This window comes from Bradyrhizobium nanningense, assembly GCF_004114535.1.
In the GTDB taxonomy this organism is placed as follows: Bacteria; Pseudomonadota; Alphaproteobacteria; order Rhizobiales; family Xanthobacteraceae; genus Bradyrhizobium; species Bradyrhizobium nanningense.
The window spans coordinates 57,672-146,748 of record NZ_LBJC01000029.1 but is presented as its reverse complement, the minus strand read 5'-3'; the positions used below and the strand labels follow the sequence as shown (position 1 = coordinate 146,748).

The 89,077-nt window shown below is 64.9% G+C and carries 87 protein-coding genes and 1 tRNA gene (1 of these 88 running past the window's edge); 44 read left to right on the top strand and 44 right to left on the bottom strand.

The features are described from left to right. Together XH84_RS24975 and XH84_RS24970 are read left to right on the top strand one after the other, a co-directional pair. Window positions 1–705, top strand: a 705-nt coding sequence (locus tag XH84_RS24975) for a chemotaxis protein CheB (RefSeq protein ID WP_283811969.1), incomplete at its 5' end; no start/stop codon positions are given. Continuing rightward, the gene (locus XH84_RS24970) at window positions 702–1,574 is read left to right on the top strand and encodes a CheR family methyltransferase (protein ID WP_128918706.1); all 873 of its coding nucleotides are present in this window, start codon (window positions 702–704) and stop codon (window positions 1,572–1,574) included. The genes XH84_RS24975 and XH84_RS24970, both read left to right, overlap by 4 nt. Before the next feature lie 161 nt (window positions 1,575–1,735). Here XH84_RS24970 and XH84_RS24965 read toward each other — a convergent pair whose 3' ends face one another. From XH84_RS24965 to ctrA, 4 genes are all read right to left on the bottom strand, one after another. Beyond that, the gene (locus XH84_RS24965) at window positions 1,736–2,896 is read right to left on the bottom strand and encodes a glutathionylspermidine synthase family protein (protein ID WP_128918705.1); all 1,161 of its coding nucleotides are present in this window, start codon (window positions 2,894–2,896) and stop codon (window positions 1,736–1,738) included. A 3-nt stretch (window positions 2,897–2,899) separates the two neighbouring features. After that, window positions 2,900–3,289 carry a hypothetical protein gene (locus tag XH84_RS40970; RefSeq protein WP_128918704.1) on the bottom strand — a complete coding sequence of 130 codons (390 nt, stop codon included), beginning with the start codon at window positions 3,287–3,289 and terminating at the stop codon, window positions 2,900–2,902. A 1-nt stretch (window position 3,290) separates the two neighbouring features. Continuing rightward, window positions 3,291–3,695 (bottom strand): DUF350 domain-containing protein, encoded by a 405-nt coding sequence (locus XH84_RS24955; protein ID WP_128918709.1) that lies wholly within the window; start codon window positions 3,693–3,695, stop codon window positions 3,291–3,293. A 162-nt stretch (window positions 3,696–3,857) separates the two neighbouring features. After that, complete coding sequence (gene ctrA, locus XH84_RS24950) at window positions 3,858–4,559, bottom strand: response regulator transcription factor CtrA (RefSeq protein WP_008138878.1); 702 nt, start codon at window positions 4,557–4,559, stop codon at window positions 3,858–3,860. A gap of 452 nt (window positions 4,560–5,011) precedes the next feature. Between ctrA and fliI the strand changes: the two genes are divergently transcribed. From fliI to XH84_RS24925, 5 genes are all read left to right on the top strand, one after another. Then, entirely contained in the window at window positions 5,012–6,337 is a 1,326-nt protein-coding gene (gene fliI, locus XH84_RS24945; protein ID WP_128918703.1) for a flagellar protein export ATPase FliI, read from the top strand. A gap of 121 nt (window positions 6,338–6,458) precedes the next feature. Further along, window positions 6,459–6,878: a flagellar export protein FliJ gene (fliJ, locus tag XH84_RS24940; protein ID WP_011084990.1), complete on the top strand. Its 420-nt coding sequence runs from the start codon at window positions 6,459–6,461 to the stop codon at window positions 6,876–6,878. Window positions 6,879–7,057: 179 nt separating this feature from the next. Next, window positions 7,058–7,603: a sigma-70 family RNA polymerase sigma factor gene (locus XH84_RS24935; protein ID WP_128918702.1), complete on the top strand. Its 546-nt coding sequence runs from the start codon at window positions 7,058–7,060 to the stop codon at window positions 7,601–7,603. 37 nt (window positions 7,604–7,640) lie between these two features. After that, on the top strand, window positions 7,641–8,702 hold the full coding sequence (locus XH84_RS24930) for an anti-sigma factor (RefSeq protein WP_128918701.1): 1,062 nt from the start codon (window positions 7,641–7,643) through the stop codon (window positions 8,700–8,702). Between the two features lie 233 nt (window positions 8,703–8,935). Continuing rightward, window positions 8,936–9,895, top strand: a complete 960-nt coding sequence (locus XH84_RS24925; protein WP_128918700.1) for a helix-turn-helix transcriptional regulator — start codon at window positions 8,936–8,938, stop codon at window positions 9,893–9,895. 771 nt (window positions 9,896–10,666) lie between these two features. On the opposite strand, the gene XH84_RS40010 is transcribed toward XH84_RS24925, so the two are convergent. After that, on the bottom strand, window positions 10,667–10,822 hold the full coding sequence (locus tag XH84_RS40010) for a hypothetical protein (protein ID WP_164936158.1): 156 nt from the start codon (window positions 10,820–10,822) through the stop codon (window positions 10,667–10,669). 209 nt (window positions 10,823–11,031) lie between these two features. Here XH84_RS40010 and XH84_RS24920 point away from each other — a divergent pair, with 209 nt between their 5' ends. Both XH84_RS24920 and XH84_RS24905 read left to right on the top strand, forming a co-directional pair. Beyond that, on the top strand, window positions 11,032–11,358 hold the full coding sequence (locus tag XH84_RS24920) for a helix-turn-helix transcriptional regulator (protein WP_245471844.1): 327 nt from the start codon (window positions 11,032–11,034) through the stop codon (window positions 11,356–11,358). Window positions 11,359–12,301: 943 nt separating this feature from the next. Further along, complete coding sequence (locus XH84_RS24905) at window positions 12,302–13,120, top strand: hypothetical protein (protein ID WP_128918698.1); 819 nt, start codon at window positions 12,302–12,304, stop codon at window positions 13,118–13,120. A gap of 387 nt (window positions 13,121–13,507) precedes the next feature. On the opposite strand, the gene XH84_RS24900 is transcribed toward XH84_RS24905, so the two are convergent. The 8 genes from XH84_RS24900 to XH84_RS24865 all read right to left on the bottom strand — a co-directional run bounded on the left by XH84_RS24900 (window position 13,508) and on the right by XH84_RS24865 (window position 20,877). Next, window positions 13,508–13,708 (bottom strand): hypothetical protein, encoded by a 201-nt coding sequence (locus XH84_RS24900; protein WP_128918697.1) that lies wholly within the window; start codon window positions 13,706–13,708, stop codon window positions 13,508–13,510. A gap of 295 nt (window positions 13,709–14,003) precedes the next feature. Continuing rightward, window positions 14,004–16,145, bottom strand: a complete 2,142-nt coding sequence (gene flhA, locus XH84_RS24895; protein ID WP_164936157.1) for a flagellar biosynthesis protein FlhA — start codon at window positions 16,143–16,145, stop codon at window positions 14,004–14,006. Between the two features lie 347 nt (window positions 16,146–16,492). Continuing rightward, entirely contained in the window at window positions 16,493–16,810 is a 318-nt protein-coding gene (locus XH84_RS24890; protein WP_128918695.1) for a copper-binding protein, read from the bottom strand. Between the two features lie 17 nt (window positions 16,811–16,827). Next, window positions 16,828–17,280, bottom strand: coding sequence for a cupredoxin domain-containing protein (locus XH84_RS24885; protein ID WP_164936156.1), 453 nt, complete (start codon window positions 17,278–17,280; stop codon window positions 16,828–16,830). Window positions 17,281–17,312: 32 nt separating this feature from the next. After that, the gene (locus tag XH84_RS24880; protein WP_128918693.1) at window positions 17,313–18,647 is read right to left on the bottom strand and encodes a copper oxidase; all 1,335 of its coding nucleotides are present in this window, start codon (window positions 18,645–18,647) and stop codon (window positions 17,313–17,315) included. Window positions 18,648–18,660: 13 nt separating this feature from the next. Then, on the bottom strand, window positions 18,661–20,088 hold the full coding sequence (locus XH84_RS24875; RefSeq protein WP_128918692.1) for a TolC family protein: 1,428 nt from the start codon (window positions 20,086–20,088) through the stop codon (window positions 18,661–18,663). Between the two features lie 9 nt (window positions 20,089–20,097). Further along, window positions 20,098–20,382 carry a hypothetical protein gene (locus tag XH84_RS24870; RefSeq protein WP_128918691.1) on the bottom strand — a complete coding sequence of 95 codons (285 nt, stop codon included), beginning with the start codon at window positions 20,380–20,382 and terminating at the stop codon, window positions 20,098–20,100. A 75-nt stretch (window positions 20,383–20,457) separates the two neighbouring features. Further along, the gene (locus tag XH84_RS24865; protein ID WP_245471843.1) at window positions 20,458–20,877 is read right to left on the bottom strand and encodes a hypothetical protein; all 420 of its coding nucleotides are present in this window, start codon (window positions 20,875–20,877) and stop codon (window positions 20,458–20,460) included. Window positions 20,878–21,052: 175 nt separating this feature from the next. Between XH84_RS24865 and XH84_RS24860 the strand changes: the two genes are divergently transcribed. After that, window positions 21,053–22,318 carry an MFS transporter gene (locus XH84_RS24860; RefSeq protein WP_128918689.1) on the top strand — a complete coding sequence of 422 codons (1,266 nt, stop codon included), beginning with the start codon at window positions 21,053–21,055 and terminating at the stop codon, window positions 22,316–22,318. On the opposite strand, the gene XH84_RS24855 is transcribed toward XH84_RS24860, so the two are convergent. Continuing rightward, window positions 22,315–22,722 (bottom strand): DUF4864 domain-containing protein, encoded by a 408-nt coding sequence (locus XH84_RS24855; RefSeq protein ID WP_128918688.1) that lies wholly within the window; start codon window positions 22,720–22,722, stop codon window positions 22,315–22,317. The two genes, XH84_RS24860 and XH84_RS24855, sit on opposite strands and share 4 nt — an antisense overlap. Window positions 22,723–22,788: 66 nt before the next feature. Further along, the gene (locus XH84_RS24850; RefSeq protein WP_128918687.1) at window positions 22,789–23,442 is read right to left on the bottom strand and encodes a TetR/AcrR family transcriptional regulator; all 654 of its coding nucleotides are present in this window, start codon (window positions 23,440–23,442) and stop codon (window positions 22,789–22,791) included. Window positions 23,443–23,694: 252 nt separating this feature from the next. On the opposite strand from XH84_RS24850, the gene XH84_RS24845 reads away from it, so the two are divergent. The 3 genes from XH84_RS24845 to XH84_RS24835 are packed head-to-tail and all read left to right on the top strand — an operon-like array spanning window position 23,695 to window position 27,498. Continuing rightward, window positions 23,695–24,192: a (2Fe-2S)-binding protein gene (locus tag XH84_RS24845; protein WP_128918686.1), complete on the top strand. Its 498-nt coding sequence runs from the start codon at window positions 23,695–23,697 to the stop codon at window positions 24,190–24,192. Further along, window positions 24,189–25,244, top strand: a complete 1,056-nt coding sequence (locus XH84_RS24840) for an FAD binding domain-containing protein (protein ID WP_128918685.1) — start codon at window positions 24,189–24,191, stop codon at window positions 25,242–25,244. The genes XH84_RS24845 and XH84_RS24840 overlap by 4 nt, the downstream gene beginning before the upstream one ends. Then, a complete protein-coding gene (locus tag XH84_RS24835; protein WP_128918684.1) occupies window positions 25,237–27,498 on the top strand; it encodes a xanthine dehydrogenase family protein molybdopterin-binding subunit in 2,262 nt (753 codons plus the stop codon). The genes XH84_RS24840 and XH84_RS24835 overlap by 8 nt, the downstream gene beginning before the upstream one ends. Before the next feature lie 38 nt (window positions 27,499–27,536). On the opposite strand, the gene XH84_RS24830 is transcribed toward XH84_RS24835, so the two are convergent. From XH84_RS24830 to XH84_RS24825, 3 genes are all read right to left on the bottom strand, one after another. After that, window positions 27,537–29,060, bottom strand: coding sequence for a lysozyme inhibitor LprI family protein (locus tag XH84_RS24830; protein ID WP_128918683.1), 1,524 nt, complete (start codon window positions 29,058–29,060; stop codon window positions 27,537–27,539). Window positions 29,061–29,153: 93 nt separating this feature from the next. Beyond that, window positions 29,154–29,312 carry a hypothetical protein gene (locus XH84_RS40005; RefSeq protein WP_164936155.1) on the bottom strand — a complete coding sequence of 53 codons (159 nt, stop codon included), beginning with the start codon at window positions 29,310–29,312 and terminating at the stop codon, window positions 29,154–29,156. Window positions 29,313–29,516: 204 nt separating this feature from the next. Beyond that, the gene (locus XH84_RS24825) at window positions 29,517–30,065 is read right to left on the bottom strand and encodes a cupin domain-containing protein (RefSeq protein WP_018646206.1); all 549 of its coding nucleotides are present in this window, start codon (window positions 30,063–30,065) and stop codon (window positions 29,517–29,519) included. Window positions 30,066–30,214: 149 nt separating this feature from the next. Here XH84_RS24825 and aptA point away from each other — a divergent pair, with 149 nt between their 5' ends. Together aptA and XH84_RS24815 are read left to right on the top strand one after the other, a co-directional pair. After that, window positions 30,215–31,543, top strand: coding sequence for an omega-aminotransferase AptA (aptA, locus tag XH84_RS24820; RefSeq protein WP_164936154.1), 1,329 nt, complete (start codon window positions 30,215–30,217; stop codon window positions 31,541–31,543). 70 nt (window positions 31,544–31,613) lie between these two features. Beyond that, a complete protein-coding gene (locus tag XH84_RS24815; protein ID WP_128918681.1) occupies window positions 31,614–32,879 on the top strand; it encodes a D-amino acid dehydrogenase in 1,266 nt (421 codons plus the stop codon). 319 nt (window positions 32,880–33,198) lie between these two features. Here the strand turns inward: XH84_RS24815 and XH84_RS24810 are convergent, their stop codons facing one another. Then, window positions 33,199–33,840, bottom strand: a complete 642-nt coding sequence (locus tag XH84_RS24810) for a helix-turn-helix domain-containing protein (protein ID WP_164936153.1) — start codon at window positions 33,838–33,840, stop codon at window positions 33,199–33,201. Between the two features lie 180 nt (window positions 33,841–34,020). On the opposite strand from XH84_RS24810, the gene XH84_RS24805 reads away from it, so the two are divergent. Genes XH84_RS24805 through XH84_RS24790 form a run of 4 tightly spaced genes read left to right on the top strand, consistent with a single transcriptional unit; the run spans window position 34,021 to window position 37,488 of the window. Continuing rightward, window positions 34,021–34,779: an ABC transporter substrate-binding protein gene (locus XH84_RS24805; RefSeq protein WP_128918679.1), complete on the top strand. Its 759-nt coding sequence runs from the start codon at window positions 34,021–34,023 to the stop codon at window positions 34,777–34,779. Between the two features lie 31 nt (window positions 34,780–34,810). After that, a complete protein-coding gene (locus XH84_RS24800) occupies window positions 34,811–35,464 on the top strand; it encodes an amino acid ABC transporter permease (protein WP_128918678.1) in 654 nt (217 codons plus the stop codon). Continuing rightward, on the top strand, window positions 35,461–36,192 hold the full coding sequence (locus XH84_RS24795; protein ID WP_128918677.1) for an amino acid ABC transporter ATP-binding protein: 732 nt from the start codon (window positions 35,461–35,463) through the stop codon (window positions 36,190–36,192). Before XH84_RS24800 ends, XH84_RS24795 begins: the two co-directional genes overlap by 4 nt. Window positions 36,193–36,204: 12 nt before the next feature. Further along, entirely contained in the window at window positions 36,205–37,488 is a 1,284-nt protein-coding gene (locus tag XH84_RS24790; RefSeq protein ID WP_128918676.1) for an NAD(P)/FAD-dependent oxidoreductase, read from the top strand. 56 nt (window positions 37,489–37,544) lie between these two features. Here the strand turns inward: XH84_RS24790 and XH84_RS40000 are convergent, their stop codons facing one another. Together XH84_RS40000 and XH84_RS24780 are read right to left on the bottom strand one after the other, a co-directional pair. Beyond that, window positions 37,545–37,769, bottom strand: coding sequence for a hypothetical protein (locus XH84_RS40000; protein ID WP_164936152.1), 225 nt, complete (start codon window positions 37,767–37,769; stop codon window positions 37,545–37,547). Between the two features lie 159 nt (window positions 37,770–37,928). Continuing rightward, entirely contained in the window at window positions 37,929–39,518 is a 1,590-nt protein-coding gene (locus XH84_RS24780) for a gamma-glutamyltransferase family protein (RefSeq protein WP_128918674.1), read from the bottom strand. 115 nt (window positions 39,519–39,633) lie between these two features. On the opposite strand from XH84_RS24780, the gene XH84_RS24775 reads away from it, so the two are divergent. Beyond that, entirely contained in the window at window positions 39,634–40,407 is a 774-nt protein-coding gene (locus XH84_RS24775) for an enoyl-CoA hydratase-related protein (protein ID WP_128918673.1), read from the top strand. Window positions 40,408–40,546: 139 nt separating this feature from the next. Here XH84_RS24775 and XH84_RS39995 read toward each other — a convergent pair whose 3' ends face one another. Together XH84_RS39995 and XH84_RS24770 are read right to left on the bottom strand one after the other, a co-directional pair. After that, window positions 40,547–40,723 carry a hypothetical protein gene (locus XH84_RS39995; RefSeq protein WP_164936151.1) on the bottom strand — a complete coding sequence of 59 codons (177 nt, stop codon included), beginning with the start codon at window positions 40,721–40,723 and terminating at the stop codon, window positions 40,547–40,549. Window positions 40,724–40,732: 9 nt separating this feature from the next. Then, window positions 40,733–40,966, bottom strand: a complete 234-nt coding sequence (locus XH84_RS24770) for a DUF6894 family protein (RefSeq protein ID WP_094973683.1) — start codon at window positions 40,964–40,966, stop codon at window positions 40,733–40,735. 207 nt (window positions 40,967–41,173) lie between these two features. Here XH84_RS24770 and XH84_RS24765 point away from each other — a divergent pair, with 207 nt between their 5' ends. From XH84_RS24765 to XH84_RS24755, 3 genes are all read left to right on the top strand, one after another. Beyond that, complete coding sequence (locus XH84_RS24765) at window positions 41,174–43,246, top strand: PQQ-dependent sugar dehydrogenase (RefSeq protein WP_128918672.1); 2,073 nt, start codon at window positions 41,174–41,176, stop codon at window positions 43,244–43,246. Next, window positions 43,203–44,144, top strand: a complete 942-nt coding sequence (locus XH84_RS24760) for an SMP-30/gluconolactonase/LRE family protein (RefSeq protein ID WP_164936150.1) — start codon at window positions 43,203–43,205, stop codon at window positions 44,142–44,144. Before XH84_RS24765 ends, XH84_RS24760 begins: the two co-directional genes overlap by 44 nt. A 126-nt stretch (window positions 44,145–44,270) precedes the next feature. Continuing rightward, complete coding sequence (locus XH84_RS24755) at window positions 44,271–45,296, top strand: histone deacetylase family protein (RefSeq protein ID WP_128918670.1); 1,026 nt, start codon at window positions 44,271–44,273, stop codon at window positions 45,294–45,296. Between the two features lie 27 nt (window positions 45,297–45,323). Here the strand turns inward: XH84_RS24755 and XH84_RS24750 are convergent, their stop codons facing one another. After that, entirely contained in the window at window positions 45,324–46,055 is a 732-nt protein-coding gene (locus XH84_RS24750; protein WP_128918669.1) for a 4'-phosphopantetheinyl transferase family protein, read from the bottom strand. A gap of 663 nt (window positions 46,056–46,718) precedes the next feature. On the opposite strand from XH84_RS24750, the gene XH84_RS24740 reads away from it, so the two are divergent. After that, the gene (locus XH84_RS24740) at window positions 46,719–47,669 is read left to right on the top strand and encodes a DUF6492 family protein (protein WP_128918667.1); all 951 of its coding nucleotides are present in this window, start codon (window positions 46,719–46,721) and stop codon (window positions 47,667–47,669) included. A 12-nt stretch (window positions 47,670–47,681) separates the two neighbouring features. On the opposite strand, the gene XH84_RS24735 is transcribed toward XH84_RS24740, so the two are convergent. Next, window positions 47,682–48,749 carry an endo-1,4-beta-xylanase gene (locus tag XH84_RS24735; RefSeq protein WP_128918666.1) on the bottom strand — a complete coding sequence of 356 codons (1,068 nt, stop codon included), beginning with the start codon at window positions 48,747–48,749 and terminating at the stop codon, window positions 47,682–47,684. A gap of 309 nt (window positions 48,750–49,058) precedes the next feature. Here XH84_RS24735 and XH84_RS24730 point away from each other — a divergent pair, with 309 nt between their 5' ends. Both XH84_RS24730 and XH84_RS24725 read left to right on the top strand, forming a co-directional pair. Then, complete coding sequence (locus XH84_RS24730) at window positions 49,059–50,495, top strand: lipopolysaccharide biosynthesis protein (protein WP_128918665.1); 1,437 nt, start codon at window positions 49,059–49,061, stop codon at window positions 50,493–50,495. 238 nt (window positions 50,496–50,733) lie between these two features. Then, a complete protein-coding gene (locus XH84_RS24725) occupies window positions 50,734–52,293 on the top strand; it encodes a L,D-transpeptidase (RefSeq protein WP_128918664.1) in 1,560 nt (519 codons plus the stop codon). A 244-nt stretch (window positions 52,294–52,537) separates the two neighbouring features. Here the strand turns inward: XH84_RS24725 and XH84_RS24720 are convergent, their stop codons facing one another. The 3 genes from XH84_RS24720 to XH84_RS24710 form a co-directional block, all read right to left on the bottom strand. Next, window positions 52,538–53,350: a class I SAM-dependent methyltransferase gene (locus XH84_RS24720; RefSeq protein WP_128918663.1), complete on the bottom strand. Its 813-nt coding sequence runs from the start codon at window positions 53,348–53,350 to the stop codon at window positions 52,538–52,540. A gap of 92 nt (window positions 53,351–53,442) precedes the next feature. Continuing rightward, window positions 53,443–53,982 (bottom strand): VOC family protein, encoded by a 540-nt coding sequence (locus XH84_RS24715; RefSeq protein WP_128918662.1) that lies wholly within the window; start codon window positions 53,980–53,982, stop codon window positions 53,443–53,445. Between the two features lie 227 nt (window positions 53,983–54,209). Then, window positions 54,210–55,175 carry a Bug family tripartite tricarboxylate transporter substrate binding protein gene (locus XH84_RS24710; protein ID WP_164936161.1) on the bottom strand — a complete coding sequence of 322 codons (966 nt, stop codon included), beginning with the start codon at window positions 55,173–55,175 and terminating at the stop codon, window positions 54,210–54,212. 207 nt (window positions 55,176–55,382) lie between these two features. On the opposite strand from XH84_RS24710, the gene XH84_RS24705 reads away from it, so the two are divergent. The 3 genes from XH84_RS24705 to XH84_RS24695 are packed head-to-tail and all read left to right on the top strand — an operon-like array spanning window position 55,383 to window position 57,463. Then, on the top strand, window positions 55,383–56,078 hold the full coding sequence (locus XH84_RS24705; protein WP_128918660.1) for a TetR/AcrR family transcriptional regulator: 696 nt from the start codon (window positions 55,383–55,385) through the stop codon (window positions 56,076–56,078). Beyond that, window positions 56,056–56,616, top strand: a complete 561-nt coding sequence (locus tag XH84_RS24700) for a carboxymuconolactone decarboxylase family protein (protein WP_128918659.1) — start codon at window positions 56,056–56,058, stop codon at window positions 56,614–56,616. The genes XH84_RS24705 and XH84_RS24700 overlap by 23 nt, the downstream gene beginning before the upstream one ends. Window position 56,617: 1 nt before the next feature. After that, a complete protein-coding gene (locus tag XH84_RS24695; RefSeq protein ID WP_164936149.1) occupies window positions 56,618–57,463 on the top strand; it encodes an SDR family NAD(P)-dependent oxidoreductase in 846 nt (281 codons plus the stop codon). A gap of 153 nt (window positions 57,464–57,616) precedes the next feature. Here the strand turns inward: XH84_RS24695 and XH84_RS24690 are convergent, their stop codons facing one another. From XH84_RS24690 to XH84_RS24675, 4 genes are read right to left on the bottom strand one after another with little or no spacing between them, the layout of a single operon-like run. After that, on the bottom strand, window positions 57,617–58,126 hold the full coding sequence (locus tag XH84_RS24690) for a DoxX family protein (RefSeq protein ID WP_128918657.1): 510 nt from the start codon (window positions 58,124–58,126) through the stop codon (window positions 57,617–57,619). After that, the gene (locus XH84_RS24685; protein WP_128918656.1) at window positions 58,123–58,905 is read right to left on the bottom strand and encodes an HvfC/BufC N-terminal domain-containing protein; all 783 of its coding nucleotides are present in this window, start codon (window positions 58,903–58,905) and stop codon (window positions 58,123–58,125) included. The genes XH84_RS24690 and XH84_RS24685 overlap by 4 nt, the downstream gene beginning before the upstream one ends. Continuing rightward, a complete protein-coding gene (gene bufB, locus XH84_RS24680; RefSeq protein WP_128918655.1) occupies window positions 58,895–59,812 on the bottom strand; it encodes an MNIO family bufferin maturase in 918 nt (305 codons plus the stop codon). The genes XH84_RS24685 and bufB overlap by 11 nt, the downstream gene beginning before the upstream one ends. Window positions 59,813–59,855: 43 nt before the next feature. Next, window positions 59,856–60,161 (bottom strand): BufA1 family periplasmic bufferin-type metallophore, encoded by a 306-nt coding sequence (locus XH84_RS24675; RefSeq protein WP_128918654.1) that lies wholly within the window; start codon window positions 60,159–60,161, stop codon window positions 59,856–59,858. A gap of 314 nt (window positions 60,162–60,475) precedes the next feature. On the opposite strand from XH84_RS24675, the gene XH84_RS24670 reads away from it, so the two are divergent. The 5 genes from XH84_RS24670 (at window position 60,476) to XH84_RS24650 (ending at window position 66,193) form a co-directional block, all read left to right on the top strand. Then, window positions 60,476–62,572 carry an adenylate/guanylate cyclase domain-containing protein gene (locus tag XH84_RS24670; RefSeq protein ID WP_128918653.1) on the top strand — a complete coding sequence of 699 codons (2,097 nt, stop codon included), beginning with the start codon at window positions 60,476–60,478 and terminating at the stop codon, window positions 62,570–62,572. A 244-nt stretch (window positions 62,573–62,816) separates the two neighbouring features. Further along, window positions 62,817–63,386 (top strand): DUF2087 domain-containing protein, encoded by a 570-nt coding sequence (locus XH84_RS24665; protein ID WP_128918708.1) that lies wholly within the window; start codon window positions 62,817–62,819, stop codon window positions 63,384–63,386. Beyond that, on the top strand, window positions 63,383–64,333 hold the full coding sequence (locus tag XH84_RS24660) for an alpha/beta fold hydrolase (protein WP_128918652.1): 951 nt from the start codon (window positions 63,383–63,385) through the stop codon (window positions 64,331–64,333). Before XH84_RS24665 ends, XH84_RS24660 begins: the two co-directional genes overlap by 4 nt. After that, window positions 64,314–64,898 (top strand): HutD/Ves family protein, encoded by a 585-nt coding sequence (locus XH84_RS24655; protein ID WP_164936148.1) that lies wholly within the window; start codon window positions 64,314–64,316, stop codon window positions 64,896–64,898. The genes XH84_RS24660 and XH84_RS24655 overlap by 20 nt, the downstream gene beginning before the upstream one ends. Window positions 64,899–65,002: 104 nt before the next feature. After that, entirely contained in the window at window positions 65,003–66,193 is a 1,191-nt protein-coding gene (locus tag XH84_RS24650; protein WP_128918650.1) for an adenylate/guanylate cyclase domain-containing protein, read from the top strand. A 14-nt stretch (window positions 66,194–66,207) separates the two neighbouring features. Here XH84_RS24650 and XH84_RS24645 read toward each other — a convergent pair whose 3' ends face one another. After that, window positions 66,208–66,825, bottom strand: a complete 618-nt coding sequence (locus XH84_RS24645) for a TetR/AcrR family transcriptional regulator (RefSeq protein WP_128918649.1) — start codon at window positions 66,823–66,825, stop codon at window positions 66,208–66,210. 76 nt (window positions 66,826–66,901) lie between these two features. On the opposite strand from XH84_RS24645, the gene XH84_RS24640 reads away from it, so the two are divergent. From XH84_RS24640 to XH84_RS24620, 5 genes are all read left to right on the top strand, one after another. Continuing rightward, window positions 66,902–67,378, top strand: a complete 477-nt coding sequence (locus tag XH84_RS24640; protein WP_128918648.1) for a redoxin domain-containing protein — start codon at window positions 66,902–66,904, stop codon at window positions 67,376–67,378. Window positions 67,379–67,405: 27 nt separating this feature from the next. After that, window positions 67,406–68,080 (top strand): SDR family NAD(P)-dependent oxidoreductase, encoded by a 675-nt coding sequence (locus XH84_RS24635; protein WP_128918647.1) that lies wholly within the window; start codon window positions 67,406–67,408, stop codon window positions 68,078–68,080. Further along, a complete protein-coding gene (locus XH84_RS24630) occupies window positions 68,043–68,984 on the top strand; it encodes a DMT family transporter (protein ID WP_128918646.1) in 942 nt (313 codons plus the stop codon). The genes XH84_RS24635 and XH84_RS24630 overlap by 38 nt, the downstream gene beginning before the upstream one ends. A 132-nt stretch (window positions 68,985–69,116) precedes the next feature. Beyond that, window positions 69,117–69,911, top strand: a complete 795-nt coding sequence (locus XH84_RS24625; protein ID WP_128918645.1) for an adenylate/guanylate cyclase domain-containing protein — start codon at window positions 69,117–69,119, stop codon at window positions 69,909–69,911. A 209-nt stretch (window positions 69,912–70,120) separates the two neighbouring features. Continuing rightward, entirely contained in the window at window positions 70,121–72,763 is a 2,643-nt protein-coding gene (locus XH84_RS24620; RefSeq protein WP_245471842.1) for an EAL domain-containing protein, read from the top strand. Window positions 72,764–72,986: 223 nt separating this feature from the next. On the opposite strand, the gene XH84_RS24615 is transcribed toward XH84_RS24620, so the two are convergent. Then, window positions 72,987–73,262 (bottom strand): hypothetical protein, encoded by a 276-nt coding sequence (locus tag XH84_RS24615; protein WP_128918643.1) that lies wholly within the window; start codon window positions 73,260–73,262, stop codon window positions 72,987–72,989. A gap of 445 nt (window positions 73,263–73,707) precedes the next feature. Between XH84_RS24615 and XH84_RS24610 the strand changes: the two genes are divergently transcribed. Beyond that, the gene (locus tag XH84_RS24610) at window positions 73,708–73,920 is read left to right on the top strand and encodes a hypothetical protein (protein WP_128918642.1); all 213 of its coding nucleotides are present in this window, start codon (window positions 73,708–73,710) and stop codon (window positions 73,918–73,920) included. A gap of 44 nt (window positions 73,921–73,964) precedes the next feature. Here the strand turns inward: XH84_RS24610 and XH84_RS24605 are convergent, their stop codons facing one another. The 5 genes from XH84_RS24605 to XH84_RS24585 all read right to left on the bottom strand — a co-directional run bounded on the left by XH84_RS24605 (window position 73,965) and on the right by XH84_RS24585 (window position 80,785). After that, window positions 73,965–75,461, bottom strand: a complete 1,497-nt coding sequence (locus XH84_RS24605) for a sugar ABC transporter ATP-binding protein (protein ID WP_128918641.1) — start codon at window positions 75,459–75,461, stop codon at window positions 73,965–73,967. Next, window positions 75,458–76,552, bottom strand: a complete 1,095-nt coding sequence (locus XH84_RS24600) for an SMP-30/gluconolactonase/LRE family protein (RefSeq protein WP_128918640.1) — start codon at window positions 76,550–76,552, stop codon at window positions 75,458–75,460. The genes XH84_RS24605 and XH84_RS24600 overlap by 4 nt, the downstream gene beginning before the upstream one ends. Further along, complete coding sequence (locus tag XH84_RS24595) at window positions 76,549–78,666, bottom strand: ABC transporter permease (RefSeq protein WP_128918639.1); 2,118 nt, start codon at window positions 78,664–78,666, stop codon at window positions 76,549–76,551. The genes XH84_RS24600 and XH84_RS24595 overlap by 4 nt, the downstream gene beginning before the upstream one ends. Before the next feature lie 76 nt (window positions 78,667–78,742). Continuing rightward, complete coding sequence (locus tag XH84_RS24590; RefSeq protein ID WP_128918638.1) at window positions 78,743–79,759, bottom strand: sugar ABC transporter substrate-binding protein; 1,017 nt, start codon at window positions 79,757–79,759, stop codon at window positions 78,743–78,745. A gap of 54 nt (window positions 79,760–79,813) precedes the next feature. Continuing rightward, window positions 79,814–80,785 (bottom strand): ABC transporter permease, encoded by a 972-nt coding sequence (locus XH84_RS24585; RefSeq protein ID WP_128918637.1) that lies wholly within the window; start codon window positions 80,783–80,785, stop codon window positions 79,814–79,816. 236 nt (window positions 80,786–81,021) lie between these two features. Here XH84_RS24585 and XH84_RS24580 point away from each other — a divergent pair, with 236 nt between their 5' ends. Then, a complete protein-coding gene (locus tag XH84_RS24580) occupies window positions 81,022–81,984 on the top strand; it encodes a helix-turn-helix domain-containing protein (protein WP_128918636.1) in 963 nt (320 codons plus the stop codon). Between the two features lie 87 nt (window positions 81,985–82,071). On the opposite strand, the gene XH84_RS24575 is transcribed toward XH84_RS24580, so the two are convergent. Next, the gene (locus XH84_RS24575) at window positions 82,072–82,440 is read right to left on the bottom strand and encodes a rhodanese-like domain-containing protein (RefSeq protein ID WP_128918635.1); all 369 of its coding nucleotides are present in this window, start codon (window positions 82,438–82,440) and stop codon (window positions 82,072–82,074) included. A gap of 80 nt (window positions 82,441–82,520) precedes the next feature. Between XH84_RS24575 and XH84_RS41445 the strand changes: the two genes are divergently transcribed. Next, window positions 82,521–82,646 carry a hypothetical protein gene (locus XH84_RS41445; RefSeq protein ID WP_283811967.1) on the top strand — a complete coding sequence of 42 codons (126 nt, stop codon included), beginning with the start codon at window positions 82,521–82,523 and terminating at the stop codon, window positions 82,644–82,646. A gap of 635 nt (window positions 82,647–83,281) precedes the next feature. Here XH84_RS41445 and XH84_RS24570 read toward each other — a convergent pair. Then, a complete protein-coding gene (locus XH84_RS24570) occupies window positions 83,282–85,078 on the bottom strand; it encodes a caspase family protein (protein WP_128948508.1) in 1,797 nt (598 codons plus the stop codon). 190 nt (window positions 85,079–85,268) lie between these two features. Between XH84_RS24570 and XH84_RS24565 the strand changes: the two genes are divergently transcribed. Further along, window positions 85,269–86,030, top strand: coding sequence for a methyltransferase family protein (locus tag XH84_RS24565; RefSeq protein WP_245471841.1), 762 nt, complete (start codon window positions 85,269–85,271; stop codon window positions 86,028–86,030). A gap of 110 nt (window positions 86,031–86,140) precedes the next feature. Here the strand turns inward: XH84_RS24565 and XH84_RS24560 are convergent, their stop codons facing one another. From XH84_RS24560 to XH84_RS24550, 3 genes are all read right to left on the bottom strand, one after another. Continuing rightward, window positions 86,141–86,965, bottom strand: a complete 825-nt coding sequence (locus tag XH84_RS24560; RefSeq protein ID WP_128918633.1) for a papain-like cysteine protease family protein — start codon at window positions 86,963–86,965, stop codon at window positions 86,141–86,143. Window positions 86,966–87,378: 413 nt separating this feature from the next. Continuing rightward, window positions 87,379–87,454, bottom strand: a tRNA-Ile gene (locus XH84_RS24555). A 348-nt stretch (window positions 87,455–87,802) separates the two neighbouring features. After that, window positions 87,803–88,777 carry a Bug family tripartite tricarboxylate transporter substrate binding protein gene (locus XH84_RS24550; RefSeq protein ID WP_128916025.1) on the bottom strand — a complete coding sequence of 325 codons (975 nt, stop codon included), beginning with the start codon at window positions 88,775–88,777 and terminating at the stop codon, window positions 87,803–87,805. A 106-nt stretch (window positions 88,778–88,883) separates the two neighbouring features. On the opposite strand from XH84_RS24550, the gene XH84_RS24545 reads away from it, so the two are divergent. Next, window positions 88,884–89,077, top strand: partial view of a TAXI family TRAP transporter solute-binding subunit gene (locus XH84_RS24545; protein ID WP_128916026.1) — the 5' end (the start) only. The gene runs 781 nt beyond the window's last position; only the first 194 of its 975 coding nucleotides appear in the window; the start codon lies at window positions 88,884–88,886; the stop codon falls past the right edge of the window.

Here is an 89,077-nt window from a genome sequence, read left to right as displayed (position 1 = left end):
CTGGCGCCCGCGAGCCCGGCGCCGGCCCCGCGCGGTCCCGTGGCGCGGCCGGTCACGCCCGCACCGGCTTCCGCCGCGCCGGCTGCGTCGTCGCTCGCCCTGCGCCCGTTCTCCAATCAGGCACCCAAGGTGCTGCTGATCGGCTCCTCGACCGGCGGTCCGCAGGCGCTGATGGCGCTCGTTACCGAGCTCGGCCCGGTGATCGACCGCTTCCCGGTGCTGGTCACCCAGCACATGCCGCCGACCTTCACGACCATCCTGGCCGAGCATCTGGCGCGTTCGAGCCGCCGGCCGGCAGCCGAGGCGGTCGACGGCGAGCCGGTGAAGCCGGGGCGGATCTATCTCGCGCCCGGTGGCAAGCACATGCGCGTGGCACGCAGCGGCGCGGACACCGTGATCGCGCTCGACGACGGGCCCGCCGTCAATTTCTGCAAGCCCGCGGTCGACCCGCTCTTCACCTCTGCCATCGACATCTGGCACGGCAACATCCTCTCCGTGATCCTGACCGGCATGGGCTCGGACGGCATGCGCGGCGGCAAGGACATCGTTGCCGCCGGCGGCAGCGTGATCGCACAGGACGAAGCCTCCAGCGTGGTCTGGGGCATGCCGGGCGCAGCGGCCAATGCCGGCATCTGCGCCGCGATCCTGCCGCTCAACCAGATCGGCGCCAAGGTCAACCGCCTGTTCGCGGGAGATCGCTCGTGACGCCTGTCGATTACGACTATCTACGCAAGTTCCTGAAAGAGCGCTCCGGCCTCGATCTGTCGCCCGACAAGCAATATCTGGTCGAGAGCCGGCTCTTGCCGCTCGCCCGCAAGGCCAACCTTCCCGGCATTCCCGATCTCGTGCTGAAGATCAGGACCGGCGACGGCCGGCTTGCGACCGACGTGGTCGAAGCCATGACCACCAACGAGACTTTCTTCTACCGCGACAAGATCCCGTTCGATCACTTGCGCGACACCATCCTGCCGGGACTGATCCAGGCGCGCGCGGCGCGCAAGAGCCTGCGCATCTGGTCGGCGGCGTCCTCGACCGGGCAGGAGCCCTATTCGATCGCGATGTGCGTGAAGGAGATGGGGGCCGCCCTCGCCGGCTGGCGCATCGAGATCGTCGCCACCGATCTGTCGCAGGAGGTGCTGGAGAAGTCGAAGGCCGGCGTCTACAGCCAGTTCGAGGTGCAGCGCGGCCTGCCGATCCAGCACCTGATGAAGTATTTCACGCAAACCGGCGAGCTCTGGCAGCTCAATGCCGACATTCGCGCGATGGTCCAGTTCCGCCAGCTCAATCTGCTGCAGGACTTCTCCCATCTCGGCACGTTCGACGTGATCTTCTGCCGCAACGTGCTGATCTATTTCGACCAGGACACCAAGGCGGTGATCTTCGAGCGGATGGCGAAGGCGATGGAAGCCGACGGCACGCTGCTGCTCGGGGCCGCTGAATCCGTCGTCGGTATCACCGACGCGTTCCGTCCCATCACCGAGCGCCGCGGTCTCTACCAGCTCAATCCCGCGCGCTCCGGCCGTCCCATGGGTGGATTGATGCCGCAGCCGCTGAAGCTCGCTGCGGCGAAGTGAGCCGCTTCTCGTCATTCCGGGGCCGCGCGTAAGCGCGGAGCCCGGAATCCATAACCACAGGCCGATGAAGTAGGCACATGGTTCGACGTGGGGCCGTTCGATCTGCTTGTGGTTATGGATTCCGGGCTCGCGACGATGTCGCGCCCCGGAATGACGTGTCCTCACAAAATCGCATGCGGCAGGAAGCGCGAACGGTTGCCCGTGATCGGGCTCTCGTCCTCGCGGATCGAGAGGCCGCACGGTTCCTGGCTCACCAGCCAGCTTCCAATCACCGGATAGAAGCCCGAAAAATTCGGTAGCGGCGCCAGCGCCTGCCGCACGAAGCCTTCGGCACCGTAGGGGCCCGTCTGCTCGTCGAGCGGCATGCCGCCGGACACGATCGTGACATTGGCGCCTTCGCGCGACAGCAGCGGCTTGCGCACATAGGACGTGCCGAGCTCGGCAGCGCGCGGATCATCCTCGAAGAAGGCCGGCAGCAGATTGGGATGGTTCGGAAACATCTCCCAGAGCAGCGGCAAGATGCCCTTGTTGGAGAGCACCGCCTTCCATGGCGGCTCGATCCAGCGCGTGGCTGCGTCCTTCAGCTTGGCGCCGAAGGCGTCGTGGAACATCCACTCCCAGGGATAGAGCTTGAAGGCGAGCGCGATGTCGTTCTCGTCGAGGTCGACGAAGCCGCCGGGTTCATCGCGCCAGCCCACTTCTTCGATGTCGAGCAGCGTGGTCGAGAGCCCGGCCTGGCGCGCGGTGTCTTCGAGATAGGCGAGCGTGCCGGCATCCTCGGCATCGTCGGTGCTGCCGGTGAGGTGGACATGTTGGCCCGCGGCAATCTCCTTCCACACCGCGATCAGCCGCTCATGGATGGAATTGAACTGATCGGCACGCGAGGGGATGACGCGGCGTTCGATCGCCTGTTCGAGCCAGCTCCATTGAAATACCGCGGCCTCGAAGATCGAGGTCGGCGTGTCCGCGTTGTATTCGAGCAGCTTGGCCGGCGACTTGCCGTCGTACTTCAGATCGAGCCGGCCGTAGAGGCTGCGGTCGTCGCGCTGCCAGCTTTCGGCGATCAGGCTCCAGAACGCTTCCGGAATTTTCAGGCGCCGCAAGGCGCGTTCGTCGCCGATGACGCGGCCGACAAGCTCCAGGCACATCGCGTCGATCTCGCCGGTCGGCGCCTCGATGCCGCGCTCGATCTCGTCGAGCGTGAAGCCGTAATAGGCGCGCTCGTCCCAATAGCGTTCGCCGTCGACGGTGTGGAAGACGAAGCCGCATTGCACTGCGGTCTCTCGCCAATCATCGCGCTCGAGGCATGTGATGCGCTGCATGGGTCAGCCGCCGCCCGAGAAGCCATGGCCGAACGAGCCAAAGCCGCCGCGGCTCACGCTGCTGTGGCCGGAATCGGACGACGTCCCCGACGAGGAATGGCTCGAGGAATCGCTGCTGAAGAAGCTCGACCGCGACGACCAGCCCGAGCTGCCACCGCCTGACGAACTGCGGCCGCTGCTGGTGCAGGTCGTGCTCGTCTGCCCCGGCACGGCGCCAGGCGTGGGCTCGCAGGTCTGCCGCGGCATCATCGTGTAGGCAGTGGTGCCGACCGCGAGCGTGCCCATCACCAGCAGCGCGACATGGCCGGAGCGCTTCACCGGTGGCCGTGGAGGCGGTGGCTCGGCGACCGGCCGGCGCTTGCCGAATTCCTTTTTGGACGATTTGTCGGCCATCTCAATAGATCATGCTGGCGGCGTTGAGCAGGCCCGCCGCGAGCGAGGACAGCCCGAGCCAGATTGCGGGCGCAAGCTCGCCGGCGGCGATCCGCGCCGACAGGTTCGGCACCGGCACGCGCACGAGAAAAAACACGATGACCTGCACGATCAGCGCGATCATGGCCCAGATCAGGCAGTCCAGCACATTGGCCGAATGCGCAATGGCGCTGACCAGCGGCGCCACGAAGCCGAGCAGGCTGAGGCCGAGCGCGATCGCCGCGGCCGGGTCGTTGTCGCTGATCAGCTGGAACTCGTTATGCGCGGTGATGCGGGTGTAGACGAACAAATACGCCACGATCGCGATCAGCCCGGTGCAGAAATAGACCAGGAAGGCGGGCAGGCCGGCCAGTGATTGCAGGATCATCATTCCCCCATCGTGCAGCGACCATTCGTCGGCGGGGGAAGGATAGCGGTTCAAACGTTAAGCGAGGGATGAAGCGATCCCCAAAAACAAAACCCCGCCATTTGCGGCGGGGTCCAGGCTGGGAGGAGCGAGCCTGAGGGGCTCGCGACGTAACCCAAGAGATCAGGCGGGAATGCGCTCTTCGTGCTCGTGCGGTTCGCGCAGCACGTAACCGCGGCCCCACACGGTCTCGATGAAGTTGCGGCCCTCGGAAGCGTTGGCCAGCTTCTTGCGGAGCTTGCAGATGAAGACGTCGATGATCTTCAGCTCGGGCTCGTCCATGCCGCCGTAGAGGTGGTTGAGGAACATTTCCTTGGTGAGGGTCGTGCCCTTGCGGAGCGAAAGCAGCTCCAGCATCTGATATTCCTTGCCGGTCAGATGCACGCGCTGGCCGCCGACTTCCACCGTCTTGGTGTCGAGGTTGACGACGAGGTCGCCGGTCTGGATGACCGATTGGGCATGGCCCTTGGAGCGGCGCACGATCGCGTGGATGCGGGCCACCAGCTCGTCCTTGTGGAAGGGCTTGGTCATGTAGTCGTCGGCGCCGACGCCGAGACCCTTGACCTTGTCCTCGATGCCGGCGAGGCCGGAGAGGATCAGAATCGGTGTCTTGATCTTGGAAACCCGGAGCTGCTTGAGCACGTCGTAGCCGGACATGTCGGGCAGGTTGAGGTCGAGGAGAATAATGTCGTAATCGTATAATTTACCGAGATCGACGCCTTCTTCCCCCAAATCGGTCGTGTAAACGTTGAAGCTCTCAGACTTCAACATCAGCTCGATCGACTGCGCGACGGCGCTGTCATCTTCAATCAGCAAAACGCGCATGCCAGTTCCCCATAGTCGCCGCTCCTGGGCGTCAGGTCGGCCGCATTCGCGGCACTCAACAAAACGCCTTTGAACAACTGATTCGGATCCTGACAACAGATGGTTAACAAACTCTGATTCTGGAACGCAAGTCCTTCGGGTGCAATTTTTCTCGAATCGCCCTAAGGTCTTGCGTGGGAAGCAGCTTTCGTCACCCAGCTCCGTTCAAGTTCCACTTTAAGAGACGGGCCTAACCGACTCCCGCGACTCAGCCTTCTTCTGAAGGGGAGTCACGCTCAGTCACAAAGACAGTGACGCAATGATTAATGATGCGGGTAAACACGAAGTTAAGCTCCGTTCAGAAATATGGCGAAACTTAAGGTTTTCACCGTGAAGTCCCGGGGATCGATCGCTAGGGCGACCACTATATGAAGGCCCTCATATGAAGGCGCGCTCCTGATGAAGGCTCCCTTATGAAGGCGCTTGCCGAACAGATCGGCGATATCGACGGCGTCAATATTTATGGCCGTGTGGTCGGCGTACGCGGCCTGATGGTCGAAGTGGCCGGACCTATTCACGCCATGTCGGTCGGCGCGCGGCTCGTGATCGAGACCGGGGCCAACCGTTCGATTCCCTGCGAGGTGATCGGCTTCTCCGGCAACAATGCCGTCGTGATGCCGTTCGCCGGCCTCGACGGCGTGCGCCGCGGCTGCAAGGCCGTCATCGCCAATGCCGCCAATCTGGTGCGACCCTCGTCGGCCTGGCTCGGCCGCGTCGTCAACGCGCTGGGCGAGCCGATCGACGGCAAGGGACCGCTGCCGCAAGGCGCCTCGCCGATGCCGTTCCGCAACACGCCGCCGCCAGCGCATTCGCGCAAGCGTGTCGGCGCGCCGCTCGATCTCGGCGTGCGCGCGATGAACACGTTCCTCACCTGCTGCCGCGGCCAGCGCATGGGCATCTTCGCAGGCTCCGGCGTCGGCAAGTCGGTGCTGCTGTCGATGCTCGCGCGCAACGTCGACGCCGATGTCAGCGTCATCGGGCTGATCGGCGAACGCGGCCGCGAGGTGCAGGAATTCTTGCAGGACGACCTCGGCGAGGAGGGCCTGGCGCGCTCGGTCGTGGTGGTCGCCACCTCCGACGAGCCGGCCCTGATGCGCCGCCAGGCGGCGTATCTGACGCTCGCGGTCGCCGAATATTTTCGCGACGAGGACCAGGACGTGCTCTGCCTGATGGACTCGGTGACGCGCTTTGCCATGGCCCAGCGCGAGATCGGCCTGTCCGCCGGCGAGCCGCCGACGGCCAAGGGCTACACGCCGACCGTCTTCACCGAGTTGCCGAAGCTGCTCGAACGCGCCGGCCCGGGCCTCGGGGAGGGCGCCATCACCGCCATCTTCACGGTGCTGGTCGACGGCGACGATCATAACGAGCCGATTGCCGACGCCGTGCGCGGTATCCTGGACGGCCACATCGTGATGCAGCGCTCGATCGCCGAGCGCGGCCGCTATCCCGCGATCAACATCCTCAAATCCGTCTCCCGGACCATGCCGAAATCGGCCGATCCGGAATTCTGGCCCGTCATCCAGCGGGCGCGCCAGGTGATGGCGACCTATGCCGACATGGAGGAATTGATCCGCCTCGGCGCCTACCGGGCCGGCTCCAGCCCCGAGGTCGACGAGGCGATCCGCCTGCACGAGCCGCTGGAGGCCTTCCTGCGCCAGGGTAAGGACGAAAATGCATCGCTGGCGGACGGCTACCGCCAGTTGGCGCAAATCCTCGGCAATTTGGAAACGGAACGCTAACTTTGTCCGGTCATCATCCGATCCCACAGAGTAGCAGAGCCGGTCTGGGCCCCCATCGGGCCCGTGGGGTGACCGGTATCGTCCCACGTGCAGCGGGGGGACTTCTGGGGAGTATGAGTCGATGAAGTCACGAGATACCCTCATTCGCCTGAAGAAATTTCAGGTTGACGAGAAGCGCCGCCGGGTCACCCAGATCGAGACCATGATCGCCGATTTCCAGCGGATGTCGGTCGATCTCGAACGCGAGATCCAGACCGAGCAGGAGCGTGCCGGGATCAACGATCCCTCACACTTCGCCTACCCGACCTACGCCAAGGCCGCGATCCAGCGCCGCGAGAACCTGACCCGCTCGGCCGACGAGCTCAAGGGCCAGCTCGACGAAGCCAAGGCCGCGCTGGCCGAGGCCTTCGAGGAACTGAAGAAGGTCGAGCTCCTCGACGAGCGCGACCAGGCCCGCGAACGCGCCGAAGAGAACGCCCGCGAGCAGGCCGACCTCGACAGCATCGGCCTGATGCGCGCCCGCATCGGCGCCGTCGCCTGACGGCCCACAAGCAAGACCACCGAAAAATCCGCAAAACCCGGACCCGCAAGGTCCGGGTTTTCGTATCTGCTGTCCACAGTGTGGCGCTGCGCCCCTTGGTGGTCGGCTTTGCCGCGCGCTATGGTGGTGTGGTGCCAGGGCTTTCGCGGAACGCGACGGGCCGCGTGTCGGGGGGCTGAATGCTGACGCCAGCAGAGCTGGTCGGGTTGATCGAGGCGGTGGCGAAGGGCGATCAGGCCGCGTTCGAGCGCCTCTACGCCGCCACGCGCGCGAAACTCTATGGCGTCGTGCTCCGTATCTTGCGCCGACAGGATCTCGCAGAGGAGGTCATTCAGGAGACCTACGTCAAGATCTGGAACGGCGCCGGCCGGTTCAATCCGGCCCTGTCGTCGCCGATCACGTGGATGGCCTCGATTGCGCGCAACCGTGCGATCGACATCGTGCGCAAGAAGTCGGAGGTCTCCATCGAGGAAGAGCCTCAGGCGATGGAGGTTGCGGCCGACAGCCCCGACCCGCTGGCACGCCGGGAGATGACCGAAGAGCTGAAGCGGCTCCTGGAATGCATCGGCCGGCTCGAGCCGGACCGTCAGCGGCTCGTGCTTCTCGCCTATTACAACGGCTGGAGCCGCGAGCAATTGGCGGAGAAATTCTCAGCGCCCGTCAACACGGTGAAGACGTGGCTGCGGCGCAGCATGTTGGATATTCGCGAATGCCTCGGACTTTGAGGGCGTCTATTGTGATGGTGGTTCTGGACTGCAATTGATGGCCTATTCGGAGGACCATATCGCGCTCGCCGCGGAATATGCGCTCGGCACGCTCGATGCCGACGAGCGCGCGCAGGTCGAGACCATGATGGCGGTGGACGAGGCGTTCGCCGAAATCGTGCGGGCCTGGTCCTTCCGGCTCGGCGCGCTCAACCAGATGGTCGGCTCGCTCGAGCCCCGTCCGATCGTGTGGGAGAACATCGGGTCCGAGATCGCGCGCACGGCGCAGGCGCAGCAGCCGCCCGCGCTTGACGAGGCTTCGCCGCCGCCACCTCCGCCTGCATCGGAGCTGCCCGCTTCGGAGAGAGCGGAGCCGGCGACGGAGGTTGCGCAGACCCCGGCTGTGCCGCATGCCGAAGCCGGGCCACCGGAGATGCCGCGTCCCGAGCCCGACGCGCTTGCCGACGTCGCACCGCAGTTCGTCCCGCAAGTCCATGCGCCGGATCTCGCATCGGTTCGCGCGCCGCCGGCAGCGGTCGCCGACGACGGCAATGTGATCCGTCTCGAGGGCCGGGTGAAGCGCTGGCGCTCCATCGCATCCGTCGCCGGCGCGCTTGCGGCCGCGCTGTTCGTCACGCTGTCGCTCCAGATCTTCCTGCCCGATGCGCTGCCGAACGGCTTGCGTCCAGCGCCGCGCATTCAGACCGTGGAAGTGAAGACGCCGGCCGCGCCGCTCGCGGCATCCGCGCAATATGTCGCGCTGCTGCAGGACCAGGCCGGCGGCCCCGCCTTCATCCTCACCATCGACGGCGCGACGCGGAATTTCACGGTGCGCAAGGTCGGCGCAACGCCGGAGCCCGGCAAGAGTTTCGAGCTCTGGCTGATCTCCGACAAGCTGCCGCGCCCGCGCTCGCTCGGCGTGATCGGCGCCGGGGATTTTACCGCGCGTCCGCTGCTCGCCTCCTATGATGCCGAGGTCGTCAACGGCGCGACTTACGCCGTCACCGTCGAGCAGGCCGGCGGCTCGCCCAATGGCCAGCCGACCTCGTCCCCGGTGTTTTCCGGCAAGCTGATCGAGACCGTGCCGCCGTCCCAGCCGCAGGCGCCGGCCAAGAAGTAATTCGTCGCCCGGATGAGCGAAGCGATATCCGGGGCCGCCGGTCCCCGCATGTCGCTTCGCTCATGCGGGCTACAGGATCCCAAGTGTCGCCAGCGTCCATCCCGCCGTCGTATCCGGACAAGTCTCCCTGAATCCGGTCCCGATTTGAACCTCGCCGCAATTCGTGACGTCAAATTTCCGGAGATTGCAGTCGGCGCCGCCGATCGCGGAGCCGGAGAGGGGCTAGAAATCAGATGGATGCAGCGAAAACGCCGGGCATCTTCGTTCATCAATACACGGGACTGCCGCAGGGTGCGGCGTTCGAGCATTGGCGCGAGCGGGCCGTCGGTCCCTGCGGCCTCGATATCGGACCGAGCCACGGCGACAGCATCGATTGCCGGCTCCAGGTCAGCGTGGTCGACAACATCACGCTCGCCATTCCGGAAGGCGCCTCCGCGCAATATTCCCGCACCCAGAGCCACCTCGCCGACGGCAGCGACGACCTCGTCCTGATCGCCGCACATGCGGGCCGCGTCCGCGTCAGGCAGAACGGCCACACCGTCGAGCTTGCGCCGGCCGAAATGCTGCTCGCCGACATGAGTATCACGGGCGCCGTCGGCCACACTGACGAAGACCGCTTCACCACCATCCGCATGCCGCGCCGCACGCTGCTCGAGATCAATCCGCGCGCCGAGGACAAGCTGTCGCAAGTGCTCTCCGACGGCGCGGTCGCCGAAACGGTCTTCCGCTACCACGCGCTCGCCGCCAATCACGCGCCGCATCTCGACGCGGTGGGCCAGCGCCTCACCGCGCAGCACATGGTGGACCTCGTCGGCCTGCTGCTCGGCACCGATGCCGAGCATGCAAGTCTCGCGCGCGGCCGTGGACATGCGTCGGCGCGTCTCGAGCTCATGCGCGCTGACGTGATGGCCGCGCTCAGCCGCAACGATCTCTGCCTGTCCGAGGTCGCGACGCGCTCGGGCTTGAGCCCGCGCCAGGCACAACGCCTGTTCGAGCAGGCCGGCACGACCTTCACCGAGTTCGTGCTGGAGCAGCGCCTGCTCCAGGCGCGCAAGCTGCTCGGCGATCCCCGCGCCAGGGCGCGCAAGATCAGCGACATCGCGCATTCCTCGGGCTTTGCCGATCTGTCCTATTTCAACCGCGCCTTCCGCAAGCGCTTCGGCGCGACGCCGTCGGAATTGCGCGAGGCGTGAGCGGGGAATCGTAGCCCCGTAGCCCGGGTGGAAGAGGGGCGTATCGCGATCGTCACGAACGGGAGAGTTCCTCGAGCCCATCTTTGCGCTAGCGCAAGAAGTCAGCTGCTAGGATCAGGCAGCATCGAAGATCCTTCTGTGGATCGGCATCGATGCCAGGCTACCGGCTTTATATTCTCGATGAGAGCGGACACATCATTGACCGTCACGATCTGAGCTGTCCAAACGACCGAGCAGCCATGCTTCGGGCCCGGCAGTTGGTGACCACTCACAGCGCCGAGCTTTGGCTGCTGGATAAGCGGGTGGCGAGCTTTAAGGTTCGCTCCCAACCTTACCGTGGCGACGGCTTAGGGCCGTAACGAAGCGGCATGTCCGCGGGGACACCGTAGTTCTCCTAGGTAAGAACGATCCTCGAACAAAACGAGTATCTCACCCTTCGGACAACCCGCCCTCGCGCAGCAATCTATCCACCACCATAGGGCGACCAATGAAGGAGATGCGGGCCCACGCGGAGAAGTTGCGCACTGGCGCGCCCGAATGAGCTCTGATCCGCGATCTCGCGACAGACCCAAAAAGCGCGAATTGTTCTCGCGGTTGGCCGACCATCTTAACGCGTTGGCAAATGAAGTTGAGACGGCAATAGAAACGTCGGAAGGCAAAGACCCTGCTAGCAAAGCTCCTTAAGAGGCTCCCTGCTGGGCAGCGCAATATGGTTGAGGTGATGGTCACGCGACACGCGCACGATCCTAGTCGTGATCGTCCTTGTGCAGGCTATTCATCGCTTCGCGAATGCGCGGCGAGTACCTTCTGTGCCTCTTGCTCGATAATTCTCACCGCAGCGTCGAGGATCCGCTCATGGTCAGCGTCGAGAGATTTGTCCCTCATCCAAGCATACAGGTAGACCGCCAAGGCATCCTGAAGTGTCATGGCAGGCTCCTCCTCCAACAGCGTCGTGTACCCCCGTTTGGAATGATCCTGCTTTACCGACACCGACGCAATCAGATGGACTCTTTAAGTCGAGATTAAGCTTGATAGCAGCAATGCAACTCAAATCTGCGCGTCAGGCGCGGCGCGGAGGTGCGGCCGAAGTTTCCGGACGGGTCAAGGTCGGACCGAGCTGAGCGAGGTCGGCGGAGATGCGCGCGGCGCGCCTCGAGCTCATGCGCGCTGACGTGATGGCCGCGCTCGGCCGCAACGATCTCTGCCTGTCCGAGGTCGCGACGCGCTCGCGCTTAAGCCCGCGCCAGGCGCAACGCCTGTTCGAGCAGGCCGGTACGACCTTCACCGAGTTCGTGCTGGAGCAGCGCCTGCTCCAGGCACGCAAGCTGCTCGGCGATCCCGGCGCCAGGGCGCGCAAGATCAGCGACATCGCGCATTCCTCGGGCTTTGCCGATCTGTCCTATTTCAACCGCGCCTTCCGCAAGCGCTTCGGCGCGACGCCGTCGGAATTGCACGAGGCGTGAGCGGGGAATCGTAGGCTCGTAGCCCGGGGGAGCGGAGCGACACCCCGGGGCCGCTCTCGATGAGAATCCCGAATGTCGCTTCGCTCATCCGGGCTACAAGACCTTGCGTTGCCCGACGGGCAAAATACCCAATCCATTGGTCAATCCGCGCTATCGAAAATATTCCGATTTACAGAAATTCGGAAATATCATATTTGTCGCGGTAACCCGGCCCAAGGAAGAGGGGCGTATCGCGATCGTCACGAACGCGGGCCGGGCGGCGGTGGACGCTGATTGCATCGGCGCGAAGAGGTTTTGCAGGGCGGAGAGCCGTGAGCAAAACCGTCGCGCACACGACCGGTGTGATCAGCGTACGGCGAAATCGTGTGGTCCTGATGCCCGGGGTCTGTGCGTCAAGGCTTGCGGTGATGTGTGCGGCCCGACCGGGCGCACGCATCAGTCATCCGCAAGGCGACGGGGGCAATAGTGCATCGCTCCCCGGGGAGAGCGCGACATAAGCCGTAAAACCACTGCGCAGGGAAGGCCGGATGTTTTGGCTCCACCTGTATGCCGCTGTGCAAATTCTTGTTGCCATCTCTCGCACAGTGGACCGTGGGTGCCCGGCTGGCACCCGGTCTTCCCTGCGCCCTCTCCATTCATTCATGAGGGTGAAGAGATCGTGCAAAGCTCGGGCGAGATGAGTCGCGAGGAAGCGAAGGTGTGTCTGCAATGAAATTGCGAATTGAGAACGCGATGGCATCGCCCCGCACTCCTTCATTGCGAGGAGCCCTTGCGCCGAAGCAATCCAGGTTGCCTCCGCCGAGGGAGTCTGGATTGCTTCGTTCCGCTCGCAATGATGAATTTGGGGGACGTCTAAGTGAACGTTATACGTATCCAATGCCCCGGTGCTACCATGAGTAGTGCCGGGGGATTCGCGCCCGGACGTTCGTGGGGCTGCCGCCAAATGATCCGAATGTCTTTGCCGTGGTTTCTTGATGTCGTGTCAGCGATTGATGCGATACCCAACACTTTCTTTCAGGGGGATCCACCGCGTCCGTCAGCTTACGTGCTGCATAACGCAAAAGGTCAGCTTGAAGCGCTGTTTAATCAGAGCATTTACGCGGCATACTTACGCGCATCTCGCGAACAGGCCGGTAAATTATACGCCGCGATCGATGTCATGCTGAAATTGGTCGATGATCCGAATTCAACCATTGGTGATTACGATGTATGGTCGATGAGCCACGAGCGAGATCAGTTCAAGACTATATTTTTGGCAGACTTGAGTCTCCTCCCGTCGTTCCTCGTTGCCGGAAAAGAGAGCTACGAAGTCAATACGCTGATCGATGAGGGCACGAAGCTTTTCCCAGTCTCCCTTTCGGCCAAAGTGCCAGAGGCAATTCCCGATGCCAAAGAAGTTGGGAAAGCTTTGGCCTTTGAACTCGCAACCGCGTGTGGTTTCCATATCTTTCGTGTCACCGAGGCGGTCGTGAAGCGCTATTGGGACCACGTTTCCAAGGGGGCGATCCGGCCTTCTCTTGAGACATTGGGCACCTTCGCCGCAGAAATGGAAAAACAGAAGTTTGGCGACATCAAAGTAATTGAGTCGATCAAACAAATGACGAGGCTGCATAGGAATCCCCTGATACACCCCGAAGTAATTCTTTCGGTGGAAGAGGCTATCGAGGCTGTGGGAATTGCGCGCAGTGTAGTCGGGGCAATGCTGCGTACATTACCTGATGTGCCGCTAACTACCTCTTCGGCCGCGCTGTCTTTGAGTTGAAATCAATCGCGACCTTGCACGGCAATTGACGATGTCTACGCTTGCCAAGCGAGATAATCACGTACAGAAACCATGGCAATCGCCCCCATACTCCATCGTTGCGAGCAGCGCTTGCGACGAAAGCAATTCAAAATCACTCCACGACGGCAATCTGGTTTGCTTCCGCCTTCGCCAAAGGCTTCGGCGGCCAAGTCGCGTCGCTCGCAAACCCGAACTTTGGGTGGCGTCTGCAGGCCTCCGCGACATCACCCCAGACATGAGAAAGCGCCCGTGGGGGGCGGGCGCTTTCTGTAGTCGACTTGGGGTTGGGGTCGTCTACATATCCACGTGGCGACTTTGGGGGGCTGGTAAAGAGCCGCGTGAATTCGAAAAACTCGTCAGATCTCCTTAGCGAACGAGGGACGCGTTCGCGCTTGTGACAACGACCGGCTTGCCGGCCTTGATGACGCGGGCGGTCTGGGTCAGGCCTTCATCCGAACCCGTGCGTGCCGTGATACCGAGGCCTGCCACCGCGATCCCTGCGACGAGGGCGACGACCACGACTTTCAAATGGGTCGCGCGATCTGCGCTGTAGATCGAGTGGTTCATGGAAGCCTCCTGCCGCCATCTACCCGAAGTAGTCGCCCGCCGTTCAGGCAGGTTCATGCTTCCGGTGCCCATCAACCTAGTATTGGGGGGATTCGTTCCCAAGAGGCCATCACAAGAGCGTGAAAGGACGTGAAAGATCGCGATCAGGCGGAGGTCCTTGATCGTGCATTTTCGCAATTATTTCAAAGATGTAAGGTGCTTGTCCGGCGCCTTTTTCGCCAGTTGGTCCACAAGGCGCCAGGAACTCAAAAACCATTTGCCTGTGGCCGAAAAACACACGGCTTCTTAAGGCAAATCAGACGCTTCCGACCGTTTTCAACCTCGCCCTGGGGTGGATTTCAGCCTGCGACAGCACGGTGGTCTGGGCCCGAAACCGCTCCACCAGGGACCGCACGAAGGGGCGAATGGCCGCAGAGGTGACCAGCACCGGAGCCTCGCCCTCGCGCGCGGCGCGCTCGAAGGCCTCGCGCACGGCGGTCATGAATTCCGACAGCTTCGAGGGCTGCATCGCAAGGCTGCGTTCCTCGCCCTGGCCAATGATGGATTCGGCAAAGGCCTGCTCCCATTTCGCCGACAGCGCGATCAGCGGCAGATAGCCGGCGTAGGAGGTGTTCTGCGCGCAGATCTGCCGCGCCAGGCGGGCGCGGACGTGCTCGACCATGGTCGCGGGATTGCGCGAGAAGGCCAGCGAGTCGGCGATGCCTTCGAGGATGGTCGAGAGGTCGCGGATCGAGATCCGCTCGGCGAGCAGCAATTGCAACACGCGCTGGATGCCGGAGACCGTGACCTGTGCCGGCACGATGTCCTTGACCAGCTCGCTCTGCTCCTTCGGCAGCTCCTTGAGCAGCTTCTGCACCTCGCCGTAGGAGAGCAGGTCCGACATGTTGGCCTTGAGCAGCTCGGTGAGGTGGGTCGAGAGCACGGTCGCGGCGTCGACGACGGTGTAGCCCTTGAGCGAGGCCTCCTCCTTGAGGCTGGCATCGACCCAGGTCGCGGGCAGGCCGAAGGTCGGCTCGGTGGTGTGGATGCCGGGCACCTGCACCTGGCTGCCGCCGGGGTCCATGACCATGAACTGGTTCGGCCAGATCTTGCCGGTGCCGGCATCGACCTCCTTGATCTTGATGATGTAGGTGTTGGCCTCGAGCTGGACGTTGTCGAGGATGCGCACCGCCGGCATCACGAAACCCATCTCGATCGCGAGCGAGCGGCGCAGCGCCTTGATCTGCTCGGTGAGACGGTCGGTGCCGTCGGGGCCGTTGACCAGCGGCAGCAGGGCATAGCCGAGCTCGATCTTGAGGTCGTCGATCTTGAGCGCGGCGGAGATCGGCTCTTCCGCGGCGGCCGCCCCGGGCGCACCCGGGCTACCTGCAGCCGGTGCGGCCTTGGCCGCTTCCTCGGCCTTGGCGGTGACCCGGTTGTGGTTGCGGGCGTTCCAGGCCAGCGCGCCGGCGCCGGCGCCGAGCGCCAGGAACGGAATGGTCGGAATCCCCGGCAGCGCCGCCAGCACCAGCATGACCGCCGAGGACATCGCGAGCGCCTGCGGATAGCCGGAGAACTGCTTCATCAGCGCCTTGTCGGCGGCGCCCGACACGCCGGCCTTGGAGACGAGCAGGCCGGCCGCGGTCGAGACGATCAGCGCGGGCACTTGGGTGACGAGGCCGTCGCCGACGGTCAGCAGCGTGTAGCTGCGCCCCGCATCGGCAAAGGACAAGCCCTGCTGCGCCACGCCGATGATCATGCCGCCGACGACGTTGATGAAGACGATCAGAAGGCCCGCGATGGCATCGCCGCGGACGAATTTGGAGGCACCGTCCATGGCGCCGAAGAAGCCGCTCTCGTCCTCCAGCTCCTTGCGGCGCTCCTTGGCGACCTTCTCGTCGATCAGGCCGGCGGAGAGGTCGGCGTCGATCGCCATCTGCTTGCCGGGCATGGCGTCGAGGTGGAAGCGGGCGGCGACTTCGGCGATACGGCCCGAACCCTTGGTGATGACGACGAAGTTGACGATGATCAGGATGGCGAAGACGATGATGCCGATGACGAAATTGCCGCCCATCACGAAGCTGCCGAAGGCTTCGATGACGTGACCGGCGGCAGCCGTGCCCTCGTGCCCGTGCGACAGGATCAGGCGGGTCGAAGCCATGTTGAGCGACAGGCGCAGCATGGTCGAGATCAAGAGGACGGTCGGGAAGGCCGAGAATTCCAGTGGCGTCTGGATGAACAGCGAGGTCATCAGGATCAGGATCGAGAGCGTGATCGAGATCGCCAGGAACAGGTCCAGCACGATCGCGGGCAGCGGCAGGATCAGCACCACCAGGATGGTGAGGATGCCGAGCGCCAGCGCGATGTCGCCGCGCTTGAGGATGGTGACGATCTCGTTGACGGAGGGGATGCCGGTTCTTGCGGCGCCTACGCCCTGTCCCGCGGTGACGTCGACCATGGTAGCTGCCTCCCCGCGCGACTGCCGTCCGCGCGCCCCAAACGTCTGCGCGGCGGCCGAGGGGCCGCCGTTTCGAAAGTGAGGCACCGCACTGGCGTCCACGGGGGTCCTCCCGTTTTACGCGGCCGACGACACTCGACTTCACCCGGCAATTCTTGCCGGGTGTATGGTTAGCAAAGGGTTAACGGAGGGGGTGGGAAGGGGGCGGACCGGGGTGTTTCGGGGCGGCAGTCGTCATTCCGGGGCGGCTCGCAGAGCCGAACCCGGAATCCATCGGGCGGCAGGTATTGTGGGGATATGGATTCCGGGCGCGCGCCAAGCGGCGCGCCCCGGAATGACCGGAGAGGCTATTTCGCCTTGTCCATCTTCGTCACCGTGTACCCCGACGCCGCCTCCTCGGCCTCGAAGGTCACCTTGTCGCCGACCTTCACCTGCTTGAGCATGGCGGGGTCCTTGACGCGGTAGACCATGGTCATGGGCTCTTCCATGCCGAGGCTCTTCGCCGGCCCGTGCTTGAGCGTGATCTTGCCGGCGCCCTCGTCGATTTTTTTCACCTCACCGCTGATCGAGGCGGCCTCGACCGCCAGGGCTCGGTTGGCAACGGCTCCGATGGCGACGCTCAACGTCAGCGCCAGCGCAGCAATGATATTGATGATGCGGTTCATGCGAGACTCCCTTCGCGTTACTTGACGGTGACGTGACCGACCATGCCGTTGTCGCGGTGGTCGGGAATGAGGCACGAATATTCGAACGTGCCGGGCTTGCTGAACTTCCAGAGGATCTCGGCCGTCTTTTGCGTCGCGAGCCTGACCCCGTTGGGATCGTCGTGCTCCATATGCGGATGCTTCTTCATCTCCACCGCATGCGCGAGATTCTCTTTGGTGGTGGCGAGCAGGAATTCGTGGTCCTCCTTGCCGACATTGCGCAGCACGAAGCGGATCTGCTCGCCGCGCTTGACCTCGATCCTGGCAGGTGTGTAGTCCATCTCGTTGAGCAGGATCTCGATGGTGCGCGCGGGCTTGTTGGGATCGCCGGGCTCGCCGGCCGAAAAGCTCGCGTGCCCGTGCTTGTCGTGCGCGAAAGCCGGCGCAGTCGACAGCGCAACCAGCGCGAGGCCAAGTTTGATCATCTTCATCGTCATCTCCAGTTGATGGTTCATCGAAACGCTCACATCTTGTGTTTCATCGGTGGGCTGCCCGGCTGCTGCCGCGCCGGCTCCGCGGCCGGCGCCGCGACCTCGTAGGCGACGGTGCCTTGCGGGAATTTGTACGGCCCGGGATCGCGGTAATCGTCGCGCGCGAGGTCCTCGCGGATCTTCATCACCGTGAACATGCCGCCCATCTCGATCGGGCCGAATTGTCCTGTGCCCGTCATCATCGGCAGCGTGTTGTCGGGCGCGGGCATCTCCATGTTGCCCATCGCCATGCCGGTCGAGCCCATCGCCATGCCGTCAGGCGCGAGCTTGCCGACAGCCTTGGCGAGATCCTTGCGCGACACCCCGATCAGGTTGCGCACGTCGTGCCCCATCGCGTTCATGGTGTGATGCGACTTGTGGCAATGGAACGCCCAGTCGCCTGGATTGTCGGCGAGCACGTCGAACACCCTGACGGCACCGACCGGCACGTCGGTCGTCGTCTCCGGATATTGCGCGCTCTCCGGAATCCAGCCGCCGTCGGTGCAGGTCACCGCAAAGCTGTGGCCGTGCAGATGGATCGGATGGTTGGTCATGCTGAGATTGCCGATGCGCACGCGCACCTTGTCACCGAGCCGCACGGCTAAGGGATCGATGCCGGGAAACACCCGCGCATTCCAGGTCCACATGTTGAAGTCGGTCATCTCGTTGACGTGCGGCAGATAGGTGCCGGGGTCGACGCGATAGGTGCTCATCACGAAGACGAAGTCGCGGTCGACGGGCCGGAAGCTCGGGTCGCGCGGATGCACGACGACCATGCCCATCATGCCCATCGCCATCTGCACCATCTCGTCGGAATGCGGGTGGTACATGAAGGTCCCGCTTTTCTTCATCTCGAACTCGTAGACGAAGGTTTTTCCCGGCTGGATGTGCGGCTGGTTCAATCCGCCGACGCCGTCCATGCCGCTCGGAATGATCATGCCGTGCCAGTGCACGGTGGTATATTCGGGCAAGCGGTTGGTGAGGAAGATGCGGACCTTGTCGCCCTCGACCGCCTCGATGGTCGGTCCGGGCGACTGGCCGTTATAGCCCCACAAATTCACCTTCATGCCCTCGGCGAATTCGCGCACCACGGGCTCGGCGACCAGATGGAATTCCTTCCAGTCGCCGTTCATGCGGAACGGCAGCGACCAGCCGTTCAGCGTCACCACGGGACGATAGTCGGGTCCGCTGATCGGATGCAGCGGCGGCTGCATCACCACCTTGTCCATGTGCGGGGCTTCCGGAATCGACGCTGCCTGCACGCGGCCTTGAACCGCAGATGCGCCGACGAGCGCGGCAGTCCCTAAGAATCCTCGGCGGGAAAACATCTTGGCCTCCATCTCAGTGGCCGCCGCCATCGGCAGGTGCTGCCGCGGCGACGGTGGTTGGATTGTCGCTGCCGGCGGTCGACGCGCCACCGCCGTTGACGGCGGTCTGCAAGTCGGCCTGGGCGAGAAAGAATCTCTGCCTGGCGTCGATCGCGCCGCGCAGCGAGGCCAGGCGCTGCCGCGCTTCGGTCAGCAGTGCGAAGATGTCGACTTGCATGCTGGAGAAGCGCAGCTGCATCTCCTCGGTGATGATCTTGCGCAAGGGGATGATCTCGCGCTGGTAATGGCTGGCGATATCGTAGGTCGAGCGATAGACGCGATAAGCATCGCGCGCCTCGGAGCGCACGTTGACGGCGCGCTCGGTGAGGCGGTTGAAGGCGAGATTGTAGGTCTCCGCGGCCTGCCGCACCCGCACCTCGCCGCCGTCGAAGATCGGGATCTGGAACTGTACGTCAAAGCCTCGCTCGCGGAACGGTGCGCTTTCCGGATCCTGAGTGCGGCGGGAGATGCCGGCGAGATCGAGCAGCGTGACGAAGCGCGTCGCCTCGGTGAGGTTCAAGGCCTTGGCCAGCGCCGCCAGCTCCAGCCGAGCGATCTGAAGGTCGATGCGATGGGCGACCGCGTCGGCCTCGATCGAAGGCAAGGTCTGCGGCCGGCGCGGTAGTGGTGGCAGCGCGTTCGGCAGGCGGAAGTCGAGGCCGCCGTCCCACAATCCCATCAGGCGTGCAAGCCTTTCGCGTTCGCTCGCTGCGGTCTGTCGCGCGGTGGCGAGGTCGGCGGTGGTCTCGGCGTAAAACACCTGCTCGCGGGCCTGGTCGAGCTTGTTGAGCGAGCCGGTCTCGCCGAGCTTGGCCGCGAGCTGCGCGGTCGATTCCGCCGTGGCCTTCGCGTCGGTCAGCAGCACCACCATTTCGTTGCCGGCAACCGCACGCCAATAAGCGCGGCGGACGTCGGCGGCGAGCCGCAGCGTTGCCAGCGCGGCGCGCAATTGGGCCTGGCGAAAACGCTCGCGGGCAATGTCGGAGCGGAACGGCAGGGTGGCGAGTGCAAGGATATCACCGACCACCTGGCGCTCGATCTCGCTGGCGCCATTGCCTGTGATGCGCGAGATCGAGAAGATCGGGTTGGGTGGCAGGCTCTGCTCGACCAGATCAGCCTCGGCCAATGCAAGCTCGTTATAGGCGGCTTGCAGTCCCTTGTTGTTGAGCAGTGCGATCTGCACGGCGCTGTCGACGCTCAGCGTGCGCGCCAGTAATTGGTGAACGCGCGCGTCGACCGCGCCGGCGCCCTCCCCCGTTCGCACGAAGGCGACGTCCTTGTTGATGGTCTGGCTCGTCAGCTCGGAGACCGCGCTCATGCCGCTGTCGGGCGAGAACGCGGCGCAACCGGAGACGCTGAACGCGGTGAGGACGAGCAGGCCTCGCGCAAAATGGCACGTCATGGCGCGCTCCTACCGGTCTTGCTTGGGTTGCGGCGTGACGGCGCCGTTGCGCTCGCGCCATGGCGCCGGCGTCGCTGGCCGCAGGCTGCTGTAAGGCGCGACAGTCGATCGATAGCCGACAGGCGCGATTTTTGCCGATGGATCGGCAGGATCGGCACCCGCGACGTGCGTGGTTGCCGGCACGCAGCCGGACAGCGCCAGCGCAAGTGCGGCCAGCAGCGGCCAATGGAATCGAAAGTGTCGCGCATCGACCGCGAATATTGCGGCGGACTCCGCCCCGGAAAGCGTCAGCATGATTCATCCCTGATCTGAAAGACCACAGGTCCGCGCGCGCAAAAGCGCGCAACAGCCCGAAATCGTCGGGTCAGATCAGGCGATGGGAGGGCGGTAGTGCAGGGGGGCCGCCGCGCTGCCCAGGCTGGCCACGATCTCGGGCGCGCAGGCGGAGACGGGCAGAAGCGGCTTGGCGACGCTGGGAAGATCGGCCGGCAACGCGCTCACGCACATCATCGCGCAGCAGGGGCCGACTGTTCCCTTGCCGCCGTGATGATGCGACGCCGGTGCATCCTGCGCGGCGGTGTGGTGATGGGCGTGGGTTCCCGCATGGTCATGTGATGCGCCGTCATGCACGTGGCCGGCCGGCATCCGGTGATGTAGCGGCATGGCATCCGCCAGCACGGCCTCGTCAAGACACGGCGCTGGGCCGCTGCCCCATGCGAGGCTTGCGGCTGGCGCGAGCACGCAGAACAGATAGGCGAGGGCAACGAGGCGCCCCACCCTGATCCGCATCGATCGTGTCAATCGCAGCAACATTCCGCCGACATGCTCTTCGCGCGGCGATGGTGCACACGCTGATTGCAAATTAGTGGCAAATCACGCATTCGCCAAGCACCTTCTTACCGCAGTGCACCGCGCATGCCCAATATCGCGCCACAATGCTTGACCATGCGACGATCCGCGGGTCATGGTCCGCGCCGTGCACGCACCAAATCATCCAGGACAAACACCGGCCTCCTTCACGCCTGATTCGCGTCAGGCCTGGGTGCGCCTCGTTCTTGCGCTTGTGATCGGCTCGATCGGTGCCGTCGGCATGTGGGCGGTCGTGGTCGTGATTCCCGTGGTGCAGGCCGAATTCGGTGCGACGCGCGGCGCCGTGTCGCTGGCCTTCACGCTGATGATGTTCGGTTTCGGGCTCGGCGGCGTGATCGCCGGCAAGATCACCGACCGGTTCGGCATCGTGCTCGCGATGGCGATCAGCATTGCCTTTCTCGGCATCGCCAATGTGCTGGCGGGGCTGTCTAGTCAGCTCTGGCAGTTCGTCGCCGCCTACTTCCTGATCGGCCTCGGCACCTCCGCGACCTTCGCTCCGCTGATGGCGGAAGCCTCGCATTGGTTCGAGCGCTATCGCGGCCTTGCCGTGACCATCGTCGCCAGCGGCAATTACGTCGCCGGAACGATGTGGCCGCCGATCGTGAGCTGGGGCACGCAGACGATCGGCTGGCGCTACACCCATATTGGCATCGGCATGGTCTGCGCGAGCACGATGGCGCTTCTGGTCCTCGTCCTGCGCGCGCAGATGGGCGACGACCATATCCGCGATCATGCCAACGCGCCGCCGCCCCGCGTCGATCTCAAGCTGTCGACCAACACGCTGACCGTGCTGCTCTCGATCGCCAGCATCTCCTGCTGCGTCGCCATGGCGATGCCGCAGGTGCATATCGTCGCCTATTGCGGCGATCTCGGCTACGGCGTGGCGCGCGGCGCCGAGATGTTGTCCTTGATGATGGGCTGCGGCATCATCAGCCGGATCGGCTCCGGCTATCTCGCCGACAAGATCGGCGGCATCCGCACGTTGCTGGTCGGGTCGCTGGCGCAGGGATTTGCGCTGGTGTTCTATCTATTCTTCGACAGCCTCGCCTCGCTCTATCTCATCTCCGCGATGTTCGGCCTGTTCCAGGGCGGCATCGTGCCGAGCTACGCCATCATCGTCCGCGAGGCGATGCCGGCGAGCGAGGCGGCGACCCGCGTCGGCATCGTGATCTTCGCCTCCGTGGTCGGCATGTCCTTTGGAGGCTGGGTGTCGGGCGTGATCTTCGATGCCACCGGCTCCTACGGCGCGGCGTTCGCGAACGGCGTGGCCTGGAACGCGCTCAACATCAGCATCGTCGTGCTGCTGCTGATCCGCTCGCGGATGAGCGCGGCCAAGGCGGGACCGGGTTTCGCGATCTAGACCGCCTGTCCCGCCTTCAGCAGCGAGCAGCCGGTGATCTTGTAGCTTCCGTCCGCCTGCTGCTCGAGCGTGTAGAGCGCTTCCCACGCTTCGCCATTGGCATCGACGATGTGGACGCGCTGGGCAATCCAGCCGCCCTCGATCTTGCTCTCGCCAAACTCGAAACTGTTGTGGCGGTACACCGGCGCGTAGCCGTTCCGCACCATCGCCATGAAGATGTCGGGCGCGGGGAAGATCTCCTTGATCGCCGGTGCGGCATGGGAATAGGCCGCGGCCGCATCGTCACGCGCAAACGCCTGCTCCTGGGCGCGGATGACGCCCTGCGCCGCGGCAACATCGTCGGCGAGGGCTGCGGCGGAGCTGAAGACAATGCTGATAGCAACGAGCAAGGCGGCAATGCGCATGGCAGGCTCCGCGTTGAAATCCCGGCGATGCTTATTCTAGCATGACCTCAGGGAAATACGGGCGCGCTATCGCTTGCGTTTCATCGCGGGTTTCGCGCCCCTTGCGGCGCGCGCCTTGCTGGTCCCTGTCTCGGCCTTGCCCGCCGGCTGCACGCGCAGGCCATCGACGAACACGTCGAGGAGCCGCAGCGCGGTTGACTGCCAGCGAGGCTGGTCGTGGATGTAGCACATGCCGAAGAACGCGCGCAGCAAGTCCTCGGGACTGATATCGGGGCGCAACTCGCCGGCCGAGACTGCGCGGTCGAGCAGCGAGCCGATCGCCTTGGTCAGGCGATCGAACGAGAAGACGTGCAGCTCGGACCCGCTCTGCACCGCAAGCGCCAGGGCTGCCATCATCCCCTTCTTGGTGGCGACGAATTCGACACCTGAGCGCAGCCAGCGGCGGAGCGCATCGACCGGATCCTTGGAATTCTTCAACTGCTCGGCCAGCTCGCTGAGCTGCTCGACCTCGCGGCGGTACACCGCCTCGAATAGATCCTCGCGCGTCGGAAAATGCCGATACAGCGTGCCGATGCCGACGCCGGCCCGTTTGGCGACGGCCTCCAGGCTCGCTTCGGGGCCGCCGGCGCTGAACACGGCTTTCGCCGCCTCGAGCACGCGCTCGCGATTGCGCACGGCATCGGCACGGGGCTTTCTGGTCTGGTCGCTGTGGTCGTCCATATCAGGCAATCTAGATCACGAACTGGTTAGATTGAACCCTCGTCGGACCCTTGGCTAGCTGCATCGCGTTGGTGGCGCAGGGGCTTTTGACGAATTCCAATATTTTTCCACCGGCCCTTGTTAAACGGAGGGTGCCTCCGTATCTTCGCTTGGCTATTGGCCCGGCGTCTGCCTGGCCGGCGCATGTCGACAGCGGCCACGGCGGTGGCGCGCTGCGCGATGACTCATGTCCAAATCTGATCGGAGCCTTGTATGAACCACTCCATCAGCCTCACCGTGAACGGTGCGCGGCGCGACTTCGTCCTCGACGATCCGCGCGTCACGCTGCTCGATCTCCTGCGTGAGCGCCTCCATCTCACCGGCACCAAGAAGGGATGCGATCGCGGCCAGTGCGGCGCCTGCACCATTCTGGTCGACGGCAAGCGCATCAATTCCTGTCTCGCGCTCGCCATCAGCCATGACGGGGCCGACATCCTCACCATCGAGGGTGTCGCGCGCGGCGACCAGCTTCACCCGGTGCAGGCCGCCTTCATCGCCCATGACGGATTCCAGTGCGGCTTCTGCACGCCAGGCCAGATCATGAGCGCGATCGGCATGATGCAGGAAGCGCAGGCCGGTAACGACCCCGAGCGCATCCGCGAATGCATGAGCGGCAATCTGTGCCGCTGCGGCGCCTACGCCGGCATCGTCGATGCCGTGCTCGATGCGCAAGGACAGATGGACGAATCCAACCAGAGGCGCTCGGCATGAAATCGTTCGATTATGTCAGGCCGGCCACGGTCGCAGAGGCCGTCGCCGCCGCGGCCCAGCCCGGCGCCGCCTATCTCGCCGCCGGCACCAATCTGCTCGATCTGATGAAGGGCGGCGTCAGCCGTCCGGACCGTCTCGTCGACGTCACCCATCTCGACGGGCTCGACGCAATCGAGACTCTCGCCGACGGTTCGTTGCGCATCGGAGCGCTGGTGAGCAATGCCGATCTCGCGCATGACCCGGCCTTTGCAAAGTCCTATCCGGCCGTCGCCGAGGCGCTCCTCTCCGGGGCTTCCGCGCAGTTGCGCAATGCCGCGACCGTCGGCGGCAATCTGCTGCAACGAACGCGCTGTGCGTATTTCTACGACACCGCCAGCCGCTGCAACAAGCGCGAGGCCGGCAGCGGCTGCGATGCCCGCGACGGCGAGAACCGCACCCACGCGGTGCTCGGCTGGAGCGAGAATTGCATCGCCACGCATCCGTCCGACTTCTGCGTGCCGCTGGTCGCGCTCGATGCCATGGTCGAGATCGAGGGCAAGGGCGGCCGTCGCGAGATCGCGCTCGACGAGCTGCATCGTCTGCCCGGCAACACGCCCGCGCGCGAGTCCGTGCTCGAGCCCGGCGACCTCATCGTTGCGGTGCGCCTGCCGCCGGCGGCGCGCGCGTTCGCGGCGCATGCGCGCTACCTCAAGGTCCGTGAGCGCACCTCCTACGCCTTCGCCGTGGTGTCCGCCGCAGCTGCATTGCGGATCGAGGGCGGCAAGATCACGGAAGCCCGGCTCGCGCTCGGCGGCGTTGCCGCAAAGCCCTGGCGGGCCCGTGCCGCGGAAGACGTGCTCAGGGGCGTCGCGCCCACGGCGGACGTCTTCCAGGAGGCCGCCTGGCGTGCGCTGACCGACGCAAAGCCCTCCGGCGACAATGCCTTCAAGATCGAGCTCGCGCGCCGCATCGTCGTGCGCGCGCTGACCCTCGCCGCCGCCGGTACGCCCGCGCGCCTGCCGGCGCTGCCGGCGTCTCCCTTTGCCTCGACGTCCGGAGCCATTCATGCCTGAGCTCAACCTCACCAGCGCACCCGCCCATCTGCGGCATGGCTCGAATATCGGCCAGCCGCTGACCCGCCGCGACGGCGTCCTTAAGGTCACGGGGCAGGCGACCTATGCCGCCGACAATCATCCGCCCGGCATGCTGTTCGCGGTGATCGCCGCTTCCAGCATCGCGCGCGGCCGCGTGACCTTCCTCGATGTCGCCGCCGCCAAGCGTCATCCTGGCGTCGTCGACGTCATGACGCCGGAGCACAAGCCCCCGCTCGCGATCGATCCGGAGATCAAGACCAATCCGTTCGTGTTCCGGATGGAAGCGTTGCAGAGCAACGAAGTCCGCTACGCCAACCAGCCCATCGCGGTCGTGATCGCGGAAACGGTGGAGGCGGCGACGGAAGGCGCGGTGCTGCTGGCGCCGCGCTACGAGACGCTGCCTCCGCTGGTCGGGCTCGACGCCGGCGAGAGTTTCGTGCCGCCCGTTGTCGGCGTCGGCAATCCCAGCGAAAATCACCGCGGTGACGTTGAAGCGGGCCTTGCCTCGGCCGAGAAGCGGATCGAGGCGACTTACGAGACGCCGCCGCAATATCACAACGCGATGGAGCCGCACGGGGTCGTCGCAAGCTGGGACGGCGACAGGCTGTCGGTGGACATGCCGACCCAAGGTCTGAAGCTGTCGCTCGCGCGCATCGCTGAGCTGTTCGGCATCGCGCACGACAAGATCCACATCCGCAGTCCCTTCCTCGGCGGCGGCTTCGGCTCGAAGGGGCTGATGGGCGGCCCGCCGGTCCTCGGCATCATGGCGGCCAAGCTGGTGGGCAGGCCGGTCAAGCTGGTGCTGGGTCGTGAGCAGATGTATGGCCCGGTCGGCCATCGCGCCCCCACGCGCCAGCGCCTGCGCCTCGGCGCCGACGGCGAGGGACGTCTGACCGCGCTCGATCACCATGCGCGGACGGTGTCGAGCACGTTCGACGATTTTTACGAGCCCGCGGCCGATGCCTCGCATACGCTCTATACGGCACCCGCCATCCGCACCTCGCATGACGCCGTGCGCGTCAACACCGGGACGCCGCTGTTCATGCGCGCGCCCGGCGAGGCGACCGGCTCGATTGCGCTGGAGAGCGCGATCGACGAAATGGCCTGGGCTTGCGGAATGGATCCGCTGGCTTTCCGTCTGAAGAACTATGCCGAGCGCGAGCCGATCAGCGGCAAGCCGTTCTCTTCGAAAGCGCTGCGTGCCTGTTACGAGCAGGGCGCCGCGCGCTTCGGCTGGGCGAAACGTTCGCTGCAGCCGCGGCAGATGCGCGACGATGCCGGCCTCCTGGTCGGCTGGGGCATGGGCACGGCGACCTTCCCGGCGCTGATGTTCCAGGCGGAAGCGCGCGCGGCGATCCGGCGCGACGGCTCAGGCGTGATGGAGACCGGTGCGCACGACATGGGGCAGGGCGCCTGGACGGCGCTGGCCCAGATCGCGGCCGATGCCGTCAGCCTCGATATCGCGCGCGTCGAATTCAAGGCGGGGACGTCCGATCTGCCCGATGCCGGCATCGCCGGCGGCTCCGCGCATACGGCCACGGCCGGTGCTGCGATCCACAGCGCCGGCGCGGCCGTGATCGCAAAGCTGGCCGATCTCGCCACCGGAGACGAGCGCTCGCCGCTGTTCGGCGCCGGCAATGCCGGCGTGATCGCGCGCGAGGGAAGGCTGGTCAGACGCGACGATGAAAGCCGCAGTGAGAGCTACGCCGAGATCCTCGCGCGCGCCGGCGTCGCGGAGGTCGAGGCCCGCGGGACCGGCGCGCCAAATCCTGCCGCGATGGAGGAATATGCCATGCATGCCCATGGCGCGGTGTTCGCGGAGGTGAAGGTCGATCCCGAGCTCGGTCAGGTGCGTGTCAGCCGCATGGTCGGGGCCTTTGCTGCCGGACGTATCGTCAATCCGCGGATGGTGCAGAGCCAGCTGTTCGGCGGCATGATCTGGGGCCTGTCCTTTGCGCTGCACGAGGAGGCGATTACCGATCGCCGTACCGGGCGGATCATGAACGCCAATCTCGGCGAGTACCACGTCCCCGTGAATGCCGACGTGCCGCCGCTCGACGTGATCACGGTCGAGGAGCACGACCCGCACGTCAACGCGCTCGGTATCAAGGGCGTCGGCGAAATCGGCATCACCGGCAGCGCCGGCGCTGTCGCCAACGCGGTCTGGCATGCGACCGGCGTGCGGGTCCGCAGATTCCCGATCCGGATCGAGGAGTTGCTGACGCAGCTTTGAGGAACCGCGCGGCACCGGGCGCGCCGTGCCCGGTGCCGTCAGCGGATCGAGCCGGAGAAATTGTCGATGTCGGGCGAGGGACGCGCCGGAAACAGCCGTGCGGTCGAGGAATTGTCGAGCCTTCGCTTGCACTTCGCCTCGTCGTCGTCGTCCTTGCCGCTGCGCTTCTTCGCGAATGAATCGTCGAGACGGTTGACGACCAGCATGGCGTGGTCGCGCTCCAGCGTGTCCGGGTTCTTGCGCTGTCCGTCGGCGCGGAACGTGCCGCCGACCATCTTGCCGGTCATGTCGTAGTCGCAGCCGGCCTTCCAGTCGCCCTGCTCCCATTTCCAGCCGTGCGCGATCAGCCGGCCATCCTTGTCGACGGTGACCTTCAGAATCGCGTTGTAGGCGAGCCAGATGCCGGCGAGGCCTGCGCGCTTGTCGTCGAAGCCTTCCAGCAGCGCGATCCGCTCGCGCTGCAGGGCATCGACGTGATCCCGTGCGTCGGCCGTGAAGTGCATCTCCGCGGTCCGCTTGTTCCAGGCTGGATGGAGAAATTCCGGGAATTCCTCGGTCTGTGTGCGCACCCAGTTGCGCTGGTCCTCCGTCAGTGCGCGCCGCGTCGGATCGTCGAGCCGCGGCAGCAGCGCCTTCCAGGCGCGGTTCAATCGCTGATCGTTCTCGGCGAGATCCGGGTCGGCGCAGATTTCCTCGTCCGTCGCCGTCTCCGGACGCGTACAGTCGAAGGTCGGCGCGGCGAACGAGGTCTCGGTCTTGTCGGCCACATCGGAGCTGCCGCTCGCGAAATAAGTGCCGGTGATCTGCGAGGGATCATCGCACTCGTCGCGATCCCCGATCGTATCGTCGCCATCGATCATGACGACGCGAAGCGTCTCGCCTTGGCGACGGAGCTTGATCGTCGCGGGTTTCGCTGGCCTGGCACGCTCCTGGCTTGCCGATGCGCTGTTCGAGGGCCCGGCATCCGGCGGCTGGATCGACCCGCTGAGCCAGCTGCCGCCCTTTGTCACCGTCGTGCTGAGCCTGCATTGCCGATGCTTGTCACTGCCGTAATAGGCATTCATATCGACCGTGATGCGCCGCGCGCCGTTTGCATCCGGTGAGATGGTGAGCTTTCCGAATGCGTTGGTCCACTTGCCGGAGAGCCCGCCACGGCCGAAGCCGCCGGCAATCTCGTCGAGCGCGTCCTTGCGCTGGCGCAGCGTCGCGACGAAATTGTCGCTGAGCTCGGCCTCATTGACCTCCTGCACGGTGTCGGCGGCTTGCGAGATCATCTCGTTGAACCAGGCCTCGTCGCGCTTGAGGAGTGGCCGGATATTTGCGGGCGTCCTGGCGAGCGCCGCGTCGAACGATCTGTCGATCGCGGCGACGAGCTTGTCGTAGCCCTTTTCCTTGCAGGCGGCTGGCTTGATCCCGCTACCGTTGCCGTCGGCCTCGCCGCATAGCGTGATCTTCACCGGCGCAGCGCTGGCGGCGCGGAGGTAATCGTCCATGGCATGGCAGGTGACGGGAGCGAGCAGGACCGTCGCGGTGATGAGCGCGAGGCGGTAGGGGGCGAACATTGGCGGCCCTTGGCTGGATCAAGATCGTGGCTGCCGGTTGGTCGTCCGCCGCGACTCCAAGGTTCAGGAGCGCTCGGGCGAGGCCTGGTCCCATTAATTCAGCTTCCTGCGGCGGTCCTTCACCGCCTCTCTTTGCAGCTCGATGTATTTGGCGATCGCCTTGCGCAGCTCGCGCGAAAGAAGCTTGTCGGCATCGCGCAATGCCAGTTCGGGTACGGCTTCGGCTTCCGCATTGGCGGGGGTAGTCTTCATGCGTGGGCTCCGTCTACGAAGCGGCCCCGGCGAGCCTAGGAGCCCGGGGCCATAACCTCAGCACCTTTGCGCCAGGCTGCTCGGCTACGTTTGGCAATATCTCGGCTACGTTTGGCAATATAGAGCGGTGGGGTCCGGCGAAAATTGAGATGGCTCAAGCCTGGCAGGATAAAAGCCGGTTCCTTCCGATGCGGCGGACCGTAGTCAGAACGTCGGCGGTGTGCAGGCCGAGATCACTTCGCACGGCTTGCCGCCGACGCAGCGGAAGCGGTGCGGGCGGCGGCTCTCGAAATAATAGGCATCGCCCGGATTGAGGATGCGGCGTTCGTCCTCGACGGTGACTTCGAGCTTGCCCGAGATCACGATGCCGCCTTCCTCGCCGTCGTGGACGAGGTGGACGCGGCCGGTGTCGCTGCCGGGCTCGTAACGCTCTTTGAGGATCTGCAGGCTGCGGCCGAACAGATTGTCGCCGACCTGCCGATAGGAGATCGGCTTCTTGCCGACCTCGGTCAGCTCCTCGGCGCGGTAGAAGATCTTGCGCCGGCTTTCCGGCTCCAGCGCGAAGAACTCGGCGAGCCCCATCGGGATGCCGTCGAGGATGCGCTTGAGCGCGCCGACCGACGGGTTCATCTGGTTGGATTCGATCAGCGAGATCGTCGAATTGGTGACCCCCGCGCGCTTGGCCAGTTCGCGCTGCGACAGCTTGTGGCGCGCCCGGATGAATCGCAGCCGTCCGCCGATGTCGACGCTCATAGCCCAGGTCCCCTGTTGCAGGTGTTGCGGATCGCGCAAATATGGACCGACAGCCCCAGTCAAATCAATGGGTTGCGGCCGAGCAGAAAAGGACTTGTTGCGCATTCCAAGCCGTGCCTCTGCTATGGGGTCAGCAAAGGAGCGCGGCCGTGACCCTTCATCAGATTCCGAACACTATCAAGACCGACTCGTTCTGGATGCCGTTCACGGCCAACCGGCAGTTCAAGAAGGCGCCGCGCCTGTTCTCCTCGGCCGAGGGCATGCACTACACCACCGTCGACGGCCGCAAGGTGATCGACGGCTCCGCCGGCCTCTGGTGCGTCAATGCCGGTCACGGCCGCAAGCAGATTGCGGCTGCGGTCGAGCGCCAGCTGATGACGCTGGACTTCGCGCCGTCGTTCCAGATGGGTCATCCGCTGGCGTTCGACTTCGCCGAGCGGCTCGCCGAGATCGCGCCGAAGGGTCTCGACCGCGTCTTCTTCACCAATTCCGGCTCCGAGTCGGTCGACACCGCGCTGAAGATCGCGCTCGCCTATCACCGCGCCACCGGACAGGCGAGCCGCACCCGGCTGATCGGCCGCGAGCGCGGCTATCACGGCGTCGGCTTCGGCGGCACCTCGGTCGGCGGCATGGTCGCCAACCGGCGCGCCTTCACGACGCTGCTGCCCGGCGTCGACCACATCCGCCACACCCACGATCTCACCCGCAACGCCTTCGCCAAGGATCAGCCGGAGCATGGCGCCGAGCTCGCCGACGATCTCGAGCGTCTGGTTGGCTTGCATGGCGCCGAGACCATCGCCGCCGTCATCGTCGAGCCTGTGCCGGGCTCGACCGCGGTGCTGCCGCCGCCGAAGGACTATCTGCAGCGCCTGCGCGAGATCTGCGACAAGCACGGCATCCTGCTGATCTTCGACGAGGTCATCACCGGCTTCGGCCGCCTGGGCACGCCGTTCGCCGCCAATTTCTTCGGCGTCACGCCGGACCTGATGACGACGGCCAAGGGCATCACCAACGGCACGATTCCCTGCGGCGCGGTGTTCGCGAGCCGCAAGGTGCACGACGGGCTGATGGTCGGTCCCGAGAACCAGATGGAGCTGTTCCACGGCTACACCTATTCGGCGCATCCGACCGCCTGCGCCGCCGGCATCGCGACGCTCGACATCTACAAGGACGAGGGGCTGCTGACGCGCGGCGCGTCGATCGCCGAATATTGGCGCGATGCGCTGCATTCGCTCAAAGGTCTGCCCAACGTCGTCGACATCCGCAATTGCGGCCTGATGGGCGCGGTCGAGCTGGCACCGCGTGGCGGCGCCGTCGGCGCGCGCGGCTATGACGTCATGGTCGACTGCTTCAACACCGGCCTTTACCTGCGCATGAGCGGCGACTCTTTCGCGATGTCGCCTCCGCTCATCGTCGAGAAGAGCCATATCGACCAGATGGTCTCGATCCTCGGTGACGCCATCAAGAAGGTGGCCTGATAATTGCTCTCGCCGTTGCGAGTAGTGTCCTTGCAGCGGCGAGCGTGATGCCGCGGGAGTTTGACCAAGCGTGAAAGTTCTGATCCTCGGCAGCGGTGTCATCGGCGTCACCTCTGCCTACTACCTCGCCCGTGCCGGCCACGAGGTGACGGTCGTCGACCGTCAGCCCGAACCGGCGCTGGAGACCTCTTTCGCCAATGCCGGCGAAGTCTCGCCCGGCTATTCCTCGCCCTGGGCCGGCCCCGGCGTGCCGGTGAAGGCGGTCAAGTGGCTGTTGATGAAGCACGGCCCATTGGTGGTCCGGCCGAAGCTCGATCCTGTCATGTGGGTCTGGCTGCTCAAGATGCTGCGTAACTGCACCAGCGCGCGCTACGGGGTCAACAAGAGCCGGATGATTCCGATCGCGGAGTATAGCCGCGATTCCTTGCGCGATCTGCGCCGCGACATCGGCATCCAGTATGACGAACGCTCGCAAGGCACACTGCAGCTGTTCCGCTACCAGGCGCAGCTCGACGGCACGGGCGAAGACATCGCCGTGCTCAAGCAGTATGGCGTGCCCTTCGAGGTGCTGAGCCGCGAGGGCTGCATCGCGGTCGAGCCGGCGCTATCAGGTGTGAAGGAGAAGTTCGTCGGCGGGCTTCGCCTGCCGCAGGACGAGACCGGCGACTGCCACATGTTCACGCAGGCGCTGGCCAAGCACGCGCAAGCGCTCGGCGTGCGCTTCATGTTCAACACCTCGATCGACCGCATCGTCACCGACGGCGCGCGTGTCAGCGGCGTTGCGACCGGCGCCGGCCTGTTGCAGGCCGACGCCTACGTGCTCGCGCTCGGCAGTTGGTCGTCGCGCCTCATGGCTCCGCTCGGGATCTCGCTGCCGGTCTATCCGGTGAAGGGCTATTCGATCACGGTGCCGATCAAGGACACGTCCGGCGCGCCGGAATCGACCGTGATGGACGAGACCTACAAGGTCGCGATCACGCGATTGGGCAACCGCATCCGCGTCGGCGGCACCGCGGAAATCTCCGGCTATTCGGACAAGCTCTACGATGCGCGCCGCGCAACGCTGGATCACTCGCTCACCGATCTGTTCCCGCGCGGCGGCGATCTCACTAAAGCGACATTCTGGAGCGGCCTGCGTCCGATGACGCCGGACGGCCCGCCGGTGATCGGCCCGACGCACTACGCCAATCTGCATCTCAACACCGGCCACGGTACGCTCGGCTGGACCATGTCCTGCGGCTCGGGCCGCGTGCTCGCCGACATGCTGTCGGGCAAGAAGCCGGACATCGATGTGAGTGCGTTGACGGTGGAGCGGTACAAGCACCGGTTCGGGTAAGACTCTCTCAGCTCGTCATTGCGAGCGTAGCGACGCAATCCAGCCTCCTTCCGCGGAGACCAGTCTGGATTGCTTCGTCGCAAGGGCTCCTCGCAATGACGATGTGGACGTGATGTGCGTCCAAATCTATCACCGTCACCCTGAGGTGGCCGCTTCTTCAGCGGCCCTCGAAGGGCGACGGCCCGGCCGCATCGGGGCCGTGCATCCTTCGAGGCTCCCGGCGCGATGCTATTGCATCGCGCTACTCGCGCCTCCAGCGACAATGGCTTCGCCATTGCGCGGGGATGACGGGTTGAGAGGGAGTCCGCGGAGCGGAAGCTTACGCCCCCGTCACGCAATTCACCCACAGCACCACGGCCTTCGCATCCTGCGCCGGATTGGAAAACCGGTGCGGCCTTCGGCTCGCGAAACGAAAACTGTCACCCGTCTTCAGCGACCAGGTCTCGCTGTCCACCGTCAGCATCATCTCGCCGTCGAGCACGAGGCCGGCCTCTTCGCCGTCATGGGTGTAGAGCTCGTCGCCGGTGGAGCCGCCGGGCTCCAGATGCACGAGGAAGAGGTTGAGCTTGTTGTCGGCGCTCGCCGGGCTCAGCAGCTGCTTGGACACGCCGGTGCGCCACAGCTTCAGTTCGGGGCGTTGCAGCCCGCGCGTCACCACCTGGTCGGAGGTGCCGTCGGCACTCGGACTTGCGCCGAACAGTGCGGCGATGCCGACGCCGAGCACGTCGGCGAGCGTGGCCAGCACGCGCAGCGAGGGCGAGGACAGGCCGCGCTCGATCTGGCTGAGGAAGCCGATCGATAGATCGGTGCGCGCCGCGACCGTTTCCAGCGAGAATTGCCTGATACGCCGGAGATCCCGGATGCGGCGGCCGACCGCGACGTCCATCGCAGGTTCCGCCGGTTTGGTGACGGCTTTGGGCTTCACCCGCTTCGCCGGCTTTGCAACGGCCGGTTTGCGCATTCTTTTGCCACCGCTCACGTCAAACCGCTTCCTTCATGTGCATGAAAACCGCTTGCATCGTCCGCGAAAGTGTGACCAAATTTTCATATTGGTGAAAATAGGCCGAAACGGCGTGGCCCGCAACGTCTGATCACGACATGCGCGAGCGCCGCCATCGGCCAGACCCAAAAGGGGGATGCGATGAAGCGTATTGTTCAGGCCGCGATGGCGGCACTCGCGATTGCAGTACTCATGCCGGCCTCGGCGCAACAGGTGCTCAAGGTCGGCTCGACCCCGACGGGCATTCCCTTCACCTTCCTCGACACCAAGACCAACAGCATCCAGGGCATCATGGTCGACCTCATCACCGAGGTCGGCAAGGATGCCGGCTTCAACGTGCAGATCGAGCCGATGCAGTTCTCGGCCCTGATCCCGTCGCTGACCTCGAGCAAGATCGACATCATAGCCGCCGCGATGTTCATCACGCCGCCGCGCAAGGAGGTCGTCGACTTCTCCGATCCGATCTACAGCTATGGCGAAGGCCTCGTCGTGCCGAAGAGTGATACCAAGGCCTATGCCACCCAGGAGGATCTGAAGGGCGAGACGGTCGGCGCGCAAGTCGGCACCGCCTTCGTCGACGCACTGAAGAAGACCGGCCTGTTTGCCGACGTGAAAGCCTACGACACTATTCCGGACATCCTGCGCGACGTGAACACCGGTCGCCTCAAGGCCGGCTACGCCGATTATCCGATCCTCGCCTACAATCTGAAGCAGGGCGGCTTCCCGGAGGTGCGCCTCGTCGAGGGCTACAAGCCCGTCACCATCGGCTCGGTCGGCATCGGCGTACGCAAGGGCGAGACCGCGCTGCTCGGCAAGATCAACGCCTCGCTGGCGAAGCTGAAGTCCAACGGCACCATCGACAAAATTCTGAATAAGTGGGGCCTGAAGGCCCAGGGCTGATCGACAACGACGGATCGATGAAGGCTGGCCGATGAAAGGCTTCTGGCACGACGCCGCCGAGTTTTTCCCGATCCTGATGAACGGCGTCGCGCTGACGATCGTCGTCACCATCGGCTCGCTGCTGCTCTCGACGGTGCTCGGCCTCGTCTGGGCGATGATGCGGGTCTCCGGCATCAAGGCGCTGTCGATGCTCAGCGCCAGCCTGATCAACGTGATCCGCGGCATCCCGATTATCGTGCTGTTGTTTTATCTCTACTTCGTGATGCCCGATCTCGGTGTTACGCTCAGCGCGCTGCAGGCCGCCATCCTCGGGCTCGGCATCGCCTATTCAGCCTACCAGGCGGAAAACTTCCGCGCCGGCATCGAGGCGATCGACAAGGGTCAAGTCGAGGCGGCGCAGTCGATCGGCATGGGCTGGTGGCTCACCATGCGCCGCGTGGTGCTGCCCCAGGCGGTGCGCATCGTGCTGCCGCCCTACGGCAACGTCATGATCATGATGCTGAAGGACTCTTCGCAGGCCTCGACCATCACGGTGGCCGAACTTGCGCTGCAGGGCAAGCTGATTGCGTCCTCGACCTTCAAGAACAGCAGCGTGTTCACGCTGGTGGCGCTGATGTATCTCACCATGAGCATTCCGCTGATCCTGCTGGTCCGTCACTTCGAGAAGCGGGCCGGGAAGCGATGATCGAGCTGAACGACGTCCACAAGAGCTTTGGCAAGGTCGAGGTGCTCAAGGGCATCTCGGCGACCGTCGAGAAGGGCGAGGTGGTCTGCATCGTCGGTCCCTCCGGCTCCGGCAAGTCCACCATCCTGCGCTGCATCAACGGGCTGGAAAGCTACGATCGCGGCGAGATCAGCGTCGAGGGCCTCAAGGTCGACCGCGACGCGCCGTCGATCGTGAACATCCGCACCCAGGTCTCGATGGTGTTCCAGCGCTTCAACCTGTTCCCGCATCGCACGGCGCTGGAGAACGTGATCGAAGGACCGCTCTACGTGAAGACGGAGCCGCGTGCCCAGGCGTTCGAGCGTGGCCGCGCGCTACTCGCCCAGGTCGGCCTCGCCGAGAAGGCCGATGCGCACCCGCCGCAGCTCTCCGGCGGCCAGCAGCAGCGCGTCGCGATCGCGCGGGCGCTGGCGATGCAGCCCAAGGCGATCCTGTTCGACGAGCCGACCTCGGCGCTCGACCCCGAGCTCGTCGGTGACGTGCTCGGCGTGATGCGCAAGCTCGCCGACGACGGCATGACCATGGTCGTCGTCACCCACGAGATGGGCTTTGCCCGCGACGTCGCCGACCGCGTGCTGTTCATCGACGGCGGCGTCATTGTCGAGCAGGGGCCCGCCAAGGCGCTGCTCAACCAACCGCAGCACCCGCGCACGCAGGACTTTTTGCGGCGCGTATTGCATCCGCTCTGACCGGTCTTCGCCATGACGCGCCTGCCTCTGCCGCCCTCGCTCTACGCCGACACCGCCGTCGCGCCGGTCGCCACGCCGCCGCTCGACGTCGACAAGAATGTCTCCGTCGCCATCGTCGGCGGAGGCTACACCGGCCTCTCCACCGCGCTGCATCTGGCGGAGCAGGGCGTCGAGGCTCTGGTTTTGGAGGCGCAGGAGCCGGGTTGGGGCGCGTCCGGCAACAATGGCGGCCACACCAATCCGGGCCTGAAGCACGATCCTGATCAGATCGAGGCCGATTTCGGCGCCGAGCTCGGCCGCCGCATGATCGAGTTCGCCTACGGCACGACCAACTTCACCCATGATCTGATCCGCCGCTACCAGATCCCGTGCGAGGCACGGCAGAACGGCACGCTGCGCGCGGCCTATCATGAGGCCAGCGCCGCCGCGATCGAGGCGACCGCGCGGCAATGCATCCGCCGCGGCATGCCGGTGACCTATCTCAACCGCGAGCAGCTTCGCGAGATGACCGGCACCGACCGCTACGTCGGCGCCATGCTTGATGCGCGCGGCGGCGATCTGCATCCGCTCAGCTACGCCCGCGGCCTCGCGCGGGCCGCGATCTCGGCGGGCGCGAAGGTGCATGGCGAGACGCCGGCGCTGTCGCTCCGTCGCGACGGCAACCGCTGGCGCATCGAGACGCCGCGGGCGGTGGTGCATGCCGACAAGGTCCTGCTCGCCACCAACGGTTTCTCCGACGATCTCTGGCCGGCGCTCCGCCGCACCATCGTGCCGGTGTTCTCCTCGATCGCCGCGACCGCGCCGCTCTCCGACGCGGTTGCCGGCTCGATCATGCCGACGCGTCCGGTGCTCTACGAGAGCGGTCACATCACCGTCTATTATCGTATCGACCAGCACAATTGTCTCCTGATGGGCGGCCGCGGGCCGATGCGCTGGATCAAGTCGCCGTACGACGTCGCTTATCTCATTCGCTATGCCGAGCGGCTATGGCCGCAGCTGAAAGGCGTTTCCTGGACTCACGGCTGGAACAGCCGGCTCGCCATCACCGCGGATCACTACCCGCATGTGCATGAGCCTGCCGAGGGCGTGCTGATCTCGCTTGGCTGCAATGGCCGCGGCGTTGCGCTCGCGACCGCGATGGGCGCTCAACTCGCGCGACGGCTGATCGGCGGCGCCAGGGCGGAGATCGACATGCCCATCACCGGCATCAAGCCGATCCCGATGCACGCGTTCTGGCCGGTGGGTGTGACGAGCGCCGTCATCGCGGGCCGGGTGCGGGACCGGCTCGGCATTTGAAGAAGGCGCCGCCCCGGTGATGAGCAGCGCCTTGCATCATTGGCGGATATAGGATGTCAGCAGCGGCCCTGCTTCCACAGGCCGGGCGGGCAGCCGTGACCGCGCCAGCCGACCTTGCGTCCGCGCGACCATCCCGGCGGCGTGCCAAGGTGATGATAACCCATCGAATGACCATAACCAAAACCATGGCCGCCGCCATGGCCGCCCTTGGCCAGAGCTGGGCCTGTCAACGTAAAGCCGGCCGCGATGATCAGCGACGCGGCGAGCGCAAGTTTCTTCATCAATTCCTCCACTGGGGTGAGCGCATTTGTCCGTTTAACGAACGAACTGTGCGCAGCTAAGTTCCCTGCGAATGTGGAGGAGTCGTGATGCTCGCCTGGATGCGTAATCGCGCGAGCGCTCAACGAACGCGGGCAGAATCGCGCAGCGATCCCTAGCCCTCAGGCTTCCGCCACCGCGTCGGCCCAGGGCTGAAAGATCTCGACCGCGCCAAAATTCGTGTCGCCCGCGCGCATCACCACGCTCGGGCAGGCGAACTTTTGCGGCAAGGCCTGCACGCGGGTCTCTTCATAGTCGAAGCGCGAGCCCAGCGTCTTGCGCACATCCTCCGGCAAACGAGCATCGCCGATCACCACCGCGCCTTCGCTGGCGTCGATGCGCGGCTGATGGATGGCGGCATCGAGATCCATGCCGAAATCCATCGCGAAGGACACGAGCTGCATCACCGACGGCAGAATGCGGCGGCCGCCGGAGGCGCCAACGGCGAGGCGCTTGCCGTCCTTGGTCTCGGCGATGACCGGCGTGTAGTTGCAAAGGCAGCGCTTGCCGGGAGCCAGCGAGTTGGTCGTGCCGGGCGTCGGGTCGAACCACATGATGCCGTTGTTCATGGCGATGCCGCTGTGCGGCGTCACATATCTCGAGCCAAAGGACGAGAGCAGCGTCTGCGTCACCGCGGCGATGTTGCCGTGCCGGTCGACCACGGAGAAATGCGTCGTGCAGGCCGGCGCCAGATATTCGGCACCGAGCGAGCGTTTGCCGTCGGCATCGCCCATGTCCTTGAGCCGCTCGCGGAAGGCCGCCTGCAGAGCGAGTGCGTATTCGACATAGGCGGTCGCGTCCGGCGCGCGTCCCGGCTTCAGGCTCTGCTGCAACAGGCGCAGCGCGTGCGCCATGGTCGGCCCGGCCGTGAGCTCGGGCGTCGCATAGACCTTGCCGTCGCGATACGGGATCGCCAGCGGCTCGCGCAAATGCGCGCGGAATGCGGCGAGGTCCTCGACCGACAGCGAACCGCCATCGGCCTTGATGTCGGAGGCGATGCTCCTGGCGAGGTCACCCTGGTAGAAATCGCGCGGCCCAGCGTCGGCAAGATGCGACAGCGTCGCCTTCAGCGTGTCCTGCGGCAGCCGGGTCTCGGCCTTGATGCCCCATGGCGCGCTCGGTGGCAGCCCGTCCTTCAGGAACGCCGCCGCGCTGGCGGGATAGCGCCTGAGATCGGCGGCCGAGCCGGAGATCGTCACCGTGGTCCACCAATCGACCAGCAGGCCTTCGCCGGCGAGCTTGGCTGCCGGCGCGACCAGATCCTTCCACGGCATTTTAGCGTAGCGGCGATGCGCCTCTTCCATCCCCGCGACGACCCCGGGCACGGCGATCGAACCGGGGCCGTGGACGTTGCGATCGTCCTTCACCCGCGGCCACGGAAAGAGATCGGAAGCGGCGCCCTCGCCGCTGAGCGGATAGTCGGCGACGCGCAGGCTCTGCGGCGCGCGCATGCCGTAATCGATCACCTCGTAGCGATTTTCCTTGGCACGGTAGAGCACCATCGCACCGCCGCCACCGATGCCGCTGTTCCAGGGCTCCAGCACGTTCAGCGCCATGGTCGTCGCCACGATCGCATCCACGCAGTCGCCGCCCGCCGCCAGCACCTGTGCCCCGACTTCGGCCGCCCGCCGCGATTGCGAGGCGACGATGCCACCCTTGGACGTGACGGCGGGTTTGCGGACGGTTTGGTTGAGGCTGAACTGATGGGGCATGATGTCGTCTTGATGTTCTGGGCTGTCTTCGTTGCGCTGACTTGCTCCGCGATTGGCGAAGCGCGCGGACAATGGCACATTGCGGCCAACGAGAACATCCAAAGGGAGGCGCAACATGGCTGGTGTGAAACAGGCGCGGGATGGTGCGGTCGGAATCCTGACGCTCGACGAACCCGCAAGCCTGAATGCGATGACGCCGGACCTGCTCGGCGCGCTCGCCGCCGCCATCGGCGAGATGTCGCAGGACGAGAGTATTCGAGCCCTGATCCTGACCGGTGCGGGACGCGGCTTCTGCTCGGGACAAAATCTGAAGGCGTCGGAGGCGCTCGGCGAAGACATCGCGGCCGGCGTGATGCGCTTCTACTGGCCGGCCTTCAAGGCATTGCGCGAATGCCGCGTGCCCGTCGTCGTCGCCGTGAACGGGGTGGCGGCCGGCGGCGGCTTCAGCCTCGCCATGGCCGGCGACATCATCGTCGCGGCGCGGTCGGCGAGCTTCATCCAGGTGTTCAGCCGCATCGCGTTGGTGCCGGATCTCGGCTCGACCTGGCTGCTGCCGCGGCTGGTCGGCCGGCAGCGCGCGCTCGAGCTGATGCTGCTCAACGAGCCGCTGACCGCAGAGCAAGCCCGGCAGATCGGCCTGGTGCGGCAGGTCGTCGACGACGCGAAGCTGATGGACGAGGCGCTGACGCTGGCGCACCGGCTGGCCGAGGGCCCGACGCGCGCTTTGGTGGCAACCCGCCTCCTCGTCGAGGAGAGCGAGCACGCGACCTACGAGGCGCAATTCCGCCGCGAGATCGAGCTCCAGGCGGTGATCCGCAAGAGTGCCGACGCCGTCGAAGGCCGCAAGGCCTTCGTCGAGAAGCGCAGGGCGAGGTTTACCGGGAAGTGAGGGTTACGGCTGCCCTAGCTCCGTCATGGCCGGGCTTGTCCCGGCCATCCACGTTCTCGTGGGGATGCAAGGACGTGGATGCCCGGGACGAGCCCGGGCATGACGAGTGGAGAGACTGTTGGTCGAAAAGCAGGGCCGCTCAGAGCGAGCGGTTCAGCCGGCTGGCCTGATACTTGGCGCGCCATTTCGGGCCGGGCCCGCGCATATAGTGAAGCTCGGGGCGGTAGGGGTCACCGGCGACCCGGATCAGCGTCTGCCATTTGGCAGCGACGAAGCTCAGGGGCTGGCGGAGGAGGCTCAGTGAGGCGATCGACATGGCATCACCTCAATGCGGCTTGCCGAGCATGGCGGTGAAGGGAAGGTCGAAAATCTCCTCGCCGTCGTCGTCGCTGACATGGATCACCCAGTCGCGCCAGTCTTCGTTACTCGGCGTCAGGATCATCGATCGCATGATCTGAGAGGCACGGTCGCGCGCCTCGGTGAGATTGGACACGGCGGCGCCGTAGCGGTCGATCAGCGTGCCCTCGGTGTTCGAGCAGTGAAAATAGACCTGGACCATATGCGCCTCCTGGCGGAGCAACTGGGATGGCAAAGCGATACCACCCGTAGCCTTTGCGAAACATTCGGGTCGAACCCGGTAAGGGAATTTACGGATATTGGTCGGCCTCAAGGTCGTTACAGGTTTAATCACAGGCGAGTGATGTTGAACTGGACGGCATTTCCACGGCATGGAACACCTTTTCGCGGGGAAGTTTGGGAGGCCGCCGTGAGCCATTTCACATCTAAGCGCGAACGCCGAAGGCTGCGCGCATGTGCGGGAGTCTTAACGGCTCTGCTTGGGCTCGGCTCAGTGGCATCATCAGAGCCGCTCCGCCGGAGCGGCTATGCGATCGGCGCGGACACCTGCGGCAACGGCGATCTCGCTTTTGCCAGAATCCAGATCGACATGAAGGCCGGCTTTTGCGCCGGGCTCGTCGCCAGCGAAGAGGATGGCCTCAAGTTTCCGCGGTCGATCGTCCAGGTGCCGGGCCGCGACCTGTTCGTGGTGGCCGACATGGGCGGTTGGGGCCATACCGACGGACGGCTGCTGCTGCTCGATCCGCGCGCGCCGCAGGCCGGGCGGCTCAAGGAGCTTCTGGCGGGAATCGAATATCCATTCGGCCTCGCGATCGGTCCGGACAAGAAGCTTTACGCCTCGACCGCCGAGACGATCTTCCGGTTCGATCCGCTCGCCGACAATCCGCGCGGCACGGTCGAAACCATCATCCGTCACATGCCCGGGCGCCGGATCACGTTGCCCGACGGCACCAGGCTCGAGGAGAGCGCGCATCCGCTCAAGCAGTTCGTCTTCGACAGGAACGGGCGGCTGTTCGTCAACGTCGGCTCGCACAGCGACGACTGCATCACGCCGGCGCCGATCACGAAGCCTTGCGCGGCGGCCGAGGGCGCTTCCGCCATGGCGTCGATCTGGCTGTTCGTGCCGCCTGCGAGCGGCGTCTTCCCGGCGCTGAATCCTGGCGATCCCGATCCGCCGCACACCGTTTATGCGCGCGGCTTGCGCAACTCGATGGCCCTAGTGCTGCATCCGAATTTCCCTGATGCCGGCTACGCCTTCCTGCAGGGCGAGAACGGGCGTGATCTGCCCGATATTTTCAAGCCGAACGAGGAGATCAACGCGATTCTGCAGGGCAGGCATTATGGCTGGCCCTATTGCTACGATCTGTCGACGCCGAGTCCCGAATTCAGGAACGTGCTGCAGGGTGGCGTCTACAAGTCGCTGTGCACGGCAGGCGCGCTCTACAAGCCGCCGCTCACACTGATGCCGCCGCACGGTGCGCCGCTCGCGATGCTCTATTATCACGGCGCCAAGTTTCCAGAGCTCGAGGGCAAGCTGCTGGTCGGCCTGCACGGCTATCGCCCGACCGGCAGCCGCGTCCTCGTCTACGACGTCGATGATCACGGTTTCCCCAAGCCAAGCCCGGCACCGGTGCACTATCACGTCAGCTGCGCGGCCGAGCCGACGCGCAGTTTTCAGACCGACGCCGGCGAGGTGGGGGCCGCGCCGTTCGAGGAGCTGATCGCGGGTTGGCACCGCGTCAACGGCGCGCGGCCGCAAGGCGCGCCGGTCGGCATGACGGTCGCGGAGGATGGCGCGATCTGGCTGATCGAGGACAAGAACCAGAGCGTGATCCGCATCGATCGTGCCGCAGGCGACCCACCGCCACCGCTGCCGTGCGACACGCGCAGCGAGGCGATGATCGACCAGCTTGCGGCCTTTGTCGCCCGGGACGCGCAGAACACCGCCCGGCTCACCACGCTGCGCAGAGGCCTCGTCGAGCGGCACTGCGTCGGCTGTCATTCGGATTTCGGTTTGAAGCCGGCTCGATCGGAGGCCGAGAAGGACAGGGCGGCGCTCCGCTTCATGCTCGCGCAGGACGGCTGGATTTATCCGGGCGACCCCTCGTCCGGCAAGCTGCGCACGCGCCTGCGCGGCATCGGCGCGGAGAAGCTGATGCCGCCGGGCGGCGAGAGCCTGCCGAAGACCGAGCCCGGCTATGCCCGCCTGCTCGACACGATGGATCTGCTTGTTGCGAAGATGATCCCGGGCACGCGGATGCGGATCAAGCCCGGCCCGCCGCAGCGCAAGTTCTTTGGAAAGACGAACAAGGAATGCGGCGAAATACCGGCTGCGAAGGTCGTTGTCGTGACACAAAGGAGCGCTGTAGACAAACCCGGCTTCAGCCAATTCTTCCGGCCGGCCGATCCCTACCTGAATGGCGAGTGCACCGACGGCGATGGCTATTTCATCCGGCAGGAATTTCTGGTGCCTGTGCAGTAGCGTCCTCCTCGTCGTTGCGACGGCGCCCGCGCAAGCTCAAACGAAGCTGTTCGAAAGCGCGCAGGTGACGCCCGCCGGCGAATACACCTTCGGCATCGAAGGCCCGGCAGCCGACCTCGACGGCAATTTGTTCGTGGTCAATCTCGGCAAGCCCGGCACCATCGGCAGGCTGCCTGCGGGCGGTGCGGCGTCGGAGCCATTCACGGCTCTGCCGGAGGGCAGTGTCGGCAACGCCATCCGCTTCGATCGCAGCGGCACGATGTTCATCGCCGACTACAAGAAGCACAACATCTTTGCGATTCCAAAGGGCGCGACCGAGCCTATCGTCTGGTTTCACTCCGATGAGATGAACCAGCCAAACGACATCACCATCGCCCACGACGGCACGGTCTATGCGAGCGATCCGAACTGGAAGGGCAGGGAAGGTCACATCTGGCGGATTGCGAAAGCCGCCGATGGCACGGTGCAGGGACAAGTGATGACGTCACCGCGCACGATGGGCACCACCAACGGCATCGATCTCAGCCCTGACGGCAAGACGCTTTATGTCGGGGAATCCAGTAATGGTCAGATCTGGTCCTATGCCATCAATGGCAACGAGCTGACGGGCGCAAAGCTGGTCAAGGCATTCCAGCCCGACACTGTCGACGGGCTGCGCACCGACGTTACCGGCCGTCTCTATGTCGCGCGCATTCTCAAGGGCACGGTCGCGCTGATGAAGCCCAACGGCGCGGTCGAGCGCGAGATCGCACTCAAGGCCAAGGAGCCGACCAACCTCGCCTTCGGCGGCAGCGATGGCAAGACCGTCTTCGTCACCCAGCGTCAGGGCGGCTTCATCGAGTCCTTCCGGACCGACCGGCAGGGCCGCGAGCACTGCCTCCAGCGCGGGCGCTGCTAGAGCGTGATCTGCTTCCGGCGGAGAGCCGCGCGATAGGTGCGGCATTCTTCTTGCTTGCATCTCGCCGCCGCGGGGACCAAGACTTTCGTGGCACCTCAAAAGAACCTGCGAGCACGGAGTGTTTGAGTGAAAGCCGTCCATACCGAACTGCACCGCAGCCATGATCCGCAATTCTTCCTGGTCCGCGGCGTCGTCAAGCGCACCACCGAGCAGCCGGAGCGCGCCGACCGCCTGCTCAAGGGGTTGAAGGACGGCAAGCACCAGCTCGTCGAGCCGACCAAGTTCGGGCAGGGGCCTCGCGCGCGCATTCACAGCCCGGAATATCTGTCGTTCCTGAGCGAAGCCTGGGACGCCTGGACCGCGCTCGGCGATTCCGGCCCAGAAATGATCGGCAACATCCACCCGGTGCGGCATGCCGCGACCTATCCGACCCATATCGTCGGCAAGCTCGGCTGGCACACCGCCGACACCGCGGCGCCGATCGGTCCGGGTACCTGGGCCGCGGCCTGTGCCGCGACCGACGTTGCGGTCACCGCCGCGCAGATGGTGATGGACGGCGAGGATGCGGTCTACGCGCTCTGCCGTCCGCCCGGCCACCACGCCTATCGTGACATGGCTGGCGGCTTCTGCTTCCTCAACAACAGCGCGATTGCCGCAGGCCAGCTGCGGCAGAAGCACGAGCGCGTCGTCATCCTCGATGTCGACGTCCATCACGGCAACGGCACGCAAGGCATCTTCTACGCCCGGCCCGACGTCTACACGATCTCGATCCATGCCGATCCGGTTGCATACTATCCTTATGTGTGGGGCTATGCCCATGAGCGCGGCGAAGGCCCGGGCCTCGGCGCCAATCTCAACATTCCCCTCGCGATCGGTACCGGCGATGACGGCTACATGCAGTCGCTGGACGTCGCGCGCAAGGCCATCGAGTCCTTTGCGCCCGGCGCGCTCGTGATCGCGCTCGGCCTCGATGCCTCCGAACACGATCCGCTCAAGGGATTGGCCGTCACCACGCCGGGCTTCCGCCGGATCGGCCAGGCCATCGCCAGGATGGGCCTGCCCACCGTGTTCGTGCAGGAAGGCGGCTATCTTTCGGATATTCTGGGTGCGAACCTGACCTCGGTGCTGGCGGGATTCGAAGAAGCGAGGTGAGGCTTGAAGCGCGCTGCCGCGGGGGCGCTATTCAGCCGCTTGCTGCAGCGGCCAGGCATTACGGCTGATGGGAAGGCCTCCGTTCGCGCGGGAGCCATCGGCGATCGCGAGGCGATGCGAGGGCGACGGCGAGCACAGCGAGAAGCGCCAGCCGTCGGGATCGTCGGCGATATCGGGCTTGAAGCTGATTTCGATGGCCTCGCGTGACACCTGCATCGCGAAGGCGTCGAGCGGCAGATTGAGGCCAAAGCCCCTGGCCTTCAGATAGGCCTCCTTGAGCGTCCAGTAGTCGAAGAAGCGCTCAATCGCGGCGGGCTCCGGCAGTCCCCGCAAGGTCTCGACCTCCTCCGGCGCAAAGAAGCGAAGCGCGGTGGACAGCGGCGCCGCCCGCCGCGACACGACTTCGACGTCGACGCCGACGGTCTCATGCCGCGAGACGACGCAGGCGGCGCAGCCGTCGGCATGAGACAGGCTGAAATGCAGCGCGGTCGAGGTTGCGGGCGCTGCGACAAATGGCCGCCCGTAGCGGCCGGCCCCGAAGGACCAGTCGGAGGGCGCGACGTTGGGAGCGACCTGCGACAGCGCCAGGCGCAGCATGGCGTGCGCGAAGATATACTGCCGTCGATGCCGCTCGAACATGAAGCGATCGGCCCGGGTCCGTTCGTCGACCGAGAGCAGCCGTCGGCACGTCTCGACCGCGCCCGGCGCGTCGATGGACTCGATCAGTCCGACAAAGAGTTCAATTCTGTCGTTCGGCATCAATTGGGCCTTTTGCGTCAGGCGGAGGGCAAATCCCTCGTCCTGACGGAAGAAACAACTGAGCAAGAATCAGCCATGCAGACCGCTTCTAGCGGTCCACCCGGGCGAATTCTTGTCGATTTGCAGGCCGGTTTACAGCTGCAAGCTTGTGCGAGACCCCAGCTCGACACGCGAGCGGCCCATCTTCGAAAAAAGTAAAGCCTGAGATTGGTACGGCGTCCCCGGCCGACGAAATCCTACTTCTTCTTTGCACCCAGGAGCTTCTGGAGAGCTCTGCGGTCCTTGTCGCCCAACGAGGTGCCCCTGGCAAATTTGCTGAACCCCATAACACTCCCCCCTTGAAAATAATCGTCCAAATCAAAACGTGCGAATATCTTGCGCGGTGACGTCGAATAATCAAGACGCAACTTGATCATTCACAGCTTTGGCGCGTGAACCCGTAGTCATCCGGGATGTCAGTCGCTCTGGCCGTCCTCGACAGCCGCGCCGCCGATGGGTGGCAGCGCGCCGCGGGCCCCGGCCGCTACGCTTTTGCGGCATCGAGTACCGCTGCTGTCAGATGGCTAACACTTCGTTTCGTTTTACCTTGATTCGAATCGTTGGTTTCCCCCATCTCGCGGCGCGGCTATGAGTGCGGCCTGATGGCCATTTGAGCGCGCGCCCATGCATTCCGTTGCACTGCTGACTGCCAGCTATGCCAAGGATATCGAACGTTTTTCGCTGCTCAGCGAGAGCATCGACACCTGGCTGACGGGATACACGCGGCATTATGTTCTCGTTAATGACGAGGATGTGCCGCTGTTCGAGCGCTTCGCCTCCGACAAGCGGATCATCGTTCCGGCCTCGCGCTATTTGCCGAAATGGCTGTTCGCCCTGCCGCCGGCGCTTCAGTTCATCAGCAAGCGGCGCGTCTGGCTGTCGCTGCTGTCGTCGCCGGTGCACGGCTGGCACATCCAGCAGATCCTGAAGATCGCCGGCGTCCTCAACGCGCCCGAGCAGCGCGTTTGCATCCTGGATTCGGACAATCTGTTCTTTCGCGAATTCGACGTTGGCCAATATGCCGGCGCCGAGAAGACGCCCCTGTTCGTCACTCCGAAGGACATCGGCGCCGATCACCCGCTGCATGGCCTGTGGCTGCGCACCGTCGATCAGCTGCTCGGCATCAAGAACCGCTCCTTCCCCGCCGACGATTATGTCGGCAACGCGCTGGTCTGGGACAAGGACGCCGCGCGCGCCATGACCGCCGCGATCAAATCGGCGACGGGGCTGAATTGGGTCCTGGCGCTGTGCCGCAAGAAGAAGTTCTCGGAATATCTGATGTACGGCCATTTCGTCGCGAACTCGCCCGCGCATCTGGCCGCCCACCGGGTCACCGAAGACAGCATCGCGGTCTCGCATTGGGACGACACGCCGCTCGACCGTCCCGCCATCGAGGCGATGATGTGCGCCGCCTCCCCCGAGCAGGTCGCGCTCTGCATCCAGTCCTATTCCTCGACCTCCGTCGACGATATCCGCGACGTGTTCCGCCTCTCTTCGCGCGATCGCCGGGCTCCGAGCCTTGCACCGGACCACGTCGACGAGGCGGCCGCTTTCGTCGTGCCGAAAGCGCGCTGAGATCCACCGCCCTCAGGCGTCTTTCGTAAACTTGCTGATCACGTCCAGGAATGGCTTCGGCTTGAACTCGCCGTCGAGCGGCAGCGGGCGGTTCGGCTGCTTGTCGGCGCGGGCGAAGGTGCCGTTGATCCAGCTGTAGCGATCCGAAAGGCCCCAGGTCAGGATCGAGCGCACCGGGCCGCTGGTCGAGATCGCCGTCAGCAGATCATCGACGCGCTTGGCGACGATGGCGTCGCGCTCCGCGGGACTTCCCGCCAGCTTCTGATCGTCGACGTCGAGCTCGGTGACGAGTACATCCAACCCCCACGAGCGCAGCTCGGTGACGAATTCAGCGAGGCCGTGCGTGTCGATCTCGAGCTCGGCATGTAGATGCGATTGCAAGCCCACGGCGTGGAGCGGAACACCCTGGTCGAGGAGCTCCATGATGAGGTTGCGATAAGCCGCGCGCTTGGCAATGAACGAGTCCTTCGCGGATTCGATGTCGTATTCGTTGATCGCGAGCTTGACGAAGGGATCCGCCGCGGCGGCCGTGCGGAAGGCGAGCGGAATCCAGCTCTGACCCAGATGCTGCGTCCAGAACGTGTCGCGCCGGTCCTTTGGGCCGCGGGGGTTGTCGGGAATCGGCTCGTTGACGACGTCCCACGACGTCAGCTTGTCCTTGTAATAGGAGGCGACGGTGCCGATGTGGTCGACATAGGCGCGCTCGACGCCGCGGGTCATCTTGATCTGCTTGGTCCAGTCTGGAATGTCGTGATACCAGGCGAGCGCGTGGCCGCGCATCGTCAGGTCGTTGTCCCGCGCGAAATCCAGGATCGCGTCGGCGCGCTCGAAATTGAACGTGTGGGCGTTTGGCCGCAGCATCGGCCATTTCAGCTCGAGCACCGGCACCACCTGCGTGCAATAGGTGCTGATGGCTTCGCCGAGCCTGGGATCGGCCTGCAGATCCCACAGCGTCGCCGCTGCGCCAAAGCCGGGGCGGCGCTGCGTAAGCTTCGACGCCGGCGCCGCGGATGCCGTTGCTCCCGCCGCGAGTGCTGCGGCGCTACCGAGGAGAAATTCGCGTCTATCGAGCCTGATCACGGCAGTCCTTTTCGAACCAACGCCCCCATTGTACCAAGCGGTGCCTGGCAACGCCCGGGTTTCACCCTGTTGGGTTAACCTCTGCCGCCTGCAAGTCACGGTTTCCACCCACCATCGCGCCTTGCCGTTCGCGGAAGGGCAAATTTAACGCTAACGCGCGAAAGCGGCTGCAAGGCTTCCTTTGCCGGCCGATCTGCAGACTTATGTGACAGTCTTGAGCGATGCTGCGGCGCAGTTCGTTCGCCTCGCCAAGGTCCCATTGATTAACGGCCGTCACACTCGCAAGACCGCTACCGGTCCCGTGCTCGCATGCTGAACCGCCATTTCTCGATTTATCTGGTCGCCTACATCCTGCCTGCTGCGGTGGGCTTCTTCGCTGTCACGGCCTATACGCGGCTGCTGACGCCTGCGGAGTATGGCGTCTACGTCGTCGGCATTAGCCTCGCCGGCATTTTGGGCGCGATCTTCTTCGCCTGGATCAAGCTGTCGGTGTCGCGCTATCAGGCGATGTCGGCGGAGGTGGATTTTCGCGGCACGGCGATGGTCGCCTTCGCCCTTACCGTAGCGGTGCTTTGCGCCACGACCCCGCTGGTTGTCCTGTTCCGCAGCGATGTCAGTGTCGAACTGCTGCTTGCCAGCATGTTCGTCGCGATCATGGCCAATGCCGTCGATGTCGGTCAGGAGTTCGAGCGCGCCAAACTGCGTCCCTACCGGTTTGCCGCGATCTCGATCGTGCGCAGCGTGTCGAGCGTCGGATTCGGCCTCGTCGGCATCTGGCTTGGCTGGGGTGGATTGGGGCTGCTTGCTGCGTTCGGCCTGGGGTCGCTCACCGGAACCATCCTGAACCTGGTCGGCGACCGCACCAAGATCGCGCGCTTCCAGCGCAGCCAGTTCATGCAGCTAGCCCGCTACGGTTTGCCGCTGACGCTGGCCGGACTCTCCGTTGCGGTCTATTCGGCCTGCGACCGGCTCATCGTCGCCTATCTGCTCGGCAAGGATGCCGCCGGCATCTTCGGCGTCGCCGCCGATCTGCCGCGCCAGTTCATGGTTATGATCGCATCCAGCGTCGCCGCCGCCACTGTGCCCTTGGTGTTCAGATCCTTGTCAGAGCATAACAAGGAGACGACGCGGGAGCGCTTGACCGAGAGCCTCGAGCTCCTGCTCGTCGTCGTCACGCCCGTCGCGATCTGGCTCGCGCTTGCGGCGGATCAGGTCGCCGGCACGCTCGTCGGCATCGACTTCCGCGCCGGCGTGTCGGCGCTGCTGCCGATCCTGGTGCTCGCCCGCTTCTTCGGGATCGCCAATCAGTTCTACGTGCAGATCAGCTTTCAGCTCGCCGAGCGCCCCTTCATGCTGGCGGCGCAATCCTTTCTCACGCTGGTGGTCAGCGTCGTGCTGATGGTCGCGCTGGTCGCCGGCTACGGCATCTACGGCGCGGCGCTGGCAACGCTCGCGACCGAGGCGATCGGTTTCCTCGTTGCCGTCGTCCTGATGCATCGCGCCCACCCGGTGCCATTCGACTTCAACCGGCTCGCCGGGGTTGTGGTTTCGGCCGCGGCGATGGCGGCCACCATCCTGGTTGCGCGTTCACAGGTCAGCGGCATCGGCCTCGTCGCACTCATCATCATCAGTTTCGCCGGCGGCCTCGCTTATGCTGCTGCAGCCTGGCTCCTCAACGTCGCCAATGTCCGGACACTGTCATTGCGGTTCCTGCGGAGCTTCAACGCCAAGGCTCTGCGCGTCTGACGGGTGTCCTGGCCGGCGGAAGCGGACATCCTGCCGCAGTGACTGCCGCCAGCTTCGGACCAGCCCCAGCTGCAACCGACCTTCCGCCGGCTCGGGCCATCGTATATGAGGGATTTGTTGCCGGGCCGTGCCGAATGTCGCCACAGACGGAACGTAAGGCGGCTGCGAATTCTTAATTGAATGACCGCAATCTGATACATGATCGGCAAGAGCGGGCCGGCATTCGACCGAGGATGGCATGAAAAACCGACTGACAACGGCGCAATCCACCTCGGCAATGCGGCGTTGGGGCCCTCCCGGAATTGTGACGCTGGCGGCGATGGTCGCGTTTGCCGTCTTGACCCCGGCCGGGGCGGCCAAGCAGGCCCGCCAGCCGGTCGAGGCGGTGGCGCCGCGGCAGGCCGGCGAGCCGATCATGGCGATCGTGTCGATCAAGAGCCAGCAGGTTACCTTCTACGACGCGGACGGCTGGATCCTGCGCGCGCCGGTCTCGACCGGGACCACGGGACGCGAGACGCCGGCCGGCGTCTTCGCTGTCATCGAGAAGGACAAGGACCACCACTCGACGATGTATGATGATGCCTGGATGCCGAACATGCAGCGCATCACCTGGAACGGCATCGCGCTGCATGGGGGACCGTTGCCTGGCTATGCCGCCTCGCACGGCTGCGTGCGCATGCCCTTCGGCTTTGCCGAGAATCTGTTCGACAAGACGAACATCGGGATGCGGGTGATCATCTCGCCGTATGACTCGGTCCCGACCGAGTTCTCGCACCCTTCGCTGTTCGTGCCGAAGCCGGAGGCCATCGCCGCCGTGCCGAGCCGTGCCGACAAGCTCTCTGCCGAGGCCGACGAGGCCATTCGGGTCGCCGACGAGGCCAAGAAGGCTGCTTCCGCGGCCGCGAAGGAGGCTGCCTCGCTCCCTGCCGCGCTGCGCAAGCTCGAACAGCAGAAGGCCCGTGCAGACGCCGAACTCGCCTTCGCCGACAAGACGCTCGCGAACGCCAAGACCGATCAGGCCCGCGCCAAGGCCGAGGAGCTGAAGCAGAAGGCGGCAGCCAAGGCTGCCGACGTAGCGACCCAGCTCGACGCCGCCAAAACCGCCGCGCAGCCGAAGCGCGATGCCGTCGCCGCTACCAAGGAGGCCGCGAAGGCCGCCGCGGCCAGGAAGGCCGACGCCGTCAAGGCCGCGACCGACGCGAAGCTCGCGGGCGAACCGGTCTCGGTCTACATCAGCCGTGCGACGCAGAAGCTCTACGTGCGGCGAAACACCCACAAGCCGGCGCCCGACGGCGGCGGCGAGGTGTTCGATACCAGCATCGAGGTCCCCGTCACGATCCGCAATCCCGAGCAGCCGCTCGGCACGCACGTCTTCACGGCGATGGCGAAGTCCGGCACGGGTCTGCGCTGGAGCGTGGTCACGATCGAAAACGGTGACGAGGCCCGCAATGCCCTCGACCGCATCACCATCCCGCAGGACGTGTGGGACCGCATCGGGCCGACCGCATTGCCGCGCTCCTCGATCATCATCTCGGACGAGCCGCTGAGCAGCGAGACCAACTATCGCACCGAATTCGTCGCGGTGTTGAGCGACCAGCCGCAGGGCGGCTTCATCACCCGCAAGCCGACCGCGCCTGCCATGATCGCCAGCGATGACGGCTGGGACAATGGCGGCAACGGTTTCGGCTTCTTCTTCCAGCAGCGCGATCCGTACGTACAGCCGGCCAATCCGCGCCGGCAGCGCGGCCAATATCAATATTATCAGTCGACGCAGCCGATGCAGCGAAGCTGGTGGTAGCACGCGGGGCGCGGCCTAAAGCGGACTGGCTTTAGGTCGAATCGATTGGCGCAGGCTCGTTCATCTCTCCCGCTTGCGGGAGGGGTCGGCGCGTCCCGTGTGATGCGAAGCATCGTCCCGCGTGCCGGGAGAGGGCTTTCTCCTCTTGGGGATTGTCCCATTGAGGATACACCCTCTCCCCAGCCCTCTCCCCCAAGCGGAAGAGGGAGTGTACCTCCGTCCCTCGTCCCATCATGCTTGGCAACTAGGGCCGCGCTTCGATCACCACAGCCTGAATCTTGCCTTCCACCGGTCCGGAGCCGTGGCGCGTGCGGATCGTCTTAGCGACGATGTCAGTCGCGGCCTGAAGCTTGCTGGCATCCCTTGCCTCGATCTCGCTACGCAGCGGCGTGCCCTGGCAGAGCGCGAGTGCGACGTATTCGGGCGACGGCGCGCGGCTGATTTCAGATCGCGTCTCGATCGAGATGTCGCGGAAGCCGGCACGTTCGAGGTCGGTTCTGATGAGGGCCTTGTCGTAATAGCCGTGCGGCGTGCGGGCCATGAAGCGCGGCGGGTCGTCGGGAAACAGTTTGCCGAGCGCGTCGGTCGCCTCGTGCGTGAGCACATTGTCGTCGATGCGGTCCCAGACGTTGAACACGAACGTGCCGTCCGGTTTCAAGACGCGCTTGACCTCTCCGTACGCCTTGATGCGGTCCGGAAAGAACATCGCGCCGAACTGGCAGCAGACCGCGTCGAACTCGGCGTCGCCGAAGGGCAGGGCCATTCCGTCCGCCTGGCGCCAGGTGATGCGATCGTCATCCGCCTGACGCTGTGCGGCGACCGCAAGCATGGGTTCGTTGAGGTCGGTCGCAACGTAACGGATGCCGGGTGGCAGCACTGCTGCCACGGCGCGCGTCACTGCGCCGGTACCCGCGGCGATCTCGAGCAGCACGGAAGGCGAGCGGGCGGCGACGCGTCTTGCGATGTCCTCCGCATAGACGGAGAAAATCAGAGGGACGAGATACTCGTCATAGATTTTCGGAATCGAGCCGGCGAAAACCTTGTCAGTGTCGGACATGCTTGCCTCGCTGAGGGTTCGAATGCGAAGTGCATGTTAGCATGGCTCCCCGCGCGAGCCAGCAACGCCGCGAAATCCACCGGCGATCGATCCTACGACCTCCCGCCGCCGACCTCGCGGATCGGCCGCGTGCCGTCCCAGCTCAAGGCCGCCTGCCGGACACGCTCGAAGAACGGCCCCTTGGTGCCGCTGATGTCCGAAATCTCGATCACCGTGCCCGGATGGGCCTGGGTGTCGAAATAGGCAAAGCGCCCGCGGTCGCCGCCGATCTGGCCCTCATGGCCGATCCTGTAGCCGAGCCCGATCGCCTTGTCGTAGAGCGCCTGGTAGTCGTGGCTCCAGTAGGACATGTGCTGCAGGCCTTCGTGTCCGGCGTCGAGAAATTCCTTGTACAGCGAAGGCGCGTCGTTGCGCTGCTGGATCAACTCGATCTGGAGATCGCCGGAATTGGCCAGCGCAATACTCATCTCGACCGCAGAGTCCTGGCCGCGGTGGCGAAACCAGTCGGTCTTGACGCGGTCCATGTAGTACCAGGGGCCGACGCCCATCACCTCGATCCAGTGCTTCATCGCAGCGTGGATGTCCCGCACCACATACCCGTTCTGGCGCACCGCGCCGAAGATGCGGCTCATGCCCGCGCTCCTTGTTTCAACTCAAACTACCGCATCACTATCACGCAGGACAGCGCGAGGCCGTGGGACGAGCATAGCCTGCATGGTTCGAGACGCCCGCTTTGGCGGGCTCCTCACCATGAGGGTCTGATATCTCGCCACATGATGGGACCTCATCCTGAGGGCCCGCCGCAGGCGGGCGTCTCGAAGGATCGCCACACGCAAGCGGCCCGCCACGTTACTCCTGCTCACTTGATCTCGATGCCGGCGTCCTTTGCAACCTGCTGCCAGGCCGCAATGTCGCGGGCGTTGATGTCGCGCTGCTCCTCGCCGGGCACGAATTGCGGCGTGATGCCGAGCGCCAGCAGCTTCTGCTTCACCTGATCATCGCCAAGCGCCTCCTTCAGCGCCGCCGACAGTCTCTTCGCGATCGGCTCGGCAAGGCCTGCCGGCGCATACATCGCCCAGGACAGGTTGCGGTCGAACGGCACGCCCTGCTCCTTGTAGCTGGCGACGTCAGGCAGGCTCGGCGAGCGCTCGCCGCAGGCGGCCAGCGCCTTGATCGAGCCGTCCTTCACCAGCGGCGTCGCGGTCGCGACGTCGAGCGTCGCCAGCGAGATGTGGCCGCCGAGCAGGTCGCCGGCTAATTTTGCGATGCCGTTGAACGGCACGTGATCCATCTTGATGCCGGTCTGCTGCATCAGGATTTCGGCACAGAACTGCCCGGTCGAGCCGACGCCCCAGCTGCCGTACTGGACCGGCTCACCCTTCTTGGCGAGCGCGACCAGGCCGTTGATGTCATTGGCGGCGAAATTCCTGGTCGCGACCAGCATGATCGAGGAGGTGCCGACGCGGCCGATCGTCGTGAAATCCTTGATCGGATCGTAGGGCAGCTTTGGATAGATGGCGGGGGCCAGCACATGCGTGGTCATTCCGCCGACGGTGATGGTGTAGCCGTCGTTTGGCGACGTCGCGACCATCTGCGTGCCGAGCGTGCCGGCCGCACCCGTGTGGTTCTCGATATAGATGCTCTGTCCGAGCGTCTTGCCCATCCTGTCCGCAAGCAGCCGGCCGACCACGTCACCGCCGCCGCCGGCCGCATAGGGCAGCAGCATCCGGATCTTGTGGGCGGGGTAGGCGGCGGGATCCTCGGCCTGTGCGGGCACGGCCGCAGACAGGATCAGCAGCGACGATGTGACGAGGCGAAGCGTTATAATGGTTTGCCGCGCGGGCAAAAAGCGGGCGAGGCGTGCCATGGCGTTGTCTCCCAATTGCTTCTCCGCTTATCGAACGGAGTTGAAATGCCCCGCGCATGCAGAGCTGTTGCCGCGTCGCGGTCGCGGATCGTCGCATATGATATGAAAAACGAACGATCGTTCGTACGCTTGACTAGCGAACGGTCGTTCGTTAGTCAAGCCATCATGGCTGTCCATACCCCCACCGCTGCGGAAGCAGCCGCGCCCACGACGCGCGAGCGCATCCTCATCGAAGCGCTCGACCTGTTCGCGCAGAGCGGCTATGGCGGCGCCTCGATGCGCGAGCTGGCGCGCCGCGTCGGCATTCGCGAGAGCAGCCTCTACAACCACTTCAGCGGCAAGGCCGCGATCCTGGAGGCGATCGTGGCCGAGCACGGTCCCGCGAGTTCGGCGAGCCGGCTGGAGGAGCCGCGCTACAAGCAGCTCGCGCGCCAGCCCGCCGCGTTCTGCCGGCAGTTTGCCTTGGACCTCGTCGAGCAATGGTCCGACCCGCGCGAACACCAGTTTCAGAAAGTCATCACCGCCGAGCGCAACCGCGTCCCGGGCATCCGCGCCAAATTCGCCGACCATTTTTACGCGCGCGAGCAGAGCCTGATGACGGATTATTTCCGCGGCTTCGCGCTCGCCGGCCTGATCTCGACGCCGGATTCGCGCGAGACCGCGCGGCTGTTCGCCGCTGGCCTGATCTACATCCGCCTCGAGCATTACGTGATGGGCGCGGTGCCGTCTCCCCGAGCCAAGGTGCTCGAGGCGATCGACCGCTATCTCCCCTTCTTCCTGTCGCTGATTGCGGCAGGGGGCGCCGACACCAAGAAACGAAAGCCAAAGGGAGAGAACCGTGGCAAGGCTGCCTCTGATTGATCCGGAGACGACGAGCGGCGACATCCGCGCCTCGTTCGACCGCATGCCAGTCAAGCTCAACATCTTCCGCATGATGGCCCATGCCGAGGCCAACATGATTCCGGCGATGCGGCTCGGCAATTCGATCCTGCACAAGCAGAAGCTCTCCGCCGTCAACCGCGAGCTGCTGATCCTCCAGGCGGCCCAACTCGAGGGCGGCGCCTATGAGTGGCGCCAGCACGTGCCGATCGCGCTCGGCGTCGGCTGCACGCAGGCCCAGGTCGATGCGGTCGAGCGCGGTGACTACGATGCTGCCGCGCTGAATGAGTCGGAGCGCGCCTTGCTGAGGTTCGGGCGTGAAGTCGTCGAGAACGTCCGTGTGCCCGAGGCCATCTTTGCTGCCGCGCGAAAATACTTCAGCGACCAGGAGATCGTGGAGTCTATCGTCGCGCTCGGTTTCTACATGATGATGGCGCGCGTGACCGAGGCGACCGAGACCGATCTCGATCCCGCCGCCGGCATGACGGTCTATGAGGGCGGCAAGAAGTCGAGCGGCTGAGATGACGGAAACCGAGCGCAAACCGGAGCGCTATATCCGTCCGCCGAGCGCGGAATCTCTGGGTGAGGCGCCGGGCAGGGAGCGGCTGAAAGGTCGTCGCATCCTGATTGTCGGCGGCGGCCAGCGCGTGTTTGACGCCGCCACCGATCCGATCGGCAATGGCCGCGCCATGACCGTTCTGTGCGCACGCGAGGGCGCGAAGGTCGCGGTCGCCGATCTCAACTTCGCTTCTGCTCAGCAGACCGTCAAGCGCATCACCGACGAGGGCGGCGAGGCCTTCGCCATTGCCGCCGACGTCACCAGCGAAGCCGATGTTATCCGCATGATCGAGGATGCGCATCGCACCATGGGCGGCCTCGACGGCATGGTGCTGAACATCGGCACCTTCGGCAAGACCGGGCTCGATGCCGTCAGCCCGGAAGAGTGGAACAGGATCTACGACGTCAACGTCCGCGGCCCCATGCTGTGCTGCCGCGCCGCGCTGCCGAAATTCGACGATGGCGGCGCCATCGTCTTCATCTCGTCGATCGCCGCGCTGAAGGCCGGCTCGCAAATGGCGGTGTACGATTCGTCGAAAGCCGCGCTCGGCGGCCTGATGCGCAACATCGCCCATCTCGGGTCGCGCCGCGGCATTCGCGCCAATCTCGTCTATCCCGGCCTCGTCGACACCCCGAACGGCCGCGAAGCCGGCGCCGGCCGCCCCAATCGCGGCAAGGGCCACATTCCGTTCGGCCGCCAGGCCACGGCATGGGAGATCGCCTACGCGGTGCTGTTCTTCCTGTCGGACGAAAGCGTCTACGTCACGGCGCAAACGCTCGCGGTGGATAGCGGGTTGAGCGGGATGTAAAGCGCTCCATCCGCGCGTGCTCACCTGCGATGCACTCGCATCGCAAGTGAGCCTCGAAGGATGGGCTACAGGCGCCCGCGGCCCATCCTTCGAGGCGCGCAAGGGCGCGCACCTCAGGATGACGGAGTGCTCGTGGAGATACAAATCGGGTAACTACCGCGCGTGCGATCGGGCGCGACAGAGCAGGTGGTCGAGCGAGATGTTTCCCGGCCCGTAAGCCATGATGCCGAGCGCCATCGCCGCCCAGGTGAGGTGGATCGGCCAGCCGTCGGGCACCGTGAGCTCGACGATGACGGTCATGAACAAGAGTCCAAGCCCTGCGAATCGTGTACCGAGCCCGAGCACGAGCAGGATCGGAAACATGATCTCGCCGGAGCCCGACAGGAATGCCATCAATGTCGGGGCTGGAAAGTGATAGGGCCCGCCCGGCAGATGCAGCATGAACTCGTCGCTGAACAGCGTCACGGCGGTGTCGTTGAGCCTGAGGAAGCCGCCCCATTTGAGCATGCCCGAGCGCCAGAACGGCACCGCCAGCGCGAGGCGCACCACGAGTTGGACCAGCGAGGGGGTGGCGATCGTCTGCACAAGTTGATTGACCTTGACGACGAGCAGCCAGAGCGACGGCAGTCCGCCGCCCGACGCCATGCGTTGGTCCGTGATCATGATGCGTCTCCGCAAGCAAGCGAGGTGAAGGCGCCGGCTTCGATCAGGCCGGCGATGTTCGCGGCGATGTCGAATTCGGGCGATGCATCCAGTGCCGTAGCGGCAGCTTCGCCGAGCGGCTGACCGGATGCGAGGCAGGCGGCAAAGACGGCGCCGCCGGCCGGAAGGTGCCGCACCGCGACGTCGAATTCGGGCCGTGTGATCAGCGCGTCCTCCGGCCTGGACGCATCGATGCGGTCGACCGGGGCGTCGTCGCGGTTGGCGGCGAAGATCGTGACGGCGGCAAACGGCGAGCGGACGATCCGCATCGCCGGATGCGGGATGAAGACGGCGTCCGCGAGCCGTCCCGGCGCGATCGCCGACAGCCGAGTCGGGAGCAGCGGCGCGGCGTCGCCCGCGTGATAGGCGTCGAGCCAGGCTCGCTCGATGCGCGCGACGTCGGCGAGCCAGGGCATATCTTGCGCATGCTCGTAAGCTTCGATGAACGCGGGAAACTCGCGGCCATACTGGAACAGCAGCGGCGAGGTCGGTGGATTGCTGCGAACATGGAAGCGCGCCATGGCGCGAAAGAACTCGGCGCCGGTGATGCGCTGCACCGCCGGGTAGACCGCGGCCAGCGCGTCGATCAGGCTGACCGTGACGTTGTTGCGGTAGACGTCGTAGCGCCGGCCGGCGGCCTTGCCGTTCGGGCCGGTCACGACCTCAGGCGTGCTGCGTGCCGGATCCAGCAGCGCCGGCGCGAACGAATCGGCGAAGGACAAACTGGCTTCAGGCCGCATGACGTTCTCCTCCAGTCGCCGCGGACTGATGACGGTCGAGGATGGCCTGTGCGGCAGCGGCTTCCGCCTGCAGCACCGGCCAATCCGGAATCTTGCTGTCCCATTCGATCAGCGTCGGCACGGCGCCGCGGCGCCGGATCACGATCTCGTAAAGCTTCCAGACGGCGTCCGCGACCGGGCCGTCGTGGCTGTCGATCAACAGCAGATCGCCTTCGTCGTCGGTCTGCTCGGCATGGCCCGCAAGATGAATTTCCCGGACGTGCGACAGCGGGAAATCCGCGAGATAATCGAGTGCCGAAAAGCCGTGATTGGTGGCCGAGACGAATACGTTGTTGATATCAAGCAGCAGCCCGCAGCCGGTGCGCTGGGCGATGGCCCGGATGAACTCGGTCTCGCGCATCGAGGATTCGCGGAAGGCGACATAGGTCGACGGGTTTTCCAGGAGCAGCGGACGGCGGATCGCCTCCTGCACCTGGTCGATGTGGTCGCAGACGCAAGCCAGCGTCGTTTCGGTATAGGGCAGCGGCAGCAGATCGTTGAAGAAGCTGGTCTCATGGGTCGACCAGGCCAGATGCTCGGACACCAGCGCCGGCTGATAGCGCGCGACCAGGCCGCGGAAGCGCGCCAGATGCGCCTTGTCGAGCGGCCGCGGTCCGCCGATCGACATGCAGACGCCATGCAGGGACAGCGGATGGTCGCGGCGGATCGCCTCCAGCGCGCGATGCGGCGGGCCGCCGTCGCCCATGTAGTTCTCGGCATGGACCTCGAAGAAGCCACGCCGAGGTCCGGCCTCGCGGATATCAGGCAGATGCTCGGGCTTGAAGCTCGTCCCGGCAACGCCGCCGATCGGGGTCGCGAAGCGGAGCGGCGTGGCTGCCGGTCGGGTCGGCTGGATCACCGTGCTCATCGTGCTGCTCCGTTCGTGCTCGCTGGCGACGTCGCGCCGTCCGTTAGACCGGCTTGAGCGAACCCTTCTTGCCGCCCGGCAGCTCGATGCTGGTGCAGGTGCCGCCTTGCACGAATTTCCAGGCGTTGCCCTGGAAGTCGACGGTCGAGGTGCCCTGGCAGGTCGTGCCCGGTCCGGCCGCGCAATCGTTCTGGCCCTTCAGCGCGACGCCGAAGCACTTCTCCTTCTTGGCGGCGACCGCAGCCTCCGCCTCGGCCTTGGTCAGCGGGCCGGCGGCGGCGAGGGTCGCGAGCGCGGTCGATACGGCGCCGGCGAGGACCAGCGAGGTGACGGCATGTTTGGCAGACATCGAGATTCTCCTGTTCGAGATGGGCGCCGCCTGGCAGGCGATGCGCGCATGGTCTCCTTCGCCGCGCGCGCAGCTTGCGTTACCTGCAGGCTGCTCACGAAGCCGTGAGACCGATTGGATCGGGCGCACCGCCGGTGCGCTTGGGCCGGTATTAGCGGGCAGGCGTCGGCTCAAAGCCAATGCCTAGGCTCTATCGAGACGGTAGCCACCGGGCATTGGCGGCGCGGGTCGGTTTCCTGCCAGACGTAACGGACGAGCGCCGGCGGCGTAGAGCAATGTCAGTGGCGCGCGTGAACCGGCAGGCGAAGACAGCGATGAACGTTGATCCCGAACGACGGCTTCGTGCGATCGCAAGGCTGACGGTCAGCATCCGCCTCGCGGTGTCCGCGCTGGTCCTGGCTGCGATCCTGCTGACGGCCGCCCTCTCCAGCCTGCTCTGGTGGCGTACGGCGGAGGCGACCAGCCGGCAGCTCGCCTCGACCATCAACGAGCAGATCGTGGCGGCGGTGCGCAAGGAGGTCTCGGCCATCGTCGACGAGGCGCGCGCCGCGCACACCGCGATCCGCACGCTGTTCCTGCAGAACGTGCTCGACACCCGCGAGGCCGACAAGCGGGAGTTCGTGTTTCTCTCGCAATTGCAGTCGCAGGCGACGATCTCCTGGGTCGCTTTCGGCTGGCCCGACGGCTCCTTCTTCGCCGCGCACAAGCTCGGCGATCGTCGTCTGGAGATGATGGAGATCTCGCTGACCGATCATCCGGGCCAGCGCCGCGTCGATGAATATGACGTGGTGCCCGGCGACATCGAATTCGCCAATCGCCGCTTCGAGCCGACCGGCTTCCACGTCGCCGATCAAGCCTGGTTCAAGGCCGGGCTCAACGCGGACGATCCGCAATGGTTCAGGGTGATGGACCACGCGACCGGCGAGCGGCCGTCGATCGCCTTTGCCGGCCCGATCGACGTCTATCAGGAGCGGCAAGGCGTTCTGGCCGTCATCATCGAATACACAAGGCTCGCGCGCTTCCTGTCGCAGCTCGAGGTCGGGCGCACCGGGACTGCCTTCATCGTTGATAGCAGCGGCGAGCTCGTCGCGGCGCCGGACAAGGACGCAGACGAGCTCCATCCGGCGCGCGGCGATACCACGCTGCTGCCGCTCGCGCGGCTGGCGCTCGACAAGGCGGGGGAGGCCGGCCGCAAGGAGGCGTGGCGAAGCCGGCTCACGACGGCCGGCGCGGCCTACGAGGTTGCGCTGACGCCGCTGCCGTTTCCCGGCTGGTCGCTCGCCACCGTGATTCCGGAGGCCGAATTTCTCGGGCCGGTCGAGACGACGTTGCACCGCCTGATCCTGGGCCTTGCCATCGGCGCCGTGCTCGCGGCGCTGGCCTCGGCGATGCTGGCGCGCTCGGTCATTGCTGCGCCGCTGTCGCGCGTCGTCGGTGAGCTTCGCCATGTCGAAGCCTTCGCGCTGGAGCAGGTCCGCCGCCATCCCTCACGGCTCAAGGAGATCGCGAGCCTGTCCGGTGCGATCGCCGAGATGGCGTCCGGCCTGTCCGCCTTCCGCAAGTTCATCCCGGCCGATCTCGTCCGCGACCTGCTGCGCCAGGGTGTCGAGGCGAGGCCCGGCGGCGGCGTCCAGGAGCTCAGCGTGATGTTCATCGACATTGCCGGCTTCACCGGCCTGTCCGAGCGGCTCGGCGATCGCGTGGTGCCGCTGCTGTCGCGCTATCTCGACGTCACCTCGGAGATCATCGTCGCCAATGGCGGCACCATCGACAAGTTCATCGGCGATGCCGTGATGGCGTTCTGGGGCGCGCCGCAGCCGCAGGACGATCATGCCGCGCGATGCTGCCGCGCGGCGCTCGCCTGTCGCAAGGCGGTGGAAGAGTCGGGCCTCGTCGACGATCTCGGCCAGCCGCTCCAGATCCGGATCGGCATCAATTCGGGCCGCATGCTGGTCGGCAATATCGGCTCGGAGCTGCGGCTGAACTACACCGTGATCGGCGATGCCGTGAACGTCGCCAGCCGGCTCGAAGGCGCCAACAAATCCTATGGTACGCAGATCCTGATCGGCGAGACCACCGAGCGTCTGGCGCGCGGCGCCGTCATCACGCGCGAGGTCGACAGCATCGCGGTCTACGGACGGGAGGAGGGACTTTCCGTCCACGAACTGATCGGGATGGTGAACGAGGGCGCCATCGGCGGCGAGGCGATCGGCTGGATCGCGGATTACGAGCGCGGCCTCGCCTGCTATCGCGCGCGGCACTTTGCCGACGCGCTCGCCGATTTCGAGACGGTGTTGAAGCGGCGCGGCCACGATCGTCCCGCCGAACTGATGCGCGACCGCTGCCGGCAGCTCGCATCGGCCGCGCCCGGCGCCGCCTGGCGGGCGGTGGCGGCCCTGACGTCGAAATAGCGGCGTCAGAATCCGCGACAGGCGGCGCTCCGATCGCGCCGTCCGCGCATCTCACATCAGGCTCTTGAGCCCGCCGGGCGTCTATAGTAAGGATTGGGTGGGTCTGCAGTTCACCCAGGCGTCACCGTCCCGCGAGGGAAGCTAAACCTGCAAGGCTCATTCGTACCGACACCAAACCTCGTGCCGCGTCGTAAGCCGGTGACCTCCGACAATCCTATCCGGATCGGCACATCGAGGATTGGTCATGGCCAGAACTCCCATTGCTTTTGTTGCGAGCGACATCTCCGCGCTCGCGAAATCCGTGCGCGCCCAGCTTCTGCAGCGGACGTCGCCACCCGGGCACGTCGAGCTGCTCAACATTCTTGCGCGCGCGACTGGACACAAGAACTACCAGCACTTCCGGGCAGGTGCGGTCGGCAAGCCCGCGGATGACCGCAGCAGTCCCGCGGCCCAAGACGATGCGGTCGATTTGAAACGCGTGCAACGCGCGGCGCGCCATTTCGACGACCACGGCAGGCTGCTGCGTTGGCCGGCCCGCCACAATTTGCAGCAGCTGAGCCTCTGGGTGTTGTGGTCCGGCTTCCCGCCGCGGTGCAGTCTGGCCGAGGCGGAAGTCAAGAGGCTGTTGAACAGTCGACACGCTTTCGCCGACGATGCCTTGCTTCGCCGCGCACTATGCGATCACGGCCTCGTCTCACGCACGGCCGATGGGCGAGCCTATCGCAGGATCGAGCGTCGGCCGCCGATGGAGGCGGCCGCGCTTCTGCGCCAGCTCAAGACCAGCGCAGCCGGACGACCGGAAGCTGCGGCATGATCGCAAATCCGGACGACCTGCCGCTCGCCGGGCCTGCCCCGGTTTCGGTGCAGACCTCTCGCGGGACAGCCCAATGCGCGATCGCAGGTGAGGGGCCCGCCATCCTGGCCATCCATGGCGGCATGGGCGGCCACGACCAGTCGTGGCTGCTGGCGCGCGCCCTCGCCAGGACGCTCAGAGACAAGCAGGTGGTGGCCGTGTCCCGCCCGGGCTATCTCGGCTCGCGCCTCGCGCTTGGCACGTCACCCGACGAACAGGCCGATGTCTATGGAGCGCTGCTCGACGCGCTCGGGATTGCGAGTGCGGCGGTCGTTGCGGTCTCCGCCGGCGGTCCCTCGGCACTGCAATTCGCCGCACGGCACCCTTCGCGCTGCCACTCGCTCGTGCTGGTCTCGGCCTGCACGGGACAATTGCAAACGCCGCCGGAGATCAAAGCGCGCCTGCGCCTGATGCGCCACCTAGCACGTCTTCCCGGATTGCCTCGCATCCTGAAGTGGCAGGCTGAACGGAATCCGCAAGCCGGTGCCCGCCGCGCGATTCCCGATGTCGCCATGCGCGAACGGACCTTGCGCCATCCGAAGGCCGGTCCGCTGTTGCGCACCTTGCAAGCGAGTGTGTTCGCACATCTGTCCGCCCGGCTTCCGGGAACTATCAACGACATCGCGCAGTTTGCCGCGCTGGAACAGCTGCCCGCGGGATCGATCTCGGCGCCTGTTCTTGTCGTGCACGGATGCGCCGACAATGTCGTGCCGTTCTCGCATGCCGAGAATGTCTGCCGGGCAGTCCCGCAGGCGAAGCTGCTGGCGATCCCCGACGGCCGCCACGTCTCGCTATTCACGCATCTGGACTTGGTGCGCAAGGAGGCCGAGCCGCTCTTGGATGCGCGCGAACGCACTCCCCTGCACCCTCAACGCATCGAGGATCTCCATGAAGGCAACACTGCTTAGATCCGAAGACTACACGCGCGCGCCCTGGAAGAACGGCGGCGGCATCTTCACCGACATTGCGGATGCCTATCGCAAAGACGCTCCGCAGAAGAATTGGGACAGCCTGCTCTGGCGCTTTGCGTCCACGCCGATCGTGGCACCCGGCCCGTTCTCTCACATGCCGGGCATCGATCGCTTGCAGATGGTCGTCGGCGGTCGCGGGCTGGTGCTGAAGTCGCCCACGCAGGAGTTCGACGAGCGTGAACCTTTTACGACGGTGCGCTTCACCGGCGAGATGGAGATCGTGACCGCGCTCGAAGAAGGTCCGGTCGAGGTTGTGAACCTGATGGCCCGGCGCGGTGCGGCGGAGATCGATCTTGTTGCGCTTCGCGAGCCCGGCACGCGGCTGCTTGCCGCCGGCACACATCTGGTTTACGCCGCGCGCGGCGATTGCCGCATCCGCCTCGACGGCGAAGAATTTTTGCTTTCGCACGCGGACACGCTGAAGGTGGAACTCGCCGCGGCCTCGCAGCTCGCGCTGATGTCGGGGCTGGCGGTGCTGGGCTCGATCCGGCCGGTCGGCTAGCGCGATCGCTCCCTGCGCACAATCCGGGCAATTGGCCAGGTTGACGGCGCGCAACTGGAGCGCGATATGTGCTGCGATGCAGGCCACAGCTTAAGGGGCACGATATGAACGCGCCGACCAACAATGCTCCCACGCTGTCCGACGGCGTCGTCGACTGGCTGACCAACGGCACGCGCGACGAGCGCTTCATCGACAACATCTTCGCGCAAATGTGCATTCGGCTCCAGCAGGTGGGCATTCCGCTGAAGCGGTCGACGCTTCATGTCCTGATCCACCATCCGCAATGGCTTGGCGCCCGCTTCATGTGGTCCGACGGCATGCGCGAGGCGGAGATCGCGCGGGTCGACTATGACGTGCGCGAGCGGTCCGAATACATCGGCAGCCCCGCCAACGAAATGCAGGACGGCGCGACCGAGGTGCGGGAGAATCTCGAACGTGACCCCGCGCTCGGCCGCAAGCATGCGCTTTACGACGAGATGCGCGAAAGGGGCCTGACCGACTATGTGGCATGGCCGCTCTACCATACGCTCGGCAAGCGGCATCTCATCACTTTCGCGACCGACCGGCCCGGCGGCTTCGATCACGCGCATATCGCCGCCCTCAAGAAGCTCTTGCCGGTGCTTTCGCTGGTCAGCGAAATCCGCATCAAGAACCGTCTGGCGCGTACCCTGCTGGAGACCTATGTCGGCTCCCATGCCGGCGAGCTCATCCTGGCCGGCGCCACCCGGCGCGGCACCGGCACGACGGTGCGCGCAGCGATCATGATCTGCGACCTCAGAGATTTCACCAAGATTTCAGACAACTGGCCGCGCGACGATGTCATCGATCTGCTCAACGATTATTTCGACGCGATGTCGGAGCCGATCGCGCGGCACGGCGGCGAGATCCTGAAATTCATCGGCGACGGACTGCTCGCCATCTTCCCGCTTCAAGAGCCCAACGCCTGCACAAACCTGCTCCATGCCGTCACCGAGGCCCGTCAGGCCATGGTGGCCCTGAACGAGCGAAACAACGCGACGAGCCGCGCGCCGCTGAACTACGGCATCGGCGTCCATGTCGGCGACGTCATGTACGGCAATATCGGATCGACCAGCCGGCTCGACTTCACCGTGATCGGCCCCGCCGTCAACATGGCCTCTCGGCTCGAAGCCCTCACCAAGCAGCTGGGACGAACGGTGCTGCTGTCGCGCGACTTTGCGGAGCTGGTGCAGCCGAAGTTCGAGCTGGAGCACGTCGGCAAGCACGAGGTGCGCGGCTTCAGCGATCCGATCGAGCTGTTTGCGTATCACGGCTGAGGCGGGCAGCCCGGCTAAAGCTCGAGCCGCGCGGCGACATGCTCGATCGCCATATCCAGCGCCAACTCCAGAGGCCTTGTCGAGCGCAAGGTTTGTGCGAGCAGCAGTCCTCCTTGCAGGCTGGCGAGCATAGCCTCTGAAAGCGCCTTCAGATCGTTGGTGGGCTTCTTCCCGGCCCGCGTCTGCATTCTCGCGAATGCCGCTTCGAAATAGCCAGCCCAGCGCGCAAAGCTCTCCGCCAGCGCTGCGCGCGTGCGCGGCGTCTCCGAGAGTTCTGCCGCCAACGAGCCGAGCGGGCAGCCGCCTGCGCAATTGGTCTGATCCGTCAGCTCGACCACCGCGTCGCGCCAGCGGCGAAGCCCGGTGAGGGAATTGAGCTTTCGCAACAGGCCCTCGTGAGTTCCCAGCACGCACTCAGCCTGCCGCTGGATCACCGCCAGCACGAGCTCATCCTTGTCGGCGAAGTAGTGATAGACCTGCGATTTGCTGGCCTTGCTGGCTTCGATCACTGCATCGATCGTCGTGTTTGCGGCGCCTCGGGCGCGCACGAGCGCCGTTGCCGCATCGACGATGCGCGCGCGTGTTGCCGCGCCCCGTGCCGTCTTGGGCATTGTAGTCACGTTTTCGTTCATGGCTTTCACCGTACTTGACAGCAAATGCGCTGGCAAGTATTTGGACTAAATAGTCCACTTTTTCGAGAAGACAAGAATGTCCCGTCTCAACAATGGCGATGCCTTTCCGGCTCTGACGTTCGATACGGTCGCCGACGGCACCGTTTCGGTCGCGCCCCACTTGGCAGGCCACCACGGCGTGGTCCTGATATATCGCGGGTCGTGGTGCCCGTATTGCAATGCGCAGCTTTCGGCCTTTGCGCGCGCGAAGGAGAAGCTCGATGAGCTCGCAATCAAGGTCGTTGCCATGTCCGTCGACGACAAGATCGACGCAGCGACGCTAGTGGAGAAGCATCGGCTGAACTTTGCGGTCGGCTATCGCGTCGATGCCGATAGGATCGCTGCGGTGACCGGCGCCTATGTCAACGAAAGCCCGCGCTATCTGCAATCCACCGGCTTTGTTCTCGACCCAAACGGGAGGGTGATCACCGCCGTCTATTCCAGCGGCGCGATCGGACGGCTCGTCGCCGAGGACGTCATCGGCTTCGTCCGTTACGTGAAATCCAAGGCGTGACGTCAACTGAAACCAGGAGACCCGGACATGAGCTCGAATGAGATCGCCATTGTTGTTGGCGCGGGTGCCGGATTGGGCAACGCGCTCGTTGCGCGCTTTGCGGATGAGGGCATGCGCGTGGCTGCGGTCTCGCGCAGTGGCGGTGCGGGCGAGCCCCAACGCGATCTGGTTCGCCGTTACTCTTGCGATGCCACGGACGCTAAGCAGGTCAAAGAGGTGTTCGAACGCGTGCGGGGCGAACTTGGACCGCCATCCCTGGTCGTGTTCAACGTCGGCATATGGGATCGGGGAGGAATCCTCGACATTTCCGCGGATTTGTTCGAGCAGGCGTGGCGCACGGGTTGCTTTGCCGGGTTCTTGGTCGGGCGCGCCGCGGCGACGTCCATGTTGGAGAGCGGAGGCGGAACGATCATTTTCTCCGGTGCAACCGGATCGGTCCGCGGCGGCGCCGGATTTGCGGCGTTTGCCTCTCCGAAATTCGCCCTGCGCGGGCTGGCACAAGCGATGGCTCGCGAGCTGGGCTCAGAGAGCATTCATGTGGCGCACGTCGTCCTCGACGGCATGATCGCGCGGGAGGACGATTCCTCGGAGACCCTGCTTCAGCCTGCGGCGATCGCACAGAGCTATTATCAGTTGCACCGGCAGGCCCGCAGCGCGTGGACCCATGAGCTCGATCTGCGGCCGTTCAGTGAAAGATTCTAGATCGTCGACCGCTGCAGCAATCCGAGCCGTCGCCCCGAAGCCGCGCGACTGGCTGCTGCTGCTGTCCCTGGTGTTGATTTGGGCCGTCAGTTGGCCGGTCATCAAGATTGGTGTCGGACAGATTCCGCCGATCTGGTATGGCTTTCTGCGTTATGCGGTCGCGGCGCTCATCCTGTTCGCAGTGCTGGTTGCGCGGGGTGAGCTTGCGTTGCCGCCGCCCGCTGATTTCCCCTTCGTCGTCATTTCGGGCGCGCTTCAAATGGCGGCGTATTCGGCGCTCACCGGTCTCGCCCTGACGATCTTGCCGCCGGGGCGCGCGTCCGTGCTGGCCTTTGCCACACCTATCGTGGTCGCGCCGCTTGCGGCCTGGCGGCTGGGTGAAGATCTGGGGCCGAAGGCGGTGGCGGGCGTGTTGGTCGGATGTGCAGGAACTGCCGTTATCGCCTCGCCATCCTTTGCCGTCGTCGGCAGGCAAACCCTGGCCTACGCGATGCTGATGGGCGCCGCAACGGCTTGGGCCATCACCATCGTGACAGTACGGGGGCATCGCTTCACCTCTTCGGCGTTGAGCCTCGCCCCTTGGCAAATGCTCATCGCGGCAATCCTGCTCCTTCCCATCGCGATCTCTGTCGAGGGAGCCCCGCCAACAATATCGCCGCTTGGCGCGGCCACGCTCCTCTATGTAGCACCGATCGCGACCGCGTTCGCCTATTGGGCCGTGGTCGAGGCCGGCCGTCGCTTTGCCGCAAGCACCATGTCGATGGCGCTGTTGGCGACACCCAGCGTGGGCCTGCTGATTTCCGCGTGGGTGCTGAAGGAGCCGATCAATGCTTCTCTCGTCGCGGGGGTGGCACTGACCGCGATCGGAATCCGTCTGACGATTGCGCCGACGCGGAGGGGATGATCGACGAGATCCAAGTCGACTGCGAGCCATTGCTCGGTGAGCGCGCACGGCAGTTCGCCTGTTGCCAACGCGGGAATGTGCAACTACGCTTCACCTCGACCAGCCCACGGTCCTACGATCAGCTGCACGTACATGCCCAAATTTCTTCGCATCGGAGTCCATCAGTCGAACGTATCGGGGTACACGTCGAAGGCGTGGTGCGTCCGGCGGGTTGGTTCGGCGGTTTTCCTGAAGTGGGGCGCCGTGGAGGTCCAGGGCGCTGGCGATGGGCGAACGGTCTACTGGACGCGTCTGCCGCAGGAGAAGACGGTTCGCTGCGGCACGGTGCAGCGCGCCCAGGACTACACGAAGGCCGCGATCGCGCGGCGCCGCAGCCACCGCTATGAGCCGTTGATCGGACCGATCGAGCTGCGGCGTCGATCCGGCGAGCGCAGTGCCGAGCTCAAGCAGGCACTCGCCACCATCCTGATCGTCGATATCGTCGGCTCCACCGCAAAGGCCGCGAAGCTCGGCGATGCGCGCTGGACCAAGGTCATGGGCCACTATTACGCCGCCGTGCGCAAGGAGCTGAAAAGCACGCGCGGCAGGGAAGTGGTGACCACCGGCGACGGCGTACTGGCGACCTTCAAGGCGCCGGCTTCCGGCATCCGCTGCGCGACCGCGATTCAAAAGGCCGTGCGCACGCTGGGGCTCGACATCAGGGTCGGGCTGCATGCGGGCGAATATAGTGTGAGCGGGGGCGAGATGGTCGGTCTCGCCTTTCACATCGGCACGCGCGTCGCCGCCAAGGCGCGTGCCGGCGAAGTTCTCGTCTCGAGCGCGGTCAGGGACCTGGTGGCGCAGTCCGAGATCCGCTTCAGGGATCACGGCATGCACCAGCTCAAGGGCGTGCCGGAGCGGTGGCGGCTGTACCGGGTTGAAGATTGAGCGCGGCTGGAACCGCCTCAACCTCCGCGATGGCGGGTTGCGGAGCGCGGAACTCGTTGACGGGATTGGCTTCTTCCTATTCGCGCTAGCCGCGTTAAGGTCGGAGACACCACACGCCTTTACGGGTCCTTCGCCTCTCTGCCCTAGCCTTCGGAGTGGTTGGGACGGCATTGATGGGCTTCTTCGCGCGGCTTCGTGATTCTTTCTCCGTGGGCGACACGACCGATCCGCTCGGCCGCGCGCTGCTCGTCGAGCAGTTCCGGGTGCTTCGCGAGCAGGTGCCGGTGCTCTACGCCGTGCTCCTCGTCGACAGCATCAGCGTAGGCTTGGTCCTCCCGGACACGGTCTCGGCATGGCTGAGATTTGCCTTGCCGGCCGCTCTCCTTGCCATTTGTTTGTTCCGGCTGGCCCAATGGCTCCGGTTGAAGAAGGCCGATTTCACCGCCGAGGAAGCCTATCGCGAGCTTGCAAGGGCTCGTCTCGCCACCGTGGTGATCTGCTCCAGCTTCGTGATCTGGATTCTCGCGCTGTTCATGGCCGTGGATCCCGGCCTGCGCGCTCCGGTTGCCCTTCTCATCTTCATGGGATGCGTCGGAACGGCCTATTGCCTCGGCAGCTTCCCGCCGGCGTCCCTGCTGACGATGCTGATTGCCGGTGCACCGATCGCCACGCTCCTACTGCTCTCCGGTGACGGCATGATGATCTCGGTCGGGATCAATCTGCTGGCGTTGCTTGCCCTGCTCGCCCGGATGATCAACACCAATTTTCGTTCTTTCGTGAAGCTGGTCGAGACCCACGGACGGCTGTCCGAGGAAGGTGATCGCGCGCGGACCGCAGAGCAGACCGCGACCGCATTCGCGGAGCGCTTCGACAGGGCGCTCAATAACATGTCCCACGGTCTCTGCTTCTTCGACACCGATCAGCGCCTGATCGTCTGCAACCGGCAGTACCTCGAGGTCTACGATCTCGACCCGAAACTGGTCCGGCCGGGCATGAAGCTGAACGAGATCGTCGATCTCCGCTATTCGGTCGGCAGCGCCCCGAAGATGTCCAAGCAGGATTATCTGGACTGGCGCAATAGCGCTTCGGTGACCGCCGAGAACTCGGATACGACCGTGGAATTGACCAACGGGCGGATCGTGCGGATCCGGCATCGCCCGATGGAGGGGAACGGCTGGGTCGCGACCCACGAGGACATCACGGAGCGCCATCGAACCGAAATGGCGCTTGCGGAAGCGGAGGCCTCTTTCCGCCTGCTCTTCGAAGAGAACCCGCTTCCGATGTGGGTTGTCGATGCGAAGACGCGTCAGCTCATCGCCGTGAATGGCGCGATGTGCCGGCATTACGGCTATGTCCGCCAGGATCTCCTCGCCATGTCCGAGCATCAGCTCGCGCATGGTGAGCAGCAGGCAGGAGCCGAACGCGACTGCGAATTGCACAGGACCGCGGACGGCGAGGCGATCGAGGTCGTGATCGAATCCCGGCCGCTGGTCTATGACGGGCAGTCCGCCCATGTCTGCGTCGCCTTCGATGTGACGGAGCGCAATCGGGCGCAGCAGAGGGTGAGCTATCTCGCCTGTCACGATGCGCTGACGGAACTGCCGAACAGGGCCGCCCTGGACGAGTATCTCGGCGCCGCGATCGAAAGAGCGGAGATTACCGACAGCGCCTTTGCCGTGCTCTGCATCGATCTCGATCACTTCAAGGAGATCAACGACCGTTTCGGCCATGCCGTCGGCGACGCCGTGCTGTGCGAGGCCTCGCGGCGCCTGCAGGAAGCCGCGCAGGGATGCTATGTGGCGCGCGTCGGCGGCGACGAATTCATCGGCATCACCGATCAGTCGCCGCTGCCAGCAACCGCAGAGCTGCTCGCCACCAGGATGCGGGCCCAATTCGAGCAACCGATCGAGGTTGACGGCCATGCGCTGAAGATCGATCTCTGCGTCGGCGCCGCGCTGTATCCGAGAGACGCCGATAATTCCGTTTCACTGCTGGCGAATGCGGATGCTGCGCTCTATCGCGCCAAGCACGAGGGCAGGGGAGCCATCCGCCTGTTCACCAGCGCGATGGATCAGCAGCTGCGGGACCGCCGCGCGCTGGAGCACGATTTGCGCAACGCCGTCGAACGAGGCGAGCTCTATCTGGAGTATCAGCCGCAGCAGCATCGCGACGGCACGCTCATGGCCTATGAGGCGCTCGTGCGCTGGCGGCATCCGGTGCGCGGTATCATCCCTCCGGGAGAATTCATCCCGATCGCGGAGCAAAGCGGTTCCATCGCAGAGATCGACGACTGGGTCCTGATGGAGGCGTGCAGGGAAGCGGCGTCATGGGATCAGCCGCTGCGGGTGGCCGTCAACGTCTCGGCGGCGCAGTTTCGCCGGGAAAATCTCGACGGGCAGGTCCGTCGGGCGCTCCGGGACAGCGGGCTTGCGGCCGCGCGTCTCGAGCTCGAAATCACCGAAGGCGTCCTGATCGAGGATATGTCGCGCGCCAAGCGGACGATGCAGTCGCTCAAGGCGCTCGGCATCCTGATCGCGCTCGACGATTTCGGAACCGGATATTCATCGCTGTCATACCTCGAAGCGTTTCCTCTGGACCGCATCAAGATCGATCGATCCTTTGTCGCCTCGCTCGGCCAGAGCGAGCGGTCGCTGGCCATCGTACGGGCCGTGATCGGCCTCGCCCACGGGCTCGGGGTGCCGGTGCTTGCGGAAGGCATCGAAACCGAAACACAGATGTCGGTCCTGGTACAGGAAGGCTGCGACGAGATGCAGGGATATTTGATCGGGCGGCCTGGGAGCCTTGCGCGCTCCAGACAAAGCAAGAATGCTTCCAGGCGAGCTGCATCCTGACCGCAGCTGCATGCGCCTTTAGGCAATGATTGAGTTGGGCCGAGGCCCAGCGTGTGATGAGATCACGTTTGCACCCCCTCTCCCGCTTGCGGGAGAGGGTCGGGGAGAGGGCTTCTTCCGCAACGGGATAATCCCCAAGAGGAGAAAACCCTCTCCCGGTGCTTCGCGCCGACCTCTCCCGCAAGCAAGCGGTAGAGGTGAACGCCCCCGCACTCTGCAGCCATTAGCCGGCCGGACGGGTGCAGTCGCATTTCGGGCAGCGGCCGTCCGCGGCGCTGGCGAGCTGGTGGCCGATCTCTTCCCTGAGGGCGTTTGCCTCGAAGGGCGTCCCATCGCTCCTGAGGATGCGCTTGGCGCGTTCGTACGCATGGCTCTCGGCGGCGTCGTCGCCCACGCGGATGATCACCTCATCGTGGAACGGGCAGACCGTGGTCGCGCGCGTCGTCTCGAGCGCGTAACGCACAGCCGCAGAGAGATCGTCGAGGTTGGCGGACATCATGGCTGCTCTCCTGGTCGAGGCGGTCCCGATGGTGGCCTGTCGCCGGCGGCGGGCATTCGTGTCGGCCGGCCGGGCGAAATCAATCAGCCTCGGTTTCCGAGGAGGTTTTCCAAGGGGGCACCGAGGCCGATTGCATGGTCTGTCCAGGGCTGGGCCATCCAACCCGCGGTACCGGCCTTCGTTCCATCGAACCCGCCGGCGAAGCCGCTCTCCAAAGCCGGCTCCCTGATCGCGGTCGCTTGCACCCTGTCTTCCGAAGCGGTGCCCGGAGTGCCTAGGAGTCCGGGCTCCGCTTCGTTCGGCACCGGATCGACAGCGCGCCCGATGCTGGACAGAGGATAGGGCGCGGCAGGCCATTTGCATTGACCCATCGCAAACCATAGGGAAGGCCCGTAAGGGATCGTCCGCAATTTCGCCGGCTCAGATTAGGGCGCATGAAAGCAGCATGCAGCGCCAGATCCTCTTCAGGTGCCCGCGCACCGGCATGAACGTCCAGCATCGGACCGATGACGAGCGGCCCGAGCGTTCCGAGCCGGCGGACAGTTATGTGCCCGTGAGGTGCCCGGCCTGCATGTCGCTGCACTTCGTCAACAGCACCACGGGCAAGCTGCTGAATGAGCCGAGCGGGCAGCCCGGCTCCAGGCCGCGTTCCGCCTGATCCGTCCGCGCCGATTGCGCTGCGACGCCCTGATCGCAGAGCGGTCAGTGGATCGCCGCGTACATGATGGCTTCCTCCGTCGCCTCCAGCGCGGAAAACTCCTCGACGACCTTGCCTTGCCGGCACACCAGGATGCGGTCCGACAGCGCCATGATCTCGGGCAGGTAGGAGGAGATCACGACCACCGCCTTGCCCTTGTCGGCCAGCGAATTGATCAGCTCGTGGATCTCGACGATGGCGCCGACATCGACGCCCCGCGTCGGCTCGTCGAATATGATGAGCTCCGGATCCTGGATCAGCGATTTCGCGATCACGACCTTCTGCTGGTTGCCGCCGGACAATTCGACGACCTTGGCCTCGTCGCCGATGGCGCGCACCTTGAGGCGCTCGATCCAGGACTTTCCGGCCGCCGTGCTTTCGCGCCGCGACAGCCAGGCGCGTCCCCTGGGAAACTTGGCGAGCAAGCCGAGATAGATGTTCCGCGCGATGGATGCTGTCTCGAAGAACCCCTCGACCTTGCGATCCTCGGTCACGTAGGCAATGCCTGCCTGCACCGCCGGCGCGGGGACGCGGTAGCGGACGGGCTTGTCCTCGAGAATCACCTCACCGCCATGGAAGAAGTCGCGCTTCATGACGCCCGCGACGATCTTGAACGTCTCGGTGCGCCCGGCGCCGACGAGGCCGAAGACGCCGGTGATTTGGCCCGCGAACACCGACAGCGAGTTGTTCTTCACCATCGGCGCCATCTTGAGGTTCTGCACCGTCAGCACCCGCTTGCCCGAGGGGCGGACCTGCGTCTTGCGCGCGCCGTAGAGCGTGTTGGAGAGATCCCGCCCCACCATCGCCTGGACGATGCGCGCCCGGTCGAAGCGGGAGGCGTCGTCGGTCACGACATGCCTGCCGTCGCGCAGCACCGTGATGCGGTCGGCAAGCAACAGCGCCTCTTCGAGCGCATGCGAGATGAAGATGATGGAGACCCCGCGCCGCTTCAGGTCCTTGACCAGATCGAAGAAGTATTTCTTCTCCTCCGGCGTCAGCGTCGCCGTCGGCTCGTCGAAGATGATCACCTTCGCCTTGTGCAGGACGGCGCGAGCGATCTCGACCATCTGCTTCTTGGCCGCCCCTAACCCGCCGACCGTCGCGGTCGGCGTCACGTCGAAGTTGAGCGATTGCAGGAATTGCTGGGCCGCGATGTAGATGCCGCGCAGGCGATTGTAGAACTTCTCCTGGCCGAGGAACAGGTTCTGCGCCACCGTCATCGTCGGCACCAGGCTGTTCTCCTGGAACACCATGGCGATGCCGAGGTTGCGCGCCTCCAGCGGAGTCTTCGGAGTGACTTCGACGCCGTCGACCGTCATGCCGCCGGAGGTCAGGGTCACGACGCCGGCCATGACTTTCGTCAGCGTCGATTTTCCCGCGCCGTTTTCTCCGACCAGGGCGTGGATCTCGCCGCGCCGCAGCTCGAAGTCGACACCGTCGATGGCGGGCACGCCGGCGTAAAGCTTGGTCGCCTTCGATAGCGACAGGACCAGGTCGTTCATGCGCGGGCCTCCTCGCCGAGGGAGGCCAGCGGCAGCTTGATGATGCGTCCGGGCCCCTTGGCGATCATCACGAGGTCGCCTCCGAATTCGACCGCGGCCGCGATCCCGTGGTTGACGCCATCGGCCCGGCTATGGAGCGAGGTGCGCGGCAGGCCGTCCGCCCCGAGGCGGATGACGAGACCGTAGGACCGCGGCGGCGCCCAGGGCTTCATCACCCCCATGGTCTTGATGTGCGCGCCCTGCAGCGGCTCCTTGAAGGAATCGCCGGACCGCAGCCGCGGCGCGACCCAGAATTCCGGGGCGATCTCCGCGATCATGCGGCGGCGATAGGCCGGCTCGCGCAGCACGAACTCGACGAGCTGGGTGCGCGCGGCGAATGCGGTGAGCCAGAAGCCGCCGCCGCGCGCCGGCGAAAGCCGGGACGGATAGACGGGCAGGTGGCGCAGCAGGTCCTTGCGGCTTCCGTCCGGCGCGATCGAGATCACGCGATGCCGCCAGCTTTCGCTGACGAGCAGATCGCCGTCGCTCGCCACAGTGCCGAAAGCGTAGCCCAATCCGCCGGCGAGCTGCGTGACCGCGCCGGTCTTCGGATCCAGCCGCAGCACCCGGCCGTTCCTGCCGAGCTCCATCAGATCGCGTGCCCAATCGTCGACACCGCGCAACGACGATCCGTCGGTTGCGATCAACGTGCCGTCGGCGGCGGGCGCCAGCGCATTGACAGCGTGCAGCCCTTGCGAAAATGCGGTCGCGGGCGTCTCGGCCGCGGTGTTGTCGTAGAGCCGGACCTCCGTGCCGCCCAGCGCGACAGCCAAGCCTCCATGAGGCAAGCACGCCAGCGCGGAGATCGGTCGCTCGAAGGTACGAACCGTCGTTGCCGAGTTTCCGGAAAGGCGTATCAGCCGCACGCCGTCGGCAATGAGCAGCGACGTGCCGTCCGTGGCAACGTCTTCCGGCGCTTCGCATTCGAAGAGAATATCCGCCTGTTCGAGCGCCTGGTTGGGCTTCAACGCCCCGTCGAACGACGGAACGGTGATGGCCGCCTCGCCGCGGCCGAGAAGGCGGTTGGCGAATTCGCTGATAGCGGCGATCACGACGACTTCCCCCAGCGCTTGTCGTACTGCACGAAGTTCGGATCGGCATTGTCGAGCTTGAAGCGGCCGATCCGGTTGTTGGCGATGCCGCCGAGATAGAGATAGCCGCGATGCTCGCGCATCGACGTGATCATGGGATGATTGAGGCCCTTGAGGTCCCAGAACGATTCCAGGATCTTGCCCTGCTCGTTGAACTTGACGACACAGCCGGTGTTGATGTTCGGGAACAGCCACTCGTCGACCGGCACCCGCTTGGCCATGCGCCGGCGGAAGCCCGGCATCTTCCAGGCGAGATCGAGCGACGGGCTGCGCATGCCGACCAGGGCCAGCCAGTAATTGCCGTCCGAGGCAAGGTTGATGTTGTCGGGGTAGCCGGGCAGATTGTCCATGACGATCTCGACGGCGCCCTTCTTGGGACCTGCGAACCAGTAGCGCTTGATCGAGCAGCCGAACGTCTCGGCGAACAGGATAGATTGCCCGTCGCTCGCGACCGCGACGCCGTTCGGGAATTTGAGGCCGCGCAGCGCGGTATGGGTCGTGCCGGTCTTGGTGTCGTAGCAGATGATGCGGCCGTTGCCGCGCGCCTCCAGCCCGTCGACCGGCCACTCGTCCATCTCGTAGCGAACGGTCGCCTCGGAGAAGAAGATCAGCCCGTCGTCGGTGATGTCGAGATCGTCGGCAAGCCGCAGGCGGCTGTCGTCGTTCACGGAATAGATGCTGCGGTTGGTCTCGTCCGTGGCCTTCTCCACGGTGCCGTCGGGCTTGATGCGATAGAGCCCCATGCCGCCGATGCAGACATAGAGATTGTCCTCTTTGTCAAACGCCATGCCGAGCGGCTGGCCGCCGATATGCGCGAACACCTCCATCCGTTCATAGTCCGGCGGGAAGAAGCGGACGATGTCGCCGTGCCGCGATCCGGCGTAGAGCACGTCGTTGCGATCGAGAATGACGTCCTCGGGCGCTTCGATCCGGCCGAGTCCGATCAGCGAGACGTCGCGCAGCCTGTCGTTCTGCTCGAACGGCCCGCCCTTGCCGATCTCGGTCGGTGGCGGTGGCGGCAGCGCATGATAGGTCGGGGCGACGTAGACCTTGCTGATGATGCGGGTGCGGTTCTTCTGCCAGCGGATGTCGACCATCGCGGCCACCAGCAGGATCGAGGCCAGCGCCATGCGGTTGACCCCGCCGCGCGCGTTCATGGCGGTCAGCCCGTTGGTGACGAGGAGGACGATCAGCACGCCGACCATGGACTTGACCACCGAGCCCTTGCCGCCGCCGAGCGTGATGCCGCCGAGCACCGTTGCGGTCAGCACGATCACCTCGAGGCCGACGCCGATGTCGCCGCCGACCGTGCCGAGCCGCGCCGCAAAGAACAGCGCGCCGATGCTGGTCAGCACGCCGCTCGCGACATAGCAGAGCGCGATAGTGCGGCGGACGGGAATGCCGGAATTGTAGGCCGAGCGCCGCGATCCGCCGATTGCGGTGATGTGCCAGCCGGGCCGCAACCGCGTCAGGAAGATATGACCGAAGATCGCGATCACGATATAGACCAGCGCGACGCTGGGGATGCCGAGCACGGTGCCGCCGCCGATGAAGTCCCACGACGGAATGTCGGGGAAGGCCGAGGCGATGGCGTTGGAATAGCGCTGGATCAGGAGATCGTAGGCGGAGCGGTAGATGATCAGCGTGATCAGCGTGGTGATGAAGGCGCGGAGCCTGAGATACCCGATCAGCACGCCGTTCACGGCGCCAAGCAGCCCACCGACGATCATGGTGACGACCACCACGGCCGGGACGGGCCAATTGAGGACGTCGAGCAGGTAGAGCGCGCAGAAATCCGACAGCGCGAAGATCGATCCGACCGAGAGGTCGATGCCGCCGACGATGACGACCAGCGCCATGCCGAGGCCGATGAAGCCGATCTCGCCGGCCTGCCGCGCGGTGTCGGCGAGGCTCGCCGGCGACAGGAAGTGCTCGAGTGAGCGGCTGAGCGCGAAGCCGACGATCAGGAGCAGGATCACCGGAATGGCGGTCTCGGTCCATCGTTTGGACAGGATCTCGCCGAGGAGATGGTCCGGCCAGTAGCGATAGCGTAGCCTGGTCAGTGTCTCGCGCATCTGCCTTCCGCTGATTCCATGAGCAAGGTTGCGCGTTCCGCATCAGAAGGGGCGGAACGCGCAGCTTCGGATACGATCACTTCTTGAGATCGGAGAGATTCCAGCACGCCGTCTGGGTGTCGGCATTCTCCTTGGTGATCGGGATCAGCGTGGTGTACTCGGAGCCCTTGATCGATCCCGGCTTGGCACCCGACGACAACAGCCACTTGATCGTGCCGGCCATTTGGGCTGCCTGCGTCGGCACGTCGTAGCTCATGTTCAGATCGAACGAGCCGTTCTTCACGAGCTCGCAGGCGCCCTTGCGCTCGCCGCCGCCCGATGTCGCCAGGAACACCTTGCCGGTCAGGCCGGCTTCCTTGATCGCGGCGGCGGTGCCGATGTCCATGCCGTCCCAGAAGCCGACGATGCCGCAGAGGTCGGGGTTCTGTTTCAGCACCGTCTGGGTGATTGCCTTGGCCTTGGCGGCATCCCAATCGGCGGCCTGGCTGGAGACGACCTTGATCTCGGGGTGCTTGGCGAGGATGTTTTCGACGCCCTTGAGCGTGTAGGCGCTGGCCGCCGCGGAGAGCGCGCCCTGGATGATGGCGATCTTGTTCGACTTGCCCTGGCAGGCCTTTACCACGCCTTCGGTCTGGCGCTCGCCGATCTCGATCCAGTTGGCGCCGACGAAGGCCGAGCTGCGATAGGCCGAGCCCATGTTGATCTGGATGACGAAGATGCCTTCGTTCTCCGCGCGCTGAAGCAGTTTTGCGTAGGTCTGGACGTCCGGATTGTGGATCACCATCACCGCCGGCTTCTCCGAGATCAGCGAGGTGACGGCTTGTGCGCCGGCATTGGTATTCCAGTTGGGATCGCGAATGACGAACTTGACGCCGAACGGCTCGAGCTCCTTCTTGAGGCCCGCATACCAGCCTTCGGTCAGGTCGAAGTTCATCGCGACCGGCACGTAGGCGACGGTCTTGCCGGCAAGCGCCTCCCGGAAGGTCTTCTGAAACGGCTCGTCGAGGCCCTGTTGGGCGAGGGCCGGAACTGCGGCGGCCGAGAGCGCCAGTGTGGCGATACTCGCAAGCGCGAACTTATTCATGCAGGCCATTGTCTTCCTCCTTGTTGGATGGGCGTTTTCCCAGGCATTTTCCCCTTGGGCAGATCAGATATCGCCCTGTTGGGCCGTTTCTTCGTTGCGTGGATTGAGGAACGTGTCGGTGATGACCGCGATCAGGAGCACGAGGCCCTTGATGAGGTTCTGGCCGGCATAGGGGATGTTCAGGATCGTCATTCCGTTCAGCATCGTCCCGATCAAGAGCGTGCCGATGATGACGTTGACGACACCGCCGCGTCCGCCCGACAGGCCGATGCCGCCGAGCACGACGACGAGGATGACGTCGTAGATCAATGTCGAGTTGAAGATGCGGGTCGGCATGGAATTGACGGAGGCCGCCATCACGAGGCCGGCAAAGCAGCCGATCAGCCCCGCGAGGACGTATTGCAGCACGATGATGGGCCGCGTCGGGATGCCGGTGACGCGCGCCGCGAACGGGTTGTCGCCGATCGCGTAGATGTAGGCGCCCCAGCGCGTCTTGCGCAGCAGGATGAAGACCACCACGCAGGCGATCGCGAACATCACGATCGAGGTGGGGATACCGAGGATGCTGCCCTGGCCGAGCCGCTCGAATCCGGCCATGCCGTCGCTCCATTGCACGACGTCGAGCTGGAAGAGGGCGGCCTGGCCGAGGCCGGCGACGAACAGGCCGGTTGCAAGTGTGGCAAACAGGGGCGGCACCTCCGCATAGGCGATCAGCCAGCCGTTGACGAGACCGACCGCGATCGACAGCAAACCGGCCGCCAGCAGCGAGGCGGGCAGCGAATGGCCGTTCTGCACCATCTGCAGCACGAGGCCGCCGGGGACGGCGAGGGCCGCGATCAGCGACAGGTCGATGCCGCGCCCGATCACGACGATCGCCATGGCCAGGCCAAGAATGCCGAGCACTGCCACGTTCTGCAGCAATGTCAGCATGTTGTCGGCAGAAAGAAAGCCGTTGAGGAAGATCGAGAAGCTCAGGAAGAGTGCGGCGAAGACCGCAAACACGATCTCTTGTTGGCTGATCCGAACGCGCTTCATCGCTTGCCATCCCTTAGGGCATTGCGCGTGCGGGATCGCCGTCTCGGCGCGCGCTGCCTCCCCGTCCCAAGACTTGTTTTGCGCTTGATAGGCGAGCGGCCTCAACATGGCTTGCGTGTACGCGCAAACCTTTTGCGCTGGCGCGCAAAGTGCCTTGCGCGACGCCGCCGGGAACCTAAGATTGAAGCCATCAGCTTTTGTGCGCTGCACAGCCAAACTGCTGCAACGGGCCGCCGATGGATCTGGTGTTTACGACCGAGGAGCTGGATCCCGCCAAGCGCTTTGCGGCCTGGCAGGATGCCATTTGCGATCACTACGTTCATGTCGACGTGAACGCGGTGAAGCCGGCCGACTACCAGGGCTTTATCCGCGAGGCGCAATTTGGCCCGGTCACGATGAGCGACGTCTTCCTGTCGGAGCAGCGCATATCGCGGCGCGAGCGGCACATCGCCAAGCTCGACAAGGATTGTTACTACGTCCAGTTTCTGCAACAGGGCACCATGGACGTGCTCCAGGCCGGCCAGACCCTGGCGACCAGCCCGGGCATCGGCGCGATCTTTTCGGCGTCCGATGCCTATGATCTGGAGTGCTCGAACCAATTCCGGTCGCTCTATCTGGAAATTCCGCGCAAGGAGTTTTCCTCGCGCTTCGCCGAAGGCAAGATGCCCTTGGCGGCGACGATCGCGACGGGACGTGGCCTGGGGCGGATCGCCGCCGAGTTCTGCGCGCTGCTCGCCTCGGAGGCGTCAAGCCTGGAGGAGACGGCGCGAGGCCGGCTCGGCCACGAGCTGATGGACGTTCTGGCGCTCGCGCTCGACATGGGCGACAAGGACGAGTTCTCGGAGGACGCCACTGCCCGCAAGGCGCGGCTGCGCTCGGTCAAGGCCTGGATCGAGGAGCACCTCACCGAGCCTGATCTCTCGCTGGAGAAGATTGCCAGGAATAACGGCGTCTCGCTCCGGCATCTGCATTATCTGTTTCGATCGACCGAGATGTCGGTGTCGGAATGGATCCTGAACCGCCGCCTGCAGCGTTGTTACGACGCGCTGATGCGCCCGGAGCTGCGCGCGCTGTCGGTGACCGAGATCGCCTATCGCCTCGGCTTCAGCAGCTCATCGCACTTCAGCACGGTGTTTCGCCGCAAGTTCGGCCACAGCCCGTCCGAGCTGCGCCGGCGGCAGACGGCGTCGATGGAGTAGGGCGGCGGATGCGCGGCCACGCAGCTCTGTTTGAAAATCGATGGTCTGCGCGCCGCATTTGCCTCAGCGACGATTGGCCGGCGATCGCTATTTCTCGACGGCCCCGGTCCAGTCCTTGAAGCCGCCGACATTGTAGACCTTGTCGTAGCCCATATCCTTCAGCAATTTGCCCGCCAGCGCCGACCGTCCGCCGGACGCGCAATAGAGGATCACGGTCTTGGCCTTGTCGAACGCCTTGTCGTGATAGGGCGATTCCGGGTCCGCGCGAAATTCCAGCATTCCGCGCGAGACATTGACGGCCCCCGCGATCTTGCCGCTGGCGGCGACCTCCGGTGCATCGCGAACGTCGACGACGAGCGTGTTGCCGCTTCTGATCATCTCGGCGGCCTGGTCCGACGAGATCTTGGGGACCGCGGCGTTGGCGGCTTCGAGCATTTGCTTGACGCTGGTTGGCATGGGGTGTCTCCGTTCGTGCTTCCGGCTGGAGGATAGCACATTGGTCGCGCCTCGCCTCCTCCTGTTGGAGGAGCGTTTGCATGCAAGGCAAGGGGGCTGCTTCGATGATCCGCATGAGCTTCCAGTTGTCCGACTACATCGACGTTGTCCCCTTCCTGCTGGCGCACGAGCGAGCCATCCGAGACATGTTTCCCGCTCTTGCTTGAGGTTGGATGTCCAGCGCGTCAAGGTCGCTTCGTTTTCACCCATTTCGTGAAACGCGCCGAACAAATTCTGTCTGGCGAGATTGAGCTTCGGCCTGCCGGCTGGCGTCCGGTCAGGGGCGCTGCCAAATTCTCGAATGAGACGGCGTTCCTACCGTCTGTATCGGTTCGCCGGCGGCACGGTCCAGCGGTGGGTGCGGCTTGGCAAGCCCGGTCGTGCCGGGAGGCGTGTCGTTGCTGGCCGTGCGCGTGTTGACGTGCTCTATCGTGACCGTGGATGCAACCACAAGGGCGATGGCCAACGCGACTGCTGATAGGACTAAGGCCGTCCGATCCTGGTTGTCCATCATGAGACCTCCGCGAGACGGTGCCGTAGCGCGGGGATAACGCCAAACCGACGATTTGGTTCTTGCGGTGGTTGGATCGACTTACGACGTCATTGACGGCCTTGTGCCTTTCCACGCCGCGATGAAGAAGGCGGGCGCCTCGACATGCTCGCTGCGGCGTCGGCGGCAGTTTCAGCCATGTTCCAAGCGCTTGCACTCGCGGTGTAAGGCACCCGATTGTCGGAATGCGTTAGCCCGATTTGAGATGGGTCTAACGAGGTGCATGAAGTATGCGACGGCTACCGAGCATCCTCAGGGCAGAAAGAACGGAATGAAGCCGATGCCGCCACCGCCGCCTCCGCTAGCGCTAGCCTCGGGCTTCGGCGGCCTTGCAGGCCGTTCCGGAGCCTCTTCGGGGTCCCTGTACCGGCGCTCGAGCCTTGCAGATGGTGTCGGACGGGCCTTGCGCTTCTCGCAGTCATTATCGTCATTCAGGAAGTAGCCGGCGGCGCAGGTGATCTTGACACACTGATCTCCGTCGCGTCTCTGACCGGATTTGCAAGCTAGCGGGCAAACCCGCGCCGATTTGAGCTTGATCGCCTCGAGCGCCTCAGCGCTCGCGGCCTTGGCATCGAGCGTGGAGCCGGCATTCTTGTTGTACAACTCGAGCGCACGCCGCGAGGCCGCGTCCCAGTCGCCATCGGCCGGTCCGCTTAAGCAACCGACTCGGCGCAACTCGGCTTGCACCGATTTTGCAAGCTCGGCTTTGGACGGCGGAGTGGGCGGCGGTGCCGGCGCGGGCGTCTGTGGCGCCGACCGCGCGGCCAGTTTTGCGTCCGAGTTCGGGTTGGCGTCTTGCGACGGGGTCTGAGCGCCCGATTTTGCGGCGACTGCTATTTCAGCCTCCCGGCGACGCTGCTCGGCCTGCGCGGCCAATTGCTGCGCGGTCTCCTTGGCCTTCTCCGCCTCCACACGGGCGTCCTGCGCCGCTTTCAGCTCCGAGGCGGCTTTGGCCAGTTGCGTCTGCTGGGCACCCTGGTTGACGAGTCGCGCCTGCTCCTGCTCGGCCTGGCGCGCCTTTTCGGCTGCGGCGGCGCGCTTGTCTTCCGCATCGATCTTGGCGAGCTGCAGCTTGGCCAGATTTGCGTAGTAGCCGTCCGGATACTGGGCAAGGAAGTAGTTCAGCGCATCCTTGTTGCCGATCTGCAGGGCTAGCTCGTAGTCCTGACGAATCTCGGCACGCGCCGAGACCGGTGGAGTTGCAGGCAGCGGTGGTGGGGCCGGTTGAGGCGTTGCGGCGGCCGCTTCCTTGGACGCTTCCTTGGCCGGTGCCGGCACGAGCGGCACGTCGTCGCCACCAAGCGTGCCGTAGACATAGGGCTCCTGCTTGTTGCCGGTCGCCCTCATGACGTCGTCGCGGACGAAGCCGAACACCCGGCGCAGGTCCATGCCGGGAGTGGCGATATATTTCACCAGTGCCGAGGCATAGGGACTGTTCTTGCTGCCACCGTCGGACGCCGTCGAGCCGGCCTTGGCGGCGAAGGCAACCAGCGTATTCGAGGTCGCCGGTTCGATCCTGGCGAGCCCCCGGCTGACAGCCCGCGAGCCGACCGTCCGCTTCATCTTATCGGCGAAAGGATTGTTGCGGCAAGCATCGAGGATCACCAGCCGCAGCTGCCGTGCCGGCTCGATCGCCAGCAGTACTCGCTCGAGCGAAAAGGCTTCGTCGTACACATCCGTATCGCGCTCGAGCGTCGCGTCCGTCGGGATCAGGTAGTTCGTACCTTCGAGCTCGATGCCGTGGCCTGCGTAGTAGACGACGGCGACATCCGCGTCGCGCGCCGTATCGGCAAAATCGCGCAGCGCACGCCGCATCTCGGCAGCCTGAAGATCCGTGCGGGTCTGGACGACGTCGAAGCCCGCTTTCTTCAGCGTCTCCTCAACGATCGCAGCATCATTGGCCGGGTTGGCAAGCAGTGCGGCGTTCTTGTAGGCCGAGTTTCCGATGACGAGCGCGACACGATTCGTAGCCCATGCCGGGTGACAGATGATCAGCGCAGCGACAAAAAACAGGATACCACGCAATGTCACAGATCGGTGCAAATGCATGCCAGCACCACTTCTTAATGGTCTTCTTCCATCGTTTGTCTCGCCACGACAGCAGCGGGTTCAATGCGATCCCATGATCAGGCTGTGGAACCCACAGGGAACGGCATGACCGCCGTGGCTGGCCGGCCAATTGACCTCCCCGCCAGCCTGCCCTTTGATGAGGCACGTTTCGAACAGGCGAGGTTGCTCCGTGACTGACGCCAAACTCGACCAGGCGGTCATAGCCCGGAAGGAGATTGCCGGGCGCGGCGTCAATTCTTGGTTGGATTGGACCGCCAGGGCAATTGTCGTGATCGTTTATGGCGGGTCTGCTCTGATAGGCGCCGCCAGCGTCCCTCAGCTGCTTCCGCCGGACAATCTCCACGGCTGGCTTGCGGTTGCGGCCAGAATTGCCAACATCCTGTTCCTCGGCCTCGTCGCGCTGACAACCATCGCCCGGCTAGCGCCAATCATGAAATCGCAGGGCATCGAGACGCGGATCTCAGCTTTGCTGGGCACTTTTTTGAGCATCGTCCTCGCATTTTTTTCGAAGGCAGAGCTCGGCCCGATCTGGTTGGCTGTATCCACGACGTTGATCCTGGTGGGTACCTCGCTCTCTATCGTGGTGCTCCGCTGGTTAGGAAAATCCTTCAGCATTCAAGCGGAAGCCAGGCGCCTTGTGACGAAAGGGCCTTATCGGATCGTCCGGCATCCTCTCTATCTCTGCGAGGGGATTGCCCTCGTCGGCATGACACTCCAGGTCCTTTCACCGCTTGCCGTCCTCCTCGCCATCGTGATCGTGATGATCCAATGCCGACGGATGATCAACGAAGAGCGGATCCTGAGGCGGGCTTTTCCCGAATATGCCGCCTACGCCGCGACAACTCCTTTTCTGATCCCCACAGGTGCCGGCCGGTTGGCCAATCAAGCTGGGGCAAAGCTCCCTGCCAAGGCGGTCGATCCGCACGCCTGACACCACGCTTCACATCGGCTCGATGCGCAACCGGGCCGCCGCGGCCGGCGCATTTCACGGAGCCCGGAACCGCGTCGCCACCAGCGGGGAGTACAAATTCGAGGTCGCGTTCATTCGCTCGCACTCTCGTCAACCGCGTTCCAGAACGTTTCCTCGCACTTCTTCGGCGCGCCGGCGACCTGCTTCCAGGTGACCACGAGCGACCGCGGCGAGGTGCGAACCCATGTGCCGGTGTTGTGTACCTTTGTCTTGGCGGGCGGCTGGGTATTGGACGGCGCCGTCTTGCTCGACATCGCGATCCGGTTGTCGCCGAGGTAATAGTACCATGTGCCGCCGTCCCACACGCGCCACCAGCCCGTCGGCCACGGCAGCGGGTATTTCTTAATTACTCCGTCCGATGCGAGAACGAGTTCGTTCGGAGTTGATACCGGCCGCCTTCCTGTGGTCTTTGGGTCGCGCACATACATTGGGCTTACGGCGCCCATCGGACCGGTGCGCCGAAGGTTCAACATTGTCACCAACATCGACTGATTGGGGCCAACGGCGGGATCATGGAAGACGACGTCCTTGTCCATGATTCCGACGATGACCGACACGTGAAGGCCGCGACCAGGGACCCACCAATTGACCATGATCGGCCCGCTGTTGGTCAGCACCGCATCGAAATCGTCCGGCGTAGTCAATCGTGTCGTAACAGGAACCAATCTTTCATTTCTCAGGAAGGTGCTTAACTCCGGCCCCGCCATCGGCAGCCCCTTATGAGTCCCGTCCGGGTTGTCGAGCTCCGGCACTGCCTTGCGTGTGGAATAGGGGCCCCCGTAGTACACGCTCATCATTCGTGCGCATGCGTACCAACAACCTGTGGGATCATCGATCTCAGGTCCGCTTTGACCGGCGTTTTGGGAGAAAAACGGAACGGGGCCGTCCAAGGGCATGATTGGCCCTCCTGATTTTGCAATGCTCAATCATACTCATTCAACCTGGAAGCGCCATCCGGCACTGGCGGAGAAGAGCAGCCAAACGGGCACGTGTAGAGGCCGGTTGTCGAACGTCCGGTTGCCGGTCGGCCGTCGCCATGTTCATCGCCGCGCACGGTGTGCGTGACCGATGTCGTCAAAATAACCGAGGCCGGTTTGAAAACCATGGAGGCTGAAGAGAGCTTTCGGATTACGGTGAGAGTGCACAAAACTCATCATCGAGCTGAAGCGGCGAACCCTCGGCAACGCATTTCGTCGACTCCAGTCCGCCTTCGCCCTGCGGGCTTCGGCGTGACAGCCTTCACTCGCTTCGCTCGGAGTTCGTGGCACGGGCTTGCCGAGCCGAAGCTCGCGAAGCGGCGAGCGAAGGCTGGTGGGCCCGGCAGGACTCGAACCTGCAACCAGACCGTTATGAGCGGCCGGCTCTAACCATTGAGCTACAGGCCCCGCCGCGCGGCGGCTCGCGATACTTGCGCGGCCGGCAACGGTGCGGGGTTCGTTTACAGGGACGGAGGCGAGGGTGCAATGCTGGCTCTGGCGAACGGAAACGCCTGAGCGGCATCGGCGGTCATTTTCAAATAACCGAAATTGGCGATGATGCCTGGATACCCCTGTTTTGCCCGACGAAGCAAACGGCCCTGCCGAGGGTCGTTTTTCTTGCGTCCGCTAACTCATTGAAATTGCTGGCCTCGTCTACTGTGCATGGGGTTGTTTGCGACTTTTGATGGGAGGGGGCCTGCCTCGCCCCCTCCGATGTCCTGCCGGCGAATGTTAGGCTCGCGGCTTAGCCCGGCGCTAGTCCACCGAGACCCCGGCGAACTCCACCACCTTGCGCCACTTCTCGGTCTCGTCCGCGACGAGCTTGCCGAACTCGGCTGGCGTCATCGGCTTGGGAATGCCGCCGGTCTCGGTGAGGCGCGCGACCAGCTTCGGGTCCTTCAGCGCTTCGCCGACGGCCTTGTTGAGCGTCTCGATCACTTCGGGCGGCGTGCCCTTCGGCGCGGAGATGCCGTAGAAGCCGACGGATTCGAAGCCCGGCACGGTCTCGGCGATCGCGGGCACGTCGGGCACGCTCGGCCAGCGCTGCGGCGAGGTCACGCCGAGCGCGCGGACAGTGCCGCCTTTCACCTGCTCCATGGCCGACGGCAGATTGTCGAAGATCAGCTGCACCTTGTTGGAGATGATGTCGGGGAAGGCGATGGCCGAGCCACGATAGGGCACGTGCACCATGTCGCACTTGGTCAGCACCTTGAACAGCTCGGCCGACATGTGCACCGAGGTGCCATTGCCGGAGGAGGCAAAGGAGATCTTGCCGGGATTGGCCTTGCAATAGTCGACGAACTCCTGAACCGTCTTGGCCGGGAACGCGTTGGAGACGACGAGCATGTTGGTGAGCTGCATGATGCTGGCCACGGGGGTGGTGTCGCGCAGGAAGTCGAACGGCAGCTTCTTGTAGAGCGAGGTCGAGATCGCGTTGTTGGGCGCGACGAACAGCAGCGTGTAGCCGTCCGGCGGTGAGTTGATCGCGGCGGCGGCGGCGATGTTGCCGCCGGAGCCGGTGCGGTTCTCGACGATGAATTGCTGGCCGAGATGGTCCGACAGCCACTGCGCCATGATCCGCGCCACGATGTCGACCGGGCCGCCGGCGGCAAATCCAATCAGCCAGTGCACGGGGCGGTCGGGATAGGCGGCGGAGGCGGGAGGCGTGGCGCTGAAAAGACCTGTAAGGACTGCGAGCCCGAAAACACCGCACCGCAAAATTCGCAACATGACGCCTCCCATTGCATTATTGTCGTTAGGGGCATGCTTTCACAAAATCGGGCGGCTGCCTACATCGCCGCAAGTCGGTGTTGACGCAGGCCCGTCAGGGACGACCATGAGATTCGCGATTATCGTTCTCGCCGCAGCGCTGCTCGTCAGCCCCGCTGCTGCTCAGACCGGAGGCAACGCCATTCCGACCACGACACTCAGCCACACGATCAGTCTTGGCACCGCGACGCCCGGCGGCGGCTTTCCGCTCTATGGCAACGCCTTTGCGGAGGTAATGAACGCAGCCGATCCGCAAATCTC

What these genes read in the sequence shown, in the direction of transcription:
- XH84_RS24965 (WP_128918705.1), bottom strand. Translation starts at nt 2,896, where the DNA reads ATGCAGCGCATCACATGCCTCGAGCGCGATGATTGGCGAGAGACCGCA.
- XH84_RS40970 (WP_128918704.1), bottom strand. Translation starts at nt 3,289, where the DNA reads ATGGCCGACAAATCGTCCAAAAAGGAATTCGGCAAGCGCCGGCCGGTC.
- XH84_RS24955 (WP_128918709.1), bottom strand. Translation starts at nt 3,695, where the DNA reads ATGATCCTGCAATCACTGGCCGGCCTGCCCGCCTTCCTGGTCTATTTC.
- ctrA (WP_008138878.1), bottom strand. Translation starts at nt 4,559, where the DNA reads ATGCGCGTTTTGCTGATTGAAGATGACAGCGCCGTCGCGCAGTCGATC.
- fliI (WP_128918703.1), top strand. Translation starts at nt 5,012, where the DNA reads ATGAAGGCGCTTGCCGAACAGATCGGCGATATCGACGGCGTCAATATT.
- fliJ (WP_011084990.1), top strand. Translation starts at nt 6,459, where the DNA reads ATGAAGTCACGAGATACCCTCATTCGCCTGAAGAAATTTCAGGTTGAC.
- XH84_RS24935 (WP_128918702.1), top strand. Translation starts at nt 7,058, where the DNA reads ATGCTGACGCCAGCAGAGCTGGTCGGGTTGATCGAGGCGGTGGCGAAG.
- XH84_RS24930 (WP_128918701.1), top strand. Translation starts at nt 7,641, where the DNA reads ATGGCCTATTCGGAGGACCATATCGCGCTCGCCGCGGAATATGCGCTC.
- XH84_RS24925 (WP_128918700.1), top strand. Translation starts at nt 8,936, where the DNA reads ATGGATGCAGCGAAAACGCCGGGCATCTTCGTTCATCAATACACGGGA.
- XH84_RS40010 (WP_164936158.1), bottom strand. Translation starts at nt 10,822, where the DNA reads ATGACACTTCAGGATGCCTTGGCGGTCTACCTGTATGCTTGGATGAGG.
- XH84_RS24920 (WP_245471844.1), top strand. Translation starts at nt 11,032, where the DNA reads ATGCGCGCGGCGCGCCTCGAGCTCATGCGCGCTGACGTGATGGCCGCG.
- XH84_RS24905 (WP_128918698.1), top strand. Translation starts at nt 12,302, where the DNA reads ATGATCCGAATGTCTTTGCCGTGGTTTCTTGATGTCGTGTCAGCGATT.
- XH84_RS24900 (WP_128918697.1), bottom strand. Translation starts at nt 13,708, where the DNA reads ATGAACCACTCGATCTACAGCGCAGATCGCGCGACCCATTTGAAAGTC.
- flhA (WP_164936157.1), bottom strand. Translation starts at nt 16,145, where the DNA reads ATGGTCGACGTCACCGCGGGACAGGGCGTAGGCGCCGCAAGAACCGGC.
- XH84_RS24890 (WP_128918695.1), bottom strand. Translation starts at nt 16,810, where the DNA reads ATGAACCGCATCATCAATATCATTGCTGCGCTGGCGCTGACGTTGAGC.
- XH84_RS24885 (WP_164936156.1), bottom strand. Translation starts at nt 17,280, where the DNA reads ATGAAGATGATCAAACTTGGCCTCGCGCTGGTTGCGCTGTCGACTGCG.
- XH84_RS24880 (WP_128918693.1), bottom strand. Translation starts at nt 18,647, where the DNA reads ATGTTTTCCCGCCGAGGATTCTTAGGGACTGCCGCGCTCGTCGGCGCA.
- XH84_RS24875 (WP_128918692.1), bottom strand. Translation starts at nt 20,088, where the DNA reads ATGACGTGCCATTTTGCGCGAGGCCTGCTCGTCCTCACCGCGTTCAGC.
- XH84_RS24870 (WP_128918691.1), bottom strand. Translation starts at nt 20,382, where the DNA reads ATGCTGACGCTTTCCGGGGCGGAGTCCGCCGCAATATTCGCGGTCGAT.
- XH84_RS24865 (WP_245471843.1), bottom strand. Translation starts at nt 20,877, where the DNA reads ATGCGGATCAGGGTGGGGCGCCTCGTTGCCCTCGCCTATCTGTTCTGC.
- XH84_RS24860 (WP_128918689.1), top strand. Translation starts at nt 21,053, where the DNA reads ATGGTCCGCGCCGTGCACGCACCAAATCATCCAGGACAAACACCGGCC.
- XH84_RS24855 (WP_128918688.1), bottom strand. Translation starts at nt 22,722, where the DNA reads ATGCGCATTGCCGCCTTGCTCGTTGCTATCAGCATTGTCTTCAGCTCC.
- XH84_RS24850 (WP_128918687.1), bottom strand. Translation starts at nt 23,442, where the DNA reads ATGGACGACCACAGCGACCAGACCAGAAAGCCCCGTGCCGATGCCGTG.
- XH84_RS24845 (WP_128918686.1), top strand. Translation starts at nt 23,695, where the DNA reads ATGAACCACTCCATCAGCCTCACCGTGAACGGTGCGCGGCGCGACTTC.
- XH84_RS24840 (WP_128918685.1), top strand. Translation starts at nt 24,189, where the DNA reads ATGAAATCGTTCGATTATGTCAGGCCGGCCACGGTCGCAGAGGCCGTC.
- XH84_RS24835 (WP_128918684.1), top strand. Translation starts at nt 25,237, where the DNA reads ATGCCTGAGCTCAACCTCACCAGCGCACCCGCCCATCTGCGGCATGGC.
- XH84_RS24830 (WP_128918683.1), bottom strand. Translation starts at nt 29,060, where the DNA reads ATGTTCGCCCCCTACCGCCTCGCGCTCATCACCGCGACGGTCCTGCTC.
- XH84_RS40005 (WP_164936155.1), bottom strand. Translation starts at nt 29,312, where the DNA reads ATGAAGACTACCCCCGCCAATGCGGAAGCCGAAGCCGTACCCGAACTG.
- XH84_RS24825 (WP_018646206.1), bottom strand. Translation starts at nt 30,065, where the DNA reads ATGAGCGTCGACATCGGCGGACGGCTGCGATTCATCCGGGCGCGCCAC.
- XH84_RS24810 (WP_164936153.1), bottom strand. Translation starts at nt 33,840, where the DNA reads ATGCGCAAACCGGCCGTTGCAAAGCCGGCGAAGCGGGTGAAGCCCAAA.
- XH84_RS24805 (WP_128918679.1), top strand. Translation starts at nt 34,021, where the DNA reads ATGAAGCGTATTGTTCAGGCCGCGATGGCGGCACTCGCGATTGCAGTA.
- XH84_RS24800 (WP_128918678.1), top strand. Translation starts at nt 34,811, where the DNA reads ATGAAAGGCTTCTGGCACGACGCCGCCGAGTTTTTCCCGATCCTGATG.
- XH84_RS24795 (WP_128918677.1), top strand. Translation starts at nt 35,461, where the DNA reads ATGATCGAGCTGAACGACGTCCACAAGAGCTTTGGCAAGGTCGAGGTG.
- XH84_RS24790 (WP_128918676.1), top strand. Translation starts at nt 36,205, where the DNA reads ATGACGCGCCTGCCTCTGCCGCCCTCGCTCTACGCCGACACCGCCGTC.
- XH84_RS40000 (WP_164936152.1), bottom strand. Translation starts at nt 37,769, where the DNA reads ATGAAGAAACTTGCGCTCGCCGCGTCGCTGATCATCGCGGCCGGCTTT.
- XH84_RS24780 (WP_128918674.1), bottom strand. Translation starts at nt 39,518, where the DNA reads ATGCCCCATCAGTTCAGCCTCAACCAAACCGTCCGCAAACCCGCCGTC.
- XH84_RS24775 (WP_128918673.1), top strand. Translation starts at nt 39,634, where the DNA reads ATGGCTGGTGTGAAACAGGCGCGGGATGGTGCGGTCGGAATCCTGACG.
- XH84_RS39995 (WP_164936151.1), bottom strand. Translation starts at nt 40,723, where the DNA reads ATGTCGATCGCCTCACTGAGCCTCCTCCGCCAGCCCCTGAGCTTCGTC.
- XH84_RS24770 (WP_094973683.1), bottom strand. Translation starts at nt 40,966, where the DNA reads ATGGTCCAGGTCTATTTTCACTGCTCGAACACCGAGGGCACGCTGATC.
- XH84_RS24760 (WP_164936150.1), top strand. Translation starts at nt 43,203, where the DNA reads ATGGCTATTTCATCCGGCAGGAATTTCTGGTGCCTGTGCAGTAGCGTC.
- XH84_RS24750 (WP_128918669.1), bottom strand. Translation starts at nt 46,055, where the DNA reads ATGCCGAACGACAGAATTGAACTCTTTGTCGGACTGATCGAGTCCATC.
- XH84_RS24740 (WP_128918667.1), top strand. Translation starts at nt 46,719, where the DNA reads ATGCATTCCGTTGCACTGCTGACTGCCAGCTATGCCAAGGATATCGAA.
- XH84_RS24730 (WP_128918665.1), top strand. Translation starts at nt 49,059, where the DNA reads ATGCTGAACCGCCATTTCTCGATTTATCTGGTCGCCTACATCCTGCCT.
- XH84_RS24725 (WP_128918664.1), top strand. Translation starts at nt 50,734, where the DNA reads ATGAAAAACCGACTGACAACGGCGCAATCCACCTCGGCAATGCGGCGT.
- XH84_RS24720 (WP_128918663.1), bottom strand. Translation starts at nt 53,350, where the DNA reads ATGTCCGACACTGACAAGGTTTTCGCCGGCTCGATTCCGAAAATCTAT.
- XH84_RS24715 (WP_128918662.1), bottom strand. Translation starts at nt 53,982, where the DNA reads ATGAGCCGCATCTTCGGCGCGGTGCGCCAGAACGGGTATGTGGTGCGG.
- XH84_RS24705 (WP_128918660.1), top strand. Translation starts at nt 55,383, where the DNA reads ATGGCTGTCCATACCCCCACCGCTGCGGAAGCAGCCGCGCCCACGACG.
- XH84_RS24695 (WP_164936149.1), top strand. Translation starts at nt 56,618, where the DNA reads ATGACGGAAACCGAGCGCAAACCGGAGCGCTATATCCGTCCGCCGAGC.
- XH84_RS24690 (WP_128918657.1), bottom strand. Translation starts at nt 58,126, where the DNA reads ATGATCACGGACCAACGCATGGCGTCGGGCGGCGGACTGCCGTCGCTC.
- XH84_RS24685 (WP_128918656.1), bottom strand. Translation starts at nt 58,905, where the DNA reads ATGCGGCCTGAAGCCAGTTTGTCCTTCGCCGATTCGTTCGCGCCGGCG.
- bufB (WP_128918655.1), bottom strand. Translation starts at nt 59,812, where the DNA reads ATGAGCACGGTGATCCAGCCGACCCGACCGGCAGCCACGCCGCTCCGC.
- XH84_RS24675 (WP_128918654.1), bottom strand. Translation starts at nt 60,161, where the DNA reads ATGTCTGCCAAACATGCCGTCACCTCGCTGGTCCTCGCCGGCGCCGTA.
- XH84_RS24670 (WP_128918653.1), top strand. Translation starts at nt 60,476, where the DNA reads ATGAACGTTGATCCCGAACGACGGCTTCGTGCGATCGCAAGGCTGACG.
- XH84_RS24665 (WP_128918708.1), top strand. Translation starts at nt 62,817, where the DNA reads ATGGCCAGAACTCCCATTGCTTTTGTTGCGAGCGACATCTCCGCGCTC.
- XH84_RS24660 (WP_128918652.1), top strand. Translation starts at nt 63,383, where the DNA reads ATGATCGCAAATCCGGACGACCTGCCGCTCGCCGGGCCTGCCCCGGTT.
- XH84_RS24655 (WP_164936148.1), top strand. Translation starts at nt 64,314, where the DNA reads ATGAAGGCAACACTGCTTAGATCCGAAGACTACACGCGCGCGCCCTGG.
- XH84_RS24650 (WP_128918650.1), top strand. Translation starts at nt 65,003, where the DNA reads ATGAACGCGCCGACCAACAATGCTCCCACGCTGTCCGACGGCGTCGTC.
- XH84_RS24645 (WP_128918649.1), bottom strand. Translation starts at nt 66,825, where the DNA reads ATGAACGAAAACGTGACTACAATGCCCAAGACGGCACGGGGCGCGGCA.
- XH84_RS24640 (WP_128918648.1), top strand. Translation starts at nt 66,902, where the DNA reads ATGTCCCGTCTCAACAATGGCGATGCCTTTCCGGCTCTGACGTTCGAT.
- XH84_RS24635 (WP_128918647.1), top strand. Translation starts at nt 67,406, where the DNA reads ATGAGCTCGAATGAGATCGCCATTGTTGTTGGCGCGGGTGCCGGATTG.
- XH84_RS24630 (WP_128918646.1), top strand. Translation starts at nt 68,043, where the DNA reads ATGAGCTCGATCTGCGGCCGTTCAGTGAAAGATTCTAGATCGTCGACC.
- XH84_RS24625 (WP_128918645.1), top strand. Translation starts at nt 69,117, where the DNA reads ATGCCCAAATTTCTTCGCATCGGAGTCCATCAGTCGAACGTATCGGGG.
- XH84_RS24615 (WP_128918643.1), bottom strand. Translation starts at nt 73,262, where the DNA reads ATGATGTCCGCCAACCTCGACGATCTCTCTGCGGCTGTGCGTTACGCG.
- XH84_RS24610 (WP_128918642.1), top strand. Translation starts at nt 73,708, where the DNA reads ATGCAGCGCCAGATCCTCTTCAGGTGCCCGCGCACCGGCATGAACGTC.
- XH84_RS24605 (WP_128918641.1), bottom strand. Translation starts at nt 75,461, where the DNA reads ATGAACGACCTGGTCCTGTCGCTATCGAAGGCGACCAAGCTTTACGCC.
- XH84_RS24595 (WP_128918639.1), bottom strand. Translation starts at nt 78,666, where the DNA reads ATGCGCGAGACACTGACCAGGCTACGCTATCGCTACTGGCCGGACCAT.
- XH84_RS24590 (WP_128918638.1), bottom strand. Translation starts at nt 79,759, where the DNA reads ATGGCCTGCATGAATAAGTTCGCGCTTGCGAGTATCGCCACACTGGCG.
- XH84_RS24585 (WP_128918637.1), bottom strand. Translation starts at nt 80,785, where the DNA reads ATGAAGCGCGTTCGGATCAGCCAACAAGAGATCGTGTTTGCGGTCTTC.
- XH84_RS24580 (WP_128918636.1), top strand. Translation starts at nt 81,022, where the DNA reads ATGGATCTGGTGTTTACGACCGAGGAGCTGGATCCCGCCAAGCGCTTT.
- XH84_RS24575 (WP_128918635.1), bottom strand. Translation starts at nt 82,440, where the DNA reads ATGCCAACCAGCGTCAAGCAAATGCTCGAAGCCGCCAACGCCGCGGTC.
- XH84_RS41445 (WP_283811967.1), top strand. Translation starts at nt 82,521, where the DNA reads ATGCAAGGCAAGGGGGCTGCTTCGATGATCCGCATGAGCTTCCAGTTG.
- XH84_RS24570 (WP_128948508.1), bottom strand. Translation starts at nt 85,078, where the DNA reads ATGCATTTGCACCGATCTGTGACATTGCGTGGTATCCTGTTTTTTGTC.
- XH84_RS24560 (WP_128918633.1), bottom strand. Translation starts at nt 86,965, where the DNA reads ATGCCCTTGGACGGCCCCGTTCCGTTTTTCTCCCAAAACGCCGGTCAA.
- XH84_RS24550 (WP_128916025.1), bottom strand. Translation starts at nt 88,777, where the DNA reads ATGTTGCGAATTTTGCGGTGCGGTGTTTTCGGGCTCGCAGTCCTTACA.